This is a genomic window from Streptomyces sp. NPDC001668 (assembly GCF_042893155.1).
Lineage (GTDB): Bacteria > Actinomycetota > Actinomycetes > Streptomycetales > Streptomycetaceae > Streptomyces.
The window spans coordinates 127,573-215,037 of record NZ_JBIAUQ010000008.1; the positions used below are offsets into that span (position 1 = coordinate 127,573).

Genomic DNA, 87,465 nt, shown 5'->3' on the forward strand with positions numbered 1-87,465 from the left:
CCTCGACCGGCCTGGGCCGCCTCGGTCGACCGGCTTGGGCCCGCCTCGACCGGCCCGGACCGCCTCGGTCGACCGGCCTGGGCCCGCTCCGACCAGCCCCGACCGCTCCATTCGGGTCCGACGTGTCCGGACGGTCCCACCAGTCCGGAATCGTCCCGACCGCCCAGGCGCCTCTGACCCGTCTCGATCGGTCACCCCCCGGCCTCGCCCGAGCGCCCACGCCCCCGGGCTCCCCGCCGCCCGCCCTCGGTCCGCCCCCGGCAGTAAAAATCCGGCCTCGCGGCCACGGAGCCCTTCCGGCGGAACGGCGCCCGGATGCGTCGTGCGCGAGCCCCCGGTCCGGTCACCGCAGGCGCCCCTGATCGGGGAGTCTAAGCGCTCGCTCAGGTTGGGCGGTATGGTGGGGGTCGGACAGTGGAGAGGGGCGTGCGATGAGTACGGCGGAGGACACGGCCGGCGGCGAGACGTCGGCGTGGGGCGAGGTCACGCCCGACGCGGCGCGGCGGCTGCTCGTCGCGGCGGTGGAGGCTTTCGCCGAGCGCGGCTACCACGCCACCACGACCCGGGACATCGCGGGCCGGGCCGGGATGAGCCCCGCCGCGCTCTACATCCACTACAAGACCAAAGAAGAGCTGCTGCACCGCATCAGCCGGATCGGTCACACCAAGGCGCTGGAGATCCTCCAGGTCGCGGCCCGCCGCGAGGGCACCGCGACCGAGCGGCTCGCGGACGCGGTGAGCTCCTTCGTGCGCTGGCACGCGGGCGGCCGCACCACCGCCCGGGTCGTCCAGTACGAACTCGACTCCCTCGGCCCCGACGCCCGCGCCGAGATCCTCGACCTGCGCCGCCAGTGCGACGCCGAGGTGCGCCGGATCATCGAGGACGGCGTGGCCTCCGGCGAGTTCGACGTGCTCGACGTCAAGGGCACCACCCTCGCCGTCATGTCGCTCTGCATCGACGTGGCCCGCTGGTTCAACGTCGACGGCCCCTGGACGCCCGACGAGGTCGGCGCGCTCGACGCCGACCTCGTGCTGCGGATGGTGGGGGCGGCGAAGTAGCCGCTCAGAGGTAGTAGCGGGACACCGACTCCGCCACGCACACCGGCTTGTCGCCGCCCTCGCGCTCCACGCTGAAGGCGACGGTGACCTGGACACCGCCCGCCACGTCGTCGACGCCGGTGATCTGCGCGGTGGCGCGCAGGCGGGAGCCCACGGGGACCGGCGCCGGGAAACGCACCTTGTTCGTCCCGTAGTTGACGCCCATCTTCACACCCTCGACCTTGATCAGCTGCGGTCCGAACAGCGGCAGCAGGGAGAGGGTGAGATACCCGTGCGCGATGGTCGTGCCGAAGGGGCCCGCGGCGGCCTTCTCGGGGTCGACGTGGATCCACTGGTGGTCACCGGTGGCCTCCGCGAACAGGTCGATGCGCTTCTGGTCGACCTCCAGCCAGTCGGTGTACCCCAGCTGCTCGCCCACCGCCGCCTTCAGGTCGTCGGCGCCCGTGAAGATCCTCGGCTCTGCCATGTCCCGCCTCCTGCCGTATGATGTCTAAGCGACTGCTTAGCATGGTCGGCCGGGGAGTCCCTGTCAACGGACCGCGAGGGTGACGGCATGGGTAGGGTTCGAGGGGTGCCCCAGATTCCCGAGAAGATCCACGAACTCACGGTCGGCCAGCTCGCCGCCCGCAGCGGCGCCACGGTCTCCGCCCTGCACTTCTACGAGTCCAAGGGCCTGATCAGCAGCCGCCGCACCACGGGCAACCAGCGCCGCTACTCCCGTGACGCGCTGCGACGGGTCGCGTTCGTCCGGGCCGCCCAACGCGTCGGCATCCCTCTGGCCACGATCCGTGACGCCCTCTCCGAACTCCCCGAGGAGCGCACTCCCACCCGCGAGGACTGGGCCCGCCTCTCCGAGGCCTGGCGCTCCGAACTCGACGAACGCATCAAGCAGTTGAACCGTCTCCGCGACCACCTCGCCGACTGCATCGGCTGTGGCTGTCTCTCCCTCGACACCTGCGTCCTGTCCAACCCGGACGACATGTTCGGCGACCGGCTGACCGGGTCGCGGCTGTTGGTGGAGCAGGGCAAGGGCCGGCAGAAGAACGGGCGCCCGGAGCGGGAATGGGCGGAGGCGCCGGACACGTGCCGCTGAGCCGTAAGGGCCATGGGTCACCTCTCCCCGCCCCGCGCCCGGAGCCCTGACCTACGACGCCCGCTGGGCACACCCGTACTGGACCAGCCCCTCGGTCACCAACTGAGCGTTGGAGGTGGCTCGTCGGCCGTCCGGCAGAAGCAGGGTGTCCTCCAGGCCCACCCGGGTCGCGAGGCCCAGGCGACCCGCCAGCCGGAGGACCGGCCAGGCGCCGGCGTCCTCGCCGTGCAGCAGCACGGGGCGACCGTGAGCCATGCCCAGCTCGCTGAGGAGTGTGCGTGCGGATGCCTCCGCCGCGTCGGTGTCCGTCACCTCCGCGAGCACGCGCAGTACCTTCGGCCCGAGCGGAGACAATGCGAACCGGACCGCCGCGTCCGTGCCCGACCAGATGCCCGCCTCCACACCGACACCCAGGTCGATCAGCGCGGCGGCGGTCTCCTCGGCGCCCGGCTCGTGCCAGTTCACCGAGGCGTGGTCGGGCAGCACGGTCCAGCCCCGGACACGGGCGAGCCGGGCCGCCGGGTCCGGTTCCGCCCAGGCGCCGGTCGTCACACCGACCGGGACCGACACCCGCGCACGGATCGCCTCAAGCGTCGCCGCGACCACCCGCGGCGACAGACTGTCCTGCCCGCACGGCGTCTTGGGGTGCACATGGATGTCCGTGGCGCCCGCCGCGACGGCCTCGGCCGCCGCCCGCGCCATGGACGCGGGAGTGAGCGGCACCGCCGTCCCGTCGGCGGCCCCGCGCGGACCGTTGAGACACACCTGCACCATTCCTCGATGGTGCCAGGCGGCACCGACAGCTCGACCCTGTTCAAACAGGGGGTGCGGCATCCCCGGCGCACCCCCGGTGCGCTCGTACGCTCATGACGCTCTAGGCCGACATCAGCAACCGTCCGCGCCTGGCGTCCGCCAGGGCCTCCGGGGTGAGCACGGGCCGCGGCACCAGGATCCCGCAGTCCACACAGACCGGACCGGTCGAGGGTTCGTGGTCCAGTTCGTACTTCCAGACGAGCCGCTCCCCGTCGCACACCGGGCACACCGCGCCCGGTTCGCGCTCCAGCGCGGAGATCAGCCTGTGCAGTACGTCGGCCAGTGAGTCATCGGGGTGCACCCGGGGGTCGTCGCACCACGCGACTCCGAACCCGCCCCAGGTCAGCCGGTGCCAGTCGTCCACACTTCCCGGCCTGCGCAACCCGTCGTGCTTCTCCTTCTTGCGCCGCTCGGCGAACTCGACCTCGTAGGCCAGCCAGACCGAACGCGCCTCCTCCAGCTCCTCCAGTGCGGCCACGAGCCGCGCCGGATCGGGGGAGCGGTCCTCGGGACCGAAACCCGCCCGGGAGCACAAATGGTCCCAGGTCGCCCTGTGCCCGTAAGGAGCGAACCGCTCAAGGCATTTACGCAGCGAGTAGCGCCGAAGCGCCAGATCGCACCGCGGATCTCGCACCTGTCTCGCCAGACTCCGGAAACCGGCCATCGCCCTGCACCTCCGTCACACCTGCACCTGTACTTCGGTCACTTCGGCGTCGTCGCACGGACTTCGCGCGGCGTTGCCGAATAGACGTATCGACAAGCGATTTGGCTCCATCCGATTTCCGATGCCCCCCATAAGCTCGAGAACCCCTGCCAAAACTTGACGCATGTTCATCTTCAATCCCGGGGATACCGGCGGTAACGTCCGGCCACACCCCCCGTCGGTTGGAGCTGCCATGCCACGGCGCACCTCACGCACCGCACTCGACAGACTGAGAACTCCCGGCAGACTCACCGGGTTCCTGAAGTCCGCATCCGTATGCGTCCTGATTGCCGGTCTTTTGTCCCCGCTTGCCCAGACGGCCTCGGCCGCCGACACCGCGACGGCCAACGACTACTGCGGCGGCCAGTGTTCCGACATCCTGCCGCCCGGCGAGAACGGCAATGCCACCCTCGCGCAGGTGCTCCTCAACCAGTCCTTCGGCACCCAGCCCGACCACGCCGAGGACCAGCTCGGCCCGTACGCCAACCTGGCCAAGGGGTACCCCGCACTCACCAACTCCACGATCAACACGTTCTTCAACGACGCGTCGTTCGGGGTCCCCTCCGATCAAGTGGCCTCCACTCTGAGCCCCGCGGGGCGCACCGACGTGACGATCGTCCGTGACAAGAAGACGGGCGTACCGCACATCACCGGTACCACCAGATACGGCACCGAGTTCGGCGCGGGCTATGCGGCCGCCCAGGACCGGCTGTGGCTCATGGACGTCTTCCGGCACGTCGGACGCGGCCAGCTGACCACCTTCGCGGGCGGAGCCGCCTCCAACCAGGGCCTGGAGCAGCAGTTCTGGCGCAACGCCCCCTACAGCGAGGCGGATCTGCAAGCACAGATCGACAACGCCGTCGCCGCCAACGGCGCCCGCGGCCAGCAGGCCCTCGCCGACGCCAACGCCTATCTCGCCGGCATCAACGCCTACATCGACGCCTCCGACAGCGGCCGTTACTTCCCCGGCGAGTACGTCCTGACCGGCCACAAGGACTCCGTCACCAACGCCGGCACCATCGACCACTTCAAGATCACCGACCTGGTCGCGCTGGCCTCCGTCATCGGCGCCCTGTTCGGCTCCGGGGGCGGCGGCGAGGTCAACAACGCCATCTCGCTGATGGCGGCCCAGCAGCAGTACGGCGTGGCGAAGGGCACCGAGGTCTGGGAGTCCTTCCGGGAGCGCAACGACCCCGAGGCCGTCCTCACCGTCCACAACGGCGAGAGCTTCCCGTACGCCGCCAAGCCCGCGAACGCGCAGGGCCAGGCGTTGCCCGACGCCGGTTCGGTGGCCACCGAGCCCCTCGTCTACGACGCCACGGGCACCGGCGCCGACCAGAGCGCGAGCGCGGCCTCCGCCACGGCGACCGCGAACGCCCTCACCTCCGCCAGGCGCGGGATGTCCAACGCCCTTGTGGTCAGCGGGAAGTACACGGCCAGCGGTCACCCCGTCGCCGTCTTCGGACCGCAGACCGGCTACTTCGCCCCCCAGCTCCTCATGCTCCAGGAGATCCAGGGCCCGGGCATCAGCGCCCGCGGCGCCTCCTTCGCGGGCCTGAGCATGTACGTCGAACTCGGCCGCGGCCAGGACTACTCGTGGTCCGCCACGACCTCCGGCCAGGACATCATCGACACCTACGCCGTCGAACTGTGCCAGGACGACTACCACTACCTGTTCCACGGCACCTGCACGGCCATGGACAAGATCGAGCAGAAGAACAGCTGGGCCCCGACCACGGCCGACGGCACCGCCGCGGGGTCGTACACGATGAGGGTCTGGCGCACGAAGTACGGCCCCGTCGAGTACCGGGCGACAGTCGGCGGCAAGAAGGTCGCCTACACCACCCTGCGCTCGTCCTTCATGCACGAGGCCGACTCGATCATCGGCTTCCAGATGCTGAACGACCCCGACTACGTCAAGAGCCCGGGGACCTTCCAGAGCGCGGTGCAGCACATCAACTACACCTTCAACTGGTTCTACGCCGACTCGGCGCACACCGCGTACTACAACAGCGGCAACAACCCGGTGCGCGCGTCCGGCGTCGACGCCGAGTTCCCGGTGTGGGCGCAGGCGGCGTACGACTGGAAGAACTGGAACCCGGCGACGAACACCGCCGACTACACCCCGGCGTCCGCGCACCCCAACTCCATCGACCAGGACTACTACATCTCCTGGAACAACAAGCAGGCCAAGGACTACGCGACCGCGTCCTGGGGTGACGGGTCCGTGCATCGCGGCAACCTGCTGGAGGACCGGGTCAAGAAGCTGGTGGCCGCGGGCGGGGTCACCCGGGCCTCGCTGGTGAAGGCCATGGCCGACGCCTCCCTGGCCGACCTGCGCGCCGAGGACGTCCTGCCGGACCTGCTCAAGGTGATCAACAGCTCCACGGTCACCGACTCCACGGCCGCGGCCGCGGTGAGCAAGCTCCAGACCTGGCTGACGGCCGGCGGCAAGCGGACCGAGACGTCGGCCGGTTCGAAGAAGTACGCCGACGCCGACGCGATCCGCATCCTGGACGCGTGGTGGCCGCTGCTGGTGAAGGGCATCTTCGAACCGGGGCTCGGCACCAGCCTGTACACCGCCATGCAGGCCAACCTGCCCGTCGACGAGTCCCCTTCGGCCGCGCACGGCCCGACCGGCGCCCACGCGGGCAGCTCCTTCCAGTACGGCTGGTGGAGCTACGTCGACAAGGACGTCCGCGCGGTGCTCGGTGAGAGCGTGCAGGGCCCGCCGGCGGACAAGTACTGCGGCGGCGGCAGCCTCAGCGCCTGCCGGGACATCCTGATCAGCACCCTGAAGACCGCGGCCGGCAAGACCGCGGCCCAGGTCTACCCCGGCGACGACCTGTGCTCGGCGGGCGACCAGTGGTGCGCCGACTCGATCGTGCAGCGCACCCTGGGCGGCATCAAGCACTACAACATCAGCTGGCAGAACCGACCGACCTTCCAGCAGGTGGTGGAGTTCACCTCGCACCGGTAACACCGCCAGGAAGTACGGCTGTTGGCGGCGGGTCAGTGGATACGGCCCGCCGCCAGCACCAGCCGGGCCAGCTCGCGGTGGCAGATGTCGCTGTGCGCGCCCGCAGGCGGTCCACCGCGTCTGACGACGGCCGCCACGTCGACGTTCACGCAGCCTTTCGCGGGCAGCTCCACCGCGAGGGCGTCGGCGAGCGAGAGGGCCTTCGTGCCCGGCACCGCCTGCACCCCGTCGTATCCCATCGCACCCCACTTGCCGCCCAGCACCCGGCCGATGTCGAAGGCCCCGACGCCCTGCGCGTCCCCCGCCATGCGGGAGGCCAGCGGATACAGCGTGCCGAGCGCCGAGTCGTGGCGGGAGTGGCAGCACACGAGTGGCCCGTCGATTCGGTTCTGCTGCCCCTGGAGCAGGCCTCCCGCCCGCGCGTCGTGCGGCAGCCGGCTCGCGAACGCGTAGTGCGAGAAGGCCCCTTGGAGCAGGGTGACGGACTTGACGGTCCGCACTCCCTCCGGCAGCCCGCGCAGCGCGAACGACACCAGGCGGCCTCCGAAGCTGTGCCCCACGAGATGCACCCGCACCCCCGGCGCCGCCTCGGCGAGCTGCCCGACCACCCGGCCGAGCCCCCGCTCGCCGACGGTGCCCGCGCGCCGCTTCATGGCGTAGTACGTCCCCTGCCGCAGCAGTTCGTGCGCCCCGTCCCACGGGTTGGGAAGCGAGAACCCCTGGGCCCCGTCGGGTGATTCGAGACGGGAGAGGGCCTGCGCGAACTCCTCGCACACCGCCGCCGCGGACCCGGTGAGGATCTCCGGCTCGTCCTGCGGCACGCCCTCCGCCAGCGTGTCCGCCGCGAACAGCGCCTGCGGCCCCGGCGGCACGACCTCCACCAGCATCCGCACCAGCCGCCCGAACTCCTCCAACTCGGCGTCCTCACGCGGCTGCTGGTCCAGCAGCCGCGCCAACTGGTCGATCACCGTGGCCCGTCCGGGGAAGGTCTCGAGCAGCGCGTGCCGGGTGTCCTTGTCGAGCACCGGACGCGGCGGCATCTCGGCGGCCACCGCCCGCGGGAAGTCCGGGATCGGCTCGTCGGAGAACCGCATCGACGGCCATACGACCCCCACGTACCCGAGTCTCGCGGCCGGCGCGAGCTCCGGGAACGGGGCGAAGAAGTGGCTGTAGAGCCGGGTCGCCCCCGAGCGGTCGCTGTTCCAGCCGTGCGCGAAGACGACCAGCTCCCGGACGCCCCGGTCCACCGCCTCCGCGAGCAGCCGGTCCCGCCGGCCGCCGTCCGGGTCGCCGTCCGCGTCGAACGTCAGCTCCCAGTACGGCGTCACACTCATCGCCGGATCCGCCATGACAGACCCCCTCGTCCCCCGCGCTGGTGCGCATCGTCCTGCTACGGGGCGAAGTTGGCCATAGTTCACGGCTCATCTGTAGAGGAGGTAATTCTTTCGAATCCGTCGGAAGGCGCTCAGCTCCTCCCGCCAGCCCGCCACGACCTCGTCGGTGCCGGCCCCGGCGTCGATCATCGTGCGGACCCGGGTGGATCCCGTGAGCTTGTCGATCCAGTTGTCCGTGCGCCAACTGAACCCGGACCAGGCCTTCTTGGCGGTCACGAGCAGGCCGATGCCGGTGCGGACGGGGTCGTACGCCGACCTGTCGTGGACGTGGATCTGTACGCCGCCGATCGTCTTTCCCTGGAACTTGGAGAAGGTGGGGGCGAAGTAGGCCTCCCTGAAGTGCACACCGGGCAGACCGAGTTCGTTCGCGGCGGCGGCCCAGCGGCCGTCCAGGCCCTCCGCGCCGAGCAGCTCGAAGGGGCGGGTGGTGCCGCGGCCCTCCGAGAGGTTCGTGCCCTCGAAGAGACAGGTGCCGGAGTACACCAGGGCGGTGTCGGGGGTCGGCATGTTCGGGCTCGGCGGGACCCAGGGCAGGTCCCAGGCATCGTAGAACTCCGAGCGCCTCCAGCCCGTCATCAGGACCGTGTCCAGGGGGACGGGGGTGGTGAGGAACTCGCCGTTGAAGAGCCGGGCCAGTTCGGCGACGGTCATGCCGTGCGCCTGCGAGATGGGCTGTCGGCCCACGAAGGTCGCGAACTCCCGGTGCAGAACCGGGCCTTGGGCCGCGCGTCCGGTGACCGGGTTCGGGCGGTCCAGGACGACGAAGCGCTTGCCGGCCAGCTGGGCCGCCTCCATGCAGTCGTACAGGGTCCAGATGTACGTGTAGAAGCGTGCGCCGACGTCCTGGATGTCGAAGACGACGGTGTCCACGGCGGAGGCGGTGAAGATGTCGGCGAGGGGCCGGCCGCTCTTCAGGTACGTGTCGTAGACGGGGAGGCCGGTCGCGGGGTCGTCGTAGCGGCCCTCGGAGCCGCCGGCCTGGGCGGTGCCCCGGAAGCCGTGTTCGGGGCCGAAGACGGCCCCGAGGTTCACTCTTTCGTCGGCGTGCATCACGTCGACGATGTGGCGGACGTCCCGGGTGACGCCGGTGGGGTTGGTGACGATGCCGACACGTTGCCCTTGGAGTTGTTCGTAGCCTGTCGCGGCCAGGTTCTCGAAACCGGTCCGTCTGCGACGGTGAGCTGCTTGGGTGGGAGATGCGGAGGCCAGTGACGCCGTTGCCGTTGCCGCTGCCAGCAGGGTTCGTCTGGATAGGCGCATGAGGTGCACGTTAGGTGCTCCCGCGGGTTGTGGGGAGGGTGCCGGTACGTCGTGGCTCGTCGCGCGGTTCCCCGCGCCCCTCGGTAGGTTTCCGTCGCCCTTTCCTTGAACATACCGACCGGTTAGTCTGACGGGGCAGTCGAGCCGCAGTCGAAGGAGACCGATGGTGGAAGCCCTGCAGGGTGCCGGAGTGGTTGTGACCGGAGCGGGAGGTGGCATCGGGGCTGCTCTGGCCCGTCGGTTTGCTGCGGAAGGGGCCCGGGTCGTCGTCAATGACCTCGACGCCGGGCGGGCCAAGGCGGTCGCCGAGGAGGTCGGGGGGATCGCCGTCGCCGGGGATGCCTCTGCCGTCATCTCCGAGGCCCGTGACGCCCTGGACGGCGTTGTCGACGTCTACTGCGCCAACGCCGGCGTCGCCTTCGGCGGCGACTCGCTCGACGAGAGCGCCTGGGCCACTTCCTGGGACGTCAACGTGATGGCCCACGTCCGGGCCGCTCACGCGCTGCTCCCGCAGTGGCTGGAGCGGGGGAGCGGGCGGTTCGTGTCGACCGTGTCCGCCGCCGGGCTGCTGACCATGATCGGGGCCGCGCCCTACGCCGTCACCAAGCACGGGGCGCTCGCCTTCGCCGAGTACCTGTCGCTGACGTACCGGCACCGCGGGGTCAAGGTGCACGCGATCTGTCCGCAGGGCGTGCGGACCGACATGCTCGCGGCCACCGGGACCGCGGGTGACCTGGTGCTCAAGCCGACCGCCGTCGAGCCGGAGGACGTGGCCGAGGCCCTGTTCCGGGGGATCGAGGAGGACCGGTTCCTGATCCTGCCGCACCCCGAGGTCGCCGAGTACTACCGGACGCGGGCCGCCGAGCCCGATCGCTGGCTGGCCGGCATGAACCACCTCCAGCGCAAGTGGGAGGAGGTCCGATGAGCGAGTCCCGTTACGCCGCCAAGCCCTGGCTGGGCCTGCTCAGTGAGGCCCAGCGCGGTCCGGTCGACCCCGATGAGTCCCTCGTGCACGCGCTGCGTCGGGCCGCCGCCGAGGCCCCGGAGCGGCCCTTCCTCGCCTACTTCGACGGCCGGCTCGGCTACCGCGAGGTCGACGAGCTCAGCGACTCCGTCGCCGGACATCTCGCCGCACGCGGCCTTCAGCGCGGGGACCGGGTGGCGATCCTGCTCCAGAACTCCCCGCTGTTCGTGCTCGCGCTGCTCGGTGCCTGGAAGGCGGGCGCGGTCGTCGTGCCCGTCAACCCCATGTACAAGTCGGGAGAGGTCGGCCATGTCCTGCGGGACGGCGAGGTGGCCGCGTTGATCTGCTCCGACCGGGCCTGGGAGTCGTATCTGCGCGAGACGGCCGCCGGCTCCCCGGTGCGGATCGTGCTCACCGGATGCGAGCTGGACTTCCAGACCCGCGGGGACGCGCGCGTGCTCACCTTCGAGCGGCTGCCGCAGGCCGAGGACGCCGACGACCTGGTGGCGGTCGCGCGGGCCGGGCACAAGGCGCCCGAGGGACGGGACGTCACGCCCCCCGACATCGCGCTGATCAGCTACACCTCCGGCACCAGCGGCACGCCCAAGGGCGCCACCAACACGCACGGCAACATCATGTACAACGCCGAGCGGCAGCGGACCGGGCTCCCGCTGCCCGAGGGGCCCGTGTACTACGCCCTGGCCCCGCTGTTCCACATCACCGGGATGGTCTGCCAGCTCGGGGCGTGTCTGACCAGCGTGGGCACGCTCGTGCTGACCTACCGATTCGATGCGGGCGTGGTCCTGGACGCCTTCGCCGAGCACCGGCCGCACTACACGGTCGGCCCGTCGACCGCGTTCATGGCGCTGGCCGCCCACCCGGACGTCACCCCCGAGCACTTCTCGTCCTTCGTCAACATCTCCTCGGGCGGGGCCCCGCTGCCGCCCGCCCTGGTGGAGAAGTTCCGGGCCGGCTTCGGGCCGTACATCCGCAACGGCTACGGGCTGACCGAGTGCTCCGCGCCCTGTGCTTCCGTGCCGCCGGAGCGGGAGGCGCCCGTCGACCCGGTGTCCGGGACGCTCGCCGTGGGCGTGCCGGGGCCCGACACGGTCGTACGGATCGTCGACGACCACGGCGTCGAGGTGCCCTTCGGCGAGCAGGGCGAGATCGTCGTACGTGGACCGCAGGTCGTGCCCGGGTACTGGCGGCGGCCGGAGGCGACCGCCGAGACCTTCCCGGACGGCGAACTGCGCACGGGTGACATCGGGTTCATGGACTCCGAGGGCTGGCTGTACGTCGTCGACCGCAAGAAGGACATGATCAACGCGTCCGGCTTCAAGGTGTGGCCGCGCGAGGTCGAGGACGTGCTGTACACGCACCCGGCGGTGCGTGAGGCGGCCGTCGTCGGGGTGCCCGACGGATACCGCGGGGAGACCGTCAAGGCGTACATCAGCCTCCGTCCGGGTGCCGAAACCGACCCCGACGCGCTCGCCGCGTACTGCAAGGAGAGACTGGCCGCCTACAAATACCCGCGGCAGGTGGAGATCCTGCCCGACTTGCCGAAGACGGCCAGTGGGAAGATCCTCCGTCGGGAACTGCGTTCCCAACCGCACAACAGCGAATGACCTCTCGGAAGGCAGGTGGCGGCACAGTGCCCAGAACGACGGACGGAGACGGTACGCCCGTCCCGCAGCGGCTGCTGGCCGCCGCCACCCGGCTCTTCGCCGAGCAGGGCTACGACCGCACCTCCGTGCAGGAGATCGTCGAGGCGGCCGGCGTCACCAAGGGGGCGCTGTACCACTACTTCGGATCCAAGGACGACCTCCTGCACGAGGTGTACGCGCGCGTGCTGCGCGTCCAGCAGGAGCGCCTGGACGCGCTCGCGGGCACCGACGAGCCGATCGAGAAGCGACTGCGGGCCGCCGCCGCGGACGTCGTCGTCACCACGATCGAGAACCTCGACGACGCGATGATCTTCTTCCGCTCGATGCACCACCTGAGCCCGGAGAAGAACAAGCAGGTGCGGGCCGAGCGGCGCAAGTACCACGAGCGCTTCCGCGCGCTCGTCGAGGAGGGCCAGGAAGCGGGCGTCTTCTCGAAGGCGACCCCGGCCGACCTCGTCGTGGACTACCACTTCGGCTCGGTCCACCACCTGTCGACCTGGTACCGCCCGGACGGCCCGATGGGCCCGCAGGAGGTCGCCGACCACCTGGCCGACCTGCTGCTGCGGGCGCTGCGTCCGTAACCGGCGGTCCTACGGCTCCGGCGTGGGGCCGAGTCCGGCCTGGCGGGCCCAGGCCGCGGCCTCCGCGCGGTCGGCGACGCCCAGTTTCGTCAGAACCGCCGACATGTGGTTGCTGACCGTCTTCGGGGAGAGGCCGAGCCGGGCGGCCACGGCCGAGTTGGGCCGGCCCTCGGCGATCAGGGTCAGCACATCGCGTTCCCGCGGGGTGAGCGTCGGGCACGGGTCGGGCCGCTGCGGTGGCCGGCCGAGCTGTCCGAGCACCCGCCGGGCCACGCCGGGGCCGAAGATCGCCTCACCGGCGGCCACCGCGCGGATCGCCCGGACGATCTCGTCCTGGCCCGCGCCCTTGAGGACATAGCCGCGGGCGCCGGCCCGCATCGCCGCGAACACCGAGTCGTCCTCCTCGACCATGGTCAGCATCAGCACGGCCACGGCAGGGGCGACCCGGCCGATCTCCCGTGTCGCGTCGATGCCGTTCTGGTCCGGCATCCGGATGTCCATCACCATCACGTGCGGGCGCAGCGTCACCGCGGCCCGCACCGCCTCCCGCCCGCCGGCCGCCACTCCGACGACCCGCACCCGCGGGCTCCCGTCCCGCACCGACTCCAGCAGCGCGGCCAGCCCGGTACGGACCACGGGATGGTCATCGGCCAGCACGACCCGCAGCACCTCCTCCTCACCGGCGCCCCCCTCCGGCACCTCCGAGGCCACACCGCCGGCACCACTCCCGCTCTCCACCGCCGCCTCCGGCCACACACCCGGACGACCGTCGTCGGCGCCCCTTCCCGCCCGTGCCTCGCGTCCCGCCACGTCGCCTCCCTCCCACTCGCCGCCCCCCGCCCGCACCACCCGCTCCGGAACACCTCGCACCCCGGCGGGCCGCCCCCGCCGCACGCCGTCCCACCACCCGCCCCTCACAGCGGCAGCCTGGCCGTCACCCGGCCGCGGCCCGCCGTGCAGCGGCCGCCGAGTTCCGCGGCGCGTTCCTGCATCGACGTGATGCCGACGCCCGGTCGCCAGGGGGCGTCCCCGGCCGTCGGGGTGCCGTCGTCGGACACCTCCAGGCAGAGGGCGTCGCCGATCCGGATCCGCAGGTCCACCCGGGAGGCCCGGGCGTGCCGGGCCGCGTTGGTGAGGGCCTCGACCGCGATCCGGTACGCGGCCACCTCCACGGCGGCCGGGAGGACCGGCAGCCGTTCCGGTGCCTCGATCCGGATGTGCAGCGGGGTGCCGTCGGCACGCCAGGACAGCCGGGCCGCCCGCTCCCGCAGCGCGCCCAGGAGCCCCAGCTGGTCCAGGTCCGGCGGCCGGAGCCCGTCCACCAGCCGCCGGACCTCCCCGACCGCCCCGCCGATCTCGGCCCGCAGCTCGGCCAGCAGACCGATGGCCCGCTCCCGGTCGAACGCCAGCAGATTGCCCACGGCGTCCACCTGGAAGGCCGCTCCCGCGAGCGTCGGCCCCAGCCCGTCGTGAAGATCGCGGCGGATACGGCGTCGCTCCTCCTCCTGGGCGGCCACGAGCCGTTCCCGGGACAGCTGCAACTCCCGGGTCAGGTCGGTCGCGTGCAGGGCCGCCGCGAGCGGCACCGCGAGCAGTTCCAGGACGGCGAGGTCCGCGGGCGCCGGCTGCTGCTCCCCCGGCCGCAGACCGACCACCAGCTCGCCGACACAGTGACCGTCGTAGTCAAGGGCGACGGTGTGCACCGAGTCGACCGGGGTCCCCCAACTCCCGCTCACCGTCCCCGACCTGGAGTCCAGGCAGGCGTACGGCAGCCGCAGCGCCTCGCCCACCGCCTCCGGCACCGCACCCACCCCGGTCCCCGCGAGCCGTTTGCCGATCCGGGAGACCACGCCCACCGGATCGTGCCGCTCGCCGTACAGCGCCCGGTCGACCATGCGCTGAAGCCCACGCCGGGCGGGCTCGAAGGCGACGGCGAGGGTGACGGTCACCAGCGCCGGGCCGAGGAGGTCGGGCAGCGGGGCCAGCTGGGACTGGACGAAGGTGACGAGACCGACGTAGGCGGCGATCACACCGAGGGTCAGGGCGCCGTACAGCAGACTCCGGGAGACGACGACCCGGATGTCGAGCAGTTCGTGCCGGAGCACGGCGATCATGATGGCCGTCGGCAGGAACAGCGTGCAGCACGACGTGTAGACCGCGGGGAAGCCGAAGATCTGGAGCAGCACGCTCAGCGCCAGCGGTGTCATCCCGGCGATCAGCCACAGCATCCGGCGCCGGTCCTGCTCCCCGCCGCGCCGGTAGCGCATGGCCATCACGGCGAACACGGCGGCCAGCACCAGACAGGCCTTGGCCGTCTCGGCAAGTCTGAGCGAGGGCAGCCAGCCGGCCGGCACCGGCAGGTAGGACGGCTCTGCCGCGGTGCCCCGGAACAGCCCCCAGTCGTCCCGCGCCCACACCGCGAAGTCGACCGGGGAGGACAGCAGTTGCAGGACCAGCGCCCAGCGCCAGCGGTGGTCGGGCAGGCGTCCGTCGGGGAACAGGAAGAACACGAAGACGAACGCCCACGAGCTGCCGATGATCCAGGTGTGCCGCCCCACCGTGGTGATCGCGTGCAGCAGCCCGGGGGGCCAGCCCAGCCGCAGCCCCTCGACCCCCAGGCCGATCGACAGCCCCGTGAACGCGTGGCCCGTGCCGTACCCGATCAGCAGCCAGCCGATGGGGTTGCGCGGGCGGTGCAGGGCGATCACCGTGCCGCAGACGGGGTAGGCGAAGCCGACCGCGAGATCGACGACCATGTCGTAGCGGACCAGGTCCCGCGCCGCGACGTCCGCCATCGCCAACGCCACCGCCCCGGCCGCCACTTGGGCGAGCGCCAGCCCCAACAGGGCGTACGCCGCCAGGGTGCGCCGCCGGGTCCGCCCGTGCCCGTCCTTCATGCCCTCATCGTCCCGGTTCGGCCGCCCGGGTGTCATGGGAACCCTTCCCGGTCCACCCGGGAGAGGTTCCGCCTCCCGCCCGGTGGATTCCTCTCAACTCCCGGCCGCCATCGGCGCGATGCTCAGGACAGGAAAGCCAAGACCTTCGGGGGAGAACATCATGCGCACACTGAACCGGCGTCTCACGGGCGTCGTGCTGGGCTCGCTGCTCGCACTGGGCACCGCCACCGCGGTCCCGGCCGCCGCGCAGAACGCGCCGGCACCGTCGCAGGCCCGCAGCGCCGCCTGCGGCATCCCGGTGAACGAGTCGCACATCAAGGGCCGTTGGAACGCCCTCGGCGGGTCCACCGGCTGGCTGGGCTGCCCGCGGAGCTACACCAAGGACGTCTACCTGGGCGGCGTCTACGCGGGAAAGCGCCAGTACTTCGACTACGGCAACGTCACCTGGTCGCCGCGGCAGGGATCGAACATGGTCGTGGCCGCGTGGGAGGACGCCGGCTACGCCTACTTCAACTGGGGCACGACGTCGCCGTACAGCTACGACCGGTTCCTGATCCGCTACACCAGCGCCGCCGACCCGAACGGCACCCAGCGCGAGGTGGGCGGCGGGACGTCCGGCCGGGTGCGGGTGCAGGAGCGCACCACGGGCGCCTACACCTTCCGCGTCGAGGGCTGTGACGTGGGCGTGTTCGGGCACAGCTGCCGTCAGGGCTGGACGCTGAGCGCGTCCACGCCCAGCTGACCGACACCTCGGGGGAGCGGGGGCCGGAGGGGCGGGACACGCCCCTCCGGCCCCCGCGGCGCGCCTACAGGTACTTCTTCAGCTCCCGCCGGGCCAGCGAGCGCTGGTGCACCTCGTCCGGGCCGTCCGCGATCATCAGGGTGCGGGCGCCGGCGTACAGCTCGGCCAGCGGGAAGTCCTGGCTGACTCCGCCCGCGCCGTGCAGCTGGATGGCCCGGTCGATGATGTCGACGACCGCGCGAGGCGTGGCGATCTTGATGGACTGGATCTCGGTGTGTGCGCCCCGGTTGCCGACCGTGTCCATCAGCCAGGCCGTCTTCAGGACCAGCAGACGCAGCTGCTCGACGGTCACGCGCGCGTCGGCGATCCAGTTGTGCACCACGCCCTGCTGGGCCAGCGCCTTGCCGAAGGCATCGCGCGAGACGGCCCGGCGGCACATCAGCTCGATCGCCCGCTCGGCCATGCCGATCAGCCGCATGCAGTGGTGGATCCGGCCCGGACCGAGGCGGGCCTGGGCGATGGCGAAGCCGCCGCCCTCCTCGCCGATCAGGTTCGAGGCCGGTACGCGCGCGTGGTCGAAGATCACCTCGGCGTGGCCGCCGTGGTAGTGGTCCTCGTAGCCGAAGACCCGCATCGCGCGCGTGACGGTGACGCCCGGGGTGTCGCGCGGGACCAGGATCATGGACTGCTGGCGGCGGATGTCCGCGCCGTCCGGGTCGGTCTTGCCCATGACGATGAAGATCTTGCAGTCCGGGTTCATCGCCCCGGAGATGTACCACTTGCGGCCGGTGACCACGTACTCGTCGCCGTCCCGCTCGATGTGGGTGGTGATGTTCGTGGCGTCGGAGGACGCGACCTCCGGCTCGGTCATCGCGAACGCGGACCGGATCTCACCGGCCAGCAGCGGCTCCAGCCACTGCTTCCGCTGCTGCTCGTCCCCGAACTGGCTCAGGACCTCCATGTTCCCGGTGTCGGGCGCCGCGCAGTTCAGCGCGGTGGGTGCGAGCTGCGGGGAACGGCCGGTGATCTCGGCGAGCGGGGCGTACTGGAGGTTGGTCAGCCCGGCGCCGTACTCGGAGTCGGGCAGGAAGAGGTTCCACAGGCCCTGCCTGCGTGCCTCGGCCTTCAGCTCCTCGACCACGGCCGGGGTGTCCCACGGCGAGGCCAGCCGCGCGCGCTGCTCCTCCGCGACGGCCTCGGCGGGGTACACGTACTCGTCCATGAAGGCGAGCAGCTTGGCGCGCAGCTCCTCGGTGCGCGCGTCGAACGCGAAGTCCATGCGGATCAGCCTTCCTGGATGCCGTCGTGAAGCGTGGTCAGACCGTGCTGGATGAAGACCGGGACCAGGTCGCCGATGCGGTCGAAACCGTCGCCGACCGTCTGGCCCAGGGTGTAGCGGTAGTGGATGCCCTCCAGGATCACGGCGAGCTTGAACCAGGCGAACGCCGTGTACCAGGACACCGCCGTCACGTCCCGTCCGGAGCGCTCGGCGTACCGCGCGATCAGCTCGGCCGGATCCGGGTGGCCCGCGGCCTCGGCGGTCGTGGAGATCGTGGAGTCGGCCATGCCCAGCGGCACGTTGTACATCACCAGCAGACCGAGGTCGGTGAGCGGGTCGCCGAGGGTCGACATCTCCCAGTCGAGGATCGCCTTGATCTGGTCGTCGTCGCCCATCAGGACGTTGTCGAGCCGGTAGTCGCCGTGCACGACCGTGGCCGCGGGGGACTGGGGCAGATGGCGGCCGAGGGCCGCGTGCAGCTCGTCGATACCGGCCAGGTCACGGTTGCGGGAGGCGTCCAGCTGCTTGCCCCAGCGGCGCAGCTGGCGGTCCAGGAAGCCCTCGGGACGCCCGAAGTCCGCGAGGCCGACCTCCGCGGGGTCGACCGCGTGCAGCTCGACGAGGGTGTCGACGAGGGACAGCACGGCGTCGCGGGTGCGCTGCGGGCCCAGCGGTGCGAGCTGGTCGGCGGTGCGGTACGGGGTGCCCTCGACGAACTCCATGACGTAGAACGGCGATCCGGGCGCCGCCCCGTTCTCGGGGTCCTCGCACAGCAAGACCGGGTTCGGTACCGGCACGTTCGTGGGGTGCAGGGCGCTGATGACCCGGTGCTCGCGCTTCATGTCGTGCGCGGTGGCCAGGACATGGCCGAGCGGGGGCCGTCGTACGACCCACCGTGCCGTGCCGTCCGACACCGCGTACGTGAGGTTCGACCGTCCGCCCTCGATCAGCCGGCCGGTCAGGGGGCCCTGCACCAGGCCGGGCCGCTCACGGTCGAGCAGGCCGCGCAGCCGGTCGAGATCGAGGCCTGGCGGATGGTCGGGGCTCATCGGGGCTCCTTACGCGCGCGTGAACGGGTTCCGACCATCATGCCGACTGGTCGGTATGTCGTCCAGAGGGAACGGTGAACGTGATCCGGCCCACGATAGGCCGACAGCTCCCCGCGCGGTACGGCGGGGAGCTGTCGGGGGTGCTTGTCGGTGCTGTGGCCGTCAGTGGTCGTCCCAGTGACCCTCGTGGGCGGCGTGCCGGTGGCCGTCGTGGAGGTAGTCGACGTGGTCGCCGTGCAGGACGCTCTTGTGGCCGCAGTCCTGGCCGTGCCGGTGCTCGTGCCCCTCGTGCGAGACATGCCCGCCGGGCTCGCACTCGTCCCAGTGGCCCTCGTGCTCGCGGTGCAGGTGCCCGTCGTGCGCGTAGTCGACGTGGTCCTCGTGCGGCACCTCGGTGTGCCCGCAGTCCGAGCCGTGCGTGTGCGCGTGGGAGGAGTGTTCGTGGTGGAGGGTGGTCATGGTGCTCACCTTCGAAGCGACGGGCGATGACGTCGGACAGGCTGCCACGGGCGGGGTGCATATCGGGCGATTCGGGGGCGTGTGGCGTGGGATGTCCGAGGTGAGGTGAGCGGCGGGGCTGTCGGGTCTTGCGTGCCGTCTCCGGGGCCCCGGCTCGGAGCGTCGGCGCCCCGGAGGGGGGCTGGCCGCTGCCGCGCGGTGGGGTGTGAGCGGGGTTGCCGGGTCCGTGCGTGCCGCCTTTGGGCCTCGGTTCGGATCGTCGGCGTCGGGGGGTGGGTCGGTTGCGGGGAGGTGTCGTGGTTGCCGCCGTGCGATGGGTGCGTTGCAGGGCTGCCAGGTCGTGCTCGCCGGCTCGGGGTCTCGGTTCGAATCGTCGGCGTCGGGCGCGGCGCGGTGTCGCGGTCGCTTCCGCATGGTGGGGGAGGTGTCGCGGCCGCTTCCGCATGGTGGGGGAGCTGTCGCGGTCGCTGTTGCACTGTGGGGTGCGTAGTGGCGCTGCCGGGTTCATGCGCCCCGCCTCCGAGCCCCCGTTCAGAACACCAGCGCCGCTCCGCAGGCCGCCAACGCCACCGTGCACAGGACCGCCGCCGTGGCGGTGCGCGGGGTCAGGGACCGTGGGGCGCCGGACGAGGTCAGGGTGCGGATGCGGCGGTGGGCGAGGTACAGGAAGGCGAGCCACAGGGCGCAGCACAGCGCGCAGGCGATGACGGCGCCGGGGGACGGGCCGCCGTGCAGGGCCGTCTTCACGGCGAGTACGGCGGAGACGGTGCCGGAGAGGGTCGTACGGCGCCAGGCGAGCCGGGTGCGTTCGGGCTGCAGGCCCGGGTCCCGCTCCCCGGCGGCGGCCTCGCTCATCCCTCCCACCCGACGAGCACCACGAAGACCATCGCCACGGCCACCACCGCGACCACCAGGCTCAGCAGCGCGGGGAACCGTGACACCGGCAGATCCTCGCCCCGCCGCATCGCCCGCTCGCACCGCACCCAGTGGTTGACCGCCCGCAACGAGCACAGCACGCCCGCCGCGAGCAGCGCGAGCGCCAGCCCGACCCGCCAGCCCCAGCGCAGATCCGGCAGGAACTGGTCCACGGCGAAACCACCGCCGATCAGCGCGAGCGCGGTACGCAGCCAGGCCAGAAAGGTGCGCTCATTGGCCAGCGAGAAGCGGTAGTCGGGGGTCCGGCCCTCCTCCCGAACCTCCTCGGGGGCGAACCAGACGCGGACGTTCCGTGCGAAATCGATCACGCGCACGAGCCTATCGGCCGGGTCGTCGAGGAGCGTCGTCGGGCGCTCCCCCGGACCCGCCGGCCCCGTTCACCCCATCGACCGGTACGCCTTGAGCCGCTCGTAGGCCGCCAGCCCGTCCGGCACCCACTCCCAGTCCCGCAGGCGCAGCTCCACCTCGTCGTCCGGCAGGAAGTCGTGCCAGGCGACCTCCTCGGCCTGAGGGCTCACCGGGAGCTCGCAGCGGACCTCGTAGACCGCGGACCACCAGGTGTGACCGGCGCCGTCGTCGTAGAGGAACTTGAAGAGGTACTCCGGGCGGGGCAGCCCGCTCACACCCAGTTCCTCCTCGGCCTCGCGCAGCGCGGCGTCGTCGTAGGACTCGCCCGCGCCGACCACTCCGCCGACGAACATGTCGTAGAGGGAGGGGAAGACCAGCTTGGTGGGGGTGCGGCGGTGCACGAAGAGGCGGCCCTCGGCGTCCCTGGCCTGGATGAAGACACAGCGGTGCCGCAGGCCCTTGGCGTAGGCCTCACCACGCGGGGACCGGGCGACGACGTTGTCGTTCTCGTCGACGATGTCGAGGATCTCGTCAGCAGCGCTCATGGCACCCATCCAAGCAGGGGTCACCCGTGCCGGGGCCGGCAGCCGGGCACGGGCCCGCGGCCGGGGGGAAGTGCGCGTCCGTGCGGCCCCTCACACCAGCCCGCGCAGGGAACAGGTGCTGGAGCAAGGGGCCCGGGAGGCCGGGCCCGCGGCCACCTGGAAGCGCGGCCTCCGCCCAGAACCCCGCCCCTGCCCAGGCCCTCGCCCCCACCCGCGGACGCGCCTCAGCTCGGCTGGAGGTTCCGCGTAGGCTCCGACTGGGCGGCTCCGGAGGGCATCGCCGGGTGCATCCCCAGGAGCACGATGCCCGCGACGACGGCGGCCAGCCCCACCGCCTCCCAGGTCAGCGCGCCGGTGTCGGTGCGCAGCCGGTCGCCGAGGAAGCCCACTCCGCAGACGATCCCGGCGAGCGGCTGGGCCGCGGTCAGGGCGGGCAGCGACATCCGCAGCGGCGCGGTCTCGAACGCGCTCTGCACCAGGACGAGCCCGGTGACGCCGAGGGCGAGCACGGCGTACGGCTGCCAGCCGGTCAGCAGTTCGACGAGGCCGCCCTCGGAGAAGCGCTGGCCGCTGACCCGGGTGAGGGCGTCCTGGACGCCGTAGAGCAGACCGGCCGCCAGGGCCAGCAGGACCGGGCCCGCGCTCAGGCGGGAGCGCTTGGCGTAGGTCGTGAGCAGCAGGGCGAGGCCGATCATGACGCCGATGATCAGCCAGTGCCGGAAGGGATCGGTGACCGCCGTACCGCCGCGCGGCTCGCCCGCCACGATGAACGCGGTCACCCCGCCCGCGAGCAGCGCGAGCCCCGCCCAGCCCTGGCGACCCAGCGGCTGCTTCGTCTGCTTGCGGGACAGGGCCAGGGCGAAGAGGAGGTTGGTGGCGAGCAGGGGTTCGACCAGCGAGACCTCGCCCTGGCCCAGCGCGATCGCGCCGAGGATCATGCCGGCCACCATCAGGCCGATGCCGCCGAGCCAGCGGGGCACCTTCACCAGGTCGAGCAGGAGCCGAGGCGAGAGGAAGTCGCTCAGCGGGGCCTGACGGGCCGCGTTCTGCTGGAGCACGAAGCCGAAGCCCAGGCAACAGGCGGCACTCACGGCGAGAGTCAGAACCAGAACGGACACGCTGCGTACCTCGATCGTCCGGCCGGGCGGCAGGGGATAGTCGCCGACTGTAGCGTCCCAGCGTCCGGCTTGCCCCTGGGAGTACCCGGATTCGGGCTGTCGACTCGGCCACCGAGCTCTTCTCCGGCGGCGGGGGTTCCCGTCATGGTGCGGTGCGGGGGAGCGCGGCGCCATGGCGTACGCCACAGATGTGGGGCCTTGACCCCTTCCCACCAGCACCGTGTCACCACAACTTCCTCTCAGGTGTGGAGAGTTGACGCGTGTAACGCGCCTTTGACCCTTGACGTAAACCATTGGTGGGCGGTTGGCTGTGCGTGATCAGTCGATGGCGGTGCGAATCGCCCCCCGACCTGCCCGCGTCGACGGTCGGCCTGTCCGCATGCGCCCAGGCGTCCCTTTGCCCGCATCCGCCCAGGCACCCCCATCCGCCCTACCCGCCCCACTCGTCACGTCCCACGTTCCGTGAGGAAAACCCACACGGTGTCCCCGCCACCGCCACCCCCCTTCGGCCGCAGTCGAAAGCGCGCAGCCCAGGCCTTCGACGCGGCTCTCGACGACGCCGAACTCATCGACGCGCGCGCCGCGTTGGCGCAGGGCAGATGGCAGGCGGTCCGGGCGCTGCTCGCCCGGACGGGTGACGACTGGGACCGGCGGGGCCACCGGGTCACGGTGCTCGCGGCCGAGCCGTACAGCGACGCCTGGGCCAGGGACTGGCTGGTGGCCGAGCCGGACTCCGCCGACGCCGCCGTGCTGCTCGCCCTCGCCCTGGTCCAGCGCGTCCAGCGCGGCAAGGGGAAGCCCGACGCGGCCCGTGAGGCCTGCCGGACCGCGGCCCGCCTCGCACCCGCCGACCCGACCCCCTGGCTCGGGCTGCTCATGCTGGAGCGCGACCTCGGGGCCGCGGACGAGGTCGCGGACGTGTTCGGCGAGATCCGGCAGCGGCACGCCGACCACCACCACGCCCACCACCTGATGGTCGCCCGGCTCGCCGAACGCCGCGCCGAGACGGGCCCCGACCCGCTGCACGAGGTCTACGACTTCGCCAAGTGGGCCGCCGAGCAGGCCCCCGCCGACTCACCGCTCGCGATCCTGCCGGTCATCGCGCACGCCGAGCGCTACCGTGCCCTGGCCGCCGCCGGACACGAGCCGTCCGACCCCACCTCCTCGGGGCACTGGACCGGGCGCCGGGCCCGGCAGGTGATGAAGGCCGCCTTCGACTGGTGGCTGGAGTGGGAGCACGAGGGCCACCCCCGCCGCCTGGTCGACCTCAACTTCCTCGCCCACGCGAAGGTCTGCGAGGGCCGCGGCGCCGAGGCCGCCGCCCTCTTCCACCGCATCGGCGAACGCCCCACCCCGGCCCCCTGGTCCTATCCGGACCGCGAGCCGTACTCCGCCTTCCGCGCCGCCCGCGATCACGCGCTCGGCACGGTGTGACACCCCCGAACCCCCAAAGGACGGTCCCATGGCCACCGAGAGTTCCAGCAAGAGCAGACCAGGCATCAGCACGTTCAAGGGGCAGGACCGCGCTCTGCGCGCCGGCCGCCTCGGCACCGGGGGCCTGCTGCTCTCCGTCCTCGCGGCGACCGCCCCTCTCATGGTCGTCGCGGGTGTCATGCCCACCACATTCGCGGTGATGGGGATCGTCGGCCAGCCGCTCCTCTACGTCGTCCTCGGCGTCGTCCTCGTCCTGTTCAGCGTGGGCTACGCCGAGATGAGCCGGCACGTCCACAACGCCGGCGCCTTCTACGCCTACATCTCCCGCGGCCTCGGCGGCACGGCGGGGGCGGCCGCGGCCCTCGTCGCCCTGGTCGCCTACAACGCCCTCCAGGTCGGCATCTACGGCATCTTCGGCTTCGAGGTCTCCGGACTGTTCGCCACCTACACCGACCTGTCGGTGGCCTGGTGGATACCGGCGCTGGCGGCCGCCCTGGTCGTCGGCGCGCTCGGCTGGCTGAAGATCGACGTCAACGCGCGCGTGCTCGGCGTCCTGCTGATCATCGAGGTCGCCCTCGTCGTCGTCTTCGACCTCGCCGCCGTCGCCGACCCCGCCGCCCAGGGCCTGTCCCTGCACGCCTTCAACCCGGACACCCTCAGCGGAGCCGGCGTCGGCACCGCCCTGTGCTTCTGCATCGCCGCCTTCCTCGGCTTCGAGCAGGCACCCGTGTACGCCGAGGAGACCAGCCGCCCGCACATCCTGGTGCCGCGCGTGATGTTCCTGGCCGTCGGCGGCGTCGCCGTGTTCTTCGCGCTCAGCAGCTGGGCCCTCACCGTGGCCACCGGTCCCTCGGCGGTCGTCGCCGAGTCGCAGAAGCAGAGCGCAGGACTGCTCTTCGGGCTCACCGAGTCCCGCCTCGGCGGCACGTTCACCGACGTGCTGCACGTCCTGTTCGTGACCGGCATGTTCGCGGCCATGCTCAGCTTCCACAACGTCGTCGCCCGCTACGCCTTCGCCATGGGCCGCGAGGGCCTGCTGCCCGCCGCCTTCGGCCGCACCAACAGCGCGAGCGGCGCGCCGGGCACCGGCTCGCTGCTCCAGACCGCCGTGTCCGTGCTGGTCGTGGCCGTCTTCGCGATCGCCGACGACAAGCCCACCGGCGACCCGACCGTGCCGGTCCTGCACCTGTTCACCTGGTTCGGGAACATCGGCTCCCTCGGGGTGATCGTGCTGATGGCGGCGGCCTCGGCCTCCGTCATCGTCTTCTTCGTCCGGCGCGGGGCGGCGGGCGCCCAGGCCTGGCGCCTGGCCACCTCGGCCCTCGCGGGCATCGCCCTGCTGGTGATCGCCGTCTACACGGTCAAGGACTTCGACGTCCTCGTCGGCGCGGGCCCGGAGTCCTCGCTGAGCTGGGTGCTGCCCGGCATCATCGGCCTCGCCCTCCTGGTGGGCCTCGCGCAGGGACTCCTCATGCGGGCCCGCAGACCCGAGGCGCACGCCCGGATCGGGCTCGGAAACGAGGCGTTCCAGCTGGAGAAGGCCGCCGGGGAGGCGTCGTAGCCGCCTGAGAACGCGGTGAGAAGTGGTTACGGAAGTCTGACGAGCACCCGCGAATCCTGGTCCCGCGGGAGTCGCGGGTGTTCGAATGAGAAGGTGAACTCCGAACAGCCCGAGGAACAGCGCGGTCAGCCCATCGGCCGCCGCGTCCTCCTCGGCACCCTCGGCCTGGGCGCGCTCGGCGTGGTCGCCGCGCCCACCCTGCAACGCGGCCTCGAGGCCTTCCTCGGCAGCGCCGCCGACAAGGATCCCACCGGTCTCACCGGCCTGCTCCCCAACGGCGGCGGATTCCGCTACTACTCGGTGACGTCGTCGGTGCCGCACAAGAACGCCGGGAACTACCAGCTCAAGGTCGACGGCCTGGTCTCCCGCCCCCGCACGTACACCCTGGCCGACCTGCGGGCGATGCCCCAGACCCGGATCGTCACGGACGTCCAGTGCGTGACGGGCTGGCGGGTCCCGGACACGCCCTTCGAAGGCGTACGGCTCTCCGCGCTGCTGGACGCCGCCGGAGTGACCGCCAAGGCGGGCGCCGTCCGCTTCAGCTGCTTCGACGGGGCGTACACCGAGAGCCTCACCCTCGACCAGGCCCGCCGCGCGGACGTCCTGGTGGCCCTGCGCATGCAGGACAAGGACATCGGCCACTCCCACGGCGGCCCGGTCCGCCTCTACGTGGCCCCGATGTACTTCTACAAGTCCGCCAAGTGGCTCTCCGGCATCACCGTCACCGAGGACGTGGAGCCGGGCTACTGGGAGGACCGGGGCTACGACGTGGACGCCTGGGTGGGCCGATCGAACGGGCGGGACGATGAGCCTACGAGTTGACGCGCCGGCGCAGACCCGGATCCGGCGCTTCGGCCGCAGTCAGAAGTGGGTCCACCGCACCACGGCGGCCCTGATGGGCGTCTGCGTGGTGACGGCGGCCTGTCTCTACGTCCCCCAGTTCGCCGAACTCGTCGGCCGCCGCGAGCTGGTGGTCCGCGTCCACGAGTGGGCGGGCCTGGCCCTGCCGCTCCCGGCCCTGGCGGGCCTGGCCTCCCGCGCCTTCCGCGCCGACCTGGGTTTCCTGAACCGCTTCGGCCCGCACGACCGGGTCTGGCTGCGGGCCGCCCTGCGCCGCGACAAGCGCCGCTCGTCGCGCCCGGCGGGCAAGTTCAACGCCGGCCAGAAGGTGTACGCCGCCTGGATCGCCGGCGCGAGCCTCGTCATGCTCGGCACCGGCCTGCTGATGTGGTTCACCCACCTCACCCCGATCCAGTGGCGCACCAGCGCGACCTTCGTCCACGACTGGCTGGCCCTGACCATCGGCATCGTCCTCGCCGGCCACATCGGCATGGCACTGGGCGACCCGGAGGCCCGGCGGGGACTGCGGACAGGGTCGGTGAGCCGGGAGTGGGCGGAACGGGAGCATCCGCTGTGGCGGCCGTAGCGTGACCTCACGCCACGGGCTCTACAGCGTGCCCTTCCGCTCGTCGGCCCGCAGACCGCGCAGAGTCCACAGTCCGTACAGAGCCAGCAGCGGTTTGACGACGGTCCATTCGCCGGGGCGGTAGTCGTCCGCGCGGACCAGCCGCTTCGCCAGGTCCGGGCGCTGCCGCCGCAGGTAGGCGCGGGCCTTGAGCGCGTGAGCCGGCTGGGAGACGATCTTGATGCGGTCCATGTCCTCGATCAGCGGGATCACGTTCGTGATGTTCTCCCATGTCGTCGTGGACCGGTCCTCCAGGAGCACCGGGCCCTCGAACCCGAGCACCGATGTCGCGTAGTCGGCCATCAGACGGGCCTCCGTCGCGCCGCTGCCGGTCGCACCGCCGCTGAGGATCAGGCGGGCCCGGTGGGTGCCGTCGGCGCCGAGGGAGCGGATTCCGGCACGGACCCGCCATCGGTTGATCGCATTCGCCGTGGCCCCGGGATTGCGGTACCCCAGGACCACCACGGCCGAGGAGGCGCCCCCGCCGTCGCCCACCAGTCCTCGGGACCACCGCCGGTTCAGCCACTCGCCCCACACCAGGGCCGCAGCCCCTGCCATCACCAGTCCCGTGCTTCGCCGCATGCGGGGACTCTAGGGCACCCCGGCAACGGCGACGGGCGAGGCCGGAAACCGTGCCTCGCCCGCTCGGGTGCCCTGGTGGTCGTACCCGCTAGATGACCAGCGAGAGCAGCAGCACCAGCCCGCCCGCGACCACCGAGATGATCGTCTCCATGATCGACCAGGTCTTGATGGTCTGGCCGACGTTCAGGCCGAAGTACTCCTTGACCAGCCAGAACCCGGCGTCGTTGACATGGCTGAAGAAGAGCGAGCCGGCGCCGATGGCGAGGACGAGCAGGGCCGTGTGGGTGGTCGACATGTCGGCGGCGAGCGGGGCGACCAGGCCGGCCGCGGAGACCGTGGCCACCGTCGCCGAGCCCGTGGCCAGGCGGATCGCCACCGCTATCAGCCAGGCCAGCAGCAGCGCCGGAATCGACCAGTCCTTGGAGATGTCCAGGACCATCTGCCCCACGCCGGAGTCGATCAGGGTCTGCTTGAAGCCGCCGCCCGCGCCGACGATCAGCAGGATGCCGGCGATGGGCGCGAGGCCCTTCTCGATGAGCGGGGAGAGGCGGTCCTTGCCGAAGCCGGCGGGGCGCAGCAGCGTGAAGATGCCCACGAGCACCGAGGCCAGCAGGGCGACCAGGGGCGATCCGACGACGTCGAAGACGCGCTGCACGGTGTTGTCGGGGTCGTCGATGACGATGTCGACCAGCGCCTTGGAGAGCATCAGGACGACCGGGAGGAGGATCGTGGCGAGGGTGGCGCCGAAGCCCGGACGCTTCTCCAGCTCCTCCGAGGCACGCTGGGGGATCATCCGGTCGGGGGCCGGGACGTCCACCCAGCGGGCCGCGACCTTCGAGAACAGCGGACCGGCGACGATCACCGTCGGGATGGCGACCAGCACGCCGAGCGCGAGCGTGACCCCGAGGTTGGCCTTCACCGCGTCGATCGCGACCAGCGGCCCGGGGTGCGGCGGCACCAGGCCGTGCATCACGGACAGGCCCGCCAGGGCCGGGATGCCGATGCGCATCAGGGAGTAGTTGCCGCGCTTGGCCACCATCAGCACCACCGGGATCAGCAGCACGACGCCGACCTCGAAGAACAGCGGCAGACCGATGACGGAGGCGATCAGGACCATCGCCCACGGCATCGAACGGCCGCCCGCCTTCGCGAGGATCGTGTCGACGATCTGGTCGGCCCCGCCCGAGTCGGCGAGCATCTTGCCGAGGATCGCGCCGAGGGCGATCAGCACGCCGACGCCGGCGACCGTGGTGCCGAGCCCGGTGGTGAAACTGGTGATGGCCTTGTCGAGCGGCGCTCCGGCGACCGCGCCGAGCACGAGCGTGCCCAGGGTCAGCGACAAGAAGGCGTGGAGCTTGAACTTGGTGATGAGCAGCACGATGACGGCGATGCCCACCAGGACGGCGATGCCCAGCTGAGCGTGACCGGCCGAGGTGATCGGCTCGGGTGCGTCCGCTGCCAGCATCTCGACGCTGAGTCTGGTCACGGGGGTCCCTTGCAGGTACGGGGGATGTTCTTCGGAAAGGGTGTTCGTCGGAAAGGGTGCGGAAAGGGGTGCTACGGGAGTTCGGCGAGCGCCTTCGCGGCCCGTCCGGTGATCTCCTCCGGACTGCCGGACACGTCCACCACGACCCCGGCCTCGTCCTCCTGGAGGGGCTGGAGCGTGGCGAACTGCGAGTCGAGCAGCGCGGTGGGCATGAAGTGGCCCTGCCGGTGCGACATCCGGTCCTCGATGAGGGAGCGGTCGCCCGCCAGGTGCACGAAGACGACTCCCGGCGCCTCGGCCCGCAGCCGGTCGCGGTACGACCGCTTCAGCGCCGAGCAGCTGACCACCCCGCCGAGCCCCGCCCGCCCGTGCGCCCAGGAGCCGATGGCGTCCAGCCACGGCCACCGGTCGTCGTCGGTGAGCGGGGTGCCGGCCGACATCTTGGCGATGTTGGCGGGCGGGTGGAAGTCGTCGCCCTCGGCGTACGGGACGCCGAGCCGGGCCGCGAGCAGGGGACCGATGGTGGTCTTCCCGGTGCCCGCGACGCCCATGACCACGACGACCTTCGGGGTACTCATCGCTGCCTCACTGTCTGTTGTCGCCTTCGACATCCGATGTCGACGCCACTGAAACCCATTAGGTACGACTAATTCAAGAGCCTGTGATGAATAAGTCTGACTTTTTTGCGGTGTGACGCGCCCCGTACTCTGAGTGCATGAGCACATCGGGCCGGGGGCTGCACGGCCGCGTACTGGACTCCCTCGGCCCCGCGATCACCGCGGGCGAGTACCCGCCGGGCAGCGTGCTGCGCACCGACGAACTCGCCCAGAGCTTCGACGTCTCACGCTCCGTGATGCGCGAGGCGGTCCGGGTCCTGGAGTCCATGCACCTGGTCGAGTCCCGCCGCCGGGTGGGCGTGACGGTCCGCCCCAAGGCCGAGTGGAACGTCTACGACCCCCAGGTCATCCGCTGGCGGCTGGCCGGCGCCGACCGCCCGCAGCAGCTGCGCTCACTGACCGTGCTGCGCTCGGCGATCGAGCCGGTGGCGGCGGGCCTCGCCGCGAAGCACGCGACCGCCGAACAGTGCGCCCAGCTCACCGAGTGCGCGCTCGGCATGGTCGCCAACTCCAAGGGCCACCGCCTGGAGGGCTACCTCTTCCACGACATCGCCTTCCACCGGGTGATCCTCAACGCCTCCGGCAACGAGATGTTCGCCCGCCTCGGTGACGTGGTCGCCGAGGTCCTCACCGGCCGCACCCGCCACGAGGTCATGTTCGAGGACCCCGACCCGGCCGCCGTCACCCTCCACGTCCGGCTCGCCGAGGCGGTCCGCGCGGGCGACGCCGGCCACGCGGAGGCGCTGACCCGCGAGATCGCGGAGGGCGCCCTTCAGGAGCTGGACATCCTCGCTCCCTAGTCCAGGAACTCGCCGTCGACGTACACCCAGGCCCCGCCGATCCGCTCGAAGCGGCTGCGCTCGTGCAGCGAACCACCCTTGAACGAGGCCCGGAACGTCACCGTGCCCGTGCTGTGGAAGGCCGAGCCCTCGCTGCGGTCGAGGATCTCCAGCTCGGTCCACCGCATCCCGGGGTCGAAGTCCACGCCCGGCGGCCGGGTCCGCGGATGCCAGGTACGCAGCAGATAGGGTTCGTCCCGCTTCACGAAGGCGCTGTAGCGCGACCGCATGAGCGCCTCGGCGGTCGGCGCCGCGGCCTCACCCCGGTGGAAGCGGCCGCAGCAGTCGTCGTACGTCTTCTGAAGTCCGCAGGGGCAGGTGGGCCGCTGCCGTGCTGCGACTCGTCGCGTCACGGCTGCACCCTGCCGGTGTTGGTCGGCGGGTGTGCGGGCCGCGCCGGACCCAGCGTCGGCAGCGGCGGCAGTGCCGTCCCGTACAGCCACGCGTCGAACAGCCCGTTCAGCGACTCGTCCGCGAACCGGTTGACATGGGCCGTGAGCGTCGAGGTGGTCACCGCCCCGCCCCGGTGCAGCCCTGCCCAGCCGCGCAGCATCCGGAAGAACGCCTCGTCGCCCATCGCGCAGCGGATCGCGTGCACGGTGAGCCCGCCCCGCTCGTAGAGCCGGTCGTCGAACATCGACTTGCGGCCCGGATCGGCCAGCCGCAGATCCTGGGGGAGCGAGGACAGCAACCGGTGCGCGGCGGCGGCCAGTTGCTGGGCGGTACGGCCCCCCGAGCGCTCCGACCACAGCCACTCGGCGTACTTGGCGAACCCCTCGTTCAGCCAGATGTGCCGCCAGTCCGCGATGGACACGCTGTTGCCGAACCACTGGTGCGCCAGCTCGTGCGCCACCAGCCGCTCCCAACCCCGGGCCCCGTCCACGTGGTTGGACCCGAACAGCGACAACCCCTGGGCCTCCACGGGCACATCGAGCTCCTCCTCCGTGACGACGACCGCGTACTCGTCGAACGGATACGGCCCGAACAGCTCCTGGAACAGCTCCATCATCTGCGGCTGCCGCGCGAAGTCCCGTGAGAACTCCGGCAGTAGATGCGCCGGGATGTGCCCGTGCTGCGGCACTCCGCCGGGACCGGGGTCACCGAGCAGCACCGTCTGGTACTTGCCGATCGACAGCCCGACGAGATAGCTGGAGGTGGGCGCGGCCTGCTCGTACACCCAGGTTGTCGTGGACGCCTTGGTCGTACGGGTCAGCAGACGCCCGCCCGCCACGACCGCGTAGGCCGACGGCGTGGTGATCGAGATCTGGTACGACGCCTTGTCCGCGGGCCGGTCGTTGCACGGGTACCAGGACGGCGCCCCGATCGGCTGGCTCGCGACCAGTGCCCCGTCCTCCAGCTCCTCCCAGCCGAGCCCGCCCCAAGGGCTGTTGACCGGCTTGGGGTTGCCCGACCAGTGCACCTCGACGGTGAACGCGGCCCCGGGCCGCACCGCCTTCGCGGGCTTGACCCGCAGCTTCCCGCCGCGGTGCGTGTAATGGGCCGGCCGGCCGTCCACCCGCACCCGGCCGATCTTGAAATCGGACAGGTTGAGCATGAACTCGGCCAGCGGTGACCGCCCCGCTATGGCGTTGATCCGCGCGCTCGCGGCCAGCCGGTTCGGGGCGGGGCGGTAGTCCAGCGCGAGCTCGTAGCGGTGCACCCGGTACCGGGCGTCACCGTGGTCCGGGAAGTACGGGTCCGAACCCGCCGCCTGCTGAACTGCCACTGCCGCTTCCGCTCCCTGCGCCACGTTGCCACTCGGATCCGCCGGTACACCGCTCACCGACTCCGAGTGGCCCGCGTTCAGGGCCGCCATGCCTCGATCGGGTTGCCGAGCCAGCGGGTGTCGTCCGGAACGGACTCCGCGGCCATGACGAGCGACGCGGGACCCAGCGTGGTGCGGGCCCCGATCGTGCTGCCGGGCAGCACGATCCCGCCAGGGCCCAGCGTGGCGCCCTCACGGAGAACCACAGTATCCGTCCGCAAGATCCGGTCGTGGAAGAGGTGGGTCTGGAGCACACAGCCGCGGTTGACGGTGGCCCCGTCCTCCAGCGTCACCAGGTCGGTCTCCGGGAGCCAGTAGCTCTCCACCCAGACGCCCTTCCCGATCTTCGCGCCGAGCCCCCGCAGCCACGCCGTCAGCACCGGCGTTCCCGGCACGGAACCCGCCAGCCACGGCACCGCCAGCACCTCGACGAAGGTGTCCGCGAGCTCGTTGCGCCACACGAAGCCGCTCCACAGCGGGTGCTCCCCGCTGCGGTGCCGCCCGACCAGCAGCCACTTCGCGACCATCGACACCAGCCCCGCCACCGCACCGGCCGCGAGCAGCACCACCCCGGCCAGCGGCCAGGCCCACGGCCCCAGCGCACACAGCGCGGCAATCGTCAGCACGGCGAGCCCCGCCGAGCAGAACACCGGAACGATCCGGCACAGCTCCACCAGACCGCGCGCCCACAGCAGCCCCGCCGAGGGTTCGTACGTCCGGCTCTGGTCGCTGTCGGCCGTGTTCCGCGGCAGCTTCACCGGCGGCAGCCCGAGATACGACGTGCCCTTCTTCGCCTTCTTCGGCGTCGCCGACAGCACGCCCACCAGGCCGCCGTCCGGCACACTGCGGCCCGGCGCGGTCATCCCCGAGTTACCGAGGAACGCCCGCCGCCCGATCTCCGCGCGCCCGATCCTGACCCAGCCGCCACCCAGCTCGTACGGCGCGGTGAGCGTGTCGTCGGCCAGGAACGCGCCCTCGCCGACCGTCGTCAGACTCGGCAGCGCCAGCACGGTCGACACCTCGGCACCGCGCCCGATCCGCATCCCGAGCAGCCGCAGCCACACGGGCGTGGCAAGGCCGGCGTACAGCGGGAACAGCGTCTCGCGCGAGCGGTCCATCAACTGCGTCACGGTCCACGCCTGCCACCCGACCCGGCTGTGCGTCGGATACGTCCCCTCGCGCAGCCCCAGACTCAGCAGCCGTACGGCGACCAGGAGCAGCAGCGCGTACGCAAGCCCGAAGGCCAGCGTGGCCGGGACGAGGGCGAGGAAGGCACCCGCGAGAGGAGCGTCCCCGGCGAGGAAGGGACGCGCGACCAGGAAGGCCGCCCCGCCCGCCAGCACCGGCAGCAGGGTCAGGGCGAGCCCGGTCAGGCCGTACATCACCCGCCAGTACGTGCCCCGCGCCGGACGCTCCTTCGGCCAGTTGCGCTTGGCCTTGCCGAGCTTGACCGCGGGCGCGCCCGCCCAGCGCTGACCGGTCGGGATCTGCCCGGTGACCGCCGAACCCGGCGCCACCTCGGCCCGCTTGCCGACCCGGGCGCCGGGGAAGAGCATGCTGCGCGTGCCGACGACGGCGTGCGCGCCCACCTTGACCTGGCCGATCTCCAGCCGGTCCCCGTCCAGCCACCAGCCGGACAGGTCCACCTCGGACTCCACGGCCGCGCCCCGGCCCAGCTTGAGCATGCCGGTGACCGGCGGCAGCGAGTGCAGGTCCACATCGGGACCGATCTTTGCGCCCAGCGCCCGCGCGTACCGCTCCAGCCAGGAGCCGGTCAGCGAGGTCGCCCCGGTGAACTCGGCGAGCCGCTCGGCCGTCCACAGCCGCAGGTGGACACTGCCGCCGCGCGGATACCGGCCGGGCTGAAGGCCGCGCAGCAGCAGCCGTGCCCCGCCGGCCGCCAGGGCGAGCCGTCCGGGCGGGCTGAACAGCAGCAGCGCACCGGCGCCGACGAGCCACCAGGAGGCGGTCGGCAGCCAGTCGTAGGAAGGCAGGAGGTTCCCGACGGCGGCCAGCGGCACCAGCCAGCGCAGCCCCATCAGCGTGAACAGGGGCAGCAGCACGAGGAGTTGGATCACCTGTGCCCTGACCGGCACCGGCGCGACGGTCCGGGCCGCCCCGTCGTCCTGGACGGACTCCTCCAGGCGCCGGGCCAGCTTCCGCAGGGTGGGCTGCTGGTAGATGTCGAGGACGGCCGCGCTCGGGTAGCGGGTGCGCAGCCGGGTGGTCAGCTGGGCGGCGGCCAGGCTGGAGCCGCCGATCGCGAAGAAGTCGTCGCGGGCACCGGACACCGGGATGCCGAGGACCTCGGCCCACTGCTCGGCGAGCCAGGCCTCGGTGCCGTACAACTCCTCCGCGGGACCGCCGGTCTCGAGCCCCTCCAGGGGCCACGGCAGGGCGTTGCGGTCCACCTTGCCGGAGGTCCGGGTCGGCAGGTCGGCGACGGGGGCGAGCAACGGCACGAGCGCGGCGGGCAGTTCGGCCCGCAGCTTCTCCACGGCCGCCGAGTGGTCCCAGCCGTCCTGTGTCACGACGTACCCGACCAGGAGCTGGTTGCCGCTGCGGGCGGTACGCACGGCGGCCGCGGCTCCCGCGACCCCCGGCAGCGCCTGCAGGGCGGCGTCGACCTCACCGAGCTCGATCCGCCGGCCGCCCAGCTTGATCTGCTCGTCGGCCCGCCCGAGGAAGACCAGCCCCTCGGGCTCCGCCTTCACCAGGTCACCGCTGCGGTACGCCCGCTCCCAGCCCAGCGACTTCAGCGGCGCGTACTTCTCCGCGTCCTTCTCGGTGTCCAGGTACCGGGCGAGCCCGACCCCCCCGATCACCAGCTGCCCGCTCGCGCCCATCGGCACGGGATCCCCGGCCTCGTCGACGACGGCCAGCTCCCAGCCGTCCAGCGGCAGCCCGATCCGGATGGGCTCCTCGCCGCTCATGAGCGAGGCACAGGCCACCACGGTCGCCTCGGTGGGCCCGTAGGTGTTCCACACCTCGCGCCCCTCGGTGACCAGCCGCTGCACCAGCTCGGGCGGACAGGCCTCACCGCCGAAGATCAGCAGCCGTACGTCGTTGAGGGTCTCGGGCTCCCACAGCGCGGCGAGCGTCGGCACGGTCGACACGACCGTGATCTCCTGCTCCACGAGCCACGGTCCGAGGTCCGCGCCACTACGGACCTGGGAGCGCGGCACCGGCACCAGACAGGCCCCGTACCGCCACGCCAGCCACATCTCCTCGCAGGAGGCGTCGAAGGCGACCGACAGCCCCGCCATGACCCTGTCACCGGGACCGATGGGGTCGTCGGTGAGGAACAGCGCGGCCTCGGCGTCCACGAAGGCGGCGGCGCTGCGGTGCGAGACGGCCACGCCCTTGGGCTTGCCGGTGGAGCCGGAGGTGAAGATGATCCAGGCGTCGTTCTCGATGCCGGGCCGGGCGGCGGGGGAGTCGCTGCGGCCGTTCACGGTCAGCTCGTGCCCGGCGCCGACCACGGCCCGCACCTCCGCCTCCCCGAACACCAGCTCGGCCCGCTCGTCGGGGTCCTCGGCGTCGACCGGGACATAGGCGGCACCGGCGGCGAGCACGGCGAGGATCGCGACGTACAGGTCGTTGGTGCCGGACGGCACCCGGACGCCCACCCGGTCGCCGAGCCCCACCCCTGCCTCGGAGAGCCGCCGCCGCAGCCGCTCGACCTCGGCGGCGAGGGCGCGGTAGGTGAGCCGGGTCGTCCCGTCGTCCAGGGCGAGCTCGTCGGGGCAGGACCGCACGGACGCGTCGAAGACGTCGACGAGGGTGCGCGGGGAGGCGGCTGGGCCCCCGGAGAAGCGGGCGGTGTCGCCGAACTGTTCGCGGATCTCTGCGCTGAGCTCTTCGTTGAGCAGGCCGAGAGCGCTGCTCTCGTGTATGGCTGCCATCGGTCCTCGCGTCTCGATCCCGGAGCCCCCGGGGCGCTGGCGGGCCCGCAGGTCTGCCTGGGGTTGTCCGGCTCCAGCTCGTAACAAGCCGGAAATTTTAGTACGAAGTTAGGTCCGTACGGCTTGATCGGCCATTCCGGAGGGCCGTTCGGGGCCGTTCACGACCATCGGAGACGCTGTGACCAGGGCGTTTCACTCCCGAGAGAGATCGCCCACACTGTGCGTGAGGGCCCGCTCCAGGGCAAAAGAAAACGGTGCCGACCGAGAACCGGTCAGCACCGTTACTTGTGTCCGAGGGGGGACTTGAACCCCCACGCCCGATAAAGGGCACTAGCACCTCAAGCTAGCGCGTCTGCCATTCCGCCACCCGGACAAGGTGTCTGTCGTGCGGGGTTTCCCTCGCGGCGACGAAGGAAACATTACCAGGCTTTCGAAGGGGCCCGATCACCCCCCGTCCCCGCCCCGGGTCGGGCGTGAACGGCGTGTGACGGGCCGGGCCCGGTCTTGGGGCCGACCGGGGGGCGGAGAGAGGATGAGGGCAACCACCAGCAGTGACAGCGGGAGGAACAGCGTGAGCGACACGGACACGGCCAGGGGCGTCACCGGCGAGGACGAGGTCGTGGACCTCTGCCGCGAGCTGATCCGGTTCGACACCAGCAACTACGGCGACCATTCCGGCCCGGGCGAGCGCAAGGCGGCCGAGTGGGTCGCGGAGAAGCTCGCCGAGGTGGGGCTCGAACCGCAGATCTTCGAGTCGCACCCCGGCCGCGCGTCCACGGTCGCCCGGATCGCGGGCGAGGACCCGTCCCGGCCCGCCCTGCTGATCCACGGCCACCTGGACGTCGTACCGGCCAACGCCCAGGACTGGACCCACCACCCCTTCTCCGGCGAGATCGCCGACGGCTGTGTGTGGGGACGGGGCGCCGTCGACATGAAGGACATGGACGCGATGACCCTGGCGGTCGTCCGTGACCGGCTGCGCGGCGGGCGCAGGCCCCCGCGGGACATCGTCCTCGCGTTCCTCGCCGACGAGGAGGCCGGCGGCACGTTCGGCGCCCGGCACCTCGTCGACCGTCACCCCGACCTCTTCGAGGGCGTCACCGAGGCGATCAGCGAGGTGGGCGGCTTCTCCTTCACGGTGAACGAGCAGCGCCGGCTCTACCTGATCCAGACGGCCGAGAAGGGCATGCACTGGATGAAGCTGACCGTGGCCGGCACCGCCGGGCACGGCTCGATGATCCACCGGGACAACGCGATCACCGAGCTGTCGGAGGCGGTCGCGCGGCTCGGCCGGCACAAGTTCCCGGTGCGGGTCACCAAGACCACCCGGGCCTTCCTCGACGAGCTCGGCGACGCGCTCGGCACCGAGCTGGACCCGGAGGACATGGAGGGCACGCTCGCCCGGCTCGGCGGCATCGCCAAGCTCATCGGCGCGACCCTCAGCAACACCGCCAACCCCACCCAGCTGGGCGCCGGCTACAAGGTCAACGTCATCCCGGGCGAGGCCACCGCGCATGTCGACGGGCGCTTCCTGCCCGGCTTCGAGGAGGAGTTCCTCGCCGACCTCGACAAGATCCTCGGCCCGAAGGTCAGGCGGGAGGACGTGCACTCCGACAAGGCCGTCGAGACCACCTTCGACGGCGCGCTCGTGGACGCCATGCAGTCCGCGCTGGTCGCCGAGGACCCGGCCGCCAAGGCGATCCCCTACATGCTCTCCGGCGGCACCGACGCCAAGTCCTTCGACGAGCTCGGCATCCGTGGCTTCGGCTTCGCGCCGCTCAAGCTGCCCCCGGAGCTGGACTTCGCCGGGATGTTCCACGGTGTCGACGAGCGGGTGCCCGTGGACGGGCTGAAGTTCGGTGTGCGGGTTCTCGACCGGTTCATCGACGCGAGCTGACGGTCATTGACGCCGCTATTCGGCCGTCCGTGCGAGACCGGCTGGGAAGGGTGAATGCGCTCATAAGCTCGTATCCCCATTACTCCCTCCTCGTTACAGGTGATGCGATCCGCTAATTGGGGTCGCATTGCCAACAAGGAGGAATAATGATCAAGAAGGTCGTCGCCGCTGCGGCTGCCACTGGTGGCCTGGTTCTCGCGGGCGCGGGCCTTGCCGTCGCCGATGCGGGTGCGCAGGGTGCCGCTGTGGGCTCCCCGGGTGTGCTGTCCGGCAATGTCGTGCAGGTTCCCGTTCACGTCCCGGTGAACGTCTGCGGCAACACGGTCTCCGTGATCGGCCTGCTGAACCCCGCCTTCGGCAACACGTGCATCAACAAGTGACGTTGTGCCTCGCCCCTAGTTAACAGGGATGAGCCCGTCGGCCCCGGAGTGCAAGCCATGCGCTCCGGGGCCGACCGGCCTTTTCGAAAAGAACAGAACCGCGACGCAGCGGTATTTCGAGACAAGGTCGAAAGCAGGGATTCAGCACATGCGACAAGTCACTCGCAAGGGCCTGATGACGGTGGCGGCCGCGACCGGTGTGATCGCGGCCGCAGGAGGCGCCGCCCACGCGGACTCGGGCGCGAGCGGATCAAGCGCGAACTCCCCCGGCGTCCTGTCGGGCAACACGGTGTCGGCGCCGGTGCACGCACCGGTGAACGCCTGCGGCAACACCGTGGACGTCGTCGGGGTCCTCAACCCCGCGATGGGCAACAGCTGCGGCAACAAGGGCGGCGGCACCGGATCGCCGGGCGGATACGGCGGCTCGGGCGGCTCCGCGGGACACGGCGCCGGTCACGGCGGTCACGGTGGTCACGGCAGCCCCGGGGGCCAAGGCGGCTCCGAGGGCTCAGGGGGCTCGCACGCCGGCGGTCACACCGGTGGCTCGCCCGGCGTCGGCTCGGGCAACCACGTCGAGGCGCCGGTCGACGTTCCGGTGAACGTCTGCGGCAACAGCGTCGACCTCATCGGCATCGGCAACCCCGCCATGGGCAACGACTGCGCAAACGACGGCGGGCAGCACACCCCGCCCGGCGGCCACCAGACGCCCCCCGGGTCGCCGGAACAGCCCGGAAACCCGGGCAACCCCGGCAACCCTGGCATCCCCGGCACCCCTGGCACCCCTGGCAACCCGGTGGAGCCCGGCCACCCCGGCACTCCGGCCACCCCGCACGGCGGGACCCCGCGCGGCGGCAACCACCCCGGCACCCAGACCGTCACCCAGCCCCTGGGCAGCGCGCAGCTCGCCCGGACCGGCAGCGAGCTGCCGATCGGCCTGGCCCTCCCGGTGGGCGCCGGGGCGCTCCTGGCGGGCGCGGTGCTCTACCGCAAGGCACGGGCCTCGGCCTAGGACATACCGCCTGAAACGGAGCGGGCCCCGCCTCGGCGGGGCCCGCTCCGTTCGTCCTGTCTCACCACGTGGCACGCACCTGGCGGATGATCCGCCGGCGCAACCGCACCCTGCGGCTGCCATCGCGCATCAGGCTCAGTCGGTCCAACTCCCAGTGTCCGTACTCGGCATGGTCGGTCAGCAGGCGTGTGGCGTCCTTGCGGGAGACCCCCCGCGGTACGTACACGTCGACAAATTCGTATTCCGGCATCGCATCTATTGTGCGGGCCGGGGCCCGGTACGGATAGCGTCTGCACTATGTCTGATGCTGTGCAGCCCACCGCTGCCGAGGTACGTGCCGCCGCCGAGGCGGTCAAGACCGCCCTCGACCGCCACCTGGCCGCGGTCGAACGGAGGTCGGGGGAGGACGACCCCGCCGTCTACGAGGCCTTCAACGAACTGGCCGCGGCCGCCGAGGTGTACGACGAGCTGCTCTACGACCGTTACGACGAGGTCACCCCCTTCGAGATCCCCGGCGCGGACGACGCCCCGCCGTACACGGGCCCCGAGGAGCCGAACGCGCTGAGCGTGCTGATCCGCCGCGACTACGCCGTGGCGGAGCCGCAGCGGCTGCTGGCGCAGGCCCAGCGGGTCGAGGCGGCCGACGAGGGGCTCGGCACCGAGGCCTCCGGCACGGTGCACGGTGCGCTGGAAGTGCTGTTCGGCGAGTTCGAGCCCGACGAGATCGCCTCCCGGCACAAGGAGTTCGGCCTCGAGGAGGGCGACTCCACGCTGTGGGTGACCGCCGCGGACGAACCGGCCGAGCCGGGGGAGTGGCTGGAGACGCCGTTCGAGCAGGTCGACGTCGAGCGGGTGGTGTGCCGGTTCGACGTCAGCTCGGTGTTCGACGACCTCGACGATGACGATGACGCCGCCGCCGACGACGTGGTCGGCGGGGCCGATCTTGAGGACGAGGACGAGGACGAGGACCTGGAGCCGTTGGATCTGGATCGGCGCTGAGACGTACCGCGGCGGCCCCGGGGAGCTGATCCCCGGGGCCGCCGTTGTGCTGTCCGCAGGTGACCGGCTGCGGGTCCGTGGGCGCGTCAGGCGGACGTCGGTGTTGCCAGGAGAGTGGGCAGCCTCGTCGTGCGGGGCTTGGCCGGGATCTCGGCGACCGCCCTCGGGAGCGCCTGTTCGGCGCCCTGGACCACGGAGAGGTGGCGCGCGGCCGTGCCGAACGCCGTGTAGACCCAGGGGCGGCTCAGGGCCCCAGTGGCGTCGCCCGGCAGCACCGCCACCACCGCCGGCCAGCGCCCGCCCACCGCCTGGTGTGCCGTCATGGCCCAGCCGTGCCGCACGGACTGCTCCACGCGCTCCTTCGGTACGACCACGGCCTCACCGGCGCAGGTCAGGTGCAGTCCTTCCGCGTCGGCCTTCACCACGTGCCCCGGGAGCGTACGGCCCGGGACGGGGGAGTAGGCGACGCGGTCACCGGGGTCGAATCCGCCGAAGCGGCCGGGGCCCGGATTGAGGCGTTCCTTCAGGGCCGCGTTGAGCACGCGGGTGCCCGCCGCGCCGCCGTGGCCCGGGGTGATCACCTGGGTCTGTTCGGCGGGGACCCCGATCGCCCGCGGCACCGAGTCCGCGACCAGCTGCACGGTCCGGTGCACGGCCTCGCCCGCGTCCCGCACCGGCACGATCACGACCTCCTTGCCGGGGGCCTCGACCTGGTTCAGCTCACCGATGCCGATGCCGGAGACCAGCTCGCCCAGCGGGCCGGGGTCCGGCCTGCGCGAGGCGATCTGCGGACAGATCCGCGCGGCGAGCAGATCCGCGAACACCCGCCCGGGCCCCGCCGACCACAGCACCGCCGGATCCCCGGCCAGCACCAGCCGCGCCCCGTCCGGCAACGACTCCACGAGCAGCGCGGCCGTCTCGACGTCCAGCTGAGGCGCGTCGAGCACGACCAGCAGGTCCAGGTCGAACGCCCCGTCGGCATCCCGACCGGGCCCCTCGGCGCCGGAGAGCAGCCCGGCGACGGTGGCGACGGTCCTCGTGGGGGCGTCGGTTTCGAGCAGGGCGCCGAAGCGGTCGCGGCCCAGTGGACTGTGCGTGGCCGCCCACGCCCGCAACCCGAGCCCGCGCGCCGCCGCCAGCAGCGCCGCCGGTTCCGCCAGGGACGCCTCGCCCCCGGTGTGCAGGACCAGGCCGCCCGCCGCGACCGCGCGGATCAGCTCGGCGGCCGAACCCTTGGCCGACGCGGCCGCGCGCTCCCAGTCCTCGGCCGAACCGTCCTCCTTGGGCACGGAGTTGATCAGCCGGGCCAGTCCGTCGGCGAGGCTCTCCTCCGCGAGGGCGTACCGCTCGAGCCCGACCAGGACCCGGACCGGCCGCTCCGCCCCCTCCTCGTCGTCCTCCGCGGGCTCCGGGGCCGCCGGGTCCAGGGCGTCCTGGAAGACCAGCGCCTCGGCCTCGGCGATCGTGCTCTGTACGGCCCCCTCGGCGTCCGGCACGCCCCGCTGGGCCAGCGCCGCGGTGAGCGCCGGCATCTCCAGCACGGTGTGCCCGGCCAGCGCCGCCTGCTCCAGGAGCCAGACGGTGACCGCACGCCCCCGCCGCTCGTCGTCCGGGGCGCAGTCCGCGCCGAGCAGCGCCCGCGCGAACCCGTCGGCCTGCTCGGGCCGTACGCCCGTGACCCGCAGCAACTGCCAGGGATCCGCCCGCAGTCCGGCGTCGGCCCCGTCCCCGAGGGCGGCGGCGACCTGCGGCGCGAGGGCCTCCGGCGCCCCGCCCTCGGCCAGCACACGCCGTACGGCCGCCACGGTCTCGGGTGCGCTCACGCCGACGGCACCGGGGACACCGACCGCCCCCGCGCCTCCGGCCGCCTGCGCCGACACCGGCCGGGGCCGCACCGGCTCCTCGGCGGGCCTGCGCGGTGGTTCGGGCTCGCTGAAGACGGCGGCCACGGGCTTCGCCCCGCTCTCCACCGCCCGTACCGCGGCCAGCAGATCGGCCGCCTTGCCGCTGAGCTTGGTACCGCTCTCGACGGGCCCCTGCTTCTCGGCCTTCCGCCGGGCGATCCGCTCCCGCTCGATCCGCTGCGCCGCCAACTCGGCCTCGGCCTCGGACAACCGCGCCTTGGCCGCACCCTCCGCGTCACCGTCGGTGGCAGCGCCCTCGCCGTCCGGGGACGCCTCGCTCACGCCCTCGTCGGCCCCGGCGCCGGCGGTGCTCTCCGGCTCCGGCGCGGCCTCCCGCGTCCCCGGCTCGGTCTCCTCCGTGGGCTCCGGCTCCGTGCTCACAGCGTGCTCCAGTCGTGATCGGGATAGCGGTGCACGGGCGCCGACACATCGTCGAGCGCCCGGCAGATCTCGTCAGGAAGACTAAGGGCCTCCACTGACAATGCCGCCGTGAGCTGCTGCGAGTTGCGCGCGCCGACGATCGGCGCGGTCACCCCCGGCCGGTCCCTGACCCACGCGAGGGCCACCTGGAGCGGCGTCACCGCGAGCCCGTCGGCCGCCGTGGTCACCGCGTCCACGATGCGGCCAGCGGTGTCGTCGAGGTACGGCGCGACGAACGGCGCGAGATGCTCCGAGGCGCCCCGCGAGTCGGCCGGAGTGGTGTTCCCCCGGTACTTGCCGGTCAGCACCCCGCGCCCCAGCGGCGAGGACGGCAGCAGCCCGATGCCCAGATCGAGCGCGGCCGGCAGCACCTCCCGCTCGATCCCGCGCTGCAGCAGCGAGTACTCCAACTGTGTGGCGGCCAGCCGGGTCCGCGTCCCCGGCGCCGCCAGCTGCCAGGTGCCCGCCTTGGCGAGCTGCCAGCCGCAGAAGTCGGAGACTCCGGCATAGCGGGCACGGCCGCTGCTGACGGCCAGGTCGAGGGCTCCGAGCGTCTCCTCCAGCGGGGTGCGGGGGTCGTAGGAGTGGATGTGCCACACGTCCACGTAGTCCGTGCCGAGCCGGGCCAGGGAGTCGTCCAGCGCGGAGAGCAGATGGCCGCGCGAGCCGTCGACGCGGATCTGCGGGTCGGGCACGCTGCCCGCCTTCGTGGAGATGACCAGGTCCCGGCGCGGGACCAGGCCTTCTATGAGGCGTCCGAGCAGGTACTCGGCCTCCCCGTCGCCGTACACGTCAGCCGTGTCGACCAGTGTCCCGCCCGCCTCCCAGAATGTTTTCAGGAGGTCCGCCGCGTCGTGTTCGTCGGTGTCCCTGCCCCAGGTGAGGGTGCCGAGCCCGATGCGGGACACACGCAGGCCGGTCCGGCCGAGATGCCTCTGCTCCATGGACGCCGAGATTACTGGCCAGAACCTGTCGCGTGGGGGCCTGTGGACAACGGATTCGGACAGCTGCGCGGCAATCGCGCCCCCTCACGGCACGGGCCGCGACCTGCCCCGGCGAGCCCCGTCGCGCTAAGGTCTGGCGACAAGGACGTTACTGATCGGTAAGGGGAATCGGCCATGCAGCTCGGGATCAACCTCGGCTACTGGGGCGCCGGAATGGACGCGGACAATCTCGCCGTCGCCCAGGAGGCCGACCGGCTCGGATACGCCGTCTGCTGGGCCGCCGAGGCCTACGGCTCGGACGCGGCCACCGTGCTCACCTGGGTCGCCGCCCAGACCGAGCGCATCGACGTGGGCTCGGCCATCTTCCAGATCCCGGCCCGCCAGCCGGCGATGACCGCGATGACCGCGGCGACCCTCGACTCCCTCTCCGGCGGCCGCTTCCGCCTCGGCCTCGGGGTCTCGGGCCCGCAGGTCTCCGAGGGCTGGTACGGCGTCAAGTTCGACAAGCCGCTGGCACGCACGCGTGAGTACGTCGAGATCGTGCGCAAGGCCATGTCGCGCGAGCGCCTGTCCTACGAGGGACAGCACTGGACGCTGCCCCTGCCCGGCGGCCCCGGCAAGCCGATCAAGCTGACGGTGCACCCCGAGCGCGAGCACATCCCGCTGTACATCGCCGCGATCGGCCCGAAGAACCTGGAGCAGACCGGCGAGATCGCCGACGGCGCCCTGCTGATCTTCCCCTCCGCCGAGCACCTGGAGGACACCGCGATCCGGCATCTGCGCGCCGGACGCGAGAAGGCGGGCAAGACCCTCGACGGGTTCGACATCGCCCCGACCGTCCCCCTCGTCCTCGGTGAGGACAAGGACGTCAGCACGCTCGCCGACATCTTCCGCCCCTACACCGCGCTCTATGTGGGCGGTATGGGCAGCCGCAAGCAGAACTTCTACAACCAGCTCGCCCAGCGCATGGGCTTCGAGGCGGCGGCCGCCGAGATCCAGGACAAGTACCTGGCCGGCGACAAGGAGGGCGCCGCGGCCGCCATCCCGCACGACCTGATCGACAAGACGACGCTGCTCGGCTCCGTGGACCGCATCGCGGACCGCATGAGGGAGTACGCGGCGGCCGGCGTCACCACCCTCACCCTGGCCCCCGCCGGCTTCACCCTCGACGAGCGCCTCGCCTCCCTCCGGGCCGGCACGGAGGCCCTGGAGCGCGCGGGCCTCGCCTGACCGCTCTCGGAGAAGCTCTACGGCCGTGGTGGGGGCTCGGGGGTCCTCCCCGCCACGGCCGTCACATGACTCAACGCGCCCGCGCCCGCGCGGTTACGCCCCCGTAGTGACCCCGGTGGTCCTCCTTTTGGCGGAGTTGTCCGACACAGCTGTTGCAGCACCCCTCTTGCCGCATTTGACTCGTTCTTTGCGGATGGCCGCGGAGTCCGGCAGAGAGGTGCCCCACGATGCTTTCGGCCAAGAGCCTGTTCCAGGAGATCCTCGACCACGACGAGTCCTTCCGGCTGTTCTGCTCCATCGCCGCCAGCGGGGAGTCGCAGGGCGGCTGGGAGAACGCCCGGATCGCCGCGCTCGTGCCGCCGGACGAGCGCGCACTCGCCCCCAAGATCGCCCGGCACGGCGCCGACGAGGACAAGCACGGGCGGATCTTCCACGCCCTGATGAGGAAGCGCGGCCTCGAACCGGTCCCCGTACCTCCGGACACGGACTACACGATGCTCCTGGAGCGGCACGGCATCGGTCTCGCCCACGACAAGCTCAGGAGCGACGAGCCGCTGACCGTGCACGACATCGTCACCTACCTCGCCCACAGCCGGGTCACCGAGCAGCGGGCCTCCGAGCAGATGGAACTGCTGCGCAGGCATTTCGCCGACCACCCCGATCTCGGCCGTGCGGTGCGGATGATCTCGGGCGACGAGGACAACCACCTCGCCTACTGCCACGAGGAACTGCTGCGCTTCGCCCACGCCGGGCACGGCCGCGCGATCCAGCGCACCCTCAGGGAGTGCGCGCTGGCCGAGATCCGCGTCTACCGGGACGTCAGCCTCGCGGTGATGGCTCACATGGGGCGCATCCTGGGCTGGTCCCGGGCCAAGTCCGCCGCCCTCGCCGCGGGCATCCACGGTGTCTACGCCTACGAACGCGCCGCGGGCTGGCGCCGCATGGTCTCCCTGAGGCCGCCGGAGCGCCGCAACGCCCTCGGCGGACCCGCCACCTCCGCCCCCGAGTTCGCCTGAGCGCCCGCTACAGCCAGCCCCGCCGCTTGAACGTCCGGTACAGCAGCACTTCCAGCACGGCCATCAACGCGATCACCGCCGGGTACGCCCACACCCAGTGCAGCTCGGGCATGTGCTCGAAGTTCATGCCGTAGATCCCCGCGATCATCGTGGGGATCGCGGCCATGGCCGCCCACGCGGAGATCTTCCGCATGTCGTCGTTCTGCCGGACGCTCATCTGCGCGAGATGCGCCGACAGCACGTCCGACACCAGCCGGTCCAGGCCCTCCACCGACTCGTTCACGCGCGCGAGATGGTCGTTGACGTCCCGGAAGAAGGGCCGCGCCCTGTCGTTCACGAACGGCACCGTCCCGCCGTACGCCCCCACGCCCGCGAGCCGGGTCAGCGGCATCGAGAGCGGGACGGTGGCCCGGCGGAACTCCAGGATCTGCCGCTTGAAGGTGTAGATCCGCGACGCGGTGTTCCGGGAACCCCCGCCGTCCGGCGAGAACACCTCCGCCTCCAGCTCCTCCAGGTCGGTCCCGAGCTCCGTCGCCACCTCCAGGTAGTGGTCCACGACGGCGTCCGCCACCGCGTACAGCACCGCGGTGGGCCCCTTGCCGAGCAGCTTCGGCTCGTGCTCCAGGCGGTCGCGCACGGCCTTCAGCGGCGACCCCACACCATGACGGACCGTCACCACGAACCCGTCGCCGAGGAACAGCATCACCTCGCCCGTGGACACGGTGTCGCTCTCCGGCTCGTACACCACCGGCTTGAGGACCACGAACAGCGAGTCGTCGTAGACCTCCAGCTTGGGCCGCTGATGCGCCTTGAGGGCGTCCTCCACCGCCAGCGGATGGAGTCCGAACTCCTTGGTGACCAGCTCGAACTCGTTCTCCGACGGCTCGTGCAGACCGATCCACACGAACCCGCCCGCCGACCGCGCCTGGTCCAGCGCGTCGGACAGGTCCTCGGGCCCCTCGGTCCGGTGCCCCTCCCGGTATATGGCACAGTCGACGATCACGGAGCGTGTTCTCCCGTCGCTCGCAAGACATTGCATTCCGGCGTACGCCTACCCTTGCCGCATGCCCACGTTGATCCTTGTCAGACACGGACGGTCCACCGCGAACACCGAAGGGCTGCTCGCCGGGTGGACGCCCGGGGTCGCCCTGGACGAGCGCGGCACCGCCCAGGCCGCCTCGCTGCCCGGACGGCTCGAAGGGGTGCCGATCTCCGAGGTCGTCGCCAGCCCCCTCCAGCGCTGCCAGGAGACGATCCAGCCGCTGCTCGACGCCCGGCCCGGTCTCCCCGTGCACAGCGACGAGCGCATCGGCGAGTGCCATTACGGCGACTGGTCCGGCCGCAAGCTCGCCGAGCTCATGGACGAGCCGCTCATGGAGGTCGTCCAGGCCCACCCCTCGGCGGCCGCGTTCCCGGGCGGCGAGTCCATGCGGGCGATGCAGACACGCGCGGCGGAGGCCGTACGCGAGTGGAACGCGCGCGTGGAGCGCGATCACGGCGCCGACGCCGTCTACCTGATGTGCTCGCACGGCGACATCATCAAGTCGCTCGTCGCCGACGCCCTCGGACTTCACCTCGACCTCTTCCAGAGGATCTCCGTCGAACCGTGTTCCGTCACCGTCATCCGCTACACCCGGCTGAGGCCGTTCCTCGTCCGCCTCGGCGACACCGGTGACTTCGCCTCCCTGGTGCCCCGCGAGGAGGCCGCGGGCGGCGACGCCCCGGTCGGTGGTGGTGCGGGCGCACCGTGATCGTCGGGCGCAGTAGGGTGAAGCGGTTCACTCACGCGCGTTCGCACATGGACGTTCCCGTCGTTCCCGTACTCACGAATCCAATGGAGACAGGACGTGTCCCGTCAGGTGTTCCTCTATGACCCGCCGGACCGCTTCGTGGCCGGCACGGTCGGACTGCCCGGGCGCCGTACGTTCTTCCTCCAGGCCACGGCCGGCCCCCGAGTGACCAGCGTGGCCCTGGAGAAGACGCAGGTGGCCGCCCTCGCCGAGCGGATGGACGAGCTGTTGGACGAGGTCGTGCGCCGCAGCGGCGGCAGCGCCTCCGTACCGGCCGTGCCGCCCACCGACGTCGCCGACACCGCGCCCCTCGACACCCCCATCGAGGAGGAGTTCCGGGTCGGCACCATGGCGCTCGCCTGGGACGGCGAGGAGCAGCGCATGATCGTCGAGGCGCAGGCCCTCGTGGAGCTGGAGGCCGAGTCCGAGGAGGACCTCGCCGAGGCCGAGGAGAAGCTCCTCCAGGACGAGGAGAACGGACCCCCGATGCTGCGGGTCCGGCTCACCGGCGCGCAGGCCAGAGCCTTCGCCAAGCGCGCCCTGGACGTCGTCAACGCGGGGCGGCCGCCGTGCCCGCTGTGCAGCCTCCCGCTCGACCCGGAAGGACACGTATGTCCGCGCCAGAACGGATACCGCCGCGGAGCGTGACCACGGCAGAGCTGCTCGCCCGGGGTGAGCTGACGGTACGCGGGCAGATCCGGGACGCCTCCAACGCGGTGCTGCACTGCTCCGTCGCGTACGAGGGCCAGGAGGCCTTCTGCGTCTACAAGCCGGTCCGCGGCGAGAGACCGCTGTGGGACTTCCCGGACGGCACCCTCGCCCAGCGCGAGGTCGCCGCGTACGAGGTGTCCGAGGCGACCGGCTGGGGCCTGGTGCCGACCACCGTGCTGCGGGACGGGCCCTTCGGCGAGGGCATGTGCCAGCTGTGGATCGAGGGCGTGCCGGGCAGCGAACTGCTCGCCCTGGTCGACGCCGAGGAGCCCGAGCCGGGCTGGAAGGCCATCGGCTTCGCCGAGGTCGGCGAGGGCAGGACCGCTCTGCTGGTGCACGCCGACGACGAGCGGCTGCGCAGGCTCGCCGTCCTCGACGCGGTGATCAACAACGCGGACCGCAAGGGCGGTCATCTGCTGCCCGCCGACGGCGGCCGCCTGTACGGCATCGACCACGGAGTGACCTTCAACACCGAGAACAAGCTGCGCACCCTGCTGTGGGGCTGGGCGGGTGAGCCTTTGACCGGGGAGGCGGTCGACGTCCTGAAGGGTCTCAAGGAGGCGCTCTCGGGCGCGCTGGGCACCCGGTTGACCGCCCTGATCACCCCCGCCGAACTCGACGCCACGCGCGCGCGTGTCGACGCCCTGCTGGACTCCGGGAAGCACCCCGAACCGAGCGGCGAGTGGCCGGCCATTCCCTGGCCGCCCGTTTAGCGGGACACTGCACACCGTGCCGTACCGCGCAAGAAGGCCGAACCGGCCATCCGGCCCGGTCCGGTTCGTATACGGAACATCCGTCCGGTTAGGCTCATGACATGCATGCCTGGCCCGCTTCCGAGGTCCCCGCCCTGCCTGGTCAGGGCCGCGACCTGAGGATCCACGACACCGCGACCGGCGGTCTGGTCTCCCTCGACCCCGGTCCCGTCGCCCGTCTCTACGTCTGCGGCATCACGCCGTACGACGCCACCCACATGGGGCACGCGGCGACCTACAACGCGTTCGACCTCGTGCAGCGCGTGTGGCTCGACACGAAGCGTCAGGTTCACTACGTCCAGAACGTCACCGACATCGACGACCCGCTCCTGGAGCGCGCCGAGCGGGACAGCGTCGACTGGGCCGCCCTCGCCGAGAAGGAGACGGCCCTCTTCCGCGAGGACATGACCGCCCTCAGGATGCTGCCGCCGCAGCACTACATCGGCGCGGTCGAGGCGATACCCGGGATCGTGCCGCTCGTCGAGCGGCTGCGCGACGCGGGTGCCGCGTACGAGCTCGAAGGGGACGTCTACTTCTCCGTCGAGTCCGACCCGAACTTCGGCAGGGTCTCGAACCTCGACGCGGCCGCCATGCGGCTGCTGTCCGCCGAGCGCGGCGGCGACCCGGACCGCCCGGGCAAGAAGAACCCCCTCGACCCGATGCTGTGGATGGCCGCCCGCGAGGGCGAGCCCAGCTGGGACGGCGCCTCGCTGGGCCGGGGACGCCCCGGCTGGCACATCGAGTGCGTCGCCATCGCCCTCGACCACCTCGGCATGACCTTCGACGTCCAGGGCGGCGGCTCCGACCTCGCCTTCCCGCACCACGAGATGGGCGCCTCCCACGCCCAGGTGCTGACCGGCGAGTTCCCCATGGCCAAGGCGTACGTCCACGCCGGCATGGTCGCCCTCGACGGCGAGAAGATGTCCAAGTCCAAGGGCAACCTGGTCTTCGTGTCGCAGCTGCGGCGCGAGGGCGTCGACCCCGCCGCCATCCGGCTCGCGCTGCTCGCCCACCACTACCGGGCCGACTGGGAGTGGACCGACCAGGTCCTCCAGGACGCCGTGGACCGCCTCGGCCGCTGGCGTGCCGCCGTCTCCCGGCCCGACGGCCCCTCCGCCGAGGCGCTCGTCGAGGAGATCCGCGCGGCCCTCTCCAACGACCTGGACGCACCCGCCGCGCTGGACGCCGTGGACCGCTGGGCCGCCGAACAGGAGGAGCGGGGCGGTACCGACATCGGGGCGCCCGGTGTGGTGACGCGCGCGGTGGACGCGCTGCTCGGCGTGGCCCTGTAGAGGGACGTGATGAAGGGGCGTTTCCTCCGCGCGGAGGAAACGCCCCTTCGCCCTTTCTTCTTCGAGCTACTTTCAGCCGTCCGTCAGATCCGCTGGATCCGTACGCTGCGCAGGACGTTCGGGGACTGGATGTCCCAGACGCCGACCACCTGGTGACCGAAGGCGAACGCCTCCTGGATCTGCTGGTGGATCTGCGGGCCCGGGTTGTTCAGGACCCGGAACTGGCCGTTGATCCGCAGGAAGACCTGCTGGGGCTGGCCCTGGAGCGGGTGCACGATGTCGATGAAGCCGTTCGCCACACCCGAGGCGAGGGCCTGCGCCTGCACCTGCTGGATGATCTGCTGGACCACCTGCTGCGCGAGCTGCGTCAGCTCCTGCTGCACCTGGCGCTCCTGCTGCTGCGCCTGCTGGTCCTGCTGCTGCGACTGACCGAAGGGCTGCTGCTCTTGCTGCTGGCCGCCCATCTGCTGACCGCCCAGCTGCTGCAATAGCTGCTGGAACGGCTGCTGCCGGCCGAGCTGCTGGAGCTGCTCCATGGAGCCCGCGCCCGTGCCGAAGCCCTGCTGTCCGAAGCCCTGCTGCTGGTAGGGCGAGGTCGTCGGGAACTGCTGGCCCTGTTGCTGTCCCTGCTGGCCCATCTGCGGGGTGATGCTCATACGGGTGTCACCTTCCCTTTGATGTGACGGGACTTGCCGTACCGGAACGTCAGCCGGCGATCACCAGGCCGACGATCTCGTCGTCCGAGAACCACACCCGGACGTCGGGCCGTCCGCCCGCGAAGGCGGCGTGCACCGCCTGCCGGATGTCGGGGGACGGGTGGTTGAGGTTGCGCCAGGCGCCGGCCACGAACAGCCTGAGGCGCGGCGGGAGTTCACGGGGATAGGGCAGGAGTTCGTCCCAGTACCGCTCGGCCCGGCCCGAGCCGACCGCGTCCGGCAGCAGCCGGCTGACCGCGGCCTTGATGTCGGGCCTGCTGCCGATCCGCTGCGAGGCGGGCCGGCCCGGGGCGTCCTGCTGCGGGGAGCCCGTGGCGCGCAGCACCGTACGGGCGTGTTCCGGGGACATCGGCGGCCGCCCTGCGGCCTTGAGCATGCCCTGGAGGGCCGCGAGCGCGCCGACCACCACCGGGGAGGCGGAGGAGGTCCCGGAGAACGTGTCCGTGTACCAGGCGATCTCCTCGGGCCCGCCCTGGAGGTCGCCGGGCCTGTCCCAGAAGCCGCCGGTGGTCGTGACCTCGCGTCCCCAGCCCTGCGCGTCCACGCGCGCGCCGTAGTTGGAGAAGGCGAGGCGCGAGCGGTCCGGGCCGTGGTCGCGGCCGTGGGTGCCGGGCGGCGGGGCGCCCGCGCCGACCAGGACGGCGCCCGAGGACTGGTTGGAGGGGTTGAACGGGTTGCGCCACCACTGCGGGAACTCGTCGGGGCGGCGCTCGTAGACGGCGTCGTCGAGGGACTCGCCGCCGTTGCCCGCGGCCGCCACGACCAGGACGCCCCTGGCGGTCGCGTAGCGCACGGCCGCGTAGTCGTCCGGCCACCACTCGATCGCGATGTACCCCTTCTGGTCGTCGCGCATCTCGTGGTCCAATCGCGGCCCCGGGCGCTGCAGTCCGACCAGCACGATGTCACCCGGGCCCAGCCGGTCGGCCGCCGCCTGGATCGCGGCCGCCGTGCCGATGCCCTGGAAGGACGCGGCAGCGGTCACCGCCTCCGGCACGATCCCGGTCACCCCGTGCTCGCCCGGGTCGCCGCCGATGACGCCGATCACGGCGGTGCCGTGGTTGCGCCAGGCCAGGTCGGTCAGCGGGGTGCCGACGACCACACCGGCGAGCTTGGCGGCCAGGTCCTCGTGGCCCAGCTGCCAGGCGCCCTCGACGTCGATCACGGTCACCCCCTGACCCGTCCCGCCGGGACGCTGCCAGGCCCAGTGGGCGTCGATCCCTTCCGGGGCGGGGCGCAGATAGCCCTGCCGGCCGGTGAAGTCGGGGGTGACCGGCGCGCCTTCCTTCAGCCGGCGGTCGTCGTCCACCGTCGCGGGCACGGCGGGCGGTTTGACGTACGCCGTGTCGATGCCCGGCAACGCGGCGATCCGGGCCCGCAGTTCCGCCGCCCGGTCCGCTCCGCCGCGCACCCGGTAGAAGCGCGCGAGAGCGGGCACGCCTTCGTCGATGTGCTGCTGGACGCGCTCCTCGCTGCCGAACAGCGGCTCCAGAGCCAGCTGTTCGTCGCTGAGGAACATGTTGAGGGCCGACACGTCGGCGCCGGCCGCCGAGCGGACGCCCTCCGCCCCGGCACGCAGCCGGGCCTCGGGGCGCGCGACGACGATCAGTTCCTCTTCGGCTCCCCGGTAGGTGAATCCCGCTCCGTCGGGGCCCGGCCCGGAGGCTCCCGGGCCCTGTGGCGGCTGTACCTGCTCGGTCATCGGGTACTGCTCCCTTCGGTCCGTGCGGGTGCTGCGGGTGCCTTCCGGGGGACAACCAAGCACCACAACGGCGGCCCGTCCAGCCCGCGTTCGCCAACTCGGTTTGAAAACAAGTTGAATTGGGTAACGGGTGCAATCCGTCCGGAAACCGATGTCACGCCGCATTCCGGCCAAAGGCTGTGGGGGCAACGGTCATGTGATGGGGTGGGAGCGTCGCTTGAATGTTCGGCCGGCTGTGCGCCGGCCCCCTGGCGGAAGGACGCACCGTGGCACCCCCAGACCGTTCCTTCGCACGTCGCACACTCCTGACCACGACCGCCGCGCTGACCGGGGCGACCCTGCTCGGCGGCACCGCGCACGCGGCCGGAACCCGGCACGCCGCGTGGCCCGCGCAGTTCCCCCTGCCCGACGGCTTCCAGCCCGAGGGCATCGCCATCGGCTCCCAGCCAGATGCCTGGTTCGGCTCGCTCGCCAACGGCGACATCTACCGGGCGAGCCTGGCCACCGGCCGCGGCGGGATCGTCGCGAAGGGCTCCGGGCGACCGACCGTGGGCCTGAAGATCGACCGGCACGGCCGCAGACTCTTCCTCGCCGGCGGCGCCAGCGGCGAGATCCGGACCGTCGACGCCCGCTCCGGTGAGACGGAGCAGGTGTACGCCACCGGCGGCACCTTCGTGAACGACGTGATCCTCACCCCGGGCGCCGCCTGGTTCACCGACTCCTTCAAGCCGGTGCTGTACAAGCTGGCCAAGGGCGCGGTGGAGACCGTACCGCTGACCGGGGACTGGCAGCAGGGACCCGACTTCACGGCCAACGGCATCGAGCGCACACCCGACGGCCGCGCCCTGCTCGTGGTGAACGGCTTCGCGAACGGCGGCGGCCTCATGCGGGTCGACCCGCGCACCGGCGCCGCCCGCGCGGTCGACCTCGGCGGGGCGAAACTCCCCAACGGCGACGGCCTGTTGCTGCTCGGCCGGATCCTCTACGCCGTCCAGCAGCGGCAGAACGCGATCGACGTGTTCCGGCTGAACGACTCCGGCACCCGGGGCACCGCGATCACCCGGATCACCGACCCGCGCTTCCGCATCCCGACGACGGTCGCCGCCTGGGGGAAGCGGCTCTACCTGCCCAACGCGCGCTTCGACGTGGAGCCGACGCCCACCACCGACTACGACGCGGTGGCGGTGCACCAGGTCTGAACGAGCGGTGGGGGCGGTGCGCGCACCGCCCCCACCGGCTCACTCCTCCGACGAGGCGTCCCCGTCCTCCGGCTCCGTGCCGGTGTCCGGCTTCGGCGGCTTGGGAGGCTTCGTACGACCGCCCGGGCCGTCCCGCAGATAGGCCGAACTGTCACTGCCGTCGGCGGTCGCGTGACCGCCCGGCTGACCCGGCTGGCCGCCGTCCCGGCGCCGCAGATACCGCTCGAACTCCCGGGCGATCGCCTCGCCCGAGGCCTCCGGCAGCTCCGCGGTGTCCCGGGCCTCCTCCAGCGTCTGGACGTACTCCGCGACCTCGCTGTCCTCGGCGGCCAGCTGGTCCACGCCCACCTGCCACGCGCGCGCGTCCTCGGCCAGCTCGCCCAGCGGGATCCGCACGTCGATCAGGTCCTCCAGACGGTTCAGGAGGGCCAGCGTCGCCTTCGGGTTCGGCGGCTGCGACACGTAGTGCGGTACGGCCGCCCACAGCGACACCGCGGGCACGCCCGCGTGGGTGCAGGCCTCCTGGAGGATGCCGACGATGCCCGTGGGGCCCTCGTACTTGGTCTCCTCCAGGTCCATCCGCCGGGCCAGGTCCGCGTCGGACGTGGTCCCGCTGATCGGCACCGGTCGGGTGTGCGGGGTGTCGCCGAGCAGCGCGCCCAGGATCACCACCAGCTCCACGCCCAGTTCGTGGGCGAAGCCCAGCAGCTCGTTGCAGAACGAGCGCCATCGCATCGACGGTTCGATACCTCGGACGAGTACGAGATCGCGCGGCTTGTCACCGCCGACGCGGACCACCGACAACCTTGTCGTCGGCCACGTGATCTTGCGCACTCCGCCGTCCAGCCACACCGTGGGACGGTTCACCTGGAAGTCGTAGTAGTCCTCGGCGTCGAGCGCCGCGAACACCTCGCCCTTCCACTCCTTGTCCAGATGCGCGACCGCGGTGGAGGCGGCGTCGCCGGCGTCGTTCCAGCCCTCGAACGCGGCCACCATGACCGGGTCGATCAGCTCGGGAACCCCCTCGAGCTCGATCACCCAGCGCCTCCTTCCGACGTGCCCTCGCTTAACGCACCAACCTTACGGCGTCCGGCGGGGGCGCCCGCAGCCCCCTTGCACGGGGGAGTGAACGGATCACTGCCCCGTTCGCCACCCCGGAACACCCCCCGTTCCGGTGCGGCCCGGGCGGCTTCGCGCAGGGTTCTCACAGCGTGGACCGCAGCCACTGCTCCACGCTCGCGATGTGCACGGTCGCCCACGAGCGGGCCGCCTCGCCGTCCCGGTCGCGCAGGGCCGCCAGGATCGCGCGGTGTTCGTGGAGGGTGCGGCTGACCGCGTCCTCCTGGGTCAGGCCCCGCCAGATGCGGGCCCGGGTGGTGGGGCCGGACAGGCCGTCCAGGAGGGAGCAGAGCACGGAGTTGCCGGAGCTCTGCACGATCCCGCGGTGGAAGTCGAGATCGCAGGCGACCAGCTCCTCCACCGAGGGGCTGTCCCCGAGCTTGTCCAACTGGGCGGTCAGCGCGTCCAGCTGCTGCTCGCTGATCCGGGACGCGGCCATCGCCGTGGCGGCCGGTTCCAGGATGCGGCGCACGGCCAGGAACTCGAGGACCGTGTCGTCGCGGTGGAAGTCCACGACGAAGCTCAGCGCCTCCAGCAGGAGTTGCGGATCCAGGCTGGTCACATAGGTGCCGTCGCCCTGTCGCACGTCCAGGATCCGGATCAGCGACAGCGCCCGCACGGCCTCGCGCAGCGAGTTGCGGGACAGCCCGAGCTCGGAGGCGAGCTCGCTCTCCTTGGGGAGCCGGTCGCCGGGGCGCAGCGCGCCGGAGACGATCATGCCCTTGATCTTCTCGATCGCCTCGTCGGTGACAGCCATGTCCCGCCTCCTTCTCGCCCCGCGGTGCGCTGAGACGTCGGATGTATCAGCTCATTATGGAGGCCGGCCGGACGAGCGCCTCCAGATCCGCGATCACCGCCCGCTCGTCGAGTGTGCGCAGCTCACGGTCCCGCATCAGCACCCGCCCGTCCACGACGGTGTCCCGTACGTCCGAGGAGTGCGCCGCGTACGCCAGCGTCGACCAGGGGTCGTGCAGCGGCCGCAGATGCGGGGCGTCCAGGTCGAGCACGATCAGGTCGGCCCGCTTGCCCGCCTCCAGCGACCCCAGGTGCTCCCCGAGCCCCAGCGCCCGCGCTCCCTCGACGGTCGCCATGCGTACGGCCCGTTCGGCGCCGACCGCCGTCGGGTCACCGCCCGTCTTGTGCACGAGCGCCGCCTGCCGTACGGCTCCCAGCACGTCCAGCGAGTTGGAGCTGACGGCCCCGTCCGTGCCGAGCCCGACGGTCACCCCGGCGCTCAGCAGCCGCGGCACCGGCGCGATGCCGCAGCCCAGCTTCAGGTTCGAGACCGGACAGTGGGCCACCGAGGTGCCGGTGCGGGCCAGTGCCGTGATCTCCGGTCCCGTGAGGTCCACGGCGTGGGCGAGCAGCAGGTCGGGGCCGAGGATGCCGAGCGAGTCGAGCAGTTCGACCGGCCGCTTGCCGTACCGCACCTCGACGGTGGCGACCTCGGTGGCGTTCTCCGCCGCGTGGATGTGCAGCAGCGCCCCGAACTCCCGTGCCAGGGCGGCTATTTCGGTGAGCTGGTCGGGGGAGAGGGTGTAGGCGGAGTGCGCGAACACGACGGGACGGCGGCCGTGGCGGGCCGGTCCGCGCGCCTCCAGGTCACGCCGGGCCCACGCGAGCCGCTGCCCGTACTCCAAGCCGTCGGGCGGTTCCGGTACGTCCATGAAGGTGGGGCCCGAATGGAGCCGCCAGCCCGCTTCCCGGGCCGCCTGCTCGGCCGCCTCGTGGAACCAGTACATGTCGAGCGCCGAGGTCACCCCGGCCCGCACGCTCTCGGCGATCGCCAGCCGCACGGCCGCCGTCACGTTCTTCGGCGCGAGCAGTTCGGCCTCGGCGGGCAGCACCCGCTCCAGGAACTGCTGGAGGGTCACGTCGTCCGCGCGTCCCCGCAGAAGAGTCATCGCCAGGTGGGTGTGCGTGTTGACGAGGCCGGGCAGCACGAGGCAGCCGTCCGCGTCGATGGACTCCTGTGCTGTGAACCGTGTACACAGCTCTTCTGCCGGACCGACCGCGACGATCTCGCCCTCGTGGACGGCGACCGCCCCGTTGTGAACCACGCTTCCGGCCTCGTCGACCGTCAGGACGTCACCGCCGTGCACCAACAGGTCGATCGTCACAGCGCGTCCCCCTCCGCGAGCAGCCGCAGTGCCTCCAGGGAGACGACGGCACCTCGCTCGACACCGGCCGCCACGACCTCCCGGTGCGGGTCGTACACGCTGGTGCCCTCGTCGTCGACCAGTTCGTCCGCGTTCGCCCCGTCGACCACGAGCACGCCGCCCGCGACCAGACCGCGCAGCGAGGCGGTCACCAGCAGCGCCGACAGCTCCATCTCGATCGCGGCGAGCCCGGCGCCGTCGTAGGAGAAGAGGGGGATGAGGCCGGGCTGGAAGGCCGCCCGGGTCCACACGATGCCCCGGTGGTGCGGGGCGCCGGTCTCACGGGCCGCACGCTGGAGCGCCAGGACCGCCTCGGGCGCCGAGACCGCCGGGTACTCGGGCGGCAGCAACTGCTGGGTCACCCCGTCGTCCCGTACGGCCGCCTCCGCGATGACGAGATCGCCGTCGCCGATCCCGGGCTTCATCGCGCCGGCCGTACCGAACCGCAGGATCGTGCGGACCCCCGCGTCCGCCAGCTCCTGGAACAGCAGGATCGCTCCCGGACCGCCCACCCCGTGCGAGGCGACCGTGACCGGCACGCCCTTCCAACTCCCGCTGAACACGCGGTACTCGCGGTGGTACGACACCTCCTCGGCACCGTCGAGGAGGCCGGCGACGGCGGCCGCGCGGGCCGGGTCACCGACCACGACGGCGTGGGCCGGGAGGCCGGTGCGGGGTATGCGGGTGACGGGCAGCAGGTCCTGGCTCATGAGGCGGCTCCGGAGGCGGAAGGGGTACGGCGACGGCGGCGGGCCGTCGTGAGGAAGAGGGCGGCGAGCGTGACGACGTAGGGCGCGGCGTCGGTCGCCTGCTGGGGCAGGCCGAGGCCCTGGAGGCGGAAGCCGGCCGCCTCGGCGAGACCGAACAGCAGCGCGGCGAGCAGCACTCCGACGGGGGCGGCCCGGCCCAGCATGACCGCGACGACCGCGATCCAGCCGCGGCCCGCCGTCATGTTCTCGGTGAACAAGGTGACGTTGCCGAGGGCGAGTTGGGCCCCGGCGAGCCCGCAGAGGACTCCGGAGACCAGGATGGCCGCGTACTTGTACTTCGCCGGGCTCACCCCCAGCGTCGCCGCCGCGTCCGGGGCCTCGCCCACCCCGCGCAGCCTGAGCCCCCACACATGCCGTGAGAGCAGGACCGCGGCCACGGCGACCGCCGCCCACGACAGATAGGTGAGCGGCGTGAAGCCACCGACCAACGGCAGCCCGGCCAGTGACGGATCGTCAAAAGTGCCCTGCACACCGAAGACCGTACGCAACAGGAAGCCGGTCAGACCGACCGCCAGGAGATTCATGGCCACGCCCAGCACGACCGCGTCCCCGCGCAGGGTCACCGCGCCCACGGCCAGGATCAGCGAGTACGCGGCCGCCGCGAGGGCGGCGGCCAGCACGCCGAGCCAGGCGCTGCCGGTGAACCAGCTGGTGGCGACCGACGTGAAACAGCCCATCAGCATCATGCCTTCGAGGCCGATGTTGAACACACCCGCCCGTTCGCAGATCGCGCCGCCGAGCGCGGCCAGCAGGATCGGGGTGAGCGCGCGCAGCGCCGACATCAGCAGATCGGAGTCGAGGAACATCACACCGCCTCCTTGCGGCGGTTGAGCCGCCGGCCGGGGAACCACCGTCCGGGGAACCGCAGTCGGGCCGCGAGGAACACGATCACGATGGCCTGGAGCACCTGTGTCAGCTCGCGCGGGACCTCGGTCGTGCGCTCCATGGCGAGGCCGCCGACCTGGAGGACCGCGAAGAAGAACGACGAGATCACCGTGCCGATCGGGGCCGCCGTCGCCAGCAGCGCGGCCGTCAGTCCGGTCCAGGTGTAGCCCGGCGCGGTGAGAGAGCCGTCGACGAAGCGGTAGGGGAAGCTCAACACCCCGATCGCGCCCACGAGTCCGGCGAGCGCCCCGGAGACCGACATCAACCTCAGTGTCAGGCCCCGGCGTTCGACACCGGCGTACGCGGAGAAGCGGGCGTTGAGACCCGTCATGCGGATCTCGTACCCGAAGGCGGTGCGCCGGTCCGTGAACCAGTAGGCGGCCGCGGCGAGGACGACGAGCAGCAGGCCGACCGTGACCGTCGAGTCGCCGAACGCGGGCAGCGCCACCCCGTCGGGCAGCACCCGGGTCTGCGGGAGGCTGGAGCCGGGCTCCTTGAGCGGGTAACGGGCCAGGTAGGAGGCGAGCGAGACCGCCGGATAGCTCAGCAGCAGGCTGCTGACCAGCAGCGGGACGCCGAGACGGTTCTCGCACAGGGCGGCCAGTGCGGCGTACCCGGCGCCGGCCGCCATGCCCGCGAGGAGGGCCAGGAGGACGGTCAGGGGCGCGGGCAGCGGCGCGTACAGGCCGGTGACGGCCGCGGTGATCCCGCCGAGCACCATCTGACCGTCGCCGCCGAGGTTGATCAGCCCGGCCCGCAGCGGGATCGCCAGCGCCAGTGCCATGCCGAGCACGCTGGTGCCGGTGGACAGGGTGGAGCCGATGCCGTCCGCGCCGAGCGAGCCGGTCAGGACGGCCTGGTACGCCGTGAGCGGGTCCGCGCCGGTGCCGACGAGGAAGAGCGCGCCGATGAGGACGCCCGCGAGCACGGAGAAGGTGACGGGGGAGCGCAGGGCTCGTTGGATGCGTTCTTGGTTCATGTCAGTCGGCGGTTTCCACTCGTTCGCTCGTACCGCCCGCCATCGCGAGCCCCAGCGTCCGTTCGTCCGCCTCGGTCTTGTCGTACGTCGCCGTGATCCGGCCCTCGTACATCACCAGGACCCGGTCCGCGAGCCCCCGGATCTCGCTCAGCTCGGCGGAGACGAGGAGGACGGCGTGACCGGCGTCGCGGTAGGCGATCAGCTGGTCGTGGATGTTCTGGATCGCTCCGATGTCCACTCCGCGCGTGGGCTGCTCGACGAGCAAGAGCGGGGCTTCGTGGGCGAGTTCGCGGCCGATCAACAGCTTCTGGAGGTTGCCGCCCGAGAGCGCCGAGGCGGTCACCTCGGGCGTGGACGCCTTGATGCCGAAGCGCTCGATGAGCCGCCGCGCGTGCGCCCGGACGGACGCCGGCGGCAGCAGGCCGCGGTGCGACAGGGACGTACGGTGGTGTCCCATCGCGAGGTTGTCGGCCACGGACGCGGCCGGGGCCGTACCGACCGCGTGCCGGTCCTCGGGGACGTACGCCAGGCCCTTCAGGCGCCGTTCGGTGGCGGAGGCGTGCGTGATGTCCTGCCCCTTCAGTGTCACGTGGCCCGCCGTGAGCTGCCGCAGCCCGGCCAGGGCCTGGACCAGCTCGCTCTGTCCGTTGCCCGCGACGCCCGCGATACCGACGATCTCGCCCGCGCGGACGGCGAGCGTGATGTCGTGCACGGCGTCGGTGGACAGGCCTGTCGCGTCGAGCACCACCTCACCGGGGGTGCCCGGGGCATGGACGCGGTCCAGCGCGACCGCGCGGCCCGTCATCGCGGCGGCGATCTCGTCGGCGGAGGTCTCGGCGGTGACCAGACGGGCCACGACCCGGCCGTCCCGCAGGACGGTGACGTTGTCGCTGCCCTGCAACACCTCGCGCAGCTTGTGCGTGACCAGGATGACCGTACGGCCCTGCGCGGCCAGCGACTTGAGGACCGCGAACAGGGCGTCGGCCTCGTCGGGGGTGAGAACCGCCGTCGGCTCGTCGAGGATCAGGGTCCGGGCGCCGCGGTGCAGCAGCTTCAGGATCTCGACGCGCTGGCGCAGGCCCACGGGCAGGTCGCCGACGCGGGCGTCCGGGTCGACGGCCAGACCGTGCCGCTCGGCGAGCTCCCGCACCCGGCGACGGGCGGCGGCCCGGTCCACCAGGCCGAAGCGGCGCGGCTCGGCGGCGTAGACGACGTTCTCGGCGACCGTCAGCGAGTCGAAGAGCTTGAAACTCTGGTGGACCATGCCGAGCCCGGCGGCCATGGCCTCGGACGGGCTGCCGAAACCGGAGGTGACGGTCCGCCCGTCGATACGGATCGTCCCGGCATCCGGGCGTTCCATGCCGTAGAGGACCGACATGAGGGTGGACTTCCCGGCGCCGTTCTCCCCCATGAGGGCGTGGATCTCGCCGGGGCGGACGGTCAGGTCGACGCGGTCGTTGGCGAGTGTTCCGGGGAACCGCTTGGTGATCCCCCGGAGTTCGACCGCGGCCGGGGGCTCAGCTCGCGGCGGGGTCATCGACCGTCAGCTTCCCCGCGACGATCTGGTCGCGCAGTTCCTTCACCTTGGCGAGGACGTCCTTGTGGTCGGCGATCACGCACTTCGAGGAGTCCACGCCCGTCTCCAGGCCGGTGAGGCTGATACCGCCCTCCTTGAGGCCGTACGACACGGTCGTGCCGGTCGTGCCGGCCAGGACCGACTCGATGCCCTTCCGCACGGCGACGTCGGTGCGCTTGATCACGTTGTCGACGACCGTGCCGGGCGCCGAGGGGCACTGGTTGACGTCGACGCCGTACGCGAAGGCGCCCTTGGCCTTCGCAGCCTCGAAGACGCCGTAGTTGCCGGCCGCCGCGGCCGCCATGATCTGGTCGTAGCCCTGGGAGAGCAGGGTGCTCGCCTGCTCCTTGGCGCGGGCCGAGTCGTCGAAGGGGGACTGACCGCCGACGAACCGGGTGCCCGTGGCGGTCTTCGGCGCGACCTTCTTGGCACCGGCCGCGAACGGGTCGCTGTAGCGGCGGAACTGGGGCGTGTCGAGGACGTCGACCGCGCCGACCTTCCCGGACTTGCTGAGCAGGCCCGCCTCCGCGCCCGCGAGGTAGACACCCTCGTGCTCGCGGAAGACCGCGCAACTGACGTTCTTGTACGTCTTCGTCGTGCACGCGTCGATGATCAGGAACCGCTGCTGGGGGTTCTTCTGCGCCTGCTGCGCCACGAGGTCGGCGAACTCGAAGCCGACCAGCACGATGACGTCCGGCTTGGCGTCGACCGCGGCCTGCACGTTCTGCTGCTGGGAGGCGGTGTCCGTGGACTCGTAGACCTTCTGCGTGCCGTCGTGCTGCTTCGCCGCGTCCTTGACGCCGGTGACAGCGAGCTTCAGGAACTCGTTCTGCCCCACGGCGTCCGGCGTGACCAGGGTGAACGACGGGCCGCTGCCCCCGCTCGCGCCGCCGGCGGCGTCGTTCTTGGCGGCGGCGTTGCAGGCCGTCGCGGCGGTGACCAGGAGCGCGGTGACGGCGGCGGCCTGGAGGGTACGGCGGTTTCTGCGGAACATCGGGGACCTTCCGGGGGTACGGCGAGGACCACGCTCGGCGGTGAGCGGGTGAGGGGAGAGAAGCGCGACGGGCGGTGGAGAAGGCTCAGCGTCGACAGCTGGCGCCGGCACACCGGCCGAAGTCGAGGAAACGGCGCTTGGTCAGCGGCACGGGTGTCCTCCTTCGTCTCGGTCTGCGGACTGGGGTGCTGGACTTTAACACCCGTTTCCAGACAGCCGCTCGACCGTCTCGAACTATGGTTCGCCCAGGTCATGTACGGTGGCGAGACCCACCGGAACATCAGGAGTGTCCCGAAATGCCCCAGGAACTGCGCGCCGTCGAGTGGACCGGATCCGGCCTCGCGCTCATAGACCAGACGCTGCTGCCGCACCGCACCGAGACGGTTGATGTCCGCGATGTGGACACTCTGGTCGACGCGATCCAGCGTCTCGTGGTGCGGGGCGCGCCCGCGATCGGGGCGGCGGGGGGCTACGGCGTCGCGATCGCGCTGCTTCAGGGCGAGCGGGAGGACTGGACCGACGGACAGATCCTCAAGGCCGTCGCCCGTATCCGGGAGGCGCGCCCCACGGCCGTCAACCTCATGGTCTGCGTCGACCGGGTCGCCGCCCGCCTGCCCGAAGGCCTCGACGCGGTCCTCGAGGAGGCCGCCGCGGTCCAGCGCGAGGACGTCGAGGCGAACCGGGCGATGGGCGCCTTCGGAGCCGACTGGCTGCTCGAAAAGGTGGGCCAGGACCGGCCGTTGAGGATCCTGACGCACTGCAACACCGGGGCGCTGGCGACGGCCGGCTGGGGCACGGCCCTCGGCGTCATCCGCGAACTCCACGCGCGCGGACGCCTGGAGGTCGTCTACGCCGACGAGACGCGCCCCCTGCTCCAGGGGTCCCGGCTCACCGCCTGGGAGCTGGTCCAGGAGGGCATCCCGCACTACGTCCAGGCCGACGGGGCCGCGGCCGGCACCATCCTGCGCGGTGAGGTCGACGCGGCGATCGTCGGCGCGGACCGCATCGCGGCGAACGGCGACACGGCCAACAAGGTGGGCACGGTGGGCGTCGCGCTCGCCTGCGCCGACGCGGGCATCCCCTTCCTGGTCGCGGCACCGACCACCACGGTCGACCTCTCGACCAGGACGGGCGACGACATCCACATCGAACTCCGGGGCGAGTCCGAGGTGTTGGAGTGGGCCGGGGTGCGGACGGCTCCGGCACAGTCACGGGGGCACAACCCGGCGTTCGACGTGACACCGGGTCGGTTGGTGACGGGCCTGGTGACCGAGCGGGGCGTGCTGGAGGTCTCGGCGGGCGAACTCCCGGGCGACCGGCTGAAGTAGGAGCTCAAGCGAAAGAGGGGACCCCGGCCAGGGGTCCCCTCCTTTTTGTCTCGACCTTTGTGTCTCACTCGACCTTTGTGTCTCAGCGGCCGGTGAGCTCCAACTCCAGCAGCCACTCCACCACTTCGGTGTGGTGCCGGGCCTGGCGCGGGTCCGCGCCCCACACGTACAGTCCGTGCCCGGCGACGACCACCGCCGGCATCCGCGGGTCCCGCGCCTCCTCAAGACGGTCCCCGAGCACCTTCATGTCCTGGCTGTTGGCGATGACCGGCAGCGTCACCTCGACGTCGTGCGCGGGCCGGCCGACGCCCTTGAGCATCTCCAGGTCGCTGAAGACGATTCCGCCCGGCTCACGCCTGCCCATCGCGACCGAGGCGACGGTGTGCACGTGGACCACGGCACCGGCCCCGGTGAGCGCGGCCACGCGCGCGTGCAGTTCGGCCTCCGCGGACGGCTTCCCGCCCTGTACCGCCGCTCCCTGGCCGTCCACCAACACCACGTCCGCGGGCGTCAGTTCACCCTTGTCGTGGCCGCTGGCGGTGACGGCGAGCAGCAGCGGCTCACGTGAGAGCACCACGGACAGGTTCCCGGACGTGCCCCGCATCCAGCCGAACGAGGCGAAGCGGGCGGACTCGGCGGCGAGAACCGCCCCCGCCTCCTCCAGGTCGAGTGCGCTGATGTCGGCGGTCACGAAGTGCTCCTTGAAACGGTGATCTCGTCGAACGTCCCCGCCGCGGCGTGGTCGCCGACGCCCTGCTCGAAGTACGGCTCCCCGGCCCGCCGTATGCCGACGGTGTGCCAGCCGGCCTCGCGGGCCGCGTCCAGCTCGCCGGGCCGGTCGGAGAGGAACAGCAGACGGCCCGGCGCGAGACCGGTCGCCGAGGCGATACGGCGGTACGACTCCGCCTCCTGCTTGGGGCCGGCGTTCTCGGTGTCGTAGAGCCCGGAGAGAAGTGAACTGAGGTCGCCCTCCGGGCTGTTGGTGAACCAGGCCCGCTGCGCGGCGACCGACCCGGACGAGTAGACGTAGAGCTCCGCGCCCGCCGTGTGCCAGGCGCGCAACCGCGGTACGACGTCGTCGTAGAAGTGCGAGACGAGGTCGCCGCGGGCGAAGCCCTCGGACCAGATGAGGCCCTGGAGGGTCTTCAGCGGGGTCGCCTTGCGGTCGTCGTCGAGCCAGGCGTTCAGCGCCTTCTCGACGCGGCCGGCGTCGGCGTCCGGCTCGCCGATCTCCTCGCGCACCTGGGCGACGGCCCGCGCCACCTCGGGGTCCTCGGCGCGCTCGGTGAGCAGCGCGGCGAACCGCGAGCGGGAGTACGGGTAGAGCACGTCGACGACGAAGCCCGTGGCGCTCGTGGTGCCCTCGATGTCGAGCACCACGGCGTCGACGTCGTGACGCAAGGTCATGCGGCTGCCCTGTCGGCCTCGTAACCCGCCGCGATGGTGTCGTAGTCCGGGAAGCGGGAGGCGATGGTGGAGCCGGTGAAGTTGCCGATCCAGCCGTCCTCCTCGTGGAAGAAGCGGATCGCGGTGAAGGAGGGGTTGGTGCCCATGTCGAACCAGTGGGTGGTGCCGCGCGGCACGCCGAGCAGGTCGCCCTTCTCGCAGAAGACCGCGTGCACCTCGCCGTTCACGTGCAGGTAGAAGATCCCGGAACCGGAGACGAAGAAGCGGACCTCGTCATCGTCGTCGTGGGTGTGCTCCTGGAGGAACTTCTCGCGGGCCGCCTTCGCCTTCGCCGGGAACTCCGGGTCGTCGCTGGGGCGCAGGCCCAGGACGTCGACGGTGGTGAAGCCCTCCTCGGCGTTCAGCTTGTCGATCTCGGGGCCGTAGGCCGCGAACACGGTCTCGCTGTCGGCGTCGAACGGGACGTTCTCACGGACCGGCCACTGCTCGTAGCGCACCCCGAGCGGCTTGAGCGCCTCGGCGATCTCGGCGGGGTCCGAGGTGCGGCGGACCAGGGTCTCGGGGCCGGACTCGGACCAGGTGGTCAGCAGCGTCATGGAAACAACTCCAGGGCTTGGGAGGAAAGTCCGGATACCGGGACAAGCACCGGACGGGCGGGGAAGGAACAGGGACGGCGAGGAGCGGGCGGTGGTGGCCGGTCAGCCGCGACAGCGCGCGCGACGACAGCGGCGCATGCCGGGCATGCACATCGCCTGCGCGTCAGGTGTCATGGGGGCCTCACAGTGCCGGGTCGGGTGCCGGTCCTGCGATGGTAACTCCGGCCGTGACCTGCACCGGGTGTGACCTAGTCGTTGTCTCACCTGCTGAGAAAGCGGTTCCATATCTTTGACGTGTGGCTGAAATCGTTCCCATGATCTGACTATGAAGACGCTGCTGCTCGTGCGGCGGCTGTACGTGGACTTGCTCCGGTCGACCACAGCCAGCTGTCGCTGACCCCTTCCGGAGCCCCGGCCTGCCTGCCCCCATTCGTGCGGCGGCGCATTTCCTTTCCCCCGCTCCGGGCCAAGCACCCCCTTCATTCCCTCGCACCACCCCGTACCTGGAGCTCCTCATGTCCCGCACCCGTCTGCCCCTCGCCGCGCTCTCCCTCGCCTCCGTCTCCGCCCTCGTGCTCTCCGGCTGCTCGCAGTCCACGGACGCGTCCAAGAACACCGGCGACACCGCCGCCTCGGCCTCCGCCGCGACCGGCAAGAAGCCGGCCCCCTTCAGCGCGGGCGCGGTCAAGGTGGCCCTGGTCCGCCAGAGCGGCGCCGGCGACTACTTCGAGCAGTGGGGCAACGGCGCCAAGGCCCAGGCCAAGGCCCTCGGTATCGACCTGACGGTGTACGACGCCCAGGCCGACAACGCCAAGCAGGCCACCGACCTGTCCTCGGCGATCAACTCCGGCGCCAAGGCGATCATCATCGACCACGGCTTCCCGGCGACGATCCAGCCGGAGATCGACAAGGCCGTGAAGAAGGGCATCAAGGTCGTCGTCTACGACGTCGAGACCTCCACCAAGGGCGTGGTGAGCACCGAGCAGGACGACGCCAGCATGGCGCAGGCCGTCCTCGACGTGATGTCCAAGGACCTCGGCAAGAACGCCAAGGTCGGCTACGTCAACGTCGCCGGTTACGCCGCCCTCGACAAGCGGAACACCGTCTGGGCGAAGGAAGTCGCCGCGCAGGGCTGGAAGCAGCAGTTCAAGGTCGGCAAGGTCACCGACTCCACCGCCACCGACAACGTCCCGCTGGTCTCCGCCGCGCTCACCCAGCACTCCGATGTGACCGGCGTCTTCGCGCCCTACGACGAGCTCGCCAAGGGCACGGTCCTCGCCGTCCAGAACAAGAAGCTCCAGGACAAGGTGAAGGTCTTCGGCGCGGACGTCTCCAACGCCGACATCCAGCAGATGACCGCAGCCGGCAGCCCCTGGGTCGCCACGGCGGGCACCGACCCGTCCGCGGTCGGCGCCGCCGTCGTCCGTACGACCGCCCTGGAGCTGGCCGGGCAGCTGAACAAGACCTCGGTGGAGTTCCCGGCCGTCGCCATCACCCAGGACTTCCTGCGCGCGAAGAAGATCGAGAACATGGACCAGCTGCGGGCGGCGCTGCCCGCGCTGAACCTGTCGCAGGTCTCGACCGCGGACTGGATCTCGAATGTCGCCCACTGAACCGGCGGTCGCCCTCCGCGAGGTCAGCATGGCCTTCGGGGGCAAGACGGTCCTGGAGTCCGTCACCCTGGACATCGCCCCGGGCAGCGTGGTCGCGCTGCTCGGCGCGAACGGCGCCGGCAAGTCCACACTGATCAAGATCCTGTCGGGTGTGCACACCGGCCACGGGGGAGTGGTGCGGGTCGCCGGGGAGCCCGCGGCTCTCCAGTCCCCGCTCGCCGCCCGCCAGTTGGGCATCCAGACCGTGCACCAGCGCATCGGCGAGGGCATCGTGCCGGGCCTCTCGGTCGCCGAGAACCTGGTCTTCGAGGAGCTGGCCCAGGCGCGCGGCAACCCGTTCCTCAACGGCGGCAAGCTGCTGGCCCGCGCCCGCGAGATCCAGGCGGGCCTCGGTCTCGACTGGAGTGACGCCGTCCTCAGGCGGGACGTGACCGAACTCGGCATCTCCGACCGCCAGTTGCTCATCCTCGCCCGAGCCCTGGCCACCCGCCCGCGACTCCTCATCCTCGACGAGCCGACCTCGGCCCTGTCCGCAGCCGAGGCCGAACGCCTCTTCGCGCTCGTCGAGAGGATGCGCGACGACGGCATCGCCGTCCTCTACGTCTCCCACCGCCTCGGCGAGATCGACGCCCTCGCCGACCGCCTGGTCGTCCTGCGGGACGGCCGTCTCACCGAGGACCAGGTGAGGCCCTTCGACTGGGACAGCGCCCTGCGCGCGATGCTGGCCCAGGCCCAGGAGGCGACGACGGCCCGTCCGGTCAGGGAGGGTGCCGAGGGTGATGTCGTGCTCTCCCTGAGGGGCGTACGCCTCTTCGAGGGCCGCGCACCCCTCGACCTGGACCTCCGCGCCGGCGAAGTCACCGGTGTCGTAGGCCTGTTGGGCGCCGGCAAGACCGAGCTGGCCCGTGGCCTGTTCGGCGCCGAGCCCTTCGCGACCGGCTCCGTCGAACTGGACGGAAAGCCGTACCGGCCGAAGCGGCCCTCCGACGCCATCCGCGGCGGCATCCACCTGGTCCCCGAGGACCGGCACGCCGACGCGCTGGTCCCCGGCTGGTCGCTGGCGCAGAACATCTCGCTGCCGTTCCTGAAGTCCCTCTCCAGAGCAGGGCTCGTCCAGCGCTCGCAGGAGGACGCCCTCGGCCGCGACACCATCGAGGCGCTCGGTGTCGTCGCCCGCGACGAGCACAGCACCGTGGAGGAGCTGTCCGGCGGCAACCAGCAGAAGGTCGTCGTCGGCCGCTGGCTCGCCAAGACACCTCGTGTCCTCATCCTGGACGAGCCGTTCCGAGGCGTGGACATCGGTGCCCGCCGGGACATCGGACGCCGCGCCAGGACCCTCGCCGCCGAGGGCGCCGCCGTCCTCGTGCTGTCCGCCGACGTCGACGAGGTCCTGGAGATCGCCGACCGGGTCGTCGTGCTCGCCGCCGGTGAGATCCACCTCGACGCGTACGGCGAGGACGCGGAACGCGACCGCGTCATCCAGACCATCTCGGCGTCCGTGTGACCCCGGCCCACTTGAGGTAGTTCGCCATGACCACAACCCAGAGCGCCCCGGTGAAGACGGCGACCCCGCCCACCGCCGGCACGGCCGTCCGCGTCCAGAACGCCGTCATCAAGTACGGCTTCATCTTCGTCACGGTCGCGCTGTTCCTGTACTTCGCGCTGAGCGAGGGCTCCTTCCGCGAGTCGGCGACCCTCCTCGACACCCTCCGCTATGTCTCCGTCGCCGCGATCCTCGGCCTGGGCGTCACCCTCACCATGGCCGTCGGCGGAATGGACATGTCCGTCGGCGCGGTCGCCGGCCTCGGTGTCTCGGTCGCCGCCCAGACGATGGTCGTCCAGAACCAGGTCGGCACGGTCGCGATCATCGCGGTCCTCGCGGCGGGCGCCCTCGCGGGCCTCCTCAACGCCCTGCTGATCGTCGTACTGAAGATCCCCGACATGCTCGCCACCCTCGGCACCATGTTCGTCATCCAGGGCGGCAAGCTGATCCTGGTCGACGGCCAGTCGATCACCCCGGGCATGACGATGGACGACGGCTCCACCGCCCCCGGCAAGTTCACCGCCGGCTTCCTGAAGATCGACCGCGGGACCGTCCTCGGCATCCCCATCTCGGTCCTCATCTTCGGCGGCCTGACCCTCGCCGCCTGGGTCTTCCTGGCCCGTACCCGCTGGGGCCGCGTGCTCTACGCGATCGGCGCCAACCCCGAGGCCTCCCGCCTGGCGGGCATCCGCGTCGGTGCCTACCGGGCTCTCGCCTACGTCCTGTCCGGGGTGCTCGCCTCGATCGGCGGCCTGATCCTCGCGTCCCGCATCGGCCAGGGCGATGTCTCCGCCGGCACCTCCCAGCTCCTGGAGGCGGTGGCCGTGGCACTGGTCGGCACCTCGGTCCTCGGCCGGGGCCGCCCGAACGTCTGGGGCACGGCCCTCGGCGCGGTGCTCATCGGCATCATCACCACCGGTCTGACCATCAAGGGCCTGCCGTACTACACCCAGGACGTGGTCGAGGGCGCGGTCCTCATCCTCGCCCTGGTCTTCAGCTTCACATTGTCCAAGCGCCGCACCGCATAGGGGAGTTCACGATGGGTTACCGCATCCTGGAGACCGAGGACATCCCGGCGTACCTGCGCGAGCGCGGCCACTGGGACGGCCCGGCCGAGCCGGAGGTGCGCGAGGTCTCCGACGGCAACATGAACCGGGTCTTCCTCGCCACTGCGACCGACGCGGAGGCCCCGGCCGACGGCACCCGCAGCCTCGCCGTCAAGCAGGCGCTGCCCTGGGTGCGGGTGGCGGGCCCGTCCTGGCCGATGAACCCGGACCGTGCCGACGCCGAGGCCCGCGCCTACGAGCAGATCGCGAAGGTCGCCCCGGACAAGATCCCGGCGATCCACGGCTACGACCCCGAGAACTACGCGCTCGTCATGGAGGACATGTCGGACCTGGAGGTCCTGCGCACCCTCCTCAACGAAGGCGCGTCGTACGGCCCCCACACCTCGGCCCGAGTCGGTGAACTGGTCGCCCAGCTCTCCTTCGCGACCAGCGACTTCGGCATGCCGTCCGCCGAACGCAAGGCGCTGATCGCGGCCTCGGTGAGTCCCGAGCTGTGCAAGATCACCGAAGACGTGGTGCTGTCCGAGCCGTACGTCGAGCACGAGCACAACCACTGGCACGAGGGCGTGGACGACCTGGCGGTGTCCTTCCGCGCGGACACGGAGCTCCGCACGGAGGTCGCCGACCTCAGGCACCTGTTCATGACCAGCGCCCAGGCCCTTCTGCACGGCGACCTCCACACCGGCAGCATCATGGTCGGCGACCGCGAAGGCGCCCCCGTGGTCCGGGTGTTCGACCCCGAGTTCTCCTTCGTCGGACCCATCGGCTTCGACCTCGGCCTCTACTGGGCCAACGCCCTGGTCTCGGAGGAACGGGCCCGCGCACTGGGCAGCTTGAGCGACCACGCCGACCAACTCCGCCTGTCCTGGGAGGCGTTCGAGACGGAGTTCCGCCGTCTGTGGCCGACCCGGGTGGACACCTTCTTCGACGACGCCTACCTGGACCGCTTCCTGCGCCGGGTCTGGACCGAGTCCCTGGGCTACGCGGGCACGGAGATCATCCGCCGCATCATCGGCTTCGCCCACCTGACCGACCTCACGACCCTCCCGGACCCGGTACCGGCCTCCCGGCGGGCACTGCTGCTGGGCCGCGAACTGATCCTGCGCCGTGCGGAGTTGCCGTCCCCGGACTCCGTTCGCGAGGCCGTGACCTCACTCGGCTGAGACGGCGTCGAACCACTCCTTGCCGGCGGCCCAGTGCCGCACCCAGCCGGCGAAACCGGGCTCGGAGGTCGTGTACCCGAACTCCGAGCCGAAGGGCAGGGCGCCCACATCGGTGACGTGCCATATGTGTCCCCGATGGGGGCCCGTGACGACGAGGTGCCAGTTCATCGCGCACCCGTCGGTCCCGAGCACGACCGAACCGTGGCGGAACACCTGGTCGACGACGGCGTCGGGGTCCTCGTACGGGCCCTCGTCCTCTTCCCAGAGCCAGCGCTCGGCCAGCGGGAACGGCTTGCCCAGGTCCCGGTCCGCGCCGTCGCCGCCCCAGTCCCCGGGCACCTCGGCCAGCCCCACGAGCCCGTACTCCGGCGGCCCCTGGAACGAGCCGTCGGAGATCTCCGCGACGAACGTCCGGTACGGCTCCGGCAGCACCACGCCGTGCTCCGCCTCGAAGGCCCGGACCGCCTCCCACCCGAGCGCCGAGGCACCCCCGTCGTCCACCCCGAAGGCCTCCCGCAGTGCGGCGAGGTCCCCGGGAGCGGCGTGATCACTGTTCATGCGTGCCATGAAAGCACCCGGCACCGACAACAGGGCACGCGAAAGGGGGCGGCTCCATCGGCGGGGAGCCGCCCCCTTTCGCGTGCCGGCCCCCATAGGGGAGAGGGGCCGTTCTCGGGACGCCGGTCCTGGTCGGGGAGGGACAGGGGCCGGGCCGAGGGCTACTTCTTGTCGAGCAGGTCCTGGACCTTCGCGCGGACCTCGTCCGTGGCCAGACCCCGGATCGTCAGCGTCGTACGGCGGCGCAGCACGTCGTCCGGCGTCTCGGCCCACTCGTTGTCCCGGGCGTACACGACCTGCGCCCAGATCTCCGGGGCGTCCGGGTGGACGCGCTCGCCCAGCTCCGGGTTCTCGTTGGCCAGGCGGGCGATGTCGAAGGCGAGGGAGCCGTAGTGGGTCGCCAGGTGCCTGGCCGTGTCGGCGGCCATGCGCGGACCCGGCGCCGGGTTGTCCACCAGCAGGCGGTGCGCGACCGCGCGCGGGTTGGCGACACCGGGAAGGGGGAGCTTCTTCGGCAGGGCGGAGATGGGCTCGAAGTCGTCGCCCAGCGGAGCGCCGGGCAGCGCCTCCAGCTTCTGCATGACCGTACGGCCGATGTGCCGGAAGGTCGTCCACTTGCCGCCCGCGACGGACAGCATGCCGCCACGGCCCTCCGTGACCACGGTCTCGCGCTTGGCCTTGGCCGTGTCACCGGGACCGCCCGGCAGCACGCGCAGACCGGCGAACGAGTACGTGATCAGGTCACGGGAGAGCTGCTGGTCGCGGACGGAGAACGCGGCCTCGTCGAGTATCTGGGCCGTGTCCTTCTCCGTGACCGACACGTCCGCCGGGTCGCCCTCGAACTCCTCGTCCGTGGTGCCGAGAAGCAGCATGTCCTCCCACGGCAGCGCGAAGGTGATCCGGTACTTGTCGATGGGGGTCGCGAGCGCGGCCTTCCACGGCGAGGTCCGCTTCAGGACCAGGTGCGCGCCCTTGGACAGGCGGATGGACGGCGCCGCGTTCGGGTCCTCCATCCGGCGCAGGTGATCGACCCACGGCCCGGTCGCGTTCAGCACCAGCCGGGCGTTCACACCGAACTCGTCACCGGACTGCCGGTCGCGCAGATCCGCGCCGGTCACCCGGCCCTTGGTGAAGCGCAGGCCGGTCACCTCGGCGTGGTTCAGCACGACCGCACCCGCCTCGACGGCCGCGCGGACCGTCATCAGCGCCATGCGCGCGTCGTTCATCTGGTCGTCGCCGTACACGGCCACGGCCTTGAGGTTCTCGGTGCGCAGCTCGGGTACGTCCTGCGCCGCCTTCGCGGGGGACAGGAGGTGACCGACGCCGTCACCGAACGCGGAGAGCGCGGAGTAGGCGAAGACGCCCGCCCCGAGCTTCGCCGCGCCGTGCGGCCCGCCCTTGTACACGGGGAGGTAGAAGGTGAGCGGGTTCGCCAGGTGGGGGGCCACCTGGCGGGAGACCGCACGGCGCTCGAAGTGGTTCTCCGCCACCAACTTCACCGCGCCGGTCTGCAGATAGCGCAGACCGCCGTGGAGCAGCTTGGAGGAGGCGGAGGAGGTGGCGCCGGCGAAGTCGCCGGCGTCGACCAGAGCCACCCTGAGGCCGGACTGCGCGGCGTGCCAGGCGGTGGAGATGCCCAGGATGCCGCCGCCGATCACGAGAAGGTCGTACGACGCCTTGGAGAGCTGCTCCCGGGTCTCGGCGCGGCTCGGGTGGGAGCCGGAGGCCGGGCGCGTACCGAGGGCAGGCACGGACTGCAGGGTGGACTGACTGGTCATGTGGGGTTCTTACTCCTCTTCAGAGCCGGCTGGGCCTCTCTACGGGCCGTCGCTCAGCTCTCGTCCTCGAGCCAGCCCATGGTCCGCTCGACGGCCTTGAGCCAGCTCTTGTACTCACGGTCGCGGGTGTCCGCGTCCATGCGGGGGGTCCACTCGGCGGCCCGGCGCCAGTTGGCGCGCAGGTCGTCGGTGCTGGTCCAGAAGCCGACGGCGAGACCGGCGGCGTAGGCGGCGCCGAGGCAGGTGGTCTCGGCGACCATCGGGCGCACCACGGGGGCGTCCAGGAAGTCCGAGAGGGTCTGCATCAGCAGGTTGTTGGAGGTCATGCCGCCGTCGACCTTGAGGGCCGCGAGCTCGACGCCCGAGTCCTTGGTCATGGCGTCCGTGATCTCACGGGTCTGCCAGGCGGTGGCCTCCAGGACGGCACGCGCCAGGTGCGCCTTGGTGACGTACCGGGTCAGGCCGGCGATCACACCGCGGGCGTCGGAGCGCCAGTACGGGGCGAACAGACCGGAGAAGGCCGGCACGAAGTAGGCGCCGCCGTTGTCCTCGACGGAGAGCGCGAGCGTCTCGATCTCGGCGGCGGTGGAGATCAGCCCCATCTGGTCGCGCATCCACTGCACCAGCGAACCGGTGACCGCGATCGAGCCCTCGAGGGCGTAGACCGGCTTGTCGTCGCCGATGCGGTAGCCGACGGTGGTCAGCAGCCCGGAGTACGAGTTGATGATCTTCTCGCCGGTGTTCAGCAGCATGAAGGTGCCGGTGCCGTACGTCGACTTGGCCTCGCCCTCGGCGAAACAGGTCTGGCCGAACAGGGCCGCCTGCTGGTCACCGAGCGCCGAGGCGACCGGGATGCCGCCGAGCAGGTCGCCCAGCTTGCCGCCGGTGACCTCGCCGTAGACCTCGGCCGAGGAGCGGATCTCGGGGAGCATCGGCAGCGGCACGCCGATGGACTCGGCGATCTTCTCGTCCCACTCCAGGGTGTGGAGGTTCATCAGCATGGTGCGGGAGGCGTTGGTGACGTCGGTGTAGTGCTTGCCGCCGTTGACACCACCGGTCAGGTTCCAGATGACCCAGGTGTCCATGGTGCCGAAGAGGATGTCGCCGCGCTCGGCGCGCTCGCGCAGGCCCTCGACGTTGTCGAGCAGCCAGCGGGCCTTCGGGCCGGCGAAGTAGGAGGCCAGCGGCAGGCCGGTCTCGCGGCGGAAGCGGTCCTGGCCGACGTTGCGGCCGAGTTCGCGGCAGAGCGCGTCGGTGCGGGTGTCCTGCCAGACGATGGCGTTGTGGACGGGCTCACCGGTGTTCTTGTCCCACAGCAGCGTGGTCTCGCGCTGGTTGGTGATGCCGATGGCCTTGATGTCGTCGCGGGTGATGCCGGCCTTCTGGATGGCTCCGGCGACGACCTCCTGGACGTTGGTCCAGATCTCGTTGGCGTCGTGCTCGACCCAGCCCGGCTTCGGGAAGATCTGCTCGTGCTCCTTCTGGTCGACCGAGACGATACGGCCGTCCTTGTCGAAGACGATGCAGCGGCTGGAGGTGGTGCCCTGGTCGATCGCGGCGATGAAGGGGCCGGCGGTGTGGGCGTCGGTCACTGTGTGCTCCTGGGGTTCCGTGAGTGAAGGGGACGTTCTACCGGTGCTTTATGCGAAAGCGACGTTGTAGATGCCTGCGGCGATCGCGCCGCCGATCAGCGGACCGGCGATCGGGACCCAGGCGTAGCCCCAGTCGGAACCGCCCTTGTTGGGCAGGGGCAGGAGGGCGTGCACGATACGCGGACCGAGGTCACGGGCCGGGTTGATCGCGTAGCCGGTCGGGCCACCGAGGGACAGACCGATGGAGACGACCACGAGCGCGGTGATCAGGGCGCCCAGGGTGCCCAGGCCCTTGCCGTCGCCGTTCAGGCCCTGCGTGAGGACGGCGAGCACCAGCACGATCGTGCCGATGACCTCGGTGGCGACGTTCTGCCAGGCGACCCGGACCTCGGGGCCGGTGGAGAAGATGCCGAGGACGGGTCCCGCGCCCTTCTCCTGCGCCTCGACGGCCTTGGTGGCGGTGGCCTGCGCACCCGGGGCGCCGACGATCTCCCTGTCGGTGAGGTGCGCGTGGAACTGGCCGTAGTAGGCGACCCAGACCAGTGCCGCGCCGATCATGGCGCCGAGCAGCTGGCCGCCCCAGTAGATCGGGACGTCACTCCAGGAGATGCCGTCCTTCTTGAGCGCGAGCGCGAGGGTGACGGCCGGGTTGAGGTGGGCGCCCGAGAGCGGCGCCGAGGTGTAGACGGCCGTCAGCACGGCGAAACCCCACCCGAAGGTGATGGCGAGCCAGCCGGCGTTGCGGGCCTTGGAGGCCTTCAGCGTCACGGCGGCGCACACGCCACCGCCGAGCAGGATGAGTATGGCGGTACCGATGGTCTCGCCGATGAAGATGTCGGAGCTGGACACCCGCGACTCCTTTGTCCTTCGTCCAGGGGACCGAACCCCGGGTCCCTCCGGTGGTTCGAGCTGCCCTCGGGGGTGAGAGCGATGCCGGCCCTTGGCGTTGTCACACTCTAGCGCGTATTGCCGGTAGGTGTTCGACAATGCCGACCGATGGACGGGAGTCTTGCTCCGGGGTTACGCGCACGTCAAGAGTTCTGTAGTCGAAAACAGGATCGTTATTCATAACTGTGGGTCAACGATCTTGTTTTGGCGATTTGTGCGGTTGTGTCAGGGTACGACCGAGAACCGGCACGTCACCGACGTACCGGCCCTTTCGTACGGTCCTCAGAACCGCCCGGCGCCCAGGTCCCGCGAGACCGCGCGGGCGCAGTCCCGCACCGCCGCGATCAGCTCCGGACGCAGTTCTCCCTCGCGGCACAGCCGTTCCACGGCCCCGGTGATCCCGACCGCGCCGACCGGCATCCGCCGCCGGTCGTGGATGGGGGCGGCGATGGACGCGACGCCCTCCCAGGTCTCCTCGACGTCGGCCGCGTACCCACGCGCGCGCGTGATGTCGAGGATTCCCTCGAAGTCCGCCAGATCGCACACGGTCCGCTCGGTGAAGGCCTTGCGGTCGGCCTCCAGGGCCTCGCTGTGCGCCACCGGGTCGTAGGCCGACAGCACCTTGCCCAGGGCCGTGGAGTGCAGGGGCTGCATGGCCCCGATCTCCAGCACCTGCCGGCTGTCGTCGGGCCGGAAGACGTGGTGCACGATCAGCACGCCCTGCTGGTGCAGCACGCCCAGATGGACGCTCTCCCCGCTGGAGCGGGCCAGGTCGTCCGTCCACACCAGCGCACGCGCGCGCAGTTCGTGCACGTCCAGGTAGGTGGTGCCCAGGCGCAGCAGCTCGGCCCCCAGCTGGTACCGCCCGGAGGCGTCGTCCTGCTCCACGAACCCCTCCTGCTGGAGGGTGCGCAGGATGCCGTGCGCGGTGCCCTTGGCCAGGCCCAGGGACGAGGCGATGTCCGACAGGCCGAGTCTCCGCTCGCCGCCCGCGAGCAGCCGCAGCATCGCGGCCGCCCGTTCGAGCGACTGGATGTTCCGTGCCATCGCCGTCCTGCCTCCGTCCCCATCGACAGCCGATTGTTAACGGCGTCGCTGCCACTGTTACGGCTTTACTGTCGCCGTTCGGCAATGTCGAACACTACCGGTCGATGCCGACCTCCCGCTAATGGTCGGTCGGCATCTGTTGTGTCACTGGTGTCCCGCTGGTGACCTGCCCGCCATCCTGGTCCGCCCCGTGGACGTGCCGACCATCCTCGCGGGGACCCGGCTACCCTGGCGTGGTGCGCCCGGCGTGGGACGACTCGCGGGCGCTGAAGCCGACAGCCGTCGCAACTGAGGGAGCCCCTTCATGGCCTCGTCGCCACTGACCCCTTCCGCCGACAGCCGGACCCGTGTGTCCGCGCTCCGCGAGGCGCTCGCCACCAGAGTGGTGGTCGCCGACGGAGCGATGGGCACCATGCTGCAGGCCCAGGACCCCACCCTCGAGGACTTCGAGAATCTCGAGGGCTGCAACGAGATCCTCAACGTGACCCGCCCGGACATCGTCCGCTCCGTCCACGACGCGTACTTCGCGGTGGGCGTCGACTGCGTCGAGACCAACACCTTCGGGTCCAACCACACGGCCGCGTCGGAGTACGACATCGCCGACCGCGTGCACGAGCTGTCCGAGGCGGGCGCCCGCATCGCCCGCGAGGCGGCCGACGAGCACACCGCCCGCGACGGCCGCCAGCGCTGGGTCCTGGGCTCGGTGGGCCCCGGCACCAAGCTCCCCACCCTCGGCCACATCGACTACGCCACCATCCGCGACGGCTACCAGGCCAACGTCGAGGGACTGCTGGCAGGCGGCGCCGACGCGCTGATCGTCGAGACCACCCAGGACCTGCTCCAGACGAAGGCCTCCGTCCTGGGCGCCCGCCGCGCCCTGGAAGCGACCGGCGCCGACGTGCCACTGGTGGTCTCCATGGCCTTCGAGACCACCGGCACGATGCTGCTCGGCTCGGAGATCGGCGCCGCGCTGACCGCGCTGGAACCGCTCGGCATCGACATGATCGGCCTGAACTGCTCGACCGGTCCCGCCGAGATGAGCGAGCACCTGCGCTACCTCGCCCGGCACTCCCGCATCCCGCTGCTGTGCATGCCGAACGCGGGCCTGCCGATCCTCACCAAGGACGGCGCGCACTTCCCGCTCGACCCCGAGGGCCTGGCCGACGCCCAGGAGAACTTCGTCCGCGACTACGGCCTCTCCCTGATCGGCGGCTGCTGCGGCACCACCCCCGAGCACCTGCGCCAGGTCGTCGAGCGGGTCCGCGAGCTCACCCCCGCCGAGCGCGACCCGCAGCCCGAGCCCGGCGCCGCCTCCCTCTACCAGACGGTCCCCTTCCGCCAGGACACCTCCTACCTGGCGATCGGTGAGCGCACCAACGCCAACGGCTCCAAGAAGTTCCGCGAGGCCATGCTGGAGGCCCGCTGGGACGACTGTGTGGAGATGGCCCGCGAGCAGATCCGCGAGGGCGCCCACATGCTGGACCTCTGCGTGGACTACGTGGGCCGCGACGGCGTCGCCGACATGAAGGAACTCGCCGGCCGCTTCGCCACCGCCTCCACCCTGCCGATCGTCCTGGACTCCACCGAGGTCCCCGTCATCCAGGCCGGCCTGGAGAAGCTCGGCGGCCGCGCGGTCATCAACTCCGTCAACTACGAGGACGGCGACGGCCCCGAGTCCCGCTTCGCGAAGGTCACCAAGCTCGCCCAGGAGCACGGAGCCGCGCTGATCGCGCTGACCATCGACGAGGAGGGCCAGGCCCGCACCCCCGAGAAGAAGGTCGAGATCGCCGAACGGCTCATCGACGACCTGACCGGCAACTGGGGCATCCACGAGTCGGACATCCTCATCGACACCCTGACCTTCACCATCTGCACCGGCCAGGAGGAGTCCCGCAAGGACGGCGTCGCCACCATCGAGGCGATCCGCGAACTCAAGCGCCGCCACCCGGACGTGCAGACCACGCTGGGCCTGTCCAACATCTCCTTCGGCCTCAACCCCGCCGCGCGCGTCCTGCTCAACTCGGTCTTCCTCGACGAGTGCGTCAAGGCGGGCCTGGACTCGGCGATCGTCCACGCGTCGAAGATCCTCCCGATCGCCCGCTTCAGCGAGGAAGAGGTGCAGACCGCCCTCGACCTCATCTACGACCGCCGCGCCGAGGGCTACGACCCCCTCCAGAAGCTGATGGCCCTGTTCGAGGGCGCCACCACGAAGTCCCTCAAGGCCGGCCGGGCCGAGGAACTGGCCGCCCTGCCGCTGGAGGAGCGCCTCAAGCGCCGCATCATCGACGGCGAGAAGAACGGCCTGGAGGCCGACCTCGACGAGGCCCTGACGGACCGTCCCGCCCTCGACATCGTCAACGACACCCTCCTGGACGGCATGAAGGTCGTCGGTGAGCTCTTCGGCTCCGGCCAGATGCAGCTGCCGTTCGTCCTGCAGTCCGCCGAGGTCATGAAGACCGCCGTCGCCTATCTCGAACCGCACATGGAGAAGGTCGAGGGCGACGAGGCCGGCAAGGGCACCATCGTGCTCGCCACCGTCCGCGGCGACGTCCACGACATCGGCAAGAACCTCGTCGACATCATCCTGTCCAACAACGGCTACAACGTGGTCAACCTCGGCATCAAGCAGCCGGTCTCCGCGATCCTGGACGCCGCCGCCGAGCACCGCGCCGATGTCATCGGCATGTCAGGGCTCCTGGTCAAGTCCACGGTGATCATGAAGGAGAACCTGGAGGAGCTCAACCAGCGCGGCCTCGCCGCCGACTTCCCGGTCATCCTCGGCGGAGCCGCGCTGACGAGGGCGTACGTCGAACAGGACCTGCACGAGATCTACGAGGGCGAAGTCCGCTACGCCCGCGACGCGTTCGAGGGCCTGCGCCTCATGGACGCCCTCATCGGCGTCAAGCGGGGTGTGCCCGGCGCCAAGCTGCCCGAGCTCAAGCAGCGCCGGGTCCGCGCGAGCGCCGTGACCGTCGAGGAGGAGCGGCCCGAGGAGGGCCACGTGCGCTCCGACGTGGCCACCGACAACCCGGTGCCCACCCCGCCGTTCTGGGACACCCGCGTCATCAAGGGCATCCAGCTCAAGGAGTACGCCTCCTGGCTCGACGAGGGCGCCCTGTTCAAGGGCCAGTGGGGGCTCAAGCAGGCCCGCACCGGCGAGGGGCCGACGTACGAGGAGCTCGTCGAGACCGAGGGCCGGCCCCGGCTGCGCGGCCTGCTGGACCGGCTCCAGACCGAGAACCTCCTCGAAGCCGCCGTGGTCTACGGCTACTTCCCGTGCGTGTCCAAGGACGACGACCTGATCATCCTGGACGAGGAGGGCAACGAGCGCACCCGCTTCACCTTCCCGCGCCAGCGCCGCGGCCGCAGGCTCTGCCTCGCCGACTTCTTCCGCCCCGAGGAGTCGGGGGAGACCGACGTGGTCGGCCTCCAGGTCGTCACCGTCGGCTCACGGATCGGCGAGCAGACGGCCAAGCTCTTCGAGGCCAACGCCTACCGCGACTACCTCGAACTGCACGGCCTGTCCGTCCAGCTGGCCGAGGCGCTCGCCGAGTACTGGCACGCGCGCGTGCGTTCGGAGCTGGGCTACGCCGGTGAGGACCCGAACGACATCGAGGACATGTTCGCCCTGAAGTACCGGGGCGCCCGCTTCTCCCTCGGCTACGGCGCCTGCCCCAACCTGGAGGACCGCGCCAAGATCGCCGACCTGCTCCAGCCGGAGCGCATCGGCGTCCACCTGAGCGAGGAGTTCCAGCTCCACCCCGAGCAGTCCACCGACGCGATCGTCATCCACCACCCGGAGGCGAAGTACTTCAACGCCCGGTGACACGCGCGGTGAGTCCTGGCTCACCGAGCACACTGATCCGATAAGTCGTACACTGGTCGGTCCACCGCAGGCCGGTTCCTTTCGTGGGAACCGGCCTGCTCGTCCCCCCAGGAGGTACGTGGATGACCAGCACGGTCCCCGCGCCATTGACCCGTATGGCAGACGGCTCCGCCCTCCAGGCCGTCCTCCTCGACATGGACGGCACCCTGGTGGACACCGAGGGCTTCTGGTGGGACGTCGAGGTCGAGGTCTTCGCCGGCCTCGGCCACACCCTGGACGACTCCTGGCGCCATGTCGTGGTCGGCGGCCCCATGACCCGCAGCGCCGGCTTCCTGATCGAGGCCACCGGCGCCGACATCACCCTCGCCGAGCTCACCGTCCTGCTCAACGACGGCTTCGAGGACCGCATCGGCCGCGCTCTGCCCCTGATGCCCGGCGCCACCCGGCTGCTGGCCGAACTGTCCGCGCACCGGATCCCCACGGCCCTGGTCTCCGCCTCGCACCGGCGCATCATCGACCGGGTCCTCGACTCCCTCGGCCACCGGCACTTCGCCCTCACCGTCGCGGGCGACGAGGTGCCGCGCACCAAGCCGCACCCGGACCCGTATCTGTTCGCCGCCGCCGGACTCGGCGCCCAACCGGCCAGATGCGCCGTGGTCGAGGACACCGCGACCGGCGTCGCCGCGGCCGAGGCCGCCGGCTGCCAGGTCGTGGCCGTGCCCTCCGTGGCCCCCATCGCCCCGGCCCCCGGACGCACGGTCGTGGGCTCCCTCGAAGAGGTCGACCTGACATTCCTGCGCGGCCTGATCAGCCTTCGATGACGGAAATGCCTCGGGTGTTCACCCAGCGTGCAGCGCGGATAGCGCGGTAATTCCCCAGGCCTCCGCCGCGGGAATTCAAGGCGCGACGAACGGCCGAATTCCGGCCCACCGGCACCCCGTTACGGGTGTGAGGTTCCCCACTCGACCGGGTCTCGACAGGGGGGCGGGGCTGTGCCGGACACCCCCCTTCGAGGGGTTCGAGCGCGCCCATGTGTCCCAATTGATGGGAACCTGCACCAAACCTTCCCCGGTCGGGTTTTCGGTGCGTCCACACCCGGTTCCGCTGTGTGATGGAGGCCCAACTCCGGTGGCCGCGAACCCTCCCGCAGGTGCGGACTAATCTCCTGGAGAGAACATCGCCCTTACCCCGTGATCCGCAGCGCCACCCCTGCATGCCGGATACACGGACTCAACAGCTGTGGAGAAACCCGAGCATGAACCGCAAGACTTTGGTGCTGCCGGCCGTCATAGGTCTGCTCGCGCCGGTGCTCGCCGCCTGCGGCGGGACCGACAGCGGCAGCGGCGGAGGCGACCCGATCGCCGTCGGCACCACCGACCGGTTCACCGCGACGAAGGAAGCTCCCGCGCCGCTCGACCCCGCCTACGCCTACGACGTCGGCACCTGGAACGTCCTGCGCCAGACCGTGCAGACCCTGATGATCCAGCCCAAGGGCGACGGCGAACCCGTGCCCGAGGCAGCCCAGTCCTGCGGCTTCAGCGACAGCGGCAACGAACGCTACGTCTGCACCCTGCGCGACGGCCTGAAGTTCGCGAACGGCGACGCCATCACCGCGGCCGACGTGAAGTACTCCATCGACCGCGCCCGCGCCATCAAGGCCGACTCCGGCGTCTTCGCCCTGCTGTCCACCATCGACACCGTCGAGACCAAGGGCGACCGCGAGGTCATCTTCCACCTCAAGACCGCCGACGCCACCTTCCCGTACAAGCTGTCGACCCCGGTCGCCGGCATCGTCAACCCCGACGACTACGCGAAGAACAAGCTCCGCGACGGCTTCGACGTCGACGGCTCCGGCCCCTACACGATGAAGGCCGACGTCAAGAACGACGAGCTGGTGAACGCCGAGTTCACCAAGAACCCCCACTACAAGGGGTCGTTGACGGTGAACAACGACAAGGTCGAACTGCGCTCCTACGCGGACGCCGACGCCATGGGCACCGCCCTCGAGAAGGGCGACATCGACCTCATCACCCGCACCCTGTCGCCCCAGCAGATCCAGAAGCTGTCGAACAAGTCCGGCGGCGACGTCGACCTGGTCGAGATGGCCGGCCTGGAGATCCGCTACCTCGCCTTCAACACCAACGCGCCGGCCGTGAAGTCCCGCGCCGTGCGCCAGGCGATGGCCCAGCTCATCAACCGCGGCGAACTGGTCTCCAAGGTCTACGGCACCCAGGCCGAGCCGCTCTTCTCACTGGTCCCGGCCAGCATCACCGGCCACTCCAACTCCTTCTTCAACAAGTACGGCGACCCGAGCGTCACCAAGGCCAAGTCCCTGCTGACGCAGGCCGGCATCTCCACCCCGGTGAAGCTGACCCTCCACTACACGACCGACCACTACGGCCCGGCCACCAAGGAGGAGTTCGAGGACCTGCAGAAGCAGCTCAACGGCAGCGGCCTCTTCCAGGTCCGTATCGAGGGCGCTCCCTGGGCCACCTTCCGCCCGGCCGAGCAGAAGGGCCGGTACGACGTCTACGGCATGGGCTGGTTCCCGGACTTCCCCGACGCCGACAACTACCTCGCCCCGTTCCTCGACAAGGACAACTTCCTCGGCTCCCCGTACGCCAACAGCCAGATCCGCACCACCCTGATCCCCGACTCCCGCCGCGAGGCCGACCGCATCGCGGCGGCCGGGAGCCTGACCGAGATCCAGGACATCGTCGCCAAGGACGTCCCGGTGCTGCCGCTGTGGCAGGGCAAGCAGTACGTCGCCGCCCGCGACGACGTCACGGGCACCGCCTACGCGCTCAACTCCTCGTCGACGCTGCAGCTGTGGGAACTCGGCAAGGGCGTGAGCGGCTGACCGGCCGTTCGGCACAGGCGTCGGCGGCCGACCACCGGCCGACGCCTCCTTCGCCCCGCGCCCAGGCGGACGGGCCCGGGATTCCACAAGAATCGACGACAAGGCACTCGCACGTGAACAAGCGCATCCAGTGGCAGGTCCTGCCCCTCGTGGCGGGGCTCGCCTCCGGTCTGCTGACCGGCTGCGGCACGGAGTCGGGGGACTCCGGTTCCGGCGGCTCCTCCGTGGTGATGGGGATGTCCGACGACGTCCTCGCCACCGACCCGGCCTCCGGCTACGACCCCGGCTCCTGGCTGTTGTTCAACAACGTCTTCCAGTCGCTGCTCAGCTTCCCCAAGGGCGGCACGGAACCGGAACCGGACGCCGCCCAGAGCTGCGAGTTCACCGACACCAAGACCCAGGTGTACGAGTGCAAGCTCAAGGACGGCCTCAAGTTCAGCAACGGCGACTCGCTGACCTCCGAGGACGTCAAGTTCTCCTTCGACCGCACGTTGAAGATCAACGACGACGCCGGTCCCGCGATCATGTTCCCGATGCTCGACAAGGTCGAGACACCGGACGAGAAGACGGTCGTCTTCAAGCTCAACACCCCGGACGCCACCTTCCCGAGCAAGATCGCCTCCGGCGCCGGCTCCATCGTCGACCACACGCAGTACGACGCCGACGGCCTCCGCAAGGACGGCAAGGCGGTCGGCTCCGGCCCCTACCAGCTCGACTCGTTCGACGACGACCAAGCCGTCTTCTCCGTCAACGAGAACTACCAGGGCACCGCCAAGCCCCAGAACTCCGGCGTCACGCTGAAGTTCTTCCACGGCGACCAGGCCGCCCTGAAGACCGCCCTGACCGACGACAAGGTCGACCTCGCCTACCGCGGCCTGACCGCGGGCGACATCACCGACATCGAGAACGCCGCGCCCGACTCCGGCGTCGAGGTCGTCGAGGGCACCAGCGCCGAGGTCCAGCACCTCGTCTTCAACATGAACGACCCGGTCACGGGCCGGATCGGCGTCCGCAAGGCCATCGCCTACCTGCTCGACCGCGAAGCCCTCATCCACGACGTCTACCAGGGCACCGCCACCCCGCTCTACTCGATCATCCCGGCCGGCATCGCGGGCCACAACACGGCCTTCTTCGACACCTACGGCGCCCAGCCCTCCAAGGCCAAGGCCGCGGCCGCCCTCGCCGACGACAACATCACCGGCAAGGTGAAGCTGACCCTGTGGTCCACGCCGTCCCGCTACGGCCCGGCCACCGACCAGGAACTCAAGACGATCGCCCAGCAGCTCAACGCCAGCGGGCTGTTCGACGCCGACGTCAAGTCCGTGGCCTTCGACCAGTACGAGAAGGACATCGCCGCCGGCAAGTACGGCGTCTACGTCAAGGGCTGGGTGCCCGACTACCCGGACGCCGACAACTTCACGGCCCCCTTCTTCGGCAAGGGCAACGTGCTGGACAACAACTACAGCAACAACAAGATCACCGGCTCGCTCATCCCCGAGACCGCCGCCCAGCCGGACCGCTCCGCCACGGACGACCCCTTCGGCACGCTCCAGGACCTCGTCGCCGAGGAGGTCCCCGTCCTGCCGGTCTGGCAGGCCAAGCAGTACGCCGTCGTCCGCGACAACGTCTACGGCCTCGAGTACTGCCTCGACGCCTCGACCGTCTTCCGGTTCTGGGAGCTCAGCAAGGGCTGAGCCGGCCCCACGGACACGAAGAGGGCGCCCCCTGTCAGGAAGGGGGCGCCCTCTTCGCCGTAACGGCTCCGGGCTACTGCGCGCCGGGACGCACCAGACCGCTCTCGTACGCGTACACCGCGGCCTGCACCCGGTCCCGCAGCCCCAGCTTGGTCAGGACGTGACCGACATGCGTCTTCACGGTGGTCTCGCTGACGAACAGATCCGCGGCGATCTCCGCGTTGGACAGCCCGCGCGCCACCAGCTTCAGCACCTCGACCTCGCGGTCGGTGAGCGTGTGCAGCGTGTCCGGCACCGGCTCGTCACCGGACGGCAGATGCGTGGCGTACTTGTCGAGCAGCCGGCGCGTGATGCTCGGCGCGAGCATCGCCTCACCCGCGGCCACCACCCGGATCGCCTGCACCAGCTCGTTGGCCGGGGCGTCCTTGAGCAGGAACCCGCTGGCCCCCGCCCGCAGCGCCTCCACCACGTACTCGTCGAGATCGAAGGTCGTCAGCACCAGCACCTTGGCCGGACCGTCCCGCCCGGGACCGGTGATCTGCCGGGTCGCCTCCACACCGTCCATCCGCGGCATACGGATGTCCATCAGGACCACGTCGGGCTGCAGCGCCCGCACCTGGTCCAGAGCCTGAAGGCCGTCTCCGGCCTCGCCCACGACCGCGATGTCCTGCTCGGCCTCCAGAATCATCCGGAACCCGGTACGCAGCAACGGCTGGTCGTCGACCAGTAGGACGCGGATGGCCACGTAAGTCTCCTTCGCTAGTCCGGCCCCATTCTGCCCTGCTCGCCGGCCGCGGACTTCACCGGCAGCGGGTAGGGCGGGGGAGTGCCGCCGAACTCCGGACAGCGCTCCTGGTGGTCGCACCAGCCGCACAGCTTGGTCGGACGCGGACGCCAGTCGCCCGACTCCGTGGCCTGCCGGATCGCCTCCCACAGCGCCAGCAGCTTGCGCTCGACCCGCTCCAGGTCGGCGAGGACAGGGTCGTACGTCAGCACGTCACCGCTGCCGAGATAGACGAGCTGGAGCCGGCGCGGGATCACGTTCTTCAGCCGCCACACCACCAGGGCGTAGAACTTCATCTGGAACAGCGCGCCCTCGGCGTACTCGGGCCGGGGCGCCTTGCCGGTCTTGTAGTCGACGATCCGCACCTCGCCCGTCGGCGCCACGTCGACCCGGTCGATGATCCCGCGCAGCCGCAGCCCCGAGTCCAGCTCCGCCTCCACGAACAACTCCCGCTCGGCGGGCTCAAGACGCGTCGGGTCCTCCAGCGTGAACCACCGCTCGACCAGCCGCTCCGCCTCACCGAGCCACGTCGCCAGCCGCTCGCCGTCCGGATCGTCGGCGAACAGCTCCACCACCTCAGGCCGGCTCTCCCGCAGCCGGTCCCACTGGCCCGGGATCAGCGACTTGGCCGCGGGCGCCGTCCGCTCACCGGCGGGCGCGTCGAAAAGCCGCTCCAGCACCGAGTGCACCAGCGTCCCCCGGGTCGCCGCCTCGCTCGGCTTCTCCGGCAGCCGGTCGATCACCCGGAACCGGTACAGCAGCGGGCACTGCATGAAGTCATTGGCACGAGAAGGAGACAGGGAGGCGGGCGCGGCCGGCGCCATGACGGCGGGCCTCGACTCCGCACCGCTGTCCGGTGCCCCTGCCGCCGCCGGGGACGCCGACGCGTCCCCGCCGCGCTCACCGGCCGGGACCGGTTCCTCGACCGTCCCGGGCAGCTCTGCGCCCGCCGCCTCCGGGACCTCGACCGCGGCCTCGGCCACGCCCTCCGTGCTCGTCTCCATGACCACAGACCATACGGCCCGCCACTGACAGTGACCCACTCGCGGCCGTGACCGCCGTGGCCCCTGAGGAAACACGGGGGGTGCCGGGGCGGAACGCGCCGCGACCGCCGCATACCATCGACCCGAGACCCATCCGCACCGCAGGCGCGGAAGACGCTTCGAACGAGGGGACACCGTGGACGAGAGCGGCGGGAGCGGGCAGCCGCGGTCCGGCACGGACCGGCCGGCCGAGCCCCACGCGGGCCCCAGGGCCCAGACCACCGACCCCACGACTCCCGACCCGCACGACAACGGAAACCGACCCACCGACTCTCCGAACGCCGACGACCCAACGGCGCAGAGCGCGGACCCCGCGGCCCCCGACCCGCACGGCGACGGGACCCGGTCGGCCGCCTCGCCCCCCGGTACGTCCCCGGAGCCCTCGGACGCCGACGGCGCGACGGCGCAGAGCGCGGTCGCCGACTCGCGCGAGAACGGGGACCCGGCCGCCACCGTGCCCCTGACCCCGTCCACCAAAGCCCCTGACGCCGACGACCCAACGGTGCAGAACGCGGCCCCCGCGGCCCCGGACTCGCACGGCGACGGGAACCGGGCGGTCGCCTCGCCCTCCGGTACGTCCCCGGGGGCCTCGGACGCCGACGGCGTGACGGCGCAGAGCGCGGTCGCCGACTCGCGCGAGAACGGGGACCCGGCCGCCACCGTGCCCCTGACCCCGTCCACCAAAGCCCCTGACGCCGACG

The 87,465-nt window shown here is 71.4% G+C and carries 76 protein-coding genes, 1 tRNA gene and 1 pseudogene; 33 read left to right on the plus strand and 45 right to left on the minus strand.

Features of this window, described 5'->3' with window-relative positions:
* The first annotated feature begins 431 nt into the window (after positions 1-431).
* Positions 432-1,058 carry a TetR/AcrR family transcriptional regulator gene (locus ACFYZ8_RS24780; RefSeq protein WP_359031966.1) on the plus strand — a complete coding sequence of 209 codons (627 nt, stop codon included), beginning with the start codon at positions 432-434 and terminating at the stop codon, positions 1,056-1,058.
* A gap of 4 nt (positions 1,059-1,062) precedes the next feature.
* Here ACFYZ8_RS24780 and ACFYZ8_RS24785 read toward each other — a convergent pair whose 3' ends face one another.
* Entirely contained in the window at positions 1,063-1,524 is a 462-nt protein-coding gene (locus tag ACFYZ8_RS24785) for a MaoC family dehydratase (RefSeq protein ID WP_007380934.1), read from the minus strand.
* A gap of 105 nt (positions 1,525-1,629) precedes the next feature.
* Between ACFYZ8_RS24785 and soxR the strand changes: the two genes are divergently transcribed.
* Positions 1,630-2,151, plus strand: coding sequence for a redox-sensitive transcriptional activator SoxR (soxR, locus tag ACFYZ8_RS24790; RefSeq protein ID WP_388536195.1), 522 nt, complete (start codon positions 1,630-1,632; stop codon positions 2,149-2,151).
* 51 nt (positions 2,152-2,202) lie between these two features.
* On the opposite strand, the gene ACFYZ8_RS24795 is transcribed toward soxR, so the two are convergent.
* Together ACFYZ8_RS24795 and ACFYZ8_RS24800 are read right to left on the minus strand one after the other, a co-directional pair.
* A complete protein-coding gene (locus ACFYZ8_RS24795) occupies positions 2,203-2,925 on the minus strand; it encodes a 3-keto-5-aminohexanoate cleavage protein (protein ID WP_388536193.1) in 723 nt (240 codons plus the stop codon).
* Between the two features lie 100 nt (positions 2,926-3,025).
* The gene (locus ACFYZ8_RS24800) at positions 3,026-3,628 is read right to left on the minus strand and encodes a hypothetical protein (protein WP_388536191.1); all 603 of its coding nucleotides are present in this window, start codon (positions 3,626-3,628) and stop codon (positions 3,026-3,028) included.
* Between the two features lie 232 nt (positions 3,629-3,860).
* On the opposite strand from ACFYZ8_RS24800, the gene ACFYZ8_RS24805 reads away from it, so the two are divergent.
* The gene (locus tag ACFYZ8_RS24805) at positions 3,861-6,647 is read left to right on the plus strand and encodes a penicillin acylase family protein (protein ID WP_388536188.1); all 2,787 of its coding nucleotides are present in this window, start codon (positions 3,861-3,863) and stop codon (positions 6,645-6,647) included.
* 32 nt (positions 6,648-6,679) lie between these two features.
* Here the strand turns inward: ACFYZ8_RS24805 and ACFYZ8_RS24810 are convergent, their stop codons facing one another.
* Together ACFYZ8_RS24810 and ACFYZ8_RS24815 are read right to left on the minus strand one after the other, a co-directional pair.
* The gene (locus tag ACFYZ8_RS24810; protein WP_388536185.1) at positions 6,680-7,996 is read right to left on the minus strand and encodes a serine-threonine protein kinase; all 1,317 of its coding nucleotides are present in this window, start codon (positions 7,994-7,996) and stop codon (positions 6,680-6,682) included.
* Positions 7,997-8,068: 72 nt separating this feature from the next.
* Complete coding sequence (locus tag ACFYZ8_RS24815; protein WP_388536183.1) at positions 8,069-9,301, minus strand: exo-beta-N-acetylmuramidase NamZ domain-containing protein; 1,233 nt, start codon at positions 9,299-9,301, stop codon at positions 8,069-8,071.
* 163 nt (positions 9,302-9,464) lie between these two features.
* Here ACFYZ8_RS24815 and ACFYZ8_RS24820 point away from each other — a divergent pair, with 163 nt between their 5' ends.
* Genes ACFYZ8_RS24820 through ACFYZ8_RS24830 form a run of 3 tightly spaced genes read left to right on the plus strand, consistent with a single transcriptional unit; the run spans position 9,465 to position 12,510 of the window.
* Positions 9,465-10,226 (plus strand): SDR family oxidoreductase, encoded by a 762-nt coding sequence (locus tag ACFYZ8_RS24820; RefSeq protein ID WP_388536180.1) that lies wholly within the window; start codon positions 9,465-9,467, stop codon positions 10,224-10,226.
* A complete protein-coding gene (locus ACFYZ8_RS24825; RefSeq protein ID WP_388536178.1) occupies positions 10,223-11,890 on the plus strand; it encodes a class I adenylate-forming enzyme family protein in 1,668 nt (555 codons plus the stop codon). Before ACFYZ8_RS24820 ends, ACFYZ8_RS24825 begins: the two co-directional genes overlap by 4 nt.
* Positions 11,891-11,916: 26 nt before the next feature.
* Positions 11,917-12,510, plus strand: coding sequence for a TetR/AcrR family transcriptional regulator (locus ACFYZ8_RS24830; RefSeq protein ID WP_359031974.1), 594 nt, complete (start codon positions 11,917-11,919; stop codon positions 12,508-12,510).
* A 9-nt stretch (positions 12,511-12,519) separates the two neighbouring features.
* Here the strand turns inward: ACFYZ8_RS24830 and ACFYZ8_RS24835 are convergent, their stop codons facing one another.
* Together ACFYZ8_RS24835 and ACFYZ8_RS24840 are read right to left on the minus strand one after the other, a co-directional pair.
* The gene (locus ACFYZ8_RS24835) at positions 12,520-13,320 is read right to left on the minus strand and encodes a response regulator (RefSeq protein WP_388536175.1); all 801 of its coding nucleotides are present in this window, start codon (positions 13,318-13,320) and stop codon (positions 12,520-12,522) included.
* A 104-nt stretch (positions 13,321-13,424) separates the two neighbouring features.
* Complete coding sequence (locus tag ACFYZ8_RS24840) at positions 13,425-15,407, minus strand: sensor histidine kinase (protein ID WP_388536173.1); 1,983 nt, start codon at positions 15,405-15,407, stop codon at positions 13,425-13,427.
* Positions 15,408-15,567: 160 nt separating this feature from the next.
* Here ACFYZ8_RS24840 and ACFYZ8_RS24845 point away from each other — a divergent pair, with 160 nt between their 5' ends.
* Complete coding sequence (locus ACFYZ8_RS24845; RefSeq protein ID WP_388536170.1) at positions 15,568-16,149, plus strand: hypothetical protein; 582 nt, start codon at positions 15,568-15,570, stop codon at positions 16,147-16,149.
* A gap of 64 nt (positions 16,150-16,213) precedes the next feature.
* Here ACFYZ8_RS24845 and ACFYZ8_RS24850 read toward each other — a convergent pair whose 3' ends face one another.
* From ACFYZ8_RS24850 to ACFYZ8_RS24880, 7 genes are all read right to left on the minus strand, one after another.
* A complete protein-coding gene (locus ACFYZ8_RS24850; RefSeq protein ID WP_359031978.1) occupies positions 16,214-17,428 on the minus strand; it encodes an acyl-CoA dehydrogenase in 1,215 nt (404 codons plus the stop codon).
* A gap of 5 nt (positions 17,429-17,433) precedes the next feature.
* A complete protein-coding gene (locus tag ACFYZ8_RS24855; RefSeq protein ID WP_388536167.1) occupies positions 17,434-18,477 on the minus strand; it encodes a phosphotransferase family protein in 1,044 nt (347 codons plus the stop codon).
* A gap of 162 nt (positions 18,478-18,639) precedes the next feature.
* Positions 18,640-18,936: a hypothetical protein gene (locus ACFYZ8_RS24860; protein ID WP_388536165.1), complete on the minus strand. Its 297-nt coding sequence runs from the start codon at positions 18,934-18,936 to the stop codon at positions 18,640-18,642.
* A gap of 531 nt (positions 18,937-19,467) precedes the next feature.
* Positions 19,468-19,791 carry a DUF202 domain-containing protein gene (locus ACFYZ8_RS24865; protein WP_388536162.1) on the minus strand — a complete coding sequence of 108 codons (324 nt, stop codon included), beginning with the start codon at positions 19,789-19,791 and terminating at the stop codon, positions 19,468-19,470.
* The gene (locus ACFYZ8_RS24870; protein WP_359031982.1) at positions 19,788-20,180 is read right to left on the minus strand and encodes a DUF202 domain-containing protein; all 393 of its coding nucleotides are present in this window, start codon (positions 20,178-20,180) and stop codon (positions 19,788-19,790) included. The genes ACFYZ8_RS24865 and ACFYZ8_RS24870 overlap by 4 nt, the downstream gene beginning before the upstream one ends.
* 69 nt (positions 20,181-20,249) lie before the next feature.
* Complete coding sequence (locus ACFYZ8_RS24875; RefSeq protein ID WP_388536159.1) at positions 20,250-20,765, minus strand: NUDIX hydrolase; 516 nt, start codon at positions 20,763-20,765, stop codon at positions 20,250-20,252.
* Positions 20,766-20,989: 224 nt separating this feature from the next.
* Positions 20,990-21,883, minus strand: coding sequence for a DMT family transporter (locus ACFYZ8_RS24880; protein WP_359031984.1), 894 nt, complete (start codon positions 21,881-21,883; stop codon positions 20,990-20,992).
* Between the two features lie 480 nt (positions 21,884-22,363).
* Here ACFYZ8_RS24880 and ACFYZ8_RS24885 point away from each other — a divergent pair, with 480 nt between their 5' ends.
* The 4 genes from ACFYZ8_RS24885 to ACFYZ8_RS24900 all read left to right on the plus strand — a co-directional run bounded on the left by ACFYZ8_RS24885 (position 22,364) and on the right by ACFYZ8_RS24900 (position 26,304).
* Positions 22,364-23,317 carry a hypothetical protein gene (locus ACFYZ8_RS24885; protein WP_388536156.1) on the plus strand — a complete coding sequence of 318 codons (954 nt, stop codon included), beginning with the start codon at positions 22,364-22,366 and terminating at the stop codon, positions 23,315-23,317.
* Positions 23,318-23,345: 28 nt separating this feature from the next.
* Positions 23,346-24,878 carry an APC family permease gene (locus ACFYZ8_RS24890; protein ID WP_388536154.1) on the plus strand — a complete coding sequence of 511 codons (1,533 nt, stop codon included), beginning with the start codon at positions 23,346-23,348 and terminating at the stop codon, positions 24,876-24,878.
* A gap of 93 nt (positions 24,879-24,971) precedes the next feature.
* Positions 24,972-25,700 carry a molybdopterin-dependent oxidoreductase gene (locus ACFYZ8_RS24895; protein WP_388536152.1) on the plus strand — a complete coding sequence of 243 codons (729 nt, stop codon included), beginning with the start codon at positions 24,972-24,974 and terminating at the stop codon, positions 25,698-25,700.
* Positions 25,684-26,304: a cytochrome b/b6 domain-containing protein gene (locus ACFYZ8_RS24900; RefSeq protein WP_359031988.1), complete on the plus strand. Its 621-nt coding sequence runs from the start codon at positions 25,684-25,686 to the stop codon at positions 26,302-26,304. The genes ACFYZ8_RS24895 and ACFYZ8_RS24900 overlap by 17 nt, the downstream gene beginning before the upstream one ends.
* 21 nt (positions 26,305-26,325) lie before the next feature.
* Here ACFYZ8_RS24900 and ACFYZ8_RS24905 read toward each other — a convergent pair whose 3' ends face one another.
* From ACFYZ8_RS24905 to ACFYZ8_RS24915, 3 genes are all read right to left on the minus strand, one after another.
* The gene (locus ACFYZ8_RS24905) at positions 26,326-26,925 is read right to left on the minus strand and encodes a YdcF family protein (protein ID WP_359031989.1); all 600 of its coding nucleotides are present in this window, start codon (positions 26,923-26,925) and stop codon (positions 26,326-26,328) included.
* A gap of 88 nt (positions 26,926-27,013) precedes the next feature.
* Positions 27,014-28,411 carry a gluconate:H+ symporter gene (locus ACFYZ8_RS24910; protein ID WP_359031990.1) on the minus strand — a complete coding sequence of 466 codons (1,398 nt, stop codon included), beginning with the start codon at positions 28,409-28,411 and terminating at the stop codon, positions 27,014-27,016.
* A gap of 71 nt (positions 28,412-28,482) precedes the next feature.
* Entirely contained in the window at positions 28,483-28,989 is a 507-nt protein-coding gene (locus ACFYZ8_RS24915) for a gluconokinase (RefSeq protein WP_359031991.1), read from the minus strand.
* Between the two features lie 137 nt (positions 28,990-29,126).
* Between ACFYZ8_RS24915 and ACFYZ8_RS24920 the strand changes: the two genes are divergently transcribed.
* Positions 29,127-29,828 (plus strand): FadR/GntR family transcriptional regulator, encoded by a 702-nt coding sequence (locus tag ACFYZ8_RS24920; RefSeq protein ID WP_359031992.1) that lies wholly within the window; start codon positions 29,127-29,129, stop codon positions 29,826-29,828.
* Here the strand turns inward: ACFYZ8_RS24920 and ACFYZ8_RS24925 are convergent.
* The 4 genes from ACFYZ8_RS24925 to ACFYZ8_RS24940 all read right to left on the minus strand — a co-directional run bounded on the left by ACFYZ8_RS24925 (position 29,825) and on the right by ACFYZ8_RS24940 (position 35,910).
* Positions 29,825-30,220 carry a YchJ family protein gene (locus tag ACFYZ8_RS24925; RefSeq protein ID WP_388536148.1) on the minus strand — a complete coding sequence of 132 codons (396 nt, stop codon included), beginning with the start codon at positions 30,218-30,220 and terminating at the stop codon, positions 29,825-29,827. The genes ACFYZ8_RS24920 and ACFYZ8_RS24925 overlap by 4 nt on opposite strands.
* Positions 30,217-31,593, minus strand: coding sequence for a M1 family metallopeptidase (locus ACFYZ8_RS24930; RefSeq protein WP_388536145.1), 1,377 nt, complete (start codon positions 31,591-31,593; stop codon positions 30,217-30,219). The genes ACFYZ8_RS24925 and ACFYZ8_RS24930 overlap by 4 nt, the downstream gene beginning before the upstream one ends.
* Before the next feature lie 77 nt (positions 31,594-31,670).
* Positions 31,671-35,537: a Pls/PosA family non-ribosomal peptide synthetase gene (locus ACFYZ8_RS24935; RefSeq protein ID WP_388536142.1), complete on the minus strand. Its 3,867-nt coding sequence runs from the start codon at positions 35,535-35,537 to the stop codon at positions 31,671-31,673.
* 288 nt (positions 35,538-35,825) lie between these two features.
* Positions 35,826-35,910: transfer RNA gene (locus ACFYZ8_RS24940), tRNA-Leu, on the minus strand.
* A 198-nt stretch (positions 35,911-36,108) separates the two neighbouring features.
* Between ACFYZ8_RS24940 and ACFYZ8_RS24945 the strand changes: the two genes are divergently transcribed.
* From ACFYZ8_RS24945 to ACFYZ8_RS24955, 3 genes are all read left to right on the plus strand, one after another.
* Positions 36,109-37,434 (plus strand): M20/M25/M40 family metallo-hydrolase, encoded by a 1,326-nt coding sequence (locus ACFYZ8_RS24945; RefSeq protein WP_388536139.1) that lies wholly within the window; start codon positions 36,109-36,111, stop codon positions 37,432-37,434.
* A 146-nt stretch (positions 37,435-37,580) separates the two neighbouring features.
* Positions 37,581-37,814 (plus strand): chaplin ChpH, encoded by a 234-nt coding sequence (gene chpH, locus ACFYZ8_RS24950; RefSeq protein WP_007380902.1) that lies wholly within the window; start codon positions 37,581-37,583, stop codon positions 37,812-37,814.
* A gap of 148 nt (positions 37,815-37,962) precedes the next feature.
* Positions 37,963-38,823: a chaplin gene (locus ACFYZ8_RS24955; protein ID WP_388536136.1), complete on the plus strand. Its 861-nt coding sequence runs from the start codon at positions 37,963-37,965 to the stop codon at positions 38,821-38,823.
* Between the two features lie 61 nt (positions 38,824-38,884).
* On the opposite strand, the gene ACFYZ8_RS24960 is transcribed toward ACFYZ8_RS24955, so the two are convergent.
* On the minus strand, positions 38,885-39,073 hold the full coding sequence (locus tag ACFYZ8_RS24960) for a DUF5703 family protein (protein WP_007380901.1): 189 nt from the start codon (positions 39,071-39,073) through the stop codon (positions 38,885-38,887).
* A 47-nt stretch (positions 39,074-39,120) separates the two neighbouring features.
* Here ACFYZ8_RS24960 and ACFYZ8_RS24965 point away from each other — a divergent pair, with 47 nt between their 5' ends.
* Complete coding sequence (locus tag ACFYZ8_RS24965) at positions 39,121-39,822, plus strand: hypothetical protein (protein ID WP_388536134.1); 702 nt, start codon at positions 39,121-39,123, stop codon at positions 39,820-39,822.
* 86 nt (positions 39,823-39,908) lie between these two features.
* Here ACFYZ8_RS24965 and ACFYZ8_RS24970 read toward each other — a convergent pair whose 3' ends face one another.
* Together ACFYZ8_RS24970 and ACFYZ8_RS24975 are read right to left on the minus strand one after the other, a co-directional pair.
* Positions 39,909-42,107 carry a helix-hairpin-helix domain-containing protein gene (locus tag ACFYZ8_RS24970; RefSeq protein ID WP_388536131.1) on the minus strand — a complete coding sequence of 733 codons (2,199 nt, stop codon included), beginning with the start codon at positions 42,105-42,107 and terminating at the stop codon, positions 39,909-39,911.
* On the minus strand, positions 42,104-43,090 hold the full coding sequence (locus ACFYZ8_RS24975; protein WP_359032000.1) for an aldo/keto reductase: 987 nt from the start codon (positions 43,088-43,090) through the stop codon (positions 42,104-42,106). Before ACFYZ8_RS24975 ends, ACFYZ8_RS24970 begins: the two co-directional genes overlap by 4 nt.
* A gap of 174 nt (positions 43,091-43,264) precedes the next feature.
* Here ACFYZ8_RS24975 and ACFYZ8_RS24980 point away from each other — a divergent pair, with 174 nt between their 5' ends.
* Both ACFYZ8_RS24980 and ACFYZ8_RS24985 read left to right on the plus strand, forming a co-directional pair.
* Positions 43,265-44,320, plus strand: a complete 1,056-nt coding sequence (locus ACFYZ8_RS24980; RefSeq protein ID WP_388536128.1) for an LLM class F420-dependent oxidoreductase — start codon at positions 43,265-43,267, stop codon at positions 44,318-44,320.
* A 227-nt stretch (positions 44,321-44,547) separates the two neighbouring features.
* Positions 44,548-45,336: a ferritin-like domain-containing protein gene (locus ACFYZ8_RS24985; RefSeq protein ID WP_359032002.1), complete on the plus strand. Its 789-nt coding sequence runs from the start codon at positions 44,548-44,550 to the stop codon at positions 45,334-45,336.
* A 7-nt stretch (positions 45,337-45,343) separates the two neighbouring features.
* Here ACFYZ8_RS24985 and corA read toward each other — a convergent pair whose 3' ends face one another.
* Positions 45,344-46,339, minus strand: a complete 996-nt coding sequence (gene corA, locus ACFYZ8_RS24990) for a magnesium/cobalt transporter CorA (RefSeq protein ID WP_359032003.1) — start codon at positions 46,337-46,339, stop codon at positions 45,344-45,346.
* Between the two features lie 61 nt (positions 46,340-46,400).
* On the opposite strand from corA, the gene ACFYZ8_RS24995 reads away from it, so the two are divergent.
* From ACFYZ8_RS24995 to mshC, 4 genes are all read left to right on the plus strand, one after another.
* Complete coding sequence (locus ACFYZ8_RS24995) at positions 46,401-47,087, plus strand: histidine phosphatase family protein (RefSeq protein ID WP_359032004.1); 687 nt, start codon at positions 46,401-46,403, stop codon at positions 47,085-47,087.
* Positions 47,088-47,183: 96 nt separating this feature from the next.
* Positions 47,184-47,774: a DUF3090 domain-containing protein gene (locus tag ACFYZ8_RS25000; protein WP_359032005.1), complete on the plus strand. Its 591-nt coding sequence runs from the start codon at positions 47,184-47,186 to the stop codon at positions 47,772-47,774.
* Complete coding sequence (locus ACFYZ8_RS25005; RefSeq protein ID WP_359032006.1) at positions 47,738-48,550, plus strand: SCO1664 family protein; 813 nt, start codon at positions 47,738-47,740, stop codon at positions 48,548-48,550. The genes ACFYZ8_RS25000 and ACFYZ8_RS25005 overlap by 37 nt, the downstream gene beginning before the upstream one ends.
* 101 nt (positions 48,551-48,651) lie before the next feature.
* Positions 48,652-49,881, plus strand: a complete 1,230-nt coding sequence (gene mshC, locus ACFYZ8_RS25010; RefSeq protein ID WP_359032007.1) for a cysteine--1-D-myo-inosityl 2-amino-2-deoxy-alpha-D-glucopyranoside ligase — start codon at positions 48,652-48,654, stop codon at positions 49,879-49,881.
* An 83-nt stretch (positions 49,882-49,964) separates the two neighbouring features.
* Here the strand turns inward: mshC and ACFYZ8_RS25015 are convergent, their stop codons facing one another.
* On the minus strand, positions 49,965-50,537 hold the full coding sequence (locus ACFYZ8_RS25015; RefSeq protein ID WP_388536122.1) for a hypothetical protein: 573 nt from the start codon (positions 50,535-50,537) through the stop codon (positions 49,965-49,967).
* Between the two features lie 49 nt (positions 50,538-50,586).
* Positions 50,587-52,296 (minus strand): S8 family peptidase, encoded by a 1,710-nt coding sequence (locus ACFYZ8_RS25020; RefSeq protein ID WP_388536119.1) that lies wholly within the window; start codon positions 52,294-52,296, stop codon positions 50,587-50,589.
* A 266-nt stretch (positions 52,297-52,562) separates the two neighbouring features.
* Here ACFYZ8_RS25020 and ACFYZ8_RS25025 point away from each other — a divergent pair, with 266 nt between their 5' ends.
* Positions 52,563-53,495, plus strand: a complete 933-nt coding sequence (locus ACFYZ8_RS25025) for an SMP-30/gluconolactonase/LRE family protein (RefSeq protein ID WP_388536116.1) — start codon at positions 52,563-52,565, stop codon at positions 53,493-53,495.
* 39 nt (positions 53,496-53,534) lie between these two features.
* Here the strand turns inward: ACFYZ8_RS25025 and ACFYZ8_RS25030 are convergent, their stop codons facing one another.
* From ACFYZ8_RS25030 to ACFYZ8_RS25065, 8 genes are all read right to left on the minus strand, one after another.
* Positions 53,535-54,533, minus strand: a complete 999-nt coding sequence (locus ACFYZ8_RS25030; RefSeq protein ID WP_359032011.1) for a PAC2 family protein — start codon at positions 54,531-54,533, stop codon at positions 53,535-53,537.
* Between the two features lie 166 nt (positions 54,534-54,699).
* Positions 54,700-55,371, minus strand: a complete 672-nt coding sequence (locus ACFYZ8_RS25035; protein ID WP_359032012.1) for a FadR/GntR family transcriptional regulator — start codon at positions 55,369-55,371, stop codon at positions 54,700-54,702.
* Between the two features lie 46 nt (positions 55,372-55,417).
* A complete protein-coding gene (locus tag ACFYZ8_RS25040; protein ID WP_388536112.1) occupies positions 55,418-56,734 on the minus strand; it encodes an amidohydrolase in 1,317 nt (438 codons plus the stop codon).
* Positions 56,731-57,483, minus strand: a complete 753-nt coding sequence (locus ACFYZ8_RS25045) for a nucleoside phosphorylase (RefSeq protein ID WP_359032014.1) — start codon at positions 57,481-57,483, stop codon at positions 56,731-56,733. The genes ACFYZ8_RS25040 and ACFYZ8_RS25045 overlap by 4 nt, the downstream gene beginning before the upstream one ends.
* Positions 57,480-58,349: an ABC transporter permease gene (locus tag ACFYZ8_RS25050; RefSeq protein ID WP_359032015.1), complete on the minus strand. Its 870-nt coding sequence runs from the start codon at positions 58,347-58,349 to the stop codon at positions 57,480-57,482. Before ACFYZ8_RS25050 ends, ACFYZ8_RS25045 begins: the two co-directional genes overlap by 4 nt.
* Entirely contained in the window at positions 58,349-59,407 is a 1,059-nt protein-coding gene (locus tag ACFYZ8_RS25055) for an ABC transporter permease (RefSeq protein WP_388536109.1), read from the minus strand. The genes ACFYZ8_RS25050 and ACFYZ8_RS25055 overlap by 1 nt, the downstream gene beginning before the upstream one ends.
* Before the next feature lies 1 nt (position 59,408).
* Positions 59,409-60,944 (minus strand): ABC transporter ATP-binding protein, encoded by a 1,536-nt coding sequence (locus tag ACFYZ8_RS25060; protein WP_388536106.1) that lies wholly within the window; start codon positions 60,942-60,944, stop codon positions 59,409-59,411.
* Positions 60,925-61,977 (minus strand): BMP family ABC transporter substrate-binding protein, encoded by a 1,053-nt coding sequence (locus ACFYZ8_RS25065; RefSeq protein WP_359032018.1) that lies wholly within the window; start codon positions 61,975-61,977, stop codon positions 60,925-60,927. The genes ACFYZ8_RS25060 and ACFYZ8_RS25065 overlap by 20 nt, the downstream gene beginning before the upstream one ends.
* A 296-nt stretch (positions 61,978-62,273) precedes the next feature.
* Between ACFYZ8_RS25065 and mtnA the strand changes: the two genes are divergently transcribed.
* On the plus strand, positions 62,274-63,305 hold the full coding sequence (mtnA, locus tag ACFYZ8_RS25070; protein WP_388536103.1) for an S-methyl-5-thioribose-1-phosphate isomerase: 1,032 nt from the start codon (positions 62,274-62,276) through the stop codon (positions 63,303-63,305).
* Between the two features lie 82 nt (positions 63,306-63,387).
* Here the strand turns inward: mtnA and mtnB are convergent, their stop codons facing one another.
* The 3 genes from mtnB to ACFYZ8_RS25085 are packed head-to-tail and all read right to left on the minus strand — an operon-like array spanning position 63,388 to position 65,308.
* On the minus strand, positions 63,388-63,996 hold the full coding sequence (gene mtnB, locus ACFYZ8_RS25075; protein ID WP_359032020.1) for a methylthioribulose 1-phosphate dehydratase: 609 nt from the start codon (positions 63,994-63,996) through the stop codon (positions 63,388-63,390).
* Positions 63,993-64,712: an acireductone synthase gene (gene mtnC / locus ACFYZ8_RS25080; RefSeq protein ID WP_388536100.1), complete on the minus strand. Its 720-nt coding sequence runs from the start codon at positions 64,710-64,712 to the stop codon at positions 63,993-63,995. Before mtnC ends, mtnB begins: the two co-directional genes overlap by 4 nt.
* Complete coding sequence (locus ACFYZ8_RS25085) at positions 64,709-65,308, minus strand: acireductone dioxygenase (RefSeq protein WP_388536097.1); 600 nt, start codon at positions 65,306-65,308, stop codon at positions 64,709-64,711. Before ACFYZ8_RS25085 ends, mtnC begins: the two co-directional genes overlap by 4 nt.
* Before the next feature lie 515 nt (positions 65,309-65,823).
* On the opposite strand from ACFYZ8_RS25085, the gene ACFYZ8_RS25090 reads away from it, so the two are divergent.
* From ACFYZ8_RS25090 to mtnK, 4 genes are read left to right on the plus strand one after another with little or no spacing between them, the layout of a single operon-like run.
* Positions 65,824-66,921, plus strand: a complete 1,098-nt coding sequence (locus ACFYZ8_RS25090) for a substrate-binding domain-containing protein (RefSeq protein ID WP_388536094.1) — start codon at positions 65,824-65,826, stop codon at positions 66,919-66,921.
* A complete protein-coding gene (locus ACFYZ8_RS25095; protein WP_388536091.1) occupies positions 66,908-68,425 on the plus strand; it encodes a sugar ABC transporter ATP-binding protein in 1,518 nt (505 codons plus the stop codon). The genes ACFYZ8_RS25090 and ACFYZ8_RS25095 overlap by 14 nt, the downstream gene beginning before the upstream one ends.
* 26 nt (positions 68,426-68,451) lie before the next feature.
* Positions 68,452-69,492 carry an ABC transporter permease gene (locus ACFYZ8_RS25100; protein ID WP_359032025.1) on the plus strand — a complete coding sequence of 347 codons (1,041 nt, stop codon included), beginning with the start codon at positions 68,452-68,454 and terminating at the stop codon, positions 69,490-69,492.
* A gap of 11 nt (positions 69,493-69,503) precedes the next feature.
* Complete coding sequence (gene mtnK, locus ACFYZ8_RS25105) at positions 69,504-70,694, plus strand: S-methyl-5-thioribose kinase (RefSeq protein ID WP_359032026.1); 1,191 nt, start codon at positions 69,504-69,506, stop codon at positions 70,692-70,694.
* Here the strand turns inward: mtnK and ACFYZ8_RS25110 are convergent.
* The 5 genes from ACFYZ8_RS25110 to ACFYZ8_RS25130 all read right to left on the minus strand — a co-directional run bounded on the left by ACFYZ8_RS25110 (position 70,683) and on the right by ACFYZ8_RS25130 (position 76,557).
* Complete coding sequence (locus tag ACFYZ8_RS25110; protein WP_388536088.1) at positions 70,683-71,252, minus strand: SMI1/KNR4 family protein; 570 nt, start codon at positions 71,250-71,252, stop codon at positions 70,683-70,685. The two genes, mtnK and ACFYZ8_RS25110, sit on opposite strands and share 12 nt — an antisense overlap.
* Positions 71,253-71,413: 161 nt before the next feature.
* Positions 71,414-73,030: a glycerol-3-phosphate dehydrogenase/oxidase gene (locus ACFYZ8_RS25115; protein WP_359032028.1), complete on the minus strand. Its 1,617-nt coding sequence runs from the start codon at positions 73,028-73,030 to the stop codon at positions 71,414-71,416.
* 53 nt (positions 73,031-73,083) lie between these two features.
* A complete protein-coding gene (gene glpK / locus ACFYZ8_RS25120; protein ID WP_388536085.1) occupies positions 73,084-74,622 on the minus strand; it encodes a glycerol kinase GlpK in 1,539 nt (512 codons plus the stop codon).
* Between the two features lie 48 nt (positions 74,623-74,670).
* Positions 74,671-75,471 carry an MIP/aquaporin family protein gene (locus ACFYZ8_RS25125; protein ID WP_359032030.1) on the minus strand — a complete coding sequence of 267 codons (801 nt, stop codon included), beginning with the start codon at positions 75,469-75,471 and terminating at the stop codon, positions 74,671-74,673.
* A gap of 321 nt (positions 75,472-75,792) precedes the next feature.
* Positions 75,793-76,557, minus strand: a complete 765-nt coding sequence (locus ACFYZ8_RS25130) for an IclR family transcriptional regulator (RefSeq protein WP_359032031.1) — start codon at positions 76,555-76,557, stop codon at positions 75,793-75,795.
* Between the two features lie 304 nt (positions 76,558-76,861).
* On the opposite strand from ACFYZ8_RS25130, the gene metH reads away from it, so the two are divergent.
* The 4 genes from metH to ACFYZ8_RS25150 all read left to right on the plus strand — a co-directional run bounded on the left by metH (position 76,862) and on the right by ACFYZ8_RS25150 (position 84,937).
* The gene (gene metH, locus ACFYZ8_RS25135) at positions 76,862-80,383 is read left to right on the plus strand and encodes a methionine synthase (protein ID WP_388536080.1); all 3,522 of its coding nucleotides are present in this window, start codon (positions 76,862-76,864) and stop codon (positions 80,381-80,383) included.
* 122 nt (positions 80,384-80,505) lie between these two features.
* A complete protein-coding gene (locus ACFYZ8_RS25140) occupies positions 80,506-81,204 on the plus strand; it encodes an HAD family phosphatase (protein WP_359032033.1) in 699 nt (232 codons plus the stop codon).
* A 434-nt stretch (positions 81,205-81,638) separates the two neighbouring features.
* A complete protein-coding gene (locus tag ACFYZ8_RS25145) occupies positions 81,639-83,243 on the plus strand; it encodes an ABC transporter substrate-binding protein (protein WP_388536077.1) in 1,605 nt (534 codons plus the stop codon).
* Positions 83,244-83,356: 113 nt separating this feature from the next.
* Entirely contained in the window at positions 83,357-84,937 is a 1,581-nt protein-coding gene (locus ACFYZ8_RS25150) for an ABC transporter substrate-binding protein (protein ID WP_388536074.1), read from the plus strand.
* A 73-nt stretch (positions 84,938-85,010) separates the two neighbouring features.
* Here ACFYZ8_RS25150 and ACFYZ8_RS25155 read toward each other — a convergent pair whose 3' ends face one another.
* Positions 85,011-85,682: a response regulator transcription factor gene (locus ACFYZ8_RS25155; protein ID WP_020141342.1), complete on the minus strand. Its 672-nt coding sequence runs from the start codon at positions 85,680-85,682 to the stop codon at positions 85,011-85,013.
* Between the two features lie 14 nt (positions 85,683-85,696).
* A complete protein-coding gene (locus tag ACFYZ8_RS25160; RefSeq protein WP_388536335.1) occupies positions 85,697-86,545 on the minus strand; it encodes a RecB family exonuclease in 849 nt (282 codons plus the stop codon).
* Between the two features lie 355 nt (positions 86,546-86,900).
* Here ACFYZ8_RS25160 and ACFYZ8_RS25165 point away from each other — a divergent pair.
* Positions 86,901-87,465, plus strand: a pseudogene (locus ACFYZ8_RS25165) (hypothetical protein); the annotation flags it as partial.

Excerpts from the sequence above, each read along its gene's own strand:
- ACFYZ8_RS25035 (WP_359032012.1), bottom strand. The coding sequence starts at position 55,371 with ATGGCTGTCACCGACGAGGCGATCGAGAAGATCAAGGGCATGATCGTC.
- ACFYZ8_RS24960 (WP_007380901.1), bottom strand. The coding sequence starts at position 39,073 with ATGCCGGAATACGAATTTGTCGACGTGTACGTACCGCGGGGGGTCTCC.
- ACFYZ8_RS25060 (WP_388536106.1), bottom strand. The coding sequence starts at position 60,944 with ATGACCCCGCCGCGAGCTGAGCCCCCGGCCGCGGTCGAACTCCGGGGG.
- mtnC (WP_388536100.1), bottom strand. The coding sequence starts at position 64,712 with ATGACCTTGCGTCACGACGTCGACGCCGTGGTGCTCGACATCGAGGGC.
- ACFYZ8_RS25015 (WP_388536122.1), bottom strand. The coding sequence starts at position 50,537 with ATGAGCATCACCCCGCAGATGGGCCAGCAGGGACAGCAACAGGGCCAG.
- ACFYZ8_RS24980 (WP_388536128.1), top strand. The coding sequence starts at position 43,265 with ATGCAGCTCGGGATCAACCTCGGCTACTGGGGCGCCGGAATGGACGCG.
- ACFYZ8_RS24995 (WP_359032004.1), top strand. The coding sequence starts at position 46,401 with ATGCCCACGTTGATCCTTGTCAGACACGGACGGTCCACCGCGAACACC.
- ACFYZ8_RS24800 (WP_388536191.1), bottom strand. The coding sequence starts at position 3,628 with ATGGCCGGTTTCCGGAGTCTGGCGAGACAGGTGCGAGATCCGCGGTGC.
- mtnA (WP_388536103.1), top strand. The coding sequence starts at position 62,274 with ATGCCCCAGGAACTGCGCGCCGTCGAGTGGACCGGATCCGGCCTCGCG.
- ACFYZ8_RS25140 (WP_359032033.1), top strand. The coding sequence starts at position 80,506 with ATGACCAGCACGGTCCCCGCGCCATTGACCCGTATGGCAGACGGCTCC.
- ACFYZ8_RS25160 (WP_388536335.1), bottom strand. The coding sequence starts at position 86,545 with ATGGCGCCGGCCGCGCCCGCCTCCCTGTCTCCTTCTCGTGCCAATGAC.
- ACFYZ8_RS25090 (WP_388536094.1), top strand. The coding sequence starts at position 65,824 with ATGTCCCGCACCCGTCTGCCCCTCGCCGCGCTCTCCCTCGCCTCCGTC.
- mshC (WP_359032007.1), top strand. The coding sequence starts at position 48,652 with ATGCATGCCTGGCCCGCTTCCGAGGTCCCCGCCCTGCCTGGTCAGGGC.
- ACFYZ8_RS24915 (WP_359031991.1), bottom strand. The coding sequence starts at position 28,989 with ATGAGTACCCCGAAGGTCGTCGTGGTCATGGGCGTCGCGGGCACCGGG.
- ACFYZ8_RS24810 (WP_388536185.1), bottom strand. The coding sequence starts at position 7,996 with ATGGCGGATCCGGCGATGAGTGTGACGCCGTACTGGGAGCTGACGTTC.
- ACFYZ8_RS25110 (WP_388536088.1), bottom strand. The coding sequence starts at position 71,252 with ATGAACAGTGATCACGCCGCTCCCGGGGACCTCGCCGCACTGCGGGAG.
- ACFYZ8_RS24860 (WP_388536165.1), bottom strand. The coding sequence starts at position 18,936 with ATGACCACCCTCCACCACGAACACTCCTCCCACGCGCACACGCACGGC.
- ACFYZ8_RS24845 (WP_388536170.1), top strand. The coding sequence starts at position 15,568 with ATGCGCACACTGAACCGGCGTCTCACGGGCGTCGTGCTGGGCTCGCTG.
- ACFYZ8_RS25145 (WP_388536077.1), top strand. The coding sequence starts at position 81,639 with ATGAACCGCAAGACTTTGGTGCTGCCGGCCGTCATAGGTCTGCTCGCG.
- ACFYZ8_RS24820 (WP_388536180.1), top strand. The coding sequence starts at position 9,465 with ATGGTGGAAGCCCTGCAGGGTGCCGGAGTGGTTGTGACCGGAGCGGGA.
- ACFYZ8_RS24785 (WP_007380934.1), bottom strand. The coding sequence starts at position 1,524 with ATGGCAGAGCCGAGGATCTTCACGGGCGCCGACGACCTGAAGGCGGCG.
- ACFYZ8_RS24850 (WP_359031978.1), bottom strand. The coding sequence starts at position 17,428 with ATGGACTTCGCGTTCGACGCGCGCACCGAGGAGCTGCGCGCCAAGCTG.
- ACFYZ8_RS24855 (WP_388536167.1), bottom strand. The coding sequence starts at position 18,477 with ATGAGCCCCGACCATCCGCCAGGCCTCGATCTCGACCGGCTGCGCGGC.
- ACFYZ8_RS24905 (WP_359031989.1), bottom strand. The coding sequence starts at position 26,925 with ATGCGGCGAAGCACGGGACTGGTGATGGCAGGGGCTGCGGCCCTGGTG.
- ACFYZ8_RS24900 (WP_359031988.1), top strand. The coding sequence starts at position 25,684 with ATGAGCCTACGAGTTGACGCGCCGGCGCAGACCCGGATCCGGCGCTTC.
- ACFYZ8_RS24975 (WP_359032000.1), bottom strand. The coding sequence starts at position 43,090 with ATGGAGCAGAGGCATCTCGGCCGGACCGGCCTGCGTGTGTCCCGCATC.
- ACFYZ8_RS24890 (WP_388536154.1), top strand. The coding sequence starts at position 23,346 with ATGGCCACCGAGAGTTCCAGCAAGAGCAGACCAGGCATCAGCACGTTC.
- ACFYZ8_RS25095 (WP_388536091.1), top strand. The coding sequence starts at position 66,908 with ATGTCGCCCACTGAACCGGCGGTCGCCCTCCGCGAGGTCAGCATGGCC.
- ACFYZ8_RS24875 (WP_388536159.1), bottom strand. The coding sequence starts at position 20,765 with ATGAGCGCTGCTGACGAGATCCTCGACATCGTCGACGAGAACGACAAC.
- mtnK (WP_359032026.1), top strand. The coding sequence starts at position 69,504 with ATGGGTTACCGCATCCTGGAGACCGAGGACATCCCGGCGTACCTGCGC.
- ACFYZ8_RS24795 (WP_388536193.1), bottom strand. The coding sequence starts at position 2,925 with ATGGTGCAGGTGTGTCTCAACGGTCCGCGCGGGGCCGCCGACGGGACG.
- ACFYZ8_RS25005 (WP_359032006.1), top strand. The coding sequence starts at position 47,738 with ATGTCCGCGCCAGAACGGATACCGCCGCGGAGCGTGACCACGGCAGAG.
- ACFYZ8_RS25045 (WP_359032014.1), bottom strand. The coding sequence starts at position 57,483 with ATGAGCCAGGACCTGCTGCCCGTCACCCGCATACCCCGCACCGGCCTC.
- ACFYZ8_RS24865 (WP_388536162.1), bottom strand. The coding sequence starts at position 19,791 with ATGAGCGAGGCCGCCGCCGGGGAGCGGGACCCGGGCCTGCAGCCCGAA.
- ACFYZ8_RS24805 (WP_388536188.1), top strand. The coding sequence starts at position 3,861 with ATGCCACGGCGCACCTCACGCACCGCACTCGACAGACTGAGAACTCCC.
- ACFYZ8_RS24815 (WP_388536183.1), bottom strand. The coding sequence starts at position 9,301 with ATGCGCCTATCCAGACGAACCCTGCTGGCAGCGGCAACGGCAACGGCG.
- ACFYZ8_RS24920 (WP_359031992.1), top strand. The coding sequence starts at position 29,127 with ATGAGCACATCGGGCCGGGGGCTGCACGGCCGCGTACTGGACTCCCTC.
- ACFYZ8_RS24825 (WP_388536178.1), top strand. The coding sequence starts at position 10,223 with ATGAGCGAGTCCCGTTACGCCGCCAAGCCCTGGCTGGGCCTGCTCAGT.
- ACFYZ8_RS24985 (WP_359032002.1), top strand. The coding sequence starts at position 44,548 with ATGCTTTCGGCCAAGAGCCTGTTCCAGGAGATCCTCGACCACGACGAG.
- ACFYZ8_RS25100 (WP_359032025.1), top strand. The coding sequence starts at position 68,452 with ATGACCACAACCCAGAGCGCCCCGGTGAAGACGGCGACCCCGCCCACC.
- ACFYZ8_RS25065 (WP_359032018.1), bottom strand. The coding sequence starts at position 61,977 with ATGTTCCGCAGAAACCGCCGTACCCTCCAGGCCGCCGCCGTCACCGCG.
- ACFYZ8_RS25115 (WP_359032028.1), bottom strand. The coding sequence starts at position 73,030 with ATGACCAGTCAGTCCACCCTGCAGTCCGTGCCTGCCCTCGGTACGCGC.
- ACFYZ8_RS24840 (WP_388536173.1), bottom strand. The coding sequence starts at position 15,407 with ATGAAGGACGGGCACGGGCGGACCCGGCGGCGCACCCTGGCGGCGTAC.
- ACFYZ8_RS24935 (WP_388536142.1), bottom strand. The coding sequence starts at position 35,537 with ATGGCAGCCATACACGAGAGCAGCGCTCTCGGCCTGCTCAACGAAGAG.
- ACFYZ8_RS25085 (WP_388536097.1), bottom strand. The coding sequence starts at position 65,308 with ATGACGCTGCTGACCACCTGGTCCGAGTCCGGCCCCGAGACCCTGGTC.
- ACFYZ8_RS25020 (WP_388536119.1), bottom strand. The coding sequence starts at position 52,296 with ATGACCGAGCAGGTACAGCCGCCACAGGGCCCGGGAGCCTCCGGGCCG.
- ACFYZ8_RS25130 (WP_359032031.1), bottom strand. The coding sequence starts at position 76,557 with ATGGCACGGAACATCCAGTCGCTCGAACGGGCGGCCGCGATGCTGCGG.
- metH (WP_388536080.1), top strand. The coding sequence starts at position 76,862 with ATGGCCTCGTCGCCACTGACCCCTTCCGCCGACAGCCGGACCCGTGTG.
- ACFYZ8_RS24965 (WP_388536134.1), top strand. The coding sequence starts at position 39,121 with ATGTCTGATGCTGTGCAGCCCACCGCTGCCGAGGTACGTGCCGCCGCC.
- ACFYZ8_RS24780 (WP_359031966.1), top strand. The coding sequence starts at position 432 with ATGAGTACGGCGGAGGACACGGCCGGCGGCGAGACGTCGGCGTGGGGC.
- ACFYZ8_RS25055 (WP_388536109.1), bottom strand. The coding sequence starts at position 59,407 with ATGAACCAAGAACGCATCCAACGAGCCCTGCGCTCCCCCGTCACCTTC.
- chpH (WP_007380902.1), top strand. The coding sequence starts at position 37,581 with ATGATCAAGAAGGTCGTCGCCGCTGCGGCTGCCACTGGTGGCCTGGTT.
- ACFYZ8_RS24955 (WP_388536136.1), top strand. The coding sequence starts at position 37,963 with ATGCGACAAGTCACTCGCAAGGGCCTGATGACGGTGGCGGCCGCGACC.
- ACFYZ8_RS25050 (WP_359032015.1), bottom strand. The coding sequence starts at position 58,349 with ATGTTCCTCGACTCCGATCTGCTGATGTCGGCGCTGCGCGCGCTCACC.